We start from the raw sequence: 115343 nt of genomic DNA on the forward strand, positions 1-115343 counted from the left end.
CGATAGAGGGACTTTCATCTGATGAGACCACATTTTAATCAGAGACTGCAAAAAATTTAATTCTTCTTGGTAGCTTAATACATCGTCCCTCGCAGCCTGACTTTGTCTTTCTAAAAGCTGCTGATAGGCTGCTTCCTGAGGCAGATAAGTCTGCGTTAAATCTTCCAAAGTGCTGGCGTCAGCAATTTCCAAAAACTTCTGCCTGAAACGGTAGTAAGCCCAGAGAGAAATCATGAGAAGAAGAACAATATTCATCAAGGTCGCTATAAAAAAACGATCCATAGGCAGGTGATAAAGAAAAAAGACTCCCAGATAAAGCAGGCATAATAGTGCATAGATGATGTACCACATACGATACTGTCTAAAAAAGGCTCTTAACATTTCAGCAAATACCCCACACCTCTTACTGTATGAATATGATTAAATCCCAGCGGCAAAAGCTTCTTACGCAGGCGCGCCATATTGACACTGAGCGTGTTTTGATCAATAAAACTCTCGTCCTCCCAAAGAGCCTCTAAAAGCACCTCTTTACTGACAATTTGATTCTTTTTTTGAAAAAGCCTCCGCAGAATTTTAAATTCAGTCGGTGTCAGATGAATAGAGAGCTGACCATTTGAAAATTCACCATCACTGCTTAAGCGAAATTCTTCTACTTCCCAAATGTCTGATTGCGTAAATGTCTGACTGCGACGCAAAAAAGCGGAAATTTTAGCATCCAGCAGCGTCAACGAAAACGGTTTTGAAATAAAATCATCGCCTCCCATATTTAAAGCCATAATGGCATCCATTTCGTCACTGCTGGACGAGATAAAAATAATAGGTACTGTCGAATCCTTACGAATTTCCGTCGTCCAGTAAAAACCGTTAAAATAGGGCAGGGTGATATCCATTAAAATCAGATCCGGCAAGAATTCATCAACTTCCTGCTTAATAGCTCGAAAATTACCAACCGCTGCAACCAGGTAATCCTCAGACAGATGCTTTGTCAAAAGGGAAACGATTGTGCGATCGTCCTCAACAATATAAATTTTTCCTCTGCTTTTCATAATATCATTCTAACAAAAAAGCGGCGAAAAATCGCCACTTAATCTATCTTTCAATGATTTTGTAATAGGTTCTGCTTGTCAGCTTATAAATGACAAAGTAAACCAGCAAGATGCCCGTTACAGTCAGTGCGCTGACGATATAGAGGAATTGATCCCCCTGAACACCAAAGTTCAAGAGCAGCTTTTTAAGAATCGGCAAAGCAAATACAAAGTGAAGGATAGCTATTGCCAGAGGCATAAAGAATACCAGCAGAATTTGTGAATTGATGGTCTTTTTGACTTGTTCAAGACTCATACCAACTTCCTGCAAAATTTTATAAGAACGCTTGTCTTGTGTACCTTCTGAAAGCTGTTTGTAATAAATGATAAGCGCAGCACCAAGCAGGAAAGCAATTCCTAATAAGAAGCCTGTGAAGAGAAATCCTCCAACTATTTGCAGCGTTTCTGAGCGATAGGCATTTTCAGTAGAATAAATGGCTACTGTTCCAGAATCATCGGCATACAGCACCCCGCCATTAGATTTAGCTAATTTAGCGAGTACTTGACTTTCTTTATTGGTTAAGTTGGCAAAAACTTTATATATCTCTGAGACCTCAGACGTCCCTATATTTTTATTATAGGCTTCTCGCATACTTTCCATTGTCGTGTCATCAGGAACAATCAAAATACCATAGGGAACAGCTGGATTACTGATGACAACATTATTGACGGTGTGAACCGTAGAGACATTTTGATAGGTTTGTCCAAACCATGTCAGTGTTTTAAAAGGTTTGATTTGAAATCCTTGCATATTTTTTGCGGCATCACAAAAGGCTACTTCTCCTGCCGATAAATGAGGTACCTTATTGCCTAAAGCACGGAAGTCATCCTGTGTGATCACTTTTAAAGCGCCAATATTGTTGTTTTGGTAGTTTTTAATACCTGTCGTCTCCTTATTAATACGGAGATTTGCTTCTTGCGTGTAGATCAGAGCAAAATCAGCCTCAAGATAAGAAGAAAACTTCCTTTGGCTATCAAATCCAGCCTTTTGAAGAGGCGTCAAGACATTATCCTGGAGAATTTGCTCAGCTTGCTGGCGATTATTAGTGTACTTTATTTCAATTTGAGAATTTTTAGGATAGGCTGTTTTAACCACATTTTCAGTATTGCCATAGAGGGCAACGGTTGAGAAAATAGTGACAAAAGCCATGATTGCAAGTAGAGTAATGTTGGCCAAACCAACCGCATTTTGTTTCATGCGGAAAATCATCTGAGAGGTTGTGATGAAATGCTCTGGCTTGTAAAAATAGTTTTTATTTTTCCGCCGTCTTTTTAAATACCAAGTAATAAAACTGATATAGAAAAGGTAAGTCCCAGCAATAACCGCTAAAATAGCTTGAAAAAAGTTAATGACCCCATTTAGGGCACTGACAGTGCCAGCCGTCACTGATAGATAGTATCCCAGCCCAATTGCAGCAATCCCAAGGAGTGCAAGAAGAATATTGCCACGCGGTTCACGTTCGCCCTGACTTTGGTTGCTAAAAAGATTGAGGGCAGAAGTTCTTCCAATACGAATGATGTTAACAAACTCAAGCAAGAAGAAAATACCTGCAAAAAGTACAATATTAATAAGAAAAGCTACACCAGTCAGTTTAAAATTCAAATCGTCGTATTGAATCAGATTAACAAAAATCAGGTAGAAGAGGTTGGAAAAAACAGCACTGAGCAATGAACCAATGACAACAGTCGCCAGATAAATTGCCATCAATTCCAACGTTGACACCCAAGTAATGTGCCGCTTATTCATGCCCAAAATGTTGTAAAGACCAAATTCTTGATTGCGCTGCTTGAGCAGAAAGTTGTAACTATAAAGGCAGAGAATAGCTGCCAGAATATCCAGCACGATAGTGGCCAAGCTGAGAGCAAAAGCTCCTGTTCCCATAGACTTTGCCATTGGGCTGGTCATGATGAGCAGCGTAATGGTGCTAAAAACAAAAGTAGTCACGCTGACCAATAAAAAGGGAGCAAATTGCTTGAAAGACTGCCTGATATTATTAAAAGCAAGTTTAAGGTAGAACATCCTACTCACCTCCCAACAAAGCAGTCATTGCAAGGGAAATGTCCTTATTAAATTCCTGATTGGTCTTGTTGCCGCGATAAATCTGGTGGAAAATGCGTCCGTCCTTGATAAAGAGCACGCGCTTGGCATGACTAGCTGCGTTAGCAGAATGGGTCACCATAAGCAGAGTCTGTCCATCCAGATTGATACTTTCAAAAAGGTTTAATAAGTCTTCCGAATTACGGTAATCCAGCGCTGCTGTCGGCTCATCAGCCAAGAGAATCTGAGGATTGGTAATAAGGCTGCGGGCAATGGCAACGCGCTGTTTTTGTCCGCCAGAAAGCTCAAAAGGCCGCTTGTTCAACAAATCTTGTATACGCAGTTTGGGCGCCAACTGAGCCAAACGGTTTTCCATTTCCTTGTAGCTTTTGCGAGCCAATACCAAAGGCAGAAAAATATTGTCCTTGACAGACAGCGTGTCCAGCAGATTGAAATCCTGAAAGACAAAGCCGAGATTTTTGAGACGAAATTCGGCTAATTGGCCCTCTCTGATTTTGGTAATATCTTGGCCATTGAGAATGACAGAGCCATTGGTCGGCTTATCCAGAGTGGCCAAAATGTTAAGTAAGGTTGTTTTACCTGAGCCAGATTCTCCCATGATAGCAATGAATTCTCCCTCATCAGCCTTAAAATCAACGTCCTGCAAGGCTCGCGTCACTTCCTTTGAAAAGCGCGTGCGAAATACTTTTTCTAAATGATTAATTTCTAGTAACATGTCTATCTCCTTATTTCATATTATAACTTATTTGCTGTTGTCTGACTGCTAGGATTTGACTAACAGACACATAGACAGGTGAGTATCTATTTCATTAAAAAATAGCTGAGCTGACTCCATTTGCAATAAATGTTTACGAGTTTGCCGTTTAATCAGTTTAAAAGAGCAACAAACTGACAATATAAAGAGATAAACAGCAAGCCTAAAACAACAGCAACTATTATCCTCAAAAGTCTTCTTAAAATCTGTGTCACCTCTTTTCTCTACACTTACTAGTATAAAATTAAAAAAACTTCATAACCTTACGATTACGAAAGTTTTTCTTACAAAATTGAAAGATTAGCAAGTCCAAGCCTTTTCCCCATCCAGATAAGTTGCCTGTAAATTAAGCTTATCATCTAAAACAATAAAATCAGCTGGCAAGCCCGCTTTAATTTGCCCGCACTTATCTTCCAAACCAACTGATTTAGCTGGAATGTAGCTTGCCATACAAATAGCCTCTTCTACTGCAGCTATTTGCCAAATCACTAGATTCTTAAGACCGTCTTTGAGTTTTAAAACAGAACCAGCTAGATTGCCGCCATCTTTGAGTCTGGCTGTGCCATTTTCAACAACAACAGGATAGTCACCCAACATATAGTGGCCATCAGGCTGACCGCCTGCTGCCATACAATCGGTAATCAAAGCGATCTGCTGGCTGGACTTTTGTTTGAGTAAAATAGCAGCAGCAACTGGCGAGACATGGTGACCATCTGCTATAAGCTCTGCTATAGTATCGCTAATGGCAAAGACCGCACCGACCATCCCAGGTTCACGATGGTTAAATCCCCGCATACCGTTATAGGCGTGAACCCAGACTGAAGCACCCGCTTTTACGGCTGATTTAGCCTCTTCAAAAGTCGCATTGGAATGCCCTAAGGCTACAGTTACACCTTGTGCTGTTAAAGCTGAGACAAAGTCTGCAGCTCCCTTACGCTCAGGAGCAAGCGCAATCTTTTTGATAAGGCCGCCAGAAGCCTCCTGCCACTGATTAAATTCCTCTAGGCTAGGGTCTCTCATGTAAGCAGTATTCTGAGCTCCTTTAAACTTTTCCGTAAAGTAAGGCCCTTCAAAATAAATTCCTTGAATTTTTGCACCCGTCACCTGGTTTTTAGCTCGTTTGAGCATTGCAGAGACTTCTCTCAATTGCTGAAAAGAAGCTGTGAGTGTTGTTGGTAAAAAAGAAGTTACCCCAGCTGACAGCAGAGCCTGGCTCATTGTTTTCATGCCTTCCAGAGAATTATCCATAACATCACAGCCAGCATAGCCATGGATATGAGTGTCTACCAGACCAGGAGCAATCTGATAACCTGTGTAATCCACTACTTTTGCACCCACCGGCAAATCGCTCTGCCATTGTCCAAAAAGACCATCTTCAACAGCCAAATAACCGCCTTTACGGCTTTCATGAGCAAAATAAAATGTATCTGCTTTAATATAGTAAATCATGCTTTTATTATAGCAAAAAACAGCCAAAAAGTTTGTGCCTAGAGGTTTTTTTGCTGCTATTACTTCTGCTAAGCTTATGTTATAATAGTTTGGCTGCTCTTTTAACTCAGCAAATTCATCAATGCCTTAAGAAAGTAAACTATGATTGTTGCGCAATTTTTTTCGGCTTTAGGCGCCCTTTGTCTGGCCTATTCTTCCTTCGCCAAAAACAGAGAAAACATGCTAATCTGGCAAATTATTGATTATCTTCTCACAGCTATCGCCAATATTTTGCTAGGCGGCTATACTGGTGCCATGACCATCATGGTCTCTGTCATCCGAAATACTCTTATCATAAAAAAACAGGACACACCTCTTCGTATCCTTCTACTGGTTCTCATTCAAATTGGTGCAGGTATTTACCTCAATCAACTGGGATGGATTGGTTTTTTACCTATTATTTCCAGCCTTTCTTACACCCTAGCAACCTTTTTGACGGCTAAGGTTGAATGGCTGCGCTGGGTTATCATTGAAAACATGCTGCTCTGGCTGATTTACGATATAACCATCAAAGCTTTTCCAGCTAGCGTGATGGACATATTCATTATTGTAACTACCCTAATTGCTATTAATAAACACCATAAAACAGGCTCATCTCTTTGATGGCCTGTTTCTTTTTATTCATTAAACTTAGCGGTTAGTTAGGACATATTCTTCAATAGCCCTAGCGACGCCCGCTTCGTCATTACTGGCTGTTACATATTTGCAAAGCTGCTTAATGTCATCAGCAGCATTTCCCATAGCAACACTGTGGTCAGCATAAAGCAGCATTTCCAAATCATTGGCTGCGTCTCCCAAAGCCATGATATGGTTGGGCATCAGTTCCAATTGCTTTGCTAATTGTTTGAGAGCGCTAGCCTTGGTTGCCCCTTTGGGCATGGCTTCATAAATGTAAGATTGGCTGCGCACCGTACTAAAATCCTGTGACAAGCTGTCATTAAGAGCCTTTTCAAAACTGTCCAGCTCAGCTTTTCCCGCCATAAACATGGCCTGAAAAATAATCTCCCCTTCTGCTTCAATGGTTTCCAAACTCACCGCACGTGCCTGATCAAAGACTAAGCCAGCATCATAGGCTACTAAATCCGGCACATGCTCACCAACAACATAATAGGAATTTTCACCTGTCAATACCAAATGAACATCAGGATAATCCTGACAGGCTGCAGCTAAATGATTCAATTCCTGTTTAGACAAGGATTCATAATCAAGCAAATCCCAATGCTCAGTAGCATAGGTGGTGCAGCCATTGTTCATGATAATATATTCCTCATCAGTCAATCCCAGCTTTTCAAAATAAGGGATAATACCAGAGCGTGGACGTCCTGTACAGAGAACAACTTTCACTCCCTCTGCAGCAGCTTTTTGAATTGCCAAAATATTTTGCTCGGGAAGTTCTTTTTTCGAATCCAGCAGTGTCCCGTCCATATCAATTGCTATCAATTTTATCATGACTTTCTTCCTTTCAGACTATCTCTAGTTTACCAAAAAAAGAAAAGGCTTGTAAAGTCTCATTTTTACAAAGGTCAAAAGCTTAGAAATTAAAAAACTAGCCCAATTGGACTAGTAAGTATCATAGATAGTCAATTTATAGCGCTCAATAATACTATTGAGCTTACTGCCGTAACTGGTATCCGTTGCATAGACGCCTGTTAAAGCTGCGGTCGCATCTTCATAGGTAGAAGTATTGGATTTGTGGACACCTGAGTAAATAGATTTTTGCAAAAAGACCACATAATCTTCTAAAGAAGCCTGCACAGAACCATAAGAACGAAACTGAGCATCAATGGTGTAAGCATTGCCTTGCCCATCGTCTTCCCAAGTCTTCATCGTTACGCTGTCGCCATTATAATCTCCCTTGATCCCGAAGTAATTATAGGCAGGAGCCTGACTTAGCGTTGACTGACCCGAATCCGATTCCAGAATAGCTTGTGCAATCATCACAGAAGCATAAAGATCATTTTTAGCAGCGAGAGTTCTAGCCGTATCTCCTATTTTTGCAATAAAAGCAACCGTTGTTGGATCGGCAGAGGTCATATTTTTTTCAGCTTCCTGTTTGGGAAGATGAAGATTGGCCAGTAAAATAATAAGAGCCAACAATCCTATACCAATCAAGCTCCACTTCTTTAATTGTTTTTTCTGGGCAGCTTTTAGCCACTTTTTCTTTTTAGAACGAGGCCGTCCTCGTTTTTTTCTTTTTTGCTTTGCCATGTCACTAGTATAACATGCCGGACTTAAAAAATCAGAGATTAAACTGGTCTTCTGATTTTCTTATGATTAAATAGCATCGCCGCCGCGCTCACCTGTCCGGATTCGGATGACATCTTCAATAGGAACAATGAAAATCTTGCCATCTCCCACTTCGCCCGTGCGAACTGTATCTGAAATCAATTCAACCATTTCATCAACCATAGCATCTTTAACAACAATTTCAATCTTAACCTTAGCAAGAAGGGCAGGAATAACACGCTGGCCGCGGACAAATTCAGCAAAACCTCGCTGATTTCCGTAGCCAAGAACCTGACCAACCGTCATTCCCTTAGCCAAGCCTTTTTGCGTCAAAGCATTTTTTAAATCTTCCAATTTATCTGAACGAATAATGGCTTCTATTTTTTTCATGATTATCCTCCATTAAGAATCAAGTCCCATAAAGGTAGGGTAGGCTGTTTCGCTGTGCTCACTATCATCAAGACCAATAGCCTCTTCACGGTCACTGACACGAATAGGCATATAGTGGGCGATAATTTTGATAATAGCAAAGCTGACAAGGGCAGACCAAGCGATAGTCACAATGATAGCAGCAATTGTCACCGATAAGAGATGGGCATTGCCATAAATAAGGCCAATATTATTAGAATCAAGGGCTAATTTTGGACTTGTAAACAGGGCTGTAGCAATACCGCCAAAGATACCGCCTATACCATGACATCCAAAAGCGTCTAAAGCATCATCATAAGCAAATTTAGATTTAAGCACAGAAATAGCCCAATAACATACCGGACTCACTAAGAGACCAATCAAAAGAGAAGCCCAAATAGGAACATAACCTGCTCCTGGCGTAATAGCAACTAGACCAGCAACCAGGCCTGTAGAGCCGCCAACAAGAGATGGCTTGCCTGAAACCTTTTTTTCAATAGCTAACCAAGAGAACATAGCTGCAGCTGCTGATAAATGCGTCGTCATAAAAGCATGAACAGCCAAACCATCTGCCGCAAGAGCCGAACCCGCATTAAAACCAAACCAGCCGAACCATAAAAATCCTGCACCTAAAAGAACAAAAGGAATATTATGAGGGCGGTGCTCTAACCGATTGTAATCACGGCGTTTACCAAGCACCATAGCTAAAACCAGACCTGAAACACCAGAAGTAATGTGAACAACATCTCCACCTGCAAAGTCAATGGTACCCCATTGTGCCAAAAGCCCTTCATCCCAAACCATATGAGCAAAAGGGTAATAAACTAAAAGCAGCCAAAAAACAACAAAGATAAGAAGGGGAGTAAATCGCATCCGACCAGCTACAGCTCCTGTTAAAATCCCCACACAGATAATTGAAAACATCAGCTGAAAGCCCGAAAAAAGCATATCAGGAATGACCAATTCACGTGTACTTGCAGCCTCACTGACTCCATTCAAGAAGATGTGAGAAAAGTTCCCAATAATAGTTCCATTACCTCCAAAAGATAGTGAATAGCCGCAAACCACCCACAATAGGGTAGCAATAGCAACTGGAACAACGCACATCATCATCGTGTTAATGACATTCTTGCGACGACCTAAACCGCCATAGAAAAAGGCTAAGGCCGGTGTCATGATAAAAACCATGGCAGAGCAAATCAAAATAAATGCAATACTTCCTGTATCCATAAGCTCGACTCCTTTGTTTTTATGTTAGATAATATAACACAATAAAAAGATTAGGTCAAGCAAATTTGCTAAATTTTCAAAATTTTCCGTATTTTTTGATTTTTCATGTTACAAAATATAACATAAAACAGGATTAATCAATCTTGTGATAAAGATTGTATAAATCCTGCCTGTTTATTTTATATTCTTTGGCTATTTGTTTAATAGCTTGATTAGGTTTTCTGCCCCTTTCGATTAAGGACTGTACCACCTCAAGCGGCGAGGCATTCTCCCGACTCTCTGAATTGGTCTTAATACTGCCATCATTTCCAGCTACAATCAACAAGCATTCACCCTTTAAAGGATGGTCTGCAATATGGTCTATCAGCTCAGAAATACTACCTCGCTGGTATTCCTCATAAACTTTCGTCAATTCTCTTACAAGGGTGACTTGGCGGTCTCCATAAACTTCTAGCATGTTTATCAAAGTAGAGACCACACGATAAGGAGATTCATAAAAAATTTGTGTCTCTGGATAATCTTTTTTCTTTTGGAAAAAGCTGAGCTGCTGTCCTTGTTTTCTGGGTAAAAAGCCATAGAAAACATGTGGCTGCGGTGCCAAACCCGAAGCAATTAAAGCCGTAATACCAGCTGATGCGCCAGGAAGCGCTACTACAGGAATATTTTTCGCAACAGCAGCCTTGACCAAATCATGCCCAGGATCCGAAATAGAAGGCATCCCCGCATCTGATACCTGCGCCAGCGATTTTCCTGACAAAAGTAAGTCAAGCAAATCGGGAATTTTTTCGTAAGCATTATGTTCATGAAAAGAAATCTGCTTGGTTTTAATGTCAAAATGCTTGAGCAAAAGACCTGTATTACGCGTATCTTCAGCACAGATAAAATCAACAGACTGCAGGATATTCACACTGCGGAAAGTCATATCCTGTAAATTACCAATGGGAGTAGGAACAAGGAACAAGCTTCCGCTGCCGCTTGTTTCTTTAAAACTTTTTTGTATCTGCATGTCTAGTCTCCATAAAGAAGCTCTGAACAAAAAGCACAAGCATCATCATTTTCACGACGCTGACCGTAAAAGAAGGTACAGATATGAAAACCATCATCATAAATAGCTTCCAACGTATCCTTTCCATGATGGGGCTTATTGGAGGGCTCTTGTGCCACCTGACTAAGACGCTCCCTTAATTTATCATTTTCCAACTTAAGAGCAGTGTTCTCATTGATAAGCTCATCAATCTTGCCTTTCATAGCCTCAACTTCTGCCAAAGTCAGCATGAGATTTTGCGAGAAATCATCGAATTTGTCAAATAAATCGCGTTTATCCATTCAGACTTACCTCCTCTATTGCATAGGTCAATAAGCTATGCTCCTCACCTAGCGATACCTTAACTGTTTCAGCAATGACATCAATAGCTGCTACCTGACCTTGACCGTCTTTTGTCCAAACCATCTGTCCTAGATCAGGATAATTTTCTTTTGATCTTTGATAAAAATCATCCTCAAAGCTAAGACAGCACATAAGTCTGCCGCAAACGCCAGAAGTCTTACCCGAATTTAGAGACAAATTCTGTTCTTTAGCCATTTTAATAGAAACTGGCGGAAATTCTCCCAAAAAACTTGAACAGCAAAGAGCCCGTCCGCAAGGCCCCAAACCACCATAAATTTTAGCTTCCTCTCTGGTGGAAATTTGACGCAATTCGATGCGGGTCTTAAAAAGTCCAGCCAAATCTTTTAAAAGCTGTCTGAAATCCACACGTTTTTCAGAAACAAATGTAATCAAGACATAAGATTTTTCAAGCGGAAAGACAATATCTATCAACTTCATTTCCAGTTCATTCTTAAGAATTAATTTTTTGACGTGATCCATTTGTCTCTCAGCTAAGAGCAGGTTAGCATGGTAAGTTTCAAAATCTCTTTGCTCAGCTAAACGCAGGACTTTATTCATATGGCTTGGTAAACTGCTCTGTGCAAGGTCGGTATTGCCCAGTACAACCTCTGCCAAGCGTTTTCCTTTTGCTTCTTTTATCACAACAAAATCACCCGGCTTATGGGCTCCATTAGGGAGCACATAAATCAGACTGCCATTTTCTTCAAATTTTATTCCAATAACTTCACTCATGTTAACACCATATATTCTATCGCATTTTGAAAACTGACATTGGCCTGCCACATTTTTTGCGCTTTATAGACTGCCTGCAGGTAATCTCTTGCAGTCTTTATTTTCACTTCTTTGCCTAACTGATAAGTTAATAAGCTAAAGAAAGCCTCTTGCTCATTCTTTTCAGCAACTGCAAAAGATAAGCGAGCTGCCTCCAAATAAAGACTTTCATCCTTAGCCAGCAGCAATTTGGTAAAGCGCTCTGCCATTTTTACCATATCCAACATTTTAGAATCTCGGGCTATAGCTAAGGCCTGAGCCTCATCCTTAGCTAAATCAGCTACAGCAGCAGCCTGACTGAGCAACAAGCCTTCTCTTTGTAAAAGAGATTCCAGATAGACCTTGTTTTTAGGGAAGTAAAAGAGTTGTGCTCTACTTTTGATGGTCGGAAGAATTTTATTTTCATCCGATGTTAACATAACGATATAAATCTGGCTGTGCGGCTCCTCAATGAACTTAAGTAAGCTATTAGCGGCATTGATATGCATCTTCTCAGCCTCACGAATGATAAAAAACTGGGCTTGCCCTTCAAAACCAGACTGACTAAATTCCTGTGTTAAATGACGAATAGTTTCTGTCTTAATAATTTGTCCTGCAGGCTCTATAATCTTGACATCGGAAAATTCACCCTCAGAGATGAGACAGCAACTCCGGCAAATTCCGCAAGGTAAATTATCTGTCAAATTCTGACAAAAACGACTTTGAGCCAACCAGACAGCCATATCAAAACTTCCAAAATCACCCGAAAAAAGATAAGCGTGACTGAGACGATTATCTTTTAAAATCTGTGAAAATTCAGCAAATAGTTTTGTTTGCGCATCAGCTAGCTTCATAAAAATTCCTTCTTAAAGATAGGCTTTAAGTTCCGTCCAAGCATCCTCTACAACAACTTCCAAAGACTGAGAAGCATCAATCATTCTAATACGTTCAGGATCAGCAGCAGCCAAATCCAAATAGCCCTGCCGAACCCTACGGTGCATATCTAATTTTTCCAGGTCCAAACGATTAATCTCCCGATTAGCGTTTTGCGCAATCCGTGATAGACCAGTCTCAGAATCAACATCAAAATAAAGCGTTACATCAGGCTTATAACCATCAGTCGCGTAGTTATTCAGCCAAGAAATTGCAGAGCTATCCAGCCCGCGGCCAGCACCTTGATAAGCCACGGATGAATCAATGAAACGATCCATAATAACCAAATTTCCTTTTTTCAATTCAGGAATCACTTTTTCAACCAAATGCTGACGGCGGGCTGCTATATAGAGCAAAAGTTCCGTTTTATCGTCCATGGCCGTATTTTTGACATCTAAGATAATATCACGAATTTGTTCTGCAATAACCACACCTCCTGGTTCACGAGTCGTGATAACCCGTCCAGAAAAAGTTTCTTGTAAACGTGGCAGCAATTTTTCCAAAACAGTCGTTTTCCCAGCACCATCTGGTCCTTCAAACGAAATCAATAGTCCTTGAGACATAGCGTTTCCTTTATCTATGATAATAGTTTTATTTTACCAAATTTTGATTCAAATTTGAACCAGTAAGTAGCCAAAGGCTAACGAACGGTTAATGGCCATTGTCCAATCAAAAAGCATAGTTAAAGCTATGCTTCTTAAGGATACAGAGACAAATAACATTAGAAAAAAACGCGTTAACCAACACACTAAGTTCAAACAGCTGCAATATCCTATATCTCCACGATTTTCCAAAAAATAAATAGAGGCTTGGAGCAAGCCGCCCTAGCCTCTACAATATTATTTTGCAAAATCCAAAAGTGCAAGGAAACTTGCTGGTTCAAGTGAAGCACCACCTACAAGAGCACCATCCACATCTGGACATGCCATGTATTCGGCAACATTTTCAGGTTTAACTGAACCACCGTATTGAACACGAACTTTATCAGCCACATCTTGACCAAAATCTTTGGCAACAACATCACGAACAACTTTACACATTTTTTGTGCATCATCTTGGCTAGCTGATTTACCAGTACCAATAGCCCAAATTGGCTCGTAAGCAATCACTGAAACTGCTACTTGTTCTGCAGTTAAGCCAGAAAGCGCTGCTGAGACTTGTGCACCCACAAACTCTGCTGCTTTACCTGCTTCATAAGTTTCAAGCGACTCACCACAGCAAATAATTGGAAGCAGACCATTTGCAAAAATTGCTTTTGCTTTTTTATTGATATCTTCATCAGTTTCATGGAAATAATCACGGCGTTCTGAATGCCCGATAACGACATAATCTGTACCGATTTCTTTCAATACTTGCGGACTGTTTTCACCAGTGAAAGCACCTGCATTTTCAAAATAAGTATTTTGAGCTGCAACCTTAAGATTAGACCCTTTAGCAGCTTCAAGAACAGCCGCCAAATCAAGGGCTGGAGCAGCAATCCCGGCTTCAACAAGATCTGATGATGGCAATTTGTCTGCCACTGCTTCCACAAAGGCTTTAGCTTCTTGTGGGTTTTTGTTCATTTTCCAGTTACCAGCAATAAATGGTGTACGTGACATGTTACATACCTCTTCTATTAATTTATTTACTTGTCTATTTTATCACAATTTCCTTTCTATTACTAGAATTTTAGAAAAAATGACAGAACAGAAAAGATACCTTTGCTATAACTATTAAAACAAAGGCTCTATAATATCTGTAGTGGGTAAATCTCATTCAGATATTATAGGGCTTTTTGAGTGTATACACAAAAAGTCCCATATGACTTATAATGAAAAGCGACAAAACCATCATTAGAAAGATTCCTATGGAACACCTTAAGAATACCACAGATTTAATCGGATTGAAAGACAAAAATATCAAAATCTTGTTTGTTTTACAACACCAAACCCACATCGAAATACGGGCAAAGTTGGATTATCAAGCGCCTGACTGTCCTTATTGTCAGGGAAAAATGATTAAATACGACTTTCAGAAAGCTTCAACTATCCCTCTTCTTGATATCCAAGGGATGCCTACCCTTCTAAAGCTCAAAAAGCGTCGCTTTCAGTGCAAAGCCTGCAAGAAAGTTGTTGTATCTGAGACCGATGTTGTGCAGAAAAACGGACAGATTTCCAAACCTGTCTGGGCTAAAATCACTCAGCTGCACACTGAAAAGCTGACTAACTCCGCTATCGCAAAGAAACTCCATATCTCTGTCTCTGCCGTTCAGAGAAAGTTAGCACAATTCACTTTCAAAGAGGATTTCTCCAAACTTCCTAAGGTCTTGAGTTGGGATGAATTCTCTCGAAATAAGGGTAAACTCGCCTTCATCGCTCAAGACTTTGAAACACGAAAGATTGTCACCATCCTTGAAAACAACAGGCAATCAACCATCAAAAACTACTTCTACAAGTATCCTAGAGAGGTTCGCGAGCAGGTTAAAGTGGTAACGGTGGACATGTCTTGTAGCTACATTCCCATCATTAAGCAATTGTTTCCTTGCGCCAAAATTGTTCTTGATCGCTTTCATATCATCCAGCACTTAAGCCGGGCTATGATGACCACTAGAATTGCTATTATGAAGAGCTTTGATAAGAAGTCTCTGCCCTATCGGGCCATGAAAAATCATTGGCGCATTCTTCATAAGGACAGCCGCAAGCTCTCTGACAAGGCCTTCTATTCACGAACCTTTAGGCAAACTTTAACCCCTCGTGAGATTGTCAATAAAACTTTAGCTTTCTCTGATGAACTTCGCTTTTATTATGAGCTTTATCAACTCTTGCTCTTCCATTTTCAAGAAAAGAGACCAACTGAATTCTTTGGACTCATTGAAGACCATTTAAACCGTATCAATCAGGCATTTTCAACCGTCTTCAAGACCTTTCTCAAATACAAAGATTACATCACAAATGCCCTTGAGCTACCTTATTCTAACGCTAAATTGGAAGCTACCAACAAGCTTATCAAGGACATCAAGCGCCAAGCTTTTGGCTTTCGAAACTTCAAAAACTTTAAAACTAAAATTCTTATCGCTTTGAACATGCAAAGAGAGAGAACCAATCTGATTCTCTCTCGTGCTTAGTTATAAGTCACCCACTACAGTTGACAAAGAGCCAAAAAAAGCCGAGAAAAACTCGGCTTTTTACAATTATTGTCTGACGAATAATTGCTATATCTGGGAACTTAATTTCTTAAGCTTCGATTTCAGATACGATACCTGAACCAACAGTACGTCCACCTTCACGGATAGAGAAAGTAGTACCTTGTTCAACGGCGATTGGGTGGATCAATTCAACGTCAATAGTAACGTTATCACCAGGCATAACCATTTCAGTGCCTGCTGGCAATTCAATTGAACCAGTTACGTCAGTTGTACGGAAGTAGAACTGTGGACGGTAGTTGTTAAAGAATGGAGTATGACGTCCACCTTCTTCTTTAGAAAGGACATAAACTTCACCTTTAAATTTAGTGTGTGGATGAATTGAACCTGGTTTAGCAAGAACTTGACCACGTTCGATTTCATCACGTTGGATACCACGAAGAAGAACACCAACGTTGTCTCCTGCAAGACCTTCGTCAAGCTGTTTACGGAACATTTCAACACCAGTAACAACAGCTTTTTGAATGTCATCACGGATACCAACGATTTCAACTTCATCATTGACCTTAACAGTACCACGGTCAATACGTCCTGAAGCAACAGTACCACGACCAGTGATTGAGAAGACATCTTCGACTGGAAGAAGCAATGGTTTGTCTGTATCACGTTCTGGTTCTGGAATGTATTCGTCAACAGTATCCATCAATTCCATGATGATATCTTCATATTTAGAATCACCTTCAAGCGCTTTAAGAGCTGAACCTTGGATAACAGGAAGATCATCACCTGGGAATTCGTATTCTGTAAGAAGATCACGGATTTCCATTTCAACCAATTCAAGCAACTCTTCATCATCAACCAAGTCAACTTTGTTCATGAACACGATAAGGTGTTGAACACCAACTTGGCGTGAAAGAAGGATGTGTTCGCGAGTTTGCGGCATTGGTCCATCAGTAGAAGCAACTACAAGGATAGCACCATCCATTTGGGCAGCACCTGTGATCATGTTTTTAACATAGTCCGCGTGTCCTGGTGCATCAATGTGAGCATAGTGACGTTTTGCAGTTTCGTACTCAACGTGTGCAGTGTTGATAGTGATACCGCGTTCGCGTTCTTCTGGAGCAGCATCGATAGAAGCGTAGTCTTTTGGTGTATTAACTGCGCTTGGAAGACGACGTGCAAGAACTGTAGTGATTGCAGCTGTCAAAGTAGTTTTACCGTGGTCAACGTGTCCAATTGTACCAATGTTAACGTGTGGTTTACTACGATCGTATTTTTCTTTTGCCATTTTAGGAAAAGCCTCCAATAAAATATATTTTATAGATAGACAGTAGGCAATACGGTCTAACTTTACCTTACTATTCTAACAAATTCTATAGAAAATGCAAGTATTTTACATGTTTCAGTTTTCTTTTTATTTAAAGGGTGAATAGTTTCTTCTGAAAGAAGACTTTCAAATTTTCCAAAAAAAGAAAAGAAGTCTCAAAGACTTCTTTTAAGCTGGACAACATTTGAATTGTCAAATTCACTATCTACTGTTGCATCTGATTTTACTTCTTCTAATTCAGCTTGTGCTTCTTGATAAATGTCTTGACGTTTTTCATTGGCATCAATATTAAGCACAAAACCAATAGCAGCTGAAAGAACTAACAGGGAATTCCCTCCTTGGGATAAGAAGGGAAATGTAACACCGGTAGAAGGTATAAGGCCTGAAATCCCGCCAATATTAACAAAAACCTGCATCAGAATCATACTCCCCACTCCGAGAGCAATCATGGAGTTAAAAGGATCCTTAGCCTTAATTCCTACAATCATGATACGCAGGATTAAGAAAAACAGCAAAGCTAGAATCAAACCAGCCCCTATCAGACCTAATTCTTCAATCACAACAGAAAAAACAAAATCTGTGGTCGCTTCTGGTAAATAGCCTGTTTTCTCAATAGAATTTCCTAAGCCAAGACCAAACCAGCCTCCATTTGACATAGCGTAGTAAGAATGAGCCAATTGCAGTCCCGAATCTGTTAGGTCCTTGAAAGGATTAAAGAAGGCAGCGAAACGTTTAGCAACATATCCAAAGATAGGAACCTTGGACATTGTTTCTACCCCAGCTAGAGCAATAATACCTAAAAAAGTAGCCGATACTGTAAAAATACTGGCAAAAACCGCCGAAAACCAACGATAGCCAATACCTGAAATCAAAAACATAATAATGGCTGTCAATACAATAATAGCAGCATTTCCAAGGTCAGGCTGAACAGCAACTAAACCTATCATAACAAGCGAATAAACTCGCCAATCTTTGAAATCCTGAAAAGAACGCGGCAACCATTTATTTTTAGTTAAAGCTTGATAATCGTATTTTTCAATTTTGGATTGACGCTTAGCAAAAGTAAAAGCCAAAAACCAAATGATTATCAGCTTGAGGTATTCTGCAGGCTGAAAAGACAAAGGACCTAAAACAATCCATCCATTAGCTCCATTAATCTCCTGAGTAAAAAATTTGGCAATAATCAAAAGAATAATTTCTACAAACATGATCATTCCCAAAATTTTAGAGTTCTTGAGGAAGTTCAGCTTGAGACGATAAATAAAATAAATGGTCACTAAGGAAACACCCCAAAAAGCTCCTTGGTTCATAACAGAGCTAAATTGGTTAGCTCCATTTGAAACCAAAGTTGCGCTGGTTGTTGAATAAACCACAATTAATCCAACGACTGATAAAATCATATAGGGAATAAGTATAGAATAATTTAAGAGGTGTTTTTTATCAATTTTCATAAGAAGACATACTTTCTATCAATCAGTCCTGCTAAAATGATACGAGAAGGGGAACAAGACTATAACATTTCTATTATAGCATGATACTAACTTAAAAAAAAGCAAAATCAGATGCCGATTTCTGTCTTCCTTATTGAAATAAAACAAAAAGCCCTGTTTAGGCTTTTGTTTATTTAGTACCAACATTGATACGGTTAAGTGCACGGCGAAGAGCAACTTGTGCTCGCTGCACTTCATCAATACGGTCCTCTTTTGCAGCTTCTTCTAAGTCACGCTCAGCACGTAGTTTAGCACGTTCTGCACGCGAAATATCAATATCTCGTTCACGTTCAGCAGAATCAGCAACAATAGTTACCAGATTGTCTTTGATCTCAATAATGCCTCCATTGATAGCAATCCAATCAACATGGCTGTCATCATCAACACGTCTAACCTTGAGTTCATCCACTTCAAGCGGTGCAATCAAATTGATATGATCTGGTAAAATACCGATTTGTCCGTCTTTGGTCACTGCATGAATAAAATTCGCATGATGATCATACTTAAGACCATCCGGTGTTACCACTTGTACGGTCATCTGAGCCATAATATCACCTCATTTAGTAACTCATTGATTGTGCCTTAGCGACAACGTCGTCAATAGGACCGACATTTCGGAAAGCATCTTCAGGAAGATTATCATGCTTTCCTTCTAAAATTTCTTTGAAACCGCGAACCGTTTCAGCAACTGGGACATAAGAACCTGGCTGTCCTGTAAATTGTTCAGCAACATTGAAATTTTGCGACAAGAAGAACTGGATACGGCGAGCACGATTAACCAAAGTTTTTTCTTCGTCTGATAATTCATCCATACCAAGGATGGCAATAATATCCTGTAATTCACGATAACGCTGAAGAACATGCTGAACCTCTGTTGCCACCTGATAATGTTCTTCTCCCACAATTTCAGGCGAGAGTGCGCGGGAACTCGAAGCTAGAGGGTCAACGGCTGGATAAATCCCCATCTGTGTCAACTTACGTTCCAAGTTGGTTGTTGAATCCAAGTGAGCGAATGCTGTAGCTGGCGCTGGGTCAGTGTAGTCGTCGGCTGGCACATAGATGGCCTGAATAGAGGTAACCGAACCTTTTTTAGTTGACGTAATACGCTCCTGTAATTGCCCCATTTCAGTTGCAAGTGTTGGCTGATAACCAACGGCTGATGGCATCCGCCCCAAAAGAGCAGATACCTCTGAACCAGCCTGCGTGAAACGAAAGATATTATCAATGAAAAGAAGCACGTCTTGTCCTTCCACATCACGGAAGTATTCGGCAATCGTCAGACCAGTCAAGGCAACACGCATCCGTGCTCCGGGCGGTTCATTCATTTGTCCAAAGACCATAGCGGTTTTTTCAATAACGCCAGATTCTTTCATTTCCCAATAAAGGTCATTCCCTTCACGAGTGCGCTCTCCAACACCTGTAAATACTGAAATACCACCGTGTTCTTGCGCAATATTATGAATAAGTTCCTGAATCAAAACGGTTTTCCCAACACCGGCACCACCAAAGAGTCCAACTTTACCTCCCTTAAGGTAGGGAGCAAGCAAGTCAATAACCTTAATACCAGTTTCAAGAATTTCTGTTGACGTAGACAGTTCGTCAAATGTTGGTGCTTTTTTATGAATAGGTTCCCGTGCTGCATCTTCTGCAAACGGTGCTTCCAAGTCAATAGCATCTCCAAGAACATTGAAGACACGCCCCAAAGTTTCCTGTCCAACGGGAACACTGATAGGACGACCGGTGTCCAGTACTTCAAGACCACGAGTCAAACCATCTGTTGACTCCATAGCGATAGTACGAACAACCCCTTCTCCAAGTTCAAGAGCGACTTCAAGCACAATACGTTTAGACTGTTCTCCGCCAGTATAAACGACCAATGCATTGTTAATCTCAGGAAGTTTATCGCCTGCTGCAAATGCAACATCTACAACGGGACCAACAACCTGAGCAATTTTGCCTGAGCTCATTGTTTTCTCCTTATCTTGATAACAGAGGCAATGAATTTCCTGCCTTTGTTTATTTTGTTGAGCATAGCTGAGCTAAACCCATTTTTTCTGCTTAAGTACTAAATCTAATCAAGTGCGCTTGCACCTGCAACAATCTCAGTAATCTCTTGAGTAATAGCTGCTTGGCGCGCACGATTATACTGAATAGTCAAATCATTAATCACATTTTTAGCATTATCAGTAGCTGTCTGCATAGCCGTCATACCTGCTGCATGCTCTGCTGTTTTTGCATCAACAATCGCTCCATAAATCAAGCTTTCAGCATATTGCGGTAAGAGCTGCTCTAAAATCGTATCCCGATCTGGTTCCAATTCAAACTTACTGGAGGCACGCCCTTCAGATTCATTGGGATCCAGATCAGCAATTGGCAGCATCTGTTCAACACGGACTTCACTGGTCAAACTGTTCACATGGTGATTGTAACATACATAAAGCTCATCAAAGAGTTCATTTTGGTACATACCAACAGCTTTTGAAATGATTTGCCCTACTTGTTCAAAGGTCGGATGATCATCCAAACCACGCAATTCGAAGGCAACATTCATCCCACGTGCCTTGAAGAAATCAGAGCCCGTTCCACCGATAGAGATTATTGAATATTCCTCTTCAGAATCATGATCCTGAGTAATCATATCCAAAACAGATTTAAGAATGGTGGAATTATACCCTCCAACCAAACCTTTATCTGAAGTAATAACGATATAACCGGTTTTTTGAACCGGACGCGCTTCCAGCATGGGATTTGAAGCTCCATTGATCAATTCGGAATGCAGAAGATCCGTTGTAATTTGTCTAATTTTTGAGGCATAGATTTGAAAATCCTTGGCTGCTTGTTCTGAACGCGTCAATTTGCTGGCTGATACCATCTGCATAGCCCCTGTAATTTGACTCGTTTTTTTAGTCGAAGCAATTTTGGCCTGAATTTCACTTAGAGAGCCTGCCATACGCTGTCCTCCCTATTTCTATTTGTATTCCGACTGTTCTTTAAAGGCTTGTATAGCTTCATCAAGGACGGACTCTTCCGGAAGGTCTTTTGTCTTACGAATTGTTTCAAAAATCTCTTGATAATGAGAATCAAAATAATCGTAGAGTGCTTCTTCAAATTCCAAAATGTGATCAACAGGCACACTGTCCAAAAAACCGTGGGTCAGAGCATATAAAATCACAACTTGCTTTTCAACCGAAAGCGGCTTATGAAGCGGCTGTTTGAGGACTTCCACTGTGCGGCGGCCACGATTAAGTTTAGCCTGTGTTGCCGCATCCAAATCTGAACCGAATTGTGTGAAAGCCTCCAATTCACGATAAGAAGCCAAATCAAGACGGAGCGTTCCTGCAACTTTCTTCATAGCTTTAATTTGAGCAGAGCCCCCGACACGTGATACCGAAGAACCAGCATCAATAGCCGGACGGATTCCAGAATTGAAGAGATTTTCTTGCAAGAAGATTTGACCATCTGTAATCGAGATGACATTTGTTGCGATATAAGCCGAGATATCTCCAGCCTGCGTTTCGATAAATGGCAGAGCTGTAATTGAGCCGCCGCCCAATTCATCAGAAAGCTTGGCAGAACGTTCTAAAAGACGACTATGGAGATAGAAAACATCACCCGGATAAGCTTCACGTCCTGGCGGACGACGCAAAAGCAGAGAAAGTTCACGATAAGCCACCGCTTGTTTTGATAAATCATCATAAACAATCAAAGCATGCTTACCGTTGTACATAAACTCTTCTGCCATGGCAACACCTGCATAAGGAGCAATGTAAAGTAAAGGTGATGGCTGCGAAGCCGATGCTGTAACGACAATGGTATAATCAAGGGCACCATGCTTGCGCAATGTTTCAACTTGTGTACGAACTGTTGACTCTTTTTGACCAATAGCCACATAGATACAAATCATATCTTGTCCCTTTTGATTCAAGATAGTATCAATGGCGATGGAAGTTTTACCAGTTTGACGGTCACCAATAATCAGCTCACGCTGACCACGTCCGATAGGAACCAAAGCATCAATAGCTTTCAAACCTGTCTGTAAAGGCTCAGAAACGGATTGACGCTGCATAACACCTGGTGCTGGTGTTTCAACCGGACGGCTTGCAGTTGTTTCAATATCTCCCAAACCATCGACAGGCTGCCCAAGCGGGTTAACGACACGGCCAATGAGAGCCTGACCAACCGGTACTTCCATGATTTTACCGGTACGTTTAACGATGTCTCCTTCACGGATATTGTCAAAATCACCTAAAATAATGATACCAACATCATTGGTTTCAAGGTTTTGCGCCATACCATAGGCACCGTTTTCAAATTCAAGCAGTTCACCGCTCATAGCGTTATCAAGGCCACGAGCACGTGCGATACCATCACCGATGTAGGTGACAACTCCAGTTTCTGTGACGTCAAAATTTGGCTGGAAGTTTTCAATTTGCTTTTTAATTAAAGCGCTAATTTCTTGTGCATTAATTGCCAAAAGTCACACCACTTTCTATTTAAGATTCGATTTAAAGGCCTGTAATTGACGACGGATACTTGTGTCAATAACCTTATTTTTAGCTGTAACGACGAAACCTCCGATTAAGTTTTCATCAATTTTTTCCACCAAACGACGCGGTTTAAATTCAAACTTTTGAGCAACGAGCTTCAAAAGCCGTTCTTTTTGACCTTCTGATAGCGCTAAAGAACTTGTAACGACCACATCGTATTCATTGTTTTCTTGACTGAAAAGTTCAAGCGTTTGTTTTAGGATATCATAAAGAAGATCTGTACGCTCATTTAGTAAGATTACCTCAAGAAAATTGTTCATATAAACTGAACAAGACTCTTGAAACAAGCTCACAACTCTTTTTTTATCCTCTGTCAAGACATTTTCTTGCTTCAAAAAAGTATTGAGATTTGTTTCTTCAAAAACTGCCAAGATTTGGCTTGCCTCTTCTTGGATAACAGATGCAGCATCCTGTTCAAAAGACACTTCCACCAAACTTTTGGCATATTGTTTGACAAGGCCTTGTGTTTTTTTATCCATTAGGCATCTCCTAATTGATCAAGATAACTATCAATAAGCTCTGACTGAGCTCTTTGATCAAGGTTTTGCTTCATGACTTTCTCCGCTAAAAGAACAGTCAAATCAGCAACTTCACCTCTAACACTGGTCAGGGCTTCTTCTTTACTCTGAGCAATATCCTGACTTGCTTTGTCTTTTAGACGTTTAGCTTCATCATGTGCTTCTGCTATAATTTTAGATTCTTGATTTTTCCCAGTTTCTTTAGCATCATCAATAATTTTACTAGCTTCGCTGCGGGCACCATCAAGTTCATTTTGACGCTTAACCGCAAGTTCTTCTGCTTCTTGACGAGCCTTTTGAGCCCCATCAATATCGTTAGCAATTTTCTCTTCACGAGCTTTGAAAATTCCTGTGATTTGTTCCCATGCAAAGATCTTGATAAGAACAAATAAAAGGAGAACTGAACCAGTCGTAATGATGATATTACCGATGCTGGTACTATTGATTAGTGTTTCCATGACGGACTCCCTTCTTATTCTTCTTGATCATCAACTGCGATTTTTTCCGCAATGTACTTAGACGACAAAATAGTAAAGACGTAAGCTTGAATACAGCCAATAAAGGCAGAAAAGACAACCCAAGCCATGTTTAAAACAAAAGCCGCTGTTCCAAAAAGCCAATTTGATGTTCCAAAACCAACAATCAGAGACATAACAACTTCACCAGCATAGATATTCCCATAAAGACGAAGAGCTAAGGACAAAAGATTTGTGAATTGCTCAAGAATATTCATAGGAAGCATAACTGGATAAGGAGACAGATATCCTTTTAGATAACCTATCATACCCTTTTTGCGAATTCCTTCAAAGTGGCAGATAATTGCTACTATTAAAGAAAGGGTGAAATCAACCATAAAAGTTGAGGTCGGAGATGTCCAAAAGTTGTATTTTTCTGTTTCCAGCTTGGTTAAAAGTCCTAAGTTGTTGGCTACCAAAATAAAGAAGAAGAAAGTAAACATGAGCAGACTGTAATTTTGTGTATACTTGCCAAAATTCGGCCGAATAGTATTTTGCACAAATTCATAGATATACTCAATAAAAACCTGCTTACCTTTTGGTTTTACAGTCATTTTTCGACTTGCCCAAAAAATGATAATAAAGGCAAGCAATACCGTCAAGAGAGACATGGCCAGCACGGTCAAATCAAAGTCGATTCCAAATAACTGAATCGTTGGATTTTGTGTTGATTCCAACCTTATCCCCCTTTCTGTATACTTCTAACATATCAACTCGCAGCGTTAGCGAGTGGTAACAAAGAAAGTTGATGCCAGAAGAACAAAGAAAGTACCTTCAATAAAGGCAACACCTAAGAACATAACAGTTTGAAGTTTACCATACATTTCTGGCTGACGTGCAACTGATTTTGCGATATTGGCAACGAGGATGCCCTCACCAAGACTGACACCCATACAGGCAATACCAAGTGCAAGAATTGCTAAATTCATAATGAATTCTCCTTAAAAATTTTTTTACTCCGTTATTTTAGTCCTATTTCAATTCAAAGTCAACGAAATGGCGATTTTTTAATGACTTTCAAAAGAGTTTTCTAACCTTTTCTGACCTTTACTGAAAATAATCTTAATCTTTTCAATTAATTATAAACAAAACATAGTTCTCAAAACCGTTGATAGACTTGACAAATGGCAGAAAAAGAGAGTGGGATCAAAATCAGTAATTCAAAGAATTTGATTTCGATTCCACTCCCGCACAATTAGTTAAGATAGCCGCTATCCCGCCAGCAATAGTTTATTGCTCAAACAATTCTCAATTGTTTGAGGTGGGAAATAAGACTTGCAAAGCAAGTATCAAAAAGCACCTAATGAACTGTTCAGAAAAAAACTCTGAGTTGACTAAAGTCAACAGAGTTTCTCTCAACCACTGTATCTTGCAAGTAAAATAACAAAAATATAAGGAATTGGATACTTCTTATACGTAATCTTCACGATTACACTCTTCTGTGGGTGATTGCACAGCAATCATCGTGGTTTGTCCTAGCATCTTTCTAACGCAGAACTTCTCATTTGCAGCTTCTAGTCGTGAATATTTTCAACATCTTCTACTTCTTCCTTGAATTTCTGTGCAATAGCTTCTAAGGCCAATTCTTCCTTATCAGGTAGACTGATTGCATCGTCTGAAATCTCATCAGTATTAGCATAGAATTCAATATGGTTTTTCAAATTTAGTAATTGAATTGGAGCATCACCCCCATATTCACCATCCAAATTAATCATCATCCTATCCTTGCTTAAGGGTTCAATCTTGATTTTGCTGGTTTTAATGTATTCAATATTTTTGTCATTAACATGGCGTCCTCCCATGAGAACCAATCGAATCAAACCCATCAGTTCAAATAGATTAGATGTTTTTACCAAAAGCAAGGTGAATTTCCCATCATCTAGCTTAGCATCTGGAGCAATCGTTTCAAAGCCGCCGACCGAATTTGTCAAGGCGACAAAAATCATAGACAGACTGCCTTCAAAAACACCATTATCATGGGTAATTTTAACGGGAACTTTTTTAACCTGAGGCAGTAGTTCCACTCCCTTGGCTAAATAAGCCAAGTATCCCAGCATCGTCTTTAACTTGCTGGGAACACTGTAGGTAAGCTCTGTGAGTGAACCTGCAGCAGCAATATTGATGAAATACTTATCAGCATAAGCGCGGCCAATATCCATTTGAATTGTTTGATTTTTAGCAATAACCTTGGCCGCCTCAATAGGATTGCCACGAGGAACTTTCAGGGCTCTAGCAAAATCATTGGTTGTTCCGGTTGGAATAATAGCCATTTGAGGACGGTGCTTCAAAGGAGCAATTCCTGAAACAACCTCATTGATCGTTCCATCTCCGCCAGCTGCAATGATGAGATCAAATCCCGCTAAGGCAGCACGCTTTGCTTCGTTTTTGGCAGAATATAAATCTGGTGTGGTTTGAAAAGTTGATGTTTCATAACCCGATTGTTCCAAAATATCAAGAACTTCAGCCACATTTTTTTTCATGATTTCCTGACCCGATGTTGGGTTGTAAATCAAACGTGCACGTTTTCGACTTGCCATAATAGTCTCCTATAAATCCAATAACCAAGCCTCATCTTGGATCTCAACTCCTAAGCTCTGTGCCTTGGCTAATTTACTGCCTGCTTCTTCACCTGCAATGACCAAGTCTGTTTTCTTTGAGACAGAACCTGTAACTTTAGCACCGAGACTTTCCAACTTCGCCTTTGCTTCGCTGCGTTTTAATGTTGACAAAGTTCCCGTCAGAACTGCTGTTTTTCCTGATAAAGGAGCATCTGCTGCCACTCTTTGTCCTAGGTAAGATAAATTGACACCACAGGCTTTTAATTCATCCAGCAGTTTTTGAGCACCTTCCGTTGCAAAATAGCTGCGCAGGCTCTTAGCGATGACACCACCCAGTCCCTCAATGCTGGCAATAGTGGCTTCATCCGAAGTAGCCAGCTCTGCTATCGTTCCAAAGTATTCTAATAATTGACGGCTAACCTTGGCACCAACATGACGAATTCCCAAACCAAACAGAAGTTTCTCTGCTGAATTTGCTTTAGAAGCTTGAATAGCATTATAAAATTTATCAGCAGACTTTTCTTTGACCCCTTCCAGAGTTAAGAAATCCTGACGGCTAAGCCTGTAAATGTCAGCCACGTCTGTTACAAGTCCAGCCTCAAACATTTTTTCTACGAGAGAAGGTCCCAGACCTGTGATATTCATAGCATCTCGTGAAGCAAAATGAATCAGTTTTTCTTTCAACTGAGCTGGACAGGACGGATTAATACAGCGCAGAGCCACTTCATCTTCATAGTGCAAAAGCTCACTGCCGCAAGATGGGCAATGGGTGGGTACTTCCATTGGTTTTTGAGCAATACGCTTCTTTTCGACCACATGCAGCACCGCAGGAATAATATCCCCTGCTTTATAGACAACGACCGTATCACCGATACGGATATCCTTTTCTGCAATATAATCAACATTGTGCAAAGTAGCACGGCTGACCCTAGTTCCGGCTAATTGAACAGGACTAAGGTTAGCAGTTGGTGTGACGACACCTGTTCGTCCAACCTGCCAATCAACTGATAAGAGCTCTGCTTCCTTCTCCTCAGCAGGAAACTTATAAGCGATTGCCCAGCGAGGCGCTTTTACCGTAAAGCCGAGTTCTTCTTGCATAGCAAGACTATTTACCTTGATAACAACACCATCAATATCATAAGCTAAGCTGTCACGTTCTGCAGCAACTTCTTGAATAAACTCCCAAACTGCATCCATGGAAGAAGTTACAATACGGCGCGGATTGACAGAAAATCCAAGTTCAGCAACTTCATTAAGCACATCATTTTGCGTTAAACGGCTGGTAGGACTGGCTTCTTGATAAAGAAATGTTGACAAGCGGCGCTTAGCAACAACTGCTGTATCTAATTGGCGCAGTGTTCCTGCAGCAGCATTTCGCGGGTTAGCAAACTCAGTTTCTCCATTTTCCTGCCGTTCTAAATTAATACGCTCAAACTCTTTGCGTGAAAGATAACATTCTCCTCTCACCGTGATATTCAAAGGTTGCTCTAATGCCAAAGGAACATCCTGAACACGTTTTAAATTTTCCGTGATGTTTTCCCCAACAGTCCCATCACCGCGGGTTGCTCCAGCCTGCAGGCGACCATTCACATAAGTCAGAGATATGGACAGACCATCAATTTTCAGCTCTGCCATGTAACTTGCCTGAGGAAATTCTTCCTTAATTCGTCGGTCAAAAGCCTGCAGTTCTTCCTGCGAAAAGGCATCCTGCAGACTGTAGAGAGGGTATTCATGCTGATACTTTTCAAAACCTTCAAGGACAATATCTCCTACACGATGGGTTGGACTGTTTTCCTGAATTAATTCTGGGTGTGCTGCTTCAAGTTCTACTAGTTCACGGTACAATTTGTCGTACTCAGCATCTGAGACACTGGGATTGTCTTTTGTGTAATATTCCTTAGCATACTGGTTAAGCAGTCTCACCAGTTCTTTCATACGATTTTCCATGACTCTATTTTATCACAAATGCTGCAAAAAACGCCCTATTGGACGTTTATTTTTATAATGTAAAGTCAATTAATCCTGCCAGTCTTTTAATCAGAATGGCCCCTACTAAAAGAGAAGCCAATTCTCCAACAGCTGTTGTAAACCAGGTTAGTAAAAAGGGCGATCCAAAATAAGCCAACTCAGCAGCTACCGTAATCATTGAAGCTGAAAAGAAAAAAGCAAAGTAAAGATGCGACTTGATCATTAGGCCGCCTAAGATTTCCTGATGATTGAATTTATCAAACAGCCATACGCCTAGACTGACAAAAAGCAAAGTTGAACCGCCGCCAACAAGAACATCTATCCAGCCGTAAGCAAAAAAATTAGCAATAACACAACCTAAGGTAACAGCTAAAATGTACTTGCGATTATAGAAAGCTAAAAAGTTCAACATCTCTGAGATACGAAACTGATACGGACCGTAGGAAATAGCATTTAACGGCGGGGTAACCGTTAAAACGACATAAATAGCCGCCACAATAGCAATCTGTGCCAAATCACGTATAGATAATTCTTTCATAATAAAACTCCTCTTTGATAAGTCATCAGCTTAAGCCGCTTAATGATTGGAAAGCCTAAACTGATGATTATCTCTAATATGCTCGGTCAAAGGGGACTAAGTACCGAGAGTTGTGTAAACAACTTGATTAGTCTACCATATTCCAAACAAAAAGGGAAGCCTTTTAGGCTTCCTCATCAGTATTGGTTTTCTGAGAATTTTGTTTTGTATCCTCATTTGAAAATCTTTGAATGATGGTCAGAACATCTCCACGTCTGCTCTGCAATTCTCCCGTGCGCAATTCCTGAAAGGTCGCATTAAAAATAGCCCCCAAAATCAGAATATGCGCTAAAAAGATAAACCAAAGCATAAAAACAAAGATAATGATAGAACCAAAAAGCTTAATATCCACCATATTTGTCACACGCTCTACGACATAATTTCCAAAGAGGCTGGACAAAAAGGTGATGACTAGGGTTGTAAAAACAGTCCCCGGCATAACATAGCGGAATTTGGTGATTTTCACATTTGGCAAAACAAAATAGAGCAGCGCCAAAGCAAGAAAGATAATAACAAAAGTTGCTGGCTGTCCAATATTTAGAATAAAGCTGGACAGGGTCTTACTAATGTCATAATGATGAGATATGATTTTCAATGCCGCTTGTGAAAAGGTCGAAACCAAAAGAGAAAAAGTCAGCAAAAAGAGAATAATGAGTCCCAAAAAGATCCCCACAATATGACTAATAAAAACATCACGGTGTTCTGAGGCACCGTAGGCCTTATTGACTGCTTTTTGAAGCGACGACAGCGATTTTGTCAGGGTCCAAAAAGCTGTTACTGTTGCGACCCCCAGAATTCTCCCCGATGGTTTGGAGAAAATATCTCTGACAATGCCGGCCACAGAACTATAAAATTGCTCTGGAATGTGATCCTTAAGAAAGGCCAGCATATCACCCGTATCAATACTGAGATAGGGAAAAATATTAGCTGCGATAACCACCAGCGGAAAGGCTGTTAAGATCATATAATAGGCTACTGCAATAGCCGACAAGTCCAGCTCAGCACTGCGATAATGTTTGAGATAAACTTGTAAAGGGCGCCACTGCAATTTATCCAGTAAACGCGCTAATAAACCCGGTCGTTTCATATCAGTAAGTTCTTTCTTCTCCTTGGGAAGTTAAGATTTTAGGACCATCTTTTGTGATAACAAACTGATGTTCATATTGACAGGAAAGACCGCCATCTAAAGTTTTATGAGCCCATCCGGTTTTCATATCCGTATCAATTTCCCAAGTGCCTGTATTAATCATCGGCTCAATCGTTAAAACCATTCCTTCCTTGAGACGGAGTCCGCGGCCTGCTGTACCGTAATGGGGCACCATTGGCTCCTCATGCATAGTTGGGCCAACACCGTGGCCGACCAAATCGCGCACGACACCATAGCCAAAACTCTCTGCATAATCTTGAATGGCAGCTCCAATATCACCGATTCGATTGCCAATAACAGCCTTTTCTATCCCAATATAAAGTGCCTCACGGGTAACATCCATGAGCTGTTTAACTTCATCAGACGGTGTCCCAATAGCGTAGGCCCAGCAGGAATCAGCTAGCCCTCCTGTATAGCTTTGCGTTTGTTTTTTCATTTCTGCTACATCGTCAAAATTCAACTTAGATACATCAAGAACAGCTCTATCTAGTGGCTCTGACAAAACCATATCTACCTTGAGTAAATCACCATCTTTCAGGATATAATGACGCGGGAAAGCGTGAGCCACTTCATCATTTAGACCGCAGCAAGTCGCATAAGGATAGTCCATAACACTGCCATCTACACCAATTTGAAGCGGCAGGACATTTTCCTCTTTACAGCGGCGGCGGACATATTCTTCCACTTCCCACATATCTAACCCCGGTTTTAAAAGGTCACGTAAGCCCAGATGAATGCTGGCTAGAAAGTCACCAGCCTTGTCCATAGCTTCAATTTCACGGGCAGATTTAAGTGTAATCATTTTTAATTTTCTCCTTAGGTTAATAGCTGAGCTTCATCAGCCAATTTAAGTTATTTTTGTCACAATTTCAGCCTTACAGACAATTTGATGATCCAGCGCTACTTCCATATCTAAATGAGCACTTCGACGATTCGAGGCTACTATTTTAGGAGAGACGTCCAATTTATCATCAATCTGAACGGCCTGTAAAAAGTATATCATTATTTGCTCAATGATAATATTTCTTTGATCTTTTTGAGCTAAAATCCGATGAGTCACTTCTTTCAATATTTCTGTCAAAACACCATGTGTCAGATTGCCAGAATTATCAATCATAGCAGGTTCCACAACAAAACTGAACTTCTGTTTTTCCTGTTCCAAATTGGCAACCATCTGGTCGCTATAGGTATGAAGATCCCCTCGATTCATTTCCTGAAGATTTTCCATAACCTGCCGGCGTGTTATAACACCAAGCAAACGATGATCTTTGTCTGTAACAGGCAGCATATCAAAATCTTCAAAAATCATTTTCTGAGCTACAGCTGCTAAACTAATTTCTAGCCTTGTAGTTGTCGGATTGGTTGACATGACCTTGGTTAAAGGAATTGTCAGAGACTGATTAGCCACATCACGCATGCTAACCACTCCCACAACCTTATCAGTTTCATCCAAAATAGGGAAACGAACACGGTTAGTGCGCTTTACCATATTTTGATAATCCCGAACTGTCATGTCTGAGCGTAAAAAGCTATGTTCATCACGGGGACTGTAGACTTGCGCCACCGTTTTGATATCAGTCTTGATACGGACATTGGAACGCGCCTGATTGATGATACTGGCTACCGTGAAAGTATCGTAGGCTGTTACCATAACGGGGATGCCCTTTTTACGCGATAGGTTTTGTACATTTTCCGAAACTGAAAAACCACCTGTAACTAAGATTGCATTCTCATTTTCTAGGGCTAAAAGCTGGATATCTTCTCTATCGCCAACAATGAGCAACCCTCCGGTAGTCAAATAGCGAGTGATATGCTGAAGGGTCATTGCACCAATATAAAACTTGCTAAAAGCATGGCTGAGCCCCGCATGGCCTGATACCACTTCAGACTCCGTAATATCAGCAATTTCAGCAAAAGTCAGCTTGTCCAAGCGTACCTGAACTTTCTTTTCAATTCTAACGGTTCCGCTACGTGGCTTAGTCTCCACTAATCCTCTGTTCTCAGCTTCTTTGATTGCACGATAAGCTGTTCCGTCAGACACGCGCAGATGGTTAGAAATGCTGCGCACGCTGACCCTTTTGCCGATGGGCAGTCCTTCTAAATAATCCAAAATTTCCTGATGTTTACTCATAAGCTAACCATCCATTTCATAGCGAACGTAATCACGCATACGGTGTGTGTAGCGGTCAGACCCTTTAAACTGAGATACTAATTGAAAACCGGCTTTTTGAGCTACCTGAATTGAAGCAGCATTTTCCTTGTGGGCAATAATAACTAATTTTTCAAGCCCAAAGGTCTCAAATGCCAGCACAGCCAAATTTTGAACCGCCTCAGTCATCAATCCCTGTCTTCTGCAGTCTTTTCGTAAAAAATAGCCCAGCTCTGCTATCTTGCCAGAATCATCAAACTTCTCAAAGCGAATAGAACCAATTAAAGTCCCTGTCTCCTTAGAGCAAATAGCCCATACCCCTAAAGGCTCTTTCATAAAATAATGAACCAATAAATAATCACTTTCCGTTTTTTCAACTCGGGCAGGAAAGATAAAGTCAAGGTTATCCGGTTGAGAAACAATCTGGTAAAAGTCCGCTGCATCACTGTAAGCAAAAGGTCTAAAATCCAGACGGTTTGACTCAAAAAAAGCAAACTGTCCTAATTTTGTCCAAATATCCATAAAGCTATTATAGCACAGTTCAATTAAACAAAAAAGCTGAGACCTTGTGTCTCAGCCCTCAAACTTAGTCTTCAATCAGCTGAATGTCCGCACCGAGTGCTGTTAATTTTTCAATAATATTTGAATAACCGCGCAGGATAAATTCGATATTCGTAATCTCAGTCCTTCCTTGCGCCATAAGACCGGCAATAACTAATGCGGCACCTGCACGCAAGTCTGTTGCCTTAACTGAGGCACCTAACAGCTGATTTGGGCCTTTATAAACGATTTGACCGCCTAAAGCTTGAATAGATGCTCCCATACGAGCCATCTCCGGAACATGATTGATCCGTTTTTCATAGATAGTATCAATGATCTTACCACGGCCGGACGCCTTCAGCAACAATGGCGTAATAGGCTGCTGCAAGTCTGTCGCAAAACCAGGATAAGGGGCCGTCTTTATATCAACAGCTTTAAGATGATCTTGCCCTTCTACAAACACCGCATCCTCTTCAACCGTCATACGAACACCCATTTCTTCAAGCTTAGCAATAAAGCTTTCTAAGTGTTCATACAAAACATTTGTCACACGAACGCCTTGGCCAATAGCTGCCGCAAGTGCAATGTAAGAACCTGCTTCGATACGGTCTGGAATAACTTGATGCCGTGTTCCGTGGAGCCTCGTCACACCTTCAATAGTGATGACATCTGTACCAGCACCTCGAATATGAGCACCCATATTATTAAGAAGCGTTGCGACATCAATAATCTCAGGCTCACGCGCAGCATTTTCAATGACTGTACGACCATCAGCCTTGGCAGCAGCAAGCATCGTATTAATGGTTGCACCGACACTGACTGTATCCATATAAATGTGAGCACCTTTAATCCTAGAGTTTTTAGTAGCAATCCGCATCGCATCTTTTTCATAAGAGACGCTGGCCCCCATTGCCTCAAAAGCCTTTAGGTGCAAATCAATCGGGCGCGGTCCTAAGTCACAGCCGCCCGGCAGACCGACAGTAGCCTGCCCATAACGCCCAAGCAAACTGCCATAAAAATAGTAGGAAGCACGCAGGCTGTTAATCTTGCCAAAAGGCATGGGCATATCTTTAACCCCGCGCGGATCAATTTCAAGGGTATCACCGTCACGTTTGACACTTCCTCCCATCAATTCAATGATTTCTACCAAGCTATCTACATCGCTGATAGCCGGCACACCATCTAAGGTGACCGCATCATCTGCTAAAATAATGGCTGGAATTAAGGCTACCACAGAGTTTTTGGCTCCTGAAACAGCAACTTCTCCCTTTAAAGTTTTCCCACCATTGATGACAATTTTACGCATACAGTTCAATCTTTCTCAATCTAGAATATCAACCTTATCATTCTATCATAGATTGAAAGTTCTGACAAATCGAACTTACCCGCAGTCTTTAATGAACGGTCTGGACAGACCAGCTGCGGATACCTGAATAACGAATTGCACCCTGTTTATCTGTCCTATAAATAATCAACTGTCTTTTTTCAAAACGCTCCAATGTTTCATCGTTAGGGTGCTTGTAACGGTTATTAATTCCAGCAGAAATTAAAGCTGTACTAGCAGACAGATGGTCTAAAAAGACTTCGCTGGATGAGCCTTTTGAACCGTGATGGCCTGCTTTTAACACATCAGTTCTGAGATTAGGATAGGCTGCTATCAAAGCTTCTTCTCCTTCTGCTTCTAAATCCCCTGTAAAGAGAAAACGCTTGTTTAAAAAATTCCCAAACAGAACAACCGAATCATTATTGCCTCCGTCACCTGCTGTTAAAGGATAAAGCACCTGCAGCCGACTGCCCATAATTTCAATGCTGTCACCCGCTGTCAAAACACGCACGGGAAGCTTTAAAGCTTTCAAACGATTGACAAAATCGCCATTGGTTAATGAGCCTTGGCTAACGCAGATTTCTTTGACAGCGACTGTTTTTGCAACCACCTCCAAATCACCGATATGATCGGTGTCTGTATGGGTTAAAACCAAATGATCAATACTGGAGATACCGCGTGCTTGAAGATAAGGAAGCAATGTATTTTCAGCGTTTGCGGTTTCTGAACCTTTTTGCCACTCGTCTTCCTGAGCAAAACTCACCTTGCCCCCAACATCTATAAGGACAGTCTCTCCTTTCATATCTCTGATAAAAATGCTGTCGCCTTGGCCTACATCAACCATTGTTATTTCATTGACTAAAGGAAATTTAACCCAAAGAAGCAGGACTGCCAGCAACAGGAAAAGACAGTTTCTCAATTTGACTCTTTTCCAAAAATCATACAAGGCAAAAAGCACTAACAGCAAGAAAGCCAACTGCAGATGCGAAGGTTTTCCAAAAACTAAAGGGCCACCTAAAAAACGACTAACAGCGGCTAAAACACTCTCCATATAAATAAAAAATGGATTAATAACATCTATAATGATAAAAAACGATACCAGAAAAAGAAGACTCAGAATTGGCAACAGCAAAACATCAAAAATCACAGAAAAAATTGCAGTTAAGAGTAAACTGACGGGCTGAAAGGTTCCATAGCTGTAAATTAAAATCGGCAAAACACCCAGACTCAAAGCTAGACTAGTAAAAGAAGCCTGCTTAATAGAAGGCAGCTTATCAAAATCTAAAATAGCTAGGATAAATGCATAAGTAAAGCTCAGCACACCGCCTATAGTCAAAAGATAATGAGGCAGAATGAAAAACATAAAAAGTAAGGTTAGGCCTATATTGTCCAATTTTTTAAAGCCTAATTCTGCTAAAACAGCCTGTAAAAGACTACGTAAAACAGAGGCCGTAAACCCTGTTAAAAAAGCATAGCCGATAGAAAAAGGAATCTGTAAGTAAAGCAAATAGTCTAAAGGCAGTCCCAATCGTAAAAAAGTCTTTCTAAAGATTCCCAAAAAGAAGCCTACCTGCATACCAGACAAAGCAAAAAGATGAATGATTCCCAAGCTAGTATAAAGATCACTTATCTGGTCAAATTCTTTATCCAGATAACCAAAAAGCAGACCGGTCATATAGTGCCGCATTGGATTGGGGAAATGTGTCTGAATATGTACTATAGCCTGTCGGCGCAGCTGTCGTAAACCATCAAAAAACGAAAGATTCTTAATGGGACTAAGATTGTTAATGGTCTTTATTTTTCCTATTCGGTAAATGCCCTGTGCTTTCAGGTAACTCTTGTAATTAAATCCTTGGAAATTGCGCTGTTTGGCAGGTTCAGATAAGCTGATTTTTCCCACCAGCAGGCTGTTTCTTGTTAGCCGCTGAAAATAAGATTTTTCCTTTTCCGTTTTTAAAGAATAATAAAGCTGATAAAGACGCCCGCCAGACTTCCCCCTGAAAGATAAGGAGTCTCCGTTAACAGATATGCTGTCTGAAATAACCGTAACCTGATTCAAACTGTCGGGTTCTGATTGGTCTAAATGCCCTGCTCTAAAAGCTAAAAAGAAAAAAGAAGTCAAAAAGAAAAGACAGATAAAGCCTACCTGTCTTAATGCTCTGCCATTTTTCCAAAAAGACCGTAAAAAGCAAAGAAAACAGATAACTGCTAAACTAACCGTAAAAGAAGAAAGGGCAAAGACGAGGCCGTAAAGAGCCATTACCAATAAGGCCAGCTCAATAGGCTTGATAGCCAGCTTATCAATCCACATAGACAGATTCCTTGATCTTTTCAAATGTTTTATCGCCAATTCCAGAGATGTTTTTTAGCTCATCCACACTCTTGAAACCACCATTTTCTTCCCGATAGGCGATAATATCTGCAGCTTTTTTCTCACCAATTCCAGAAACAGTCTGCAATTCTTCAGCTGTTGCTGTATTGAGATTGATTTTATCATCGTTTTGCTCAGATACCGCAGAGCTATCCGTTTCTTGACTGCTGGCAGAAGAGGAGGTGACAACGCTAATATTTTCTCCTTTAGCTGCTACATAAATGACTGCCTCATCTGATAAATTTGCAGCGAGATTAACAGAATTCGCATCAGCCGTTTCTGTTAGTCCGCCGGCAGCTTCTACCGCATCCATTACCCTTGAGTTTGCTTTCAAGGTATAAACACCAGGATTTTTAACAGCACCTTTGACATCTACAGTAACCTTACTGCTGCCTGCTTCATGAGAGACTTGCGACGAGCTTTGGTCGCTGCTCGTCTGACTGGCAGCAGCTGTCAAATCAGCATAAGCATTAGAACTCTCATGAGTTTGATTTCCTGTGCTGTAAGTTATTAGCAGTATAATCAGCAAGACTGCGCTGACCACTGCCAAACTTGCTGTTAATTTATTACTCTTTAGTTTGCCAATAATATTTTCTAACATGTCTTTCCTCCTATGGCTTTGGAATAAGATTTTCGATACGATAGGAAATTCCAAATGCCAGCAATATCACAATAAAAGTCATACTGATCAAAATTCCCAATACCAACGTTGTTTTCGTCATTTTTCCTCCTTACTTTATTATTCGAAAAAGAGCACAAAAAAACGTGCCTAAAAGACACGTTTTGCAAAATTATTTTTTCATTTCCTGATCGCGGTGCTTTTCTGGATTCCATACAAAGCTGGCAATATAACTAAAGAGCAGTGTTAAAAGAACAGCGACAATTGCTACAATACCAAGCGGTATACGATAAATATAAGTTAGAAAATTTGGTTTTTTCCCAGACTGGAAAGCTTCATTTTCAGCATCCAAACGATCAAATTCGGAATGAATACGTTTGGCTACTTCTTCAATTCCTTCATCATTCATACGCTTGACATCCGAGACATCAATGGGATTCCCAAAATTCATGTCAATACGCTGACCTGATAAAAGACCGCTCAATTCGCGAGGCCCTTCATAAACGACCGGCATAATTTTGACTTTAGTCATTTTGGCAATGACAGCCACACCACCTTTGACATCATTGGAATGACGGCTGCCAGAAGGAAACATAATCAAGCTGCGCTGACTTTTTTTCAGCATATTAACTGGGTATTTGATCGCTTCTTGTCCAGGATTATCACGGTCAATAGGAAAAGCACCGCACATCCGAATCCACCAGCCAAAAATACGATTGTTAAACAATTCCTTTTTAGCCATAAAAATAAACTGTTTCGGACGGGCTGCAAAAGCCATGTAAACAGGATCCCACCAAGTTCGATGGGGAGCAACTAAAATGTAATTTTCATTTTTATCAAGCAGTTTGTCACGATGATGGTAATGAGCATTGCCATTAATAATCCATAAGAGAAAGACTACAAGACCTCGTAAATAAGCGTAAAACACGTTTTCTCCTCTGTTTCTAAATTTTTTTCCATTATACTAAAAATTCGTGAATATTTCAGCTTATTTTGCGATATAATAAACTTATGAAAAAGAATATCCTCTTACCCCTTCTTGAGCTGCTAAAAAAGCACCGTCAGCTATTTAATCTGATTTTTATACTAACGGATTTTAGTTTACTGATTGTTTTAGGCTTTTTTATCTGGAACAATGGGCAGAGCAAAAAGCAGGAAAGTCAGCAGACAGCTAGCTCTGCTATTTCCAAAAGCCAGAAGGAGACCAAACAAAGTTCATCTGACTCTCAAGAGACAGTTGACACCAGTCTGCTGCAGTCCGGCAGCAATCATAATATCGCAGCTGATGCTTATGCCCATAATGCAGCAGAAATCAGGAGCTACATTGATGGAAGTACACCTACGAATCAAAAACTTGTCTTTCTGACTTTTGATGACGGCATTGATAGTAATGTTACACCGACTATTCTTGACACGCTCAAAAATTACGGAGTCCCAGCTACCTTTTTTGAGGTCGGCTACACCTTGACTTCCAGCCATCAAGAATTGATTCAGCGGCAAATTGCAGAGGGGCATGCCATCGCTATTCACAGTATGACACATAATTTTAGCCTTCTCTATCCAGGACGCGTTCCAAATACAGCCACTATTATTTCTGAGATTAATCAGACTCAGGCAGCTCTGCAAAATCTGCTAGGGAGTGACTTTCATACCAATGTTGTCCGTTACCCCGGCGGACATATGTCTTGGTCTGGCTTGGAAGAGGCTGACGCCCAGCTAGCTGCTCAAGGCATGCAATGGATTGACTGGAATATGTTAGTCGGTGATGCTGAGCCTGCTGCCGTACGCCCGACAAACTCAGAAACGATGATGACCTACTTGCAAAATTCTATGCGTAAATTTCCTGATAGCCCCGTCAAGGTTGTCCTTATGCATGATATTACAGGCAAAGAATTAACGGCGCAGACCTTGCCGCAGATTATTGAATATTTTCAAAATCAAGGCTATAGCTTTGGCGTCCTTGAATAAACTGTTCCCAAGGGGACAGTTTTTTTATATAATAGAGAACATGACAAAATCCATTTTAAAAGACGGAGAGCGCATAGACCAGCTCTTTTCAACCGATGTGAAAATCATCCAAAACAAGGACGTCTTCAGCTATTCTATTGACAGTGTACTCCTGTCTCGCTTTCCTAAAATACCTGCACGCGGTTTAATTGTAGATCTCTGCTCTGGCAATGGTGCTGTAGGCCTCTTTGCTTCAACAAAAACTAAGGCTAAGATTGTTGAGATTGAAATTCAAGAACGTTTAGCGGATATGGCGGAGCGTTCCATTCAGCTCAATAAACTAGAACATCAGGTTTCTGTAGTTAATGATGACTTAAATAATCTGCTTGATCATGTGCCTCGCTCTCAGGTTGATTTGATACTCTGCAATCCTCCGTATTTCAAGGCAACCGAAACCTCCAAGAAAAATCTGTCTAAGCATTATCTGCTGGCACGTCACGAAATAGCAACCAGCCTTGAAGAAATTTGCCAAGCTGCTAGACACGCTCTTAAATCCAATGGCCGCTTAGCGATGGTACACAGACCAGACCGTTTTTTGGAAATCATTGAGACACTAAAAGCCTATAATCTTGCCCCAAAAAGGATTCAGTTTGTTTATCCTAAACTAAAAAAAGAAGCGAATATGCTCCTGATTGAAGCTATCAAAGACGGTTCAACCGAGGGACTTCATATCTTGCCGCCCTTAGTCGTCCATAAGGAAAGCGGCGATTACACTGACGCTATTTTTGAGATTTATTTTGGAAAAATGGCAGAGCAGACTATGAAAAATAAGCCATCAAGTACCAAAAAAGCCTACATGTACGTTCTTGAGTGCGCTGACGGCAGTCTCTATACCGGATATACGACTGATATTGACAAACGTCTTAAAACACATAATGTCGGAAAAGGCGCTAAATACACCAAAGCTCGCCTCCCTGTCAGACTCATCTATTCAGAAAAATTTGACAGTAAAGAAGCTGCTATGTCAGCAGAAGCCCTATTTAAAAAGAAAACACGACAGCAGAAACTGGAATATATTCAAAGCCATAAAGGCGAATATTCCTCCATTTGCGATGAACAGCCAGGAAATTAAACGCTAATGTTGGAGAAATGCTTTAAAACGATTTGATGACCCAAGTAAAAAACTCTATTTGATAACAATTTAATGACAAAAATCAGTAACACAAAACAAAAACATATCATTTGTGTCAAATTAAAAACAAAAACTCTTAATCAGAAATAAAAACGAAACAAAAAAGTTTTAACATAAAGTTAAGACTTTTTTCATGCTTTTATTTATAAAGGAGGGATCTATGGAAAATACACCCATTATTGAATTTCAGAATATTAGTAAAGTCTATGGTGATAATACCGCTGTTGATAATATTAATCTGCAAATCACATCAGGAGACCTCGTTTGTTTCATCGGAACAAGCGGATCTGGAAAGACAACTCTGATGCGAATGATTAATCGTATGCTAAAACCAAGCAGCGGGAAAATCCTCTTCAAGGGAGAAAATGTTTCTTCATTCAACCCTATCAAATTGCGGCGAAAAATCGGTTATGTTATCCAAAATATCGGTCTTATGCCCCATATGACCATTTACGAAAATATTACACTGGTTCCAAAATTATTAAAATGGTCCGAAAAAGACAAGCTGGCGAAGGCTAAGGAACTCATCAATCTGGTAGAATTACCCGAAGATTACCTAGAACGTTATCCGGCAGAACTTTCTGGAGGACAGCAGCAGCGAATTGGTGTCATCAGAGCTCTTGCAGCAGATCAAGACGTTATTTTAATGGACGAACCATTTGGTGCTTTGGATCCTATTACCCGTGAAGGAATTCAGGATTTGGTCAAGTCCTTACAGGAAAAACTGGGAAAAACCATTATCCTAGTCACTCATGATATGGACGAAGCTTTAAAATTGGCTACTAAAATCGTCGTTATGGATAACGGAAAAATGATTCAGGTTGGGGCTCCGGCTGACTTACTGCACAATCCAGCAACGGATTTTGTTGAAAAAATGATTGGTGAGGAAAGACTGCTCCGTGCACAGGCTGACATCACCCCAGTAAAATCAATTATGCTCAAGAACCCTGTTTCTATTGAACCTGATAAAACTTTGACTGAAGCTATTGCCTTGATGCGGCAAAAACGCGTGGATTCACTTTTGGTAACCGCAAATAAAACCAACGAACTGATTGGATGGATTGATATCGAAATGCTAACCAACCAGTATAAACAAAAACTCCTAGTATCTGATGTAATGACAGACATTAACTTTCGGGTTAAAGAGGAAGAGCTGCTAAGAGATACAGCAGAGAAAATCCTTAAACGCGGTCTTAAATACGCTCCCGTAGTGGATCAAAACAACAGTCTCACAGGTATCATCACACGCTCATCACTGGTGGATATGCTGTATGACATCATTTGGGGGTCTCAAGAAACGGAGGGTGAATAATGAGTGAATTTTTTGCACAATATGGTCATCAATTAATCCTAAAAACTTGGGAACAAATTTATATATCAGCCCTAGCACTTATTTTCGGTATCATTGTCGCTGTACCTCTTGGAACAATCCTAACGCGATTTCCGCGTATCGCTAAACTTGTTATTGGAATTGCCAGTATGCTGCAAACTATTCCGAGTTTGGCTCTTTTAGCCATGATGATTCCTTTATTTGGTGTTGGAAAACTGCCTGCTATTGTAGCTTTATTTATCTATTCTTTGCTTCCTATTTTAAGAAATACTTATGTCGGACTTCAAAATGTCAGCCCTACTCTAAGAGACAGTGCTCAAGGAATGGGAATGAGCCCAATCCAATCTATATTTCAGGTAGAGCTTCCTTTAGCCATGCCTGTTATTATGACGGGAGTTAGGCTATCAGCTATTTATGTTATTGCTTGGGCAACGCTAGCTTCCTATATCGGTGCTGGCGGCTTAGGAGATTTAATTTTTAGCGGTTTAAATTTGTTTGAACCTAAATTAATTATTGGAGGAACAATCCCTATTATTTTACTCTCGCTTATTTCTGATTATTTGCTGGGATTATTAGAGAAGCGCATCGTTCCTAAGCAAAAAAGTGAGGTGTCGTCATGAAAAAAAGAAAAACACAGTTATTAATTCTTGCACTTGTTCTTATAATAACTCTCCCTGCAATCGGCCTGACAGCTTATAAAACTTTGAGCAAAAACAGAACACCCGAAGTACGGATAACCGCCATGACTTCAACAGAATCAACCATCATGGCTAATATGATAGCAGAATTAATTAATCACGAATTAGGCTATAAGACGACACTTATCTCCAATCTAGGCTCTACCAATGTTCAGCATCAGGCTCTGGTGAGAGGCGATGCCGATATTGCTTCTACTCGGTATACAGGAACCGATTTGACAGGAACTTTAGGCTTGCCTGCTGAAAAGGATCCGCAAAAGACATCTCGAATTGTTAAGACAGAATTTAAAAAACGTTTCGATCAGACTTGGTTTCCCACCTACGGATTTTCTGATACCTATGCCTTTATGGTAACGTCCAATTATGCTAAAGAAAACAATCTCAAAACCGTATCAGATCTAGCTAAGATCCAATTAACTGCCAATGTTGGAGTTGACAGCACATGGATGAACCGTGAAGGAGATGGCTATAAAGACTTTGCAAAAGCTTACGGATTTGATTTTAACAGTATCTACCCGATGCAAATTGGTCTGGTTTATGACGCAGTTGAAAGCAATAAAATGCAGGTCGTTCTTGGTTATTCTACAGACGGCCGCATTCCAAGCTATGATTTAACCATTTTAGAAGATGACAAGCGCTTCTTCCCTCCTTATGAAGCTTCCATGGTGGTCAACAATGATCTTTTACGAAAATACCCCGAATTGAAGCCGATTTTACATCGGCTAGACGGCAAGGTCAGTCTGGAAACTATGCAAAAACTCAATTTCCAAGTTGACGATAAATTACTTGAACCGTCAGTAGTTGCCCACAACTTCTTAAAAGAAAATGATTACTTTAGAGAGGAGAAAACAAATGAGTAAAATGAACCTCTGGGAACAATTTTTCTACTATTTGAGCCATAATAGCAACTATATGTTAACCCAGTTTTTAGAACATTTCCTCATCTCAGTTTATGGTGTTCTATTGGCAGCTATTGTTGGTATTCCTCTGGGAATTTTAATTGCCAGAAAGGGAAATCTAAGAGGAGTTGTTATGGGGATCGCTAATGTGCTCCAAACAATACCTTCTTTGGCTATGATTTCAATTCTCATGCTAGGGCTTGGGCTGGGAATGAAAACCGTTGTAGCAACCGTTTTTATCTATTCCCTGCTGCCAATCATTGGTAACACTTACACAGGAATAAAAAGCGTCAGCCTTGACTTAGTTGATGCAGCTAAAGGAATGGGCATGACAAGAAGGCAGCAATTGTTCATGGTAGAACTTCCCTTATCCCTTTCGGTTATTATGGCAGGTATTCGTAATGCCTTAGTTATTGCTGTTGGCATCACAGCCATCGGTGCCTTTGTGGGCGGTGGAGGCTTAGGAGACATTATCATTCGCGGAACCAATGCGACTAATGGCGGGGCTATTATTTTAGCGGGGTCTCTTCCAACTGCATTAATGGCTATTTTCTCAGACCTAGCCTTGGGCTTTATCCAACATTTGCTGGAACCAAAAAGCAGCTCGGCACATTAACTAGAAAAAGTGTTAAACTGTTTTTAGATATTAACTTATTTTGAGTTCTTGACGTAGATAAGAGAGTGGGACAAACCACGATGATTGCTGTGCAATCACCCACAGAAGGGTGAAACCTAGAAGATTACGTATAAAAAATCGGTAAAACAAAAAACCTCAAACAGAAATGAGATTTTAAGCCATTCTATTTTACCAAGACTATCACAACCATGCAAAAAGCAACGGAGATCTTCCGCTGCTTTTTTGATACGCTCAAGGCACTATTGTCCCAGACTCATTTTTTAAATGCACCTGCTTGAACGTAAACTAGGAGTGACAAGAAAATGGCACTGGCTGCAAAAACTGAAATGCCTGAAAATCCTGAGAAAGCTGTAAATAGAATGCCTCCAATAACTCCTGCAATCGTTTCTCCTAAATACATAGCTGCATTTGACAAAGAAGAAATCGTACTGCGGGCATTCCTAACTGTCCCTTGCAAAGTAGTCATAAACAGTGGGAAAATAAAACCGTTATTGACATAAATAATAATCAATAAAATTTCAGCTAACCAAAAATGATGAGCGAAGGGTAAAATTAAATAAAGAAGAATTAGAGTTAGTAATTCTATTTTAAATGCCTTTTGCAAACCCAATCGTTTGACAATTTGGCTGCCAAAAAGTGAACCTAAGAGGTTTCCTGTCCCAATAGCAATAATGGCAGTACTGATATTGGTTAAACTCATCTCAAAACTCTGACTGAACCAAGTCGAAATAAAGGTAATAGCTGTAAAAGAGCCGGTTTGAAAGATGAAATAAGCAAGTAGATAACTAAGCGGTTTTTTGTTTGTCAGTACATTTTTATAGGCTGCAAAAAAGGAGAGCCTATTTCCCTGCTTAACCTCCAATTTAGGCAAGTAAAAATAAATAAGAACTAACAGCACTACGGAAGCTAAAGAAATAGCAAAGAACGGTGCCTGCCATGAAAAGTCGGCCAAATAGCCTCCAATGGGAACGCCCGCCATTTGAGAAACGGAAAGCCCTGCAGTGGCATAACCCATAACCTGAACGATAGACTCCTTATCTACAATCACTGGAATAGAAGCCCAAACCTGCGGTGTTACAAAAGAAGCACTAATTCCTGCTAGCAAACGAAAAAGCAACAGTAAGGTGAAATTATTTGCAAAGCCACAAAGAAGTGTTGAGACAGTAAAAGCAGCTAAACCATATAGCATGACCTTTTTTCGATCACGTCCATCAGAAATTGGTCCTGAAACAAGAGCAAATAAGGCATAGCCAATAGCATAAGCACTGACTGACCATCCTATAATTGACGTATCAACTTGGTATAATTTTGCCAAAGTAGGTAACAAGGGAGAAACTAGAAATGTATCTGTGCCAATGATAAACATGGTCAGAAAAAATAGGAGAGAATACTTTTTCATATAACATCACACTTTCTTTAGTTTAATAGTTGAAAGACTTTTCAACTATTAAATAGTATAGCATTGACGAAATAAAAATTCAATAGTAAAATAACTTTATGACTACTAAACAATTTTCAATCAAAGATGACGAAAGCTGGGTCAAAATTTTTAAAGCTTTAGCAGATCCTGTCAGACTTAAGATTATCCGTATTTTATACCGAAAACAAGGTGAATTAAGCTGCGGAGAGATTGGTCAAGTACTAGATATGAGCAAATCTGCCGTATCCTACCATTTCAAAACTCTGCGCGAAGCAGGATTGACAAGTACAAGAAAAGTAGGCCAAAATAAATTTGTCCAGCTAAACAACGAAACTTTCCATCAATATCTGCCAGGTTTTCTGGATTTAATCAATGACTAGTCCAAAGGGTGTGAATAAAACAGCCTATTTCTCCTTCTCATTGCTCTAATCAATCCTTTTAAGCCGTATCCATAAAAAAACAGGTCGAAAACAAATTATTCGACCTTTTTGTGCCTTTTAACTTTAAATGACATTAAAACAAAAAAACAAGAACCCGACTTTGTCAAGGTTCTTGCTAGGAGATTTATGAAAAGAAGTTATTTAGGATTGTTTACAGTATAGACCGCTTTGCTTAAAATTTACTTATCTGTCTCCCTTATTACGAATAACAAATCCATTTTTCTTTTCGCTTGAGGTGCGGTGCGGTTTTTTATTGTCTTTATGTTCAAAATCTTTACGGTTCTTGTTTGAAACACGTTTGAAATCGCGGCGTCCTTTATTACGATCATCACGTCTGCGATCACCTCGGTAGTTTCCTCGGCGGCTGTTACGGCCTCCCTTGCCTTTACCTCCAAAACCGCGGCCTGATGGTTTAAATGGCAATGGTTTTTCACGCGCTATCTCTACTTGAGGCAAAGTCTCAGGATCTTGAACTGTCAGGGTCAAAATGTAAAGTGCCAACTCTTCTGGTGAAAATTCAGCCGCTAGTTTGACAGCATCTCCCTTGAATTTATCAAAGTTAGCACGAACAGTTTCATCAGCAAAATCACGTTCAATCTTCTTGAGTGCAACTTTCTTTTTAGCCTGAAAGGCTTCTTGAGCTGTTGCAGGTTTGAGACCCTTCATGCGTTTTTTCGTTAAGTTCTCAATGATTGACAAATAACCCATTTCATTTGGTGCAACAAAGGTAATGGATTGTCCGTGTTTTCCAGCACGGCCTGTACGGCCAATGCGGTGCACGTAGCTTTCAGGATCCTGCGGAATATCGTAGTTATAAACATGTGTGACACCCGAAATATCGAGCCCACGCGCTGCTACATCTGTTGCAACAAGAATATCAAGATTATCGTTTTTAAAATCACGCAGGACACGCAAACGCTTGCCTTGGTCAAGATCTCCGTGAATTCCTTCTGCACGGAAGCCACGCAATTTTAACCCACGAGTTAACTCGTCAACACGGCGCTTCGTACGACCAAAAACAATAGAGAGTTCAGGCTGATCGACATCCATAAGACGCGTCATGGTATCAAACTTCTCCTGCTCTTTGACACGAATATAATATTGGTCAACAAGATCAGTCGTTAATTCCTTGGCTGCAATCTTAACATGCTCAGGTTCTTTCATAAAGTTGACACCAATACGCTTGATGGCATCCGGCATGGTTGCTGAAAAAAGCAATGTTTGGCGTTCCTCTGGGACACGGCTGATAATAGCTTCAATATCTTCAAGAAAGCCCATGTTGAGCATTTCGTCGGCTTCATCAAGAATGAGTGTTTCAACCTGTTCAAGTTTAAGCGCTTTGCGTTTAATTAAATCCAGCAAACGCCCCGGTGTTCCGACAACGACATGAGCGCCTGAACGCAGAGCCTTAATTTGTTTTTCAATGCTGGATCCACCATAAACTGAGCGAACTTTAACACCCTTATCACGGCCAAAACGAAAAAGTTCCTCCTGCGACTGCACAGCCAATTCACGCGTTGGAGCAATGGCCAAGGCCTGAACAACATTATTTTTAGTGTTAATTTTATTAAGTGTCGGCAGACCAAAGGCGGCTGTTTTACCAGTCCCTGTCTGTGCCTGACCAATCACATCTTTTCCTTCAAGTGCAAGCGGAATGGTCAGCTCCTGAATAGGAGAGGGAGTTTCAAAGCCAGCCTTGACAACGGCTGACTGAATGTCTTCGGATAGGTTTAAATCTGTAAATTTCAATGTTTCTTCTTTCTAAAAAGACAGTGCGAAGCTGTCTTATCAAGCTTATTTGTCATTTTAACAACTTAATTAGTGTAACACAATCCCACCTAAAAAGATAGAAGAATCCTTAATTTTTTCTATAAAATACTTTGACAAATTCAAGTCGAAGTTAGCCACTTTGTAAAAACTCTCTGGGAGATTTGTAACCAAGTAGTTTCTTAGGATAGTTGTTCATCCAATTTTCAATGAAAGCGACTTGTTTAGGAGTCGTTTTTCTTGTGCCTTTGGGCAACCAACGCCGGATGATTTGATAGCAACTCTTTCTATCGATTAGGGTCAGTAGGCACTCGTTTTTAGCTCGTGTCTAAACAACCGTATCAATCTCAAAATCGCCCACTTTCTCACGTTAATTGATAGTCTTTGGCCGCTCTTCAATAGATTTTCCAGCAGGCTTAAAGTCAAGACTCGCTTGCTTCTTAGCTTTCGCTTTGTGGGGAGTATTTCTGTTTGATATAGTGAACAATCTTTTCTTTCAGCTCCTTGGTCAGGGCGGTCTGCTTAACAGAGTGCTTACGGTTGCTTTCATAGACTTCCTGTGCAAAGTCAGCTGAGTAACTCACTTCGAACTTCCCTTGACGCACTTGTTGTCTGACTTGTCCACGCTTCACCTCGTTATGAATGGTTTGAGGAGCTTTACCTAATCGTCTAGCCACTTCACGATGAGACTGTCCTTCTTGGAGCCAACGTTCGATATTTCGACGGTCAGCTAGTGTTAAATTGTTCCCTTTTGGTCTATAATAATCTTGCATCTCAGAGTCTTTCTAATTGTTGTTGTGGTGATGACAATTATATGGCTCTGAGGTGTTTTTCATACTCTTAAGTGGCTAACTTCATTTTAAAACTTTCTCTTGAAATTTGCCAAACAAAAGGATTCTAATAAAAACTGTTTTCTTGCAAATTCTCTGTGTAAGCGCTATAATGAATATGTCACAAGAGGAGCAATCTGCTGAGATGGGCGCTGCCCGAACTCTTATTACCTGATCAGGTTAGGACCTGCGGAGGAATGTGTCTAACAAAGAGAAACTAAAACCTCGAGCTTTTCTTGTTTTGATTGTGGCAAATCTTATTAGCCAGTCAAGCAAGGCTGGCGTTGGAGGTTTTTTATGTCAAGAACAGATATTCGGCAACTGATTGAGATTGCATTACTTGCAACTGTCGCTTATTTATTGGATGTTTTCACACAGCCCCTATCTTTTGGCTGGATTTCCTATTCTTTTAAGATGGTACCTATTCTTATTCTTTCTTACCGTTGGGGAACAAAGGCTGGACTTTTAGGCGGCTTTATCTGGGGATTGCTTCAGGTTGTAACTGGGCAGGCTTCGGGGGGATGGCTTAACTTCACACAAGGTTTTCTGGAATATTTTGTTGCTTTTACTTTGATTGGGCTGGCAGGGTTGGTAAAACCGCAAGTTGATAAGGCAAGAAAAAATAAATCTACTGTCAAGCTTCTTAGCTTTGCCCTTTTGGGAACTCTGCTTGGAACGACTTCACGCTATATTATTCATTTTATCGCAGGTGTCATCTTTTGGGGAAGCTACGCTCCAGCAGGACAATCGGCTATTTACTACTCCTTTACAGTCAATGGTTTGTCTTGGCTTGGAGAAACAATTGCCTGTGTCCTTGTCATTTGGCTGCTACAGCCTTTTCTGTATAAATTTTTAGAGACAAACTAATTCTTCTAGCAGTCTAAGGCAGGCATCTTAGGCTGCTGTTTTTAATTTATCAGCAAAAATAAAGGCTGCCATTTTTGACAGCTTTTTATTGTTTTTGACGAATTTTATTTGAAAAATGGTTTTTCCTATGATAGGCTTTATAAAAGCAATCCAGAAAAGGAGAATCTTATGGCTAACGGAACGATTATGCAGTATTTCGAGTGGTATTTGCCGGATGACGGCAGGCACTGGCAGCGCTTGGCGGCTGACGCTGCTCATTTGAAAGAGATTGGCATCAGCATGGTCTGGATGCCGCCGGCTTTTAAGGGCACCAGCAAGAGCGATGTCGGCTACGGTGTCTATGACCTCTTCGATCTGGGAGAATTTGACCAAAAGGGCACCATTGCCACCAAATACGGAAAGAAGGCAGACTACCTCAAGGCAATTGAGGCTCTGCATGAAGCGGGTATTCAGGCTGTCGCTGATATCGTTCTCAACCACAAGGCTGGCGGCGATGTGCGGGAGCGTTTTCGGGTGCTTAAGATGAATCCAAGCAACCGGCAGGAGCCTATCTCCGAGCCTTACGAGATTGAAGGCTGGACTGGTTTTGACTTTGCCGGCCGAAACAATACCTACAGCGATTTCAAATGGCACTGGTATCATTTCACGGGTTTGGATTATGATGCCTTGCACAATGAAACCGGGATTTACATGATTCTGGGCGATAACAAAGGCTGGGCAGATCAGGATCAGGTGGACAATGAAAACGGCAATTACGACTACCTCATGTTCAACGACATTGACTTTGAGAATCCAGAAGCGGTCAGCCATCTCAAAGATTGGGTTCAGTGGTTTCTGGAAACAACCAAGGTTGATGGTTTTCGGCTGGATGCGGTCAAGCATATTGGTGAAAGCTTTATGACCGAATTTATCAGCCACATCAGGGAGCATATCAAACCCGACCTCTACGCCTTTGCGGAATACTGGAAAGGAGACAGCCAAGCCACCAGCCACTATATCGCTGATACTGGGCGGGAATTTGACTTGGTGGATGTTGTCCTGCATATGAATCTCTTTGAAGCTGGCAAACGCGGCAAAGACTATGATTTGACTCAGATTTTGACGGGCAGCCTGGTGCAAAATGATGCTCTAGAAGCTGTTACCTTCGTGGATAATCATGATTCCCAGCGCGGCCAGGCTCTGGAATCCTGCATCGAAGAGTGGTTCAAACCAGCAGCTTACAGCCTGATTCTTCTGCGGCAGCAAGGACTGCCCTGTGTCTTTTACGGTGACTACTATGGCATCTCCGGCGACTTTGCTCAGAAAGCCTTCCAAACGGAGATTGATAAAATGCTCTACCTCAGGCAGCATCATGTCTATGGCGAACAGGTTGATTATTTCGACCACTCCAACTGCATCGGCTGGGTTAACTTAGGATCCGATGAACATCCTGAGGGCTCTGCTATTGTCATCAGCAACTCCGACGCTGGCTGGAAACGAATGAACATGGGCAGTCTGAATGCCGGTAAAATTTTTGTGGATTATCTGGGCGGCCATCCCGATCAGGTGCAGATAGAAGCTGACGGCTGGGCCGCTTTCCCTGTTCAGGCAGGGGCAGTCTCAGCTTGGATTAACAAGGAGGCTCTGCCGCATGAAAAATAAACTCTTTCAGCTGGAGCAGGGCTTTCTGAACCCAAGCAGCCAGTCAAATCAAGACTGGCTAAACAGAACAATTCACGATGACTTTATTGAGATAGGTAAATCCGGCAGAATCTACAACAAACAGGAGGTTATTGCCGCTTTGACTGACCGAAAGACCGGGGAAATCGCAGAAATGCTAAAATTTGACTGCCGGCAGATTGACCGGAAGACCTGGCTGGTGCATTACCAGACAAAGCACAGCGCTCTTTCAGCCTATCGGACTTCTATTTGGCTGACTGACGAAGCCGACCCGCAGCTTTATTTTCATCAGGCGACAAAACAAAATCTTGCTAATAAGTAAAAAAAGCCCGTTGGGCTTTTTTTTACATTTTCTCCTCCAACTCAACATCCGGATACTTATCCGCAAACCAGCGCAGAGCAAAGTCATTTTCAAAGAGGAAGACAGGTTTATCAAAGCGGTCACGTGCCAAGATGTTACGGCTTGAGCTCATGCGTTCATCAAGATCTTCTTCCTTAATCCAACGTACGGTCTTCTTGCCCATAGGTGTCATGACGACTTCGGCATTGTATTCATTTTCCATGCGGTGTTTGAAAACTTCAAACTGCAGTTGTCCAACTGCACCTAACATGTACTCACCTGTTTGATAGTTTTTGTAAAGCTGGATAGCTCCTTCTTGTACCAGCTGTTCAATTCCTTTGTGGAAGGACTTCTGTTTCATGACATTTTTAGCAGAAACTTTCATAAAGAGCTCTGGTGTAAAGGTTGGCAGGGGCTCGAATTCAAATTTATTTTTACCAACAGTCAAGCTGTCTCCAACCTGATAAGTTCCTGTGTCATAAACTCCGATAATATCACCAGCAACAGCATTTTCCACATTCTCACGAGATTCAGCCATAAACTGGGTGACATTTGACAGTTTAACGCTCTTGCCAGTGCGAGCAAGATTGACAGACATACCGCGCTCAAATTCACCAGACACAATACGAACAAATGCAATCCGGTCGCGGTGGCGGGGATCCATATTGGCTTGAATTTTGAAAACAAAACCTGAAAAATCTTTATCCAAGGGATCAATGACTTTATCATCAGTCGTCTTGTGGCCGTGGGGCTCAGGGGCAAATTCTAAGAAAGAATCTAGGAAGGTTTGCACACCAAAATTGGTCAAGGCAGAGCCAAAGAAGACAGGCGTCAATTCACCCTTTAAGATAGCTTCTTGAGAGAATTCATTGCCAGCTTCCTGCAGCAATTCAACATCTTCTAAGACCTGTTCATAGAAAGGATTGCTGGCAAAAATCGCAGCTCCTTCGTCAAAAGAAGCAAAGCGATTATCACCCTTGTAGAGTTCAAGACGCTGATTGTATAAGTCGTAGAGACCTTCAAAAGATCTTCCCATACCAATGGGCCAGTTCATAGGATAGCTATCAATCCCCAGCACTTCTTCTAGTTCTTCCAATAAATCCAGCGGCTCGCGCCCATCACGGTCCAATTTGTTAATAAAAGTAAAAACTGGAATGTTACGGTGTTTGACAACCTCGAAAAGTTTCTTGGTCTGTGCTTCGATACCTTTGGCAGAATCAACCACCATGACAGCCGCATCCACTGCCATCAGAGTACGGTAGGTATCTTCCGAGAAATCCTCGTGCCCAGGTGTGTCAAGGATATTAACGCGTTTACCAGCATAGTCAAACTGCATAACAGATGATGTCACCGAAATCCCACGTTGTTTTTCAATATCCATCCAGTCAGACTTGGCAAAAGTCCCAGTTTTTTTCCCCTTAACGGTACCGGCCTCACGGATTTCACCCCCAAAATAAAGCAGTTGCTCCGTAATCGTCGTCTTACCAGCATCTGGGTGACTGATGATGGCAAAAGTCCGGCGTTTTTTAATTTCGTCTTGTAAAGTCATTGTTTTCCTTTTTTGTAAAATAGCAGAGCTAATAAATAGTTGTCTCGGGTACACAAAAAGAGCTGTACCCACAGCCCTTCTATTATAGCGGAAAATTAACGTTCTGACAAACGTCTTTGTACCCTCCTTAGGAAAACCCAATCAATCACTAACAGCATGACTGTTAAGACAAGTGTGACTGCCAAATAACGGAACCACAAAGGAGTTTCTGCAATAAGTGGTGTATGACGCAAAATGCCATAATTACCACCTGTTACAAGATTAACCAAGACCAAGAAGAAATCCAAAACAGCTGTATAAAATGCAATGGCCTTCCAACTGAGAAAATTAGCCTTATAATAGCGCATCAAATAAATGATACTACCAACTAGAAGGGCATAATGCCCTAGTAGAAATGAAATTCCTGTAATATGCGGAAAAGTATAAGGATCAAAAACTGGATAGCCGATGGCAAAAATAGCTCCACTAGCTCCCATCAAAGCGAAATATTGCTTGATCTTACTGCCATTTGGCAAAAGCAGAACCGCAAACATAGCCAACCTGCAATGATAAAAGGGCAGACTGTTAGAAAGCGGAATCTGCTGAACCCCATACCAAATATAAAGAGAAACCAGCTGAAAGCTCTGCAAAAATTGGTAAGTTCGCAAAAGCCATTTCTTTTGATAATAGGTCACAGACAGCCAAATTAAGCCCAGCAAAACAAAAAGCATCAACAAATAAAGCGGAATCGATATAAGGGGCGGATTGGTCTGGTTTGTTGTAAAAAAATCAGTCATCCCAACTTCCTTTCACTTTCATGTTTTACCCTTCTTGCAAGGCCTGAACAACTTCATCAAGCTTCATTGAATGTGACCCTTTTAGAAGAACCTGATCTTTTGGATGAACCACTTCTTTAACTTTGGAAATCAGGTCATCAAACTGATCTTGATCAGCTGTTTTTTTGAAATAATAAACATGCCCTAACGGAAAGATTTGACTGGCCAGCTGCGAAAGAGGCTGAACAGCCTCACCGTAAAAAATCATGGTATCAAGGACATCTGGTAATAGGCTGGTAATCATCTGAGTATGCAACTCCAATGACTGCTCTCCCAACTCCTTCATATCTGCCAGCACCGCAATTTTTTTTCCGCCATCATTGGCAGGAATACTCGAAAAAGTCTCCAAAATAAGCTTCATAGCCGTTGGATTAGCATTATAAACATCAGATAAGATATCAGCGCCATTAGCCGCCTTTTTCCATTCCGTACGATTTTTTGTCAACTGTAAATGGCGGAGCGCATAAAGAATGCTGTCTTCTGACACTCCGATACGTTTGGCTGCATAGGCAGCAACCAAGGCATTTGTCGCATTGTATTTTCCAGGGACAGGCAAATAGACTTCTTGCGACAGAAAATCCGTTTTGAAGGTCAGAGAATCTTTTTGTTCAGATAAATCTGATAAGGACAGCTCTGCATTTTCCCCAAAACGCACCACATCAAGTGTAGGTAAAAGGTAAGGATCAATGATTGGATCATCAGGCACAAGCAGGAGGGAGCCAGCTGGCATACCGTCTGTTATCTGCATCTTCCCTTCGGCAATCTTATCTCTGCTGCCAAAAAATTCTAAATGAGCCTCACCAATCAAGGTCACAATAGCAGTCTTGGGTTTAGCCAGTTCTGACAGTAATTTTATATCCCCAAGATGATCCTGTCCCATCTCAAGCACAATTTTTTCAGTATCATCAGGCATATGTAAAACCGTGTAAGGCAGTCCTATTTCATTATTATAGTTGCCCTGGGTTTTATAGGTTTTATAGGTTGTTGCCAGAATATCATGGAGCATGTCTTTAGTGGTTGTTTTCCCATTTGAACCTGTCACAGCAATGACATCTACACCAGTTTTTTCCAGATAATAAGCAGCCAACTTTTGAAAGGCCGACAAAGTATCATCAACCAAAAGATATGGTCTGTCTTCAGCCAATTCTTTTTCTGAAAAAGCTGCGGCAGCCCCATTTTTAAAAGCCAGATCAATAAAATCATGACCGTCACGCGCCCCTTTGAGCGGTAAAAAAAGATCTCCCGGCTTAATCTTACGAGAATCAAATTCGATCTGATTAAAAGTCATCTCATCAAAACGGTTTATATTATTTTTAGCAGCAACTGCCTGTGCGATTTCGCGGAGTGTTAACTTCATGTTTAAACTTCTTTCCATTAATTGGACTCAACAATAAAAATAGAAGAGCCGTGACCCTTCTATTATAGCATAATTGGATAAAGCTTCTACTGTGCAAGATACATAGTATTGACCAATGTTCTACCGTAGACAATGGCTCCCTGATCATTTGGATGCACCCGATCCTCAGTCAGTAGGCTTGTTTCTTGATTAATGCTGGCGCTGTACCAATCAACAATATGAAGATTAGGATAAGCTGCTGCTGCTTGAGACAGTACCTGATTGACCTGATCTGTCCAATAATATTGAGATTGTGTCAGATTAACATTGACCCAGTAGACCTGACGGTCGCCCAGTTCATTCATCATTGTTGAGACGGTTTCAGAAGTCAATATCTGACTGCCATCCGTGTTGATTCCCAAAGAAATGACAACCTTTTGAGCCTCCGGATAATTGGTTAAGGTTTCAGCGATAAAATCAGGACCATGTTCTCCTGAACGGCCAATAACACCATCAATATAGGCATTTGGAAACAGCTCACGCAGATTATTATAAGTCATAGAAATGATTGAATCCCCAACAATAGCAACCTTGTCATTCTGAGCAGCTTCTACCTGATTAGCCGCAAGACCATATTTGTCAACAATGGTTTGAACTTCAGGCGATACTGGAGCAGACGGCAATGTCTCCATCTTTTGCTCATTCATTTCAATTTGTTTTTTTATAGTATTTTGTGCCTCTGTCTTATCTGGTGCTGTTATAATCACAAACAAACCGATAAGCACGATAAGTATCAGAGTATAACTGCTCAAAATCTTGCCGGCATTTTTAAAACTAGCTGGACTTTTCAAGAAACACTTGAGACGGTTTCTTAGCTCTGTCCATTTTAAACGCCTGAATGGTGTTTCAATCAAACGGTAGCTAAGCTCTGAAATAATCAGCAAAATAGCCAATTGGCAAAGAATACTCCAAACACTGCTAAGATGGGAGGCTTTCAAAGGAAAGAGAGAAAAAACGGGCAGCTGCCACAGATAAAGAGCGTAAGAACGCTGACCAAGATAAGACAGCAAAGGATTAGACAAAAATCGCTCTATCCCCAAATTAGGAATAGCAGCCCAGACAATTCCAAGGGCAGATATCAGACTAAAGAAAAACATACCGCCTTTATAGGTTAGCCAATTTTGGTCTGGTAAAAAGAACAGAAGCTCAACAATTATGAGCAACAGCATAACCCCCTGCAGGTTCAAAAGCCGCTTTTGCTTTTTAGTTAAAACCAATGTTCTCAGCCGCTGGCTGGGAAAGAGCACCGCTGTCATTGCTCCCAAAAGAAGACTGAAAACCCTTGTATCTGTCCCATAGTAAACACGAGTTGGATCCTGACCGCTTTGGTACAGCAAAGCCATTAACAAAGCGGATAAAATCGCTCCTATCCCCATCAGAAAAGCAGGTTCTCTTTTATGACGGGTCAATCTCAAAACCATTGCCATAACCCAAGGCCAAATTAAGTAAAACTGCGCCTCAATAGCTAAACTGTAAAGATGTTTAAAAGGAGCTTCCGCAACCATTTGTGCAAAATAAGAACCGCCCTTGACAATCTGCCACCAATTATAAAAGGATAAGCAGGCTGCGATAAAGGTCATCCTCATTTGGTTGAGCATATTAGGCTGAAAGAAATAAAGGTAAAGAGCTGTCAGCACCAATACTGCAAACATGAGAGGAAAGAGCCGCTTTATTCGGCGAACATAAAAAGCTTTAATATCTATTCTTCTGTTTTTGTCGAACTCTTGTGCCAAAAGATCTGTAATCAAATAGCCCGACAGTACAAAGAAAAGCGTTACTCCTAAATAGCCACCCTTAAGCTCTTGAGGAAAAAGGTGATAGAGCAAAACTGCTAAAAGGCCGATAGCTCTTAATCCATCTAACCCTGTGATATAGTCTTTTTTGCGAGATGCCGTTCCTAAAAATTGGGTGTTTTTGCTTACTCGTTTTTTCATGATGATCAATTTCTTTTATTATCTTATTGACTAAGGGGAAGAATGAATCTACTGCTGTCCCTAAAACCTTGTTACAATAGCATCTAATTGCGATACTTTCATCTAAAACAATAGCAAAAAAACCAGTCTAAATCAAGTCACTTCTAATCTATTTTTATATTTCAGAAACAAAAAAGAACAGCCGGAGGGAGCCAGCTGTTCGGAGTTAGGAGATTTCATCTTCTAAAGGAGGTTTAGAAAGATGGCAGAAAGGTGGATGAGACCTTTCTGTGAAAAAAGAAAAGTTTAGGATGGTTTAAGTATATACTAACTAGTGGCTTCTGTCAATACTTTTTATTTATTTTTTTGAAATAACTAGATTAAATGGCTCTCACGCTTAGTGAACATCTCTTGTGCCAATTCAACCAGCTCTTCAATCAAATCAGGATAAGCTAAGCCCATATTTTCCCAAAGAAGCGGGTACATGGACCACTGGGTGAAGCCTGGCATGGTATTGAGCTCGTTAAGATAGATATCACCTGTCTCAGTCAGGAAAAAATCACAGCGCGATAATCCGCAGCCGCCAATCGCTTGAAAAGCTTTAGCCGCGTATTTTCGCATCTTGTCCATGGCTTGATCTGGAATATGGGCTGGAATAGCCATTGTAATCTGATTATCAATATATTTAGCTTCATAATCATAGAAAGCCACTTCTTTAACAACCTCTCCTGCCTCTGTTGTCTTGACGGTACTGTTGCCAAGAATGCCAATTTCAATTTCACGCGCAACTACACCTTGCTCAATGAGAATACGGCTGTCATACTTTAGAGCTAAATCAATCGCTGAGCGGAGCTCATTTTCATCTGAAACACGGGAAATACCGACAGACGACCCCATATTAGCTGGTTTAACAAAAACAGGAAAACTTAACTTGCGCAGAGTCTCTGCAATTGCTGCTTCAAGATCGCTGCCTTCAATATAAACAGTGTAAGCGACCTGAGGCACTCCAACCGTCTCCAAAACCTGTTTGGTTGCAATCTTGTCCATAGCAATGCTGGATGACATGATATTCGTCCCGACATAAGGCATCTTGAGAATTTCAAGAAACCCTTGAATAGAGCCGTCTTCCCCCATAGGACCATGAAGAACAGGGAAAACAACAGCTCCCTTCTCATAAATATCACTGGGTTTGACTTGCTGGCTGATAATGACAGTGTCATTGGTCATGAGCTTGTCAGTCTCATCTGGTGGACTTACGAACTCCTGTGTCTTGATGAAATCACCAGCTTGTGTGATGAAATAAGTTTTTACAGAAAATTTGTCGTAGTTAACAGCACGCATCACGCTTTCAGCCGAAAGAACCGATACATCGCGTTCTGCAGAGCGGCCGCCGTACAATAGGATTAAGGTTTGTTTAGCCATGAAAGTTCCTTTTCTATTCTGAGATGTCATTAGCTTTTATTATACCGTATTTGGGGATGATTATCAAAAGCTAGTTAAGAAAAATTTACTGCGAACACCAGTTCTCTTGCTGTCTCTTTTTGTTAGAAATAATTCACTTTTTCTATTGACAAGAAATTCTATAAGTGATATATTTATAACAGAAAAAAGTTATAAATAATTCACATATATGTCAATGAGAAAGAAGGTCTGACTCATGAAAAACCATGTTTACAAACGGATTGCATTCGCTATTGTGCTTCCTCAACTATTTGTCATCTGGCTGATCTCAACTGACTCTCATCCTGTCTGGATCAAACATGTCACCTTTGGCATTACAATGGCTTTGATTTTCATTATCTTTACCATTGTCAATACCGTCACATTTCCTGATAAAGCTGCCAAGTCTGATCTTAAAAAAGCTCCTCAGCAAAAACAAAAATTCCGTTGGAGCTACTTGATACCAAGCTTATCTGTTATCCCAATTATGATTGTCAATGCCGCAGCTAGTTCAAATCCTGTTAGCTTCAAGCTTTCTGTTATAGGCATAACATTGGGTTTGATAGCCATCATTTTCGCTGCCACTGCTTGGCTGGTGAATCGTCACTAAGAAAGTTAGAAAGGTTACTGGCTCATGAAAAATAAAAAATGGCTCTACATTTCCTGGCTTCCCCTGATGTTACTCTTGTGGTTTCTCACTCCGCAGAGTCATCCTGCTTGGATAAAACCTACTGTTTTCATTAGTGTTCTACTGGTTCAAGCTATCATTCTGTTGGTTCAAGCTATCATTCTGTGGTTCTTTCGCAAGGAAGCCTTCCAAGATCCAGAAAATCGTTATTTTGGACTGACTGAAAAATTGTACAGCCTAACACTTCTTGCCGCAATGGGGATTTATATCAAAGGTATTTGGGCTTTTACTCCAAATACCAATCCTATCTGGTTAAAACCTGTCTTTTTGGGATTGGTGCTCTTGATTTTAGTTGCTTTCTTCCTCTACTTCGCTTTTAAAAAAGTAGACGAAAAACCTGATGAACGTTTTTATGCTGACTTGGCTAAGGCCGCTTGCCTGACCTTGACCTTAATGTTAGCCAGCTTGATAATTTTGAGTGTCATCACCTTCTTTTTACCATTTACTCTGACAGCTGGGATGGTTTTGATTTTCGGCGCAGTGATGATTTTAACCTTTGATATTGCTTTCTTCCTCTTTGAGAAAAGAGGTGCTTAATATGGCTAATATTGTCACTAATCTCAAAGAACTGCGGAAAACTAAAAAAATGAGCCAACAGGAACTGGCGCAATTAGTCGGTGTTCGCAGAGAAACCATTGTCCACCTAGAAAACAACCGTTACAACCCGTCACTTGAAATGGCACTAAAAATCGCAGAGATTTTCCAGCTGCCTGTGGAAGATATTTTTCAACTGAATAAGGAGGAAGGCTCATGAAAACACATACTTGCCCTTACTGCGGGGAAACGCAATTTGTGACAGCTAAGCAAAATAAAGGCTATGCTGGTATCTCACGTTCAGGCAGTGCTACTAGCATAGGCCAATCGATCTGCCTAGAAATCTGCAAAAACTGTGGAACAGTTGTTCGATTTTTTGTCGAACATCCTGAAAAATTAAGTTAAAAGAGATTGGGACAAAAGTTCCTAGGATTATTATATAAATAGTCGTAACAGTTTGACGCAGTGGTTGGGAGAAAGACTTGTTGGCTACGCCAACTTAGTCTTACCCCTACACAGTTCATTAGGTGCTTTTTGACACTTGCTTCGCAAGTCCTATTTCCCACCTCAAACAATTCTCAATTGTTTGAGCAATAAACTCTGCTGGTTGGATATCCTTATCCCTTGCTAGACAAGATACCAAGAGCGTTCGCGGATAAAGTCAAAATAGGGATTTCAACAAGGAGTCGTTAAGCGACTCTAGGCGAAATCATCTTTTTGACACAATCCGCAGCTCGTGTTCAATTGACAAGATACAAAGAGCGTTTACGAGCAAAGGCAAAATAGGAGTTTTGACGAAGAGTCACAAGACAAACTATCTTTTTGACCCAGCTCGCAGCTCGTGTTCAATTACGCAAGTGATAGCTCCAACAGTTTGGGGAACTGTTGGAGGTTATCTAATCCTATGAACGTTAGTTCATGTCAATCCCTAATAAACTGTGTGGGGGGATTACAAAATCAATTTCTACAAAATCCCAATTCGCTTTTTTGTTTTTAAGCTCATGAAGAAAACATCCACTGGATATTTTCTTTGTCCCACTCCCCTTTTTGATAGGATAAGCAAGCAACAGCTTAATAAGAAAGTCAAGGCTGTCAAACTGTCTGTTCCGTACTTTTCAAGCGGACTATTGATTTGTCTGGATATTTGTAAACAATGCAGTATGGTTATCAAGCTTTTATGTGAAAAAACACGAAAAGTTGTTCTAATTAAAAATAGAGCCTAAATGGCTCTATTTGTTTGTATGGCTGTTAACACCAATCCCTAACAGCAGTTTGTCCTGCGATTCGGCCAAAGGTGAAAATATCCGTTAGGGAGTTCCCGCCAAGACGATTGCCCGCATGAAGGCCGCCGGCTACTTCACCTGCTGCATAAAGTCCTGAGATAACTTGACCAGCTTCATTGATGACATGAGTCCTTGTATCAATCTTTAAGCCTCCCATAGTATGATGAATCGCTGGCTTACGCGGTGTTGCATAAAATGGTGCCACCTGACATTTAAGATCAAAACCGCCCTTGTCAAACTCTGGATCATAGCCTGCATCCACATAAGCATTGTAATTTTTAATCGTTGTTGCAAATACTTCTGGATCCACTCCAATTTGCACAGCCAATTCTTCCAAAGTATCCGCACGAAAGAGGGTACCAGCTGCTACTTGGGCATCAATTTTTTCCTGACTGGTATTATAAGCTGTTTCTTTAATCTTATCATCGGCAATCAAATAAAAGAGTCCACCGTTATCAATAGCTGCCTGTGAGAGTTTATCGCGGCTGCCGTATTCATCAACGAAACGTTTGCCTTCTTGATTAACCATAATAAAATTCGCTGGCGGAACCTGCAAGCCTGAAAAGAGGGCTCCGGTTACAGGGTCAGATACAGGCATCATTTGACTAAAGCCCATACCGACAAGTTCCGCACCAATACTTTGACCAAGAACAATACCATCACCTGTCACCGCTGGGGTATTTGAGGTAGCAATATCATCGTCAATTTTAGTCCAATAGGTATTGTATTTTTGAAGCATCTTGGTGTTAGCACCAAAACCGCCCGAAGCCAGAATAACTGACTTAGCACGAACTATGATTTTTTGACCATTGCGCCCTGTTGCTAAAACACCACGAACAATACCATCTTCAATGAGCAGCTCCTTGACCGGAGAATCTGTTAAAATGGTAGCCCCCTTAGCACGAACATAGTTATCAAGAACTGAAATAAAGGCATACCCCATTGGCACTTTTGGTTTATGACCGCGTCTCCAGAGGGCACCAACTGGCATAGTGACTTCGCTGCGGTCAAATTCCACCCCGATGTCTTCCAGCCATTTGACAGACTCAAGTGCATGCTCCGTCAAAATTTTGACCAAGTCATAATCGCCATGAATTTCATTGCCTTTAAGGTCAGTACGCTTTCCTCCAATATAGGTTTGAATGCGATAGAGCAGCTTAGAATCAAAGAGATAAGTTGGATCTTTGAGATAATTTTCCAGCTCAGCCTTTAACAGACGAAAATCTTCCAGATATTCAGGGTCAATTTCAGCTTCATCTGTCCTAATCAGCTCTTGCAAATTATGAGCCTCGCCGGGATTAGCCGCAAAGGTATTTTGCCATTCTGGCCAAGGCGCATTCATTGGGCCGCCAGCACGGACAGTATTTCCGCCAAGAGCTGGGAATTTCTCAACCACCATGACTTTCTTCCCTTTTTGGAGAATAGCTGCCGCTGCTGCCAAACCAGCTCCACCGCCGCCAACAACAACAATATCGGTCTCGTACTCTTTATCTTCCTTATCCAGAGCCGAAGGTGCCTTAGGACGGCTGCGAAGGACATCAGGATTAGCACCAGCCAATTTGATTGCTCGGGCAACACCATCCAAAACGCCATTTGACGTAACAGAAGCACCAGACACAGCGTCAACATTAAGCGTTTGACCTTCTAAAATTTCAGCAGGAATACGGGTGAAAACAATATCTGAAATCCCAGAGGTTTCACCAGATGAATCAATCTCAATTTTTTCAATACGCTCCTCAGAAAGAGTGACCTCCATTGGAAGTTTACCATTATGTCCTTCTGTTGTTACCTGATAAGTCCCCGGTTCAAAAGAAACTTCTTCAGGTAAATTGAGCTGATTGGCCACTTTAACAAAACGCAGGAAGCGTAAGAAGCAGCTATCAAGGAAGTCAACTGTCCCTTCTGATTTCAGATTTCCATTATCATCAAATGCCTGATGAGCACAGCCCAAAAGGAACTCGCTTCCTGGCATGACACTGGCATTTAAACCTGGGGCATCAAGAATCTGGCGCAAGTGAAGCTGGGCACGTGAAGAGCCTTGAATATCGTAAGAAGCTCCAACAATCATAGTCGGTTTGCCAGTCAAAGGGTGAATGGTAAAGGAAAGCCATTCCAACAAACTGTTTAAACTCGAAGGAATTGAATGATTGTGTTCAGCCGTCGCAATAATCACCCCATCGGATTCGGTAATTTTTTTATTAAAAGTCTGAATAATCTCTGAATCCGTCTGATCATCTGTTTCATTGAACATAGGGACATCAGCAATTTCCAAAATTTCAATGTCCGCTTTCTTAGCAAAATGCCTTTGCATGAATTGCAATAACAGACGGTTGTAAGATTTTTTGGCATTTGTACCAACAATAGCAACTAATTTCATACTTGCTCCTTTCTATTTGGCATCCCAAACAAATGCTTTTTTACGCTTCGTATCCTCTGGCTTAACCACTTGATTGGTAATCTTGACAAATTCTGTAAATGCCTCAAATTGTTCCTCCAGCTCTGCTACTTTTTCAGGATTATTAAGATTGCAATGGTCATCCAAAACCTGAGCAGAATGCCCAAGGAAGAATTCTGTCCCTGGCATGACACGAGCCTTTAGTTCAGGTGAATCTAAAATCTGACGTAAATGTGCCTGAGCACGAGATGTTCCTAGAGCTCCCAGTGAGCAGCCAACAATCATAGTCGGTTTATTGGTGAGAGCACGGCTGGTGTAAGCAATCCATTCTAAAGCGCTGGATAGAGGTGCTGGAATCGTATGATCATACTCAGGAGTTGAGATAATAACAGCATCCGCTGCTAAAATTTTTTCCGAAAATTCTGAGACAGCTGCTGGAGCTATTCGATCTTCTGGCTGATTAAAAGCAGGTAAATCCTTGATTTCAAGCACATCAATATCTGCCTGATCCGCAAAATGTTTTTGGATAAATTTTACCAGTTTTCGATTGGTTGAACGTTCTGAATTTGTCCCAACAATGGCTACAAACTTCATAATACCACCTCTTTCATCTTTTTTAATCTATGTTTATCTTACTACTATTATTCTTGTTTTTCAAAACCAAATAATACCAAATATGTTTAAATTAAAAAGACTGGGACAAACCGCGATGATTGTTGCGCAATCATCGCGGTTTGTCCCAGTCTATCGAAATTAAAGATGAAGCACACCGAAAATCCAAGCTGTGATAATAACAACTAGATTTGTCACAAACATAATTGGCGCCGCATGCTTGGTAAATGGCTCTGCTTCAATTTCACAAAGGGTCGCTCCAACATAAGTTGAGCTGTTCATTGGTGTTACACTGGTGGCAAGAGCCAAATTGCAGACGAAAGGTGCAATAATATAAATCGGTGACAGGCCAAAGGTAGCTCCAATTGAAATGAAGAGAGGATACAGGGCATTATAAAGCTGATAAGGAACAAAATAAATAATTGGTACACAAAGAATTAGAAAAATAATATGAATATAATTCATTAAAAAGCCAGGGAAAGTTTTCTCCAAAAGTTCAGCCAAAGAAGCAATCATAGACATTTGACTGCCATCTGCTGGTTCAGCATTAAAAACAGCTAAATAAAAGCAAATCGCTAAAAGCATAATCAATACATTAAAGAAGGTTCCAGCTGATTTATTCCAAATTTCATTGAAATTTTTAGGATAATTGATCGTAGCTGTCAATACACAGGCCATAATAAAGACAAGATAAGACGGCCATTTAAAGTAGGACAAAGCCACAATAACGACGATAAAAATGAAAAGATTAATCCAAAAAAGTTTTGGACGTGCATTAGGTTTGTCAACCGTTTCTTCTGCATCTTCATGAACAGATGCTTCTCCTTCTGGCAATCCTAAAGTACCATATGCCTTTCTATGCTTGTAGGCAAAATAAATCCACTGCAGGATTATGGCAGGGATAAAACATAGACCCCAAGGGATAGAAGCTACCGCTAATTGTTCAGCATTGGTTCCTGCCATAGTTGCAGACATAATAAGACCGATTCCCCAAGGCAACCAGCACATGGCAGCAATTGCAGTCTGACAAAGAATGAATGCCACTTCCCGATTGAGTTTAAATTTATTGTAAAGCGGAATCATAAGCGGAAAGCAAATGAGATAGGTTGTTGACATATTAGCAGTCAAATAGGCTACCGCTCCAATAAGGGTGGTTAAAATCATAATGCCGACAACATTGAGACGTTTCCCGATTTTCTTGATAATGGCATTGATAATTTGATCGAACATCCCTGTTTCGGTCAGCATGGTAAAATAAATAAGGCCAAAAAGCAGCATATAGCCGACCGATTCCATTACCGATGAAATTTGTTTCAAGATAAAACCGCTGGTTTCTGTGAGAGTATATCCCATCAGCAAGCTAAATACCACTGGAATAACAAAAAGAATAAAATTCATAGGGATTTTATTCCAAATGACTAAAGCAACAATAATAGCCAACATGATAAGAGCGAAGATGGCTGGACTCATAACGTTCTCCTTTTTTCTACAAGATCTTGTTACCGTTTTCACATAGACCTATTTATTGTATCATAAATTAGCTAAAAAGTGGTTGATGACCCTGAAGTGCCTAATGAACTGTGCAGAGGAAACTCTAGGTTAGCTAAAGCCACTTGGCTACCTCAAAACGTCCAGTAGATGTTTTGAGTCCCAACCACTGCTTTATGATGTTAAAACAAACTCTAATTGAAGAGGTTGGACTTTTGCCCAACCTCCATTTTTTGCTTAAGACAATTTTAAAGTTTCAAGGGTATCGCGCAAACGTCCAACTGGTACTTGGCCTGGCGCTGAAGCTTGTTTAGCTGCACCAAAGGTAGCAGCTGATCCAAAGACTTCGCCAGAGACACGGCTGACCATGCCTAAAGCACCCATTGACATAGTAATAAGTGGTTTTTTGACTGTTTTTTTAGTTTCAACAGTTGCAGACAAAAGGGTCAAAACATCTTCATTTGACTGCGGCATCACAGCAATTTTACAAATGTCAGCTCCCTTAGCATTCATCGCCGTTAAACGTTTGACGATTTCCTCTTTGGCTGGAGTGGCAAAGAAATCGTGATTGCACATGACAATTTTAACGCCTTTCTTGTGTGCCAAATCAACGGTTACAGCCACTTCTGCTTCATCCATAAAGAGCTCTACATCCAGCAAATCAGCTGCGCCATTTTCAAGAATATCTCGATAAATAGCAAAATAAAGTTCATCAGACAGCTCCATTTCGCCGCCTTCTTTTTTCGTACGAAACGTTACTAAAAGAGGTTTCTGGATAGCCTTTTTAACCTTGTGCGACAGAGCAGCAGCTGCACCTTCTGCAGCAACATCCTGATACCAATCAATCCGCCACTCAATAAGATCGCAGTCCAAATCATGCGCCTCAGCAGCAGCCTTTAAGATAGCTTCCTCTGTAGTGCCGACAATCGGTACGATGATCTTAGGACGTCCTTGGCCAAGAACAACATTTTCAACAGTTACAGTAGACATAATTTTTCCTTTCTTTTTAAAAAAGGACGGGACAAGTCCCATCCCATATCATTTTATTTGCTTGCTTTTGTGTCAATCACTTGGTAGTAACGAATAAAGACAATCACAGCAATCACAAAGCCAATGATGGCAAAAATTGTATCCATCCACATAACACCTTGCGTTGACATGCGTCCGCCAAAGAATGGAATAGCAAATGATGCGATAGAACCAAATGTATAGAAAATAGAGGTAATGGTACCTTTACCAGTTGGGAAGAATTCTCCCATAACGGTCAAACCAAGCTGCATCACACCACCTGCTGCGAAGAAACCAACCAGAGCCGCACCTATGGTCAAGACCGTAGGACTTGGGAAAAGTGTCATCGCACCAATAGCTAGCATAGACATGAAAGTATAAGGCAAAACGAGATTAACGGGACGAATTTTCAGACCAACGAGAGCTGTGAAAGCTACACAGATAAGCGTCCCTGTTGAATAATAAGTAATCAAAAGCGATGCCGCTTTCTCTCCCATGCCAGCAAAATCTTGGGCATAAGCTGAGATAAATTGTGAAATCGTGTAAAAAGTCGCTTGTGAAATAAAGCCGTAAACAACAAAGGCAGCACCTTCAATAAACATATTTGGTTTTGATTTAAATACTGTTGTTGCTTCTTCTTCAACAGATTCGCCAGACTCTGCAGCAGCCTTAGCATCCTCATCTGGGAATGGTACAGCCCAGATAAAGATGGCGTTAAGAGCAAGGACAATAGCTGCAAGCCAGAAAGTCAATTGGTAATGTCCCATGCTTGAAGCAAGGATAAGAATAAATGGCAAAATCCATTGTCCAATTTGAACAGCTGCTTTGATAAGAACCGTTGCTGTACCAGCTGCTTTAGGGAATGATTCCATAAGTGCTGGATAAGTTCCAGAGTCAAGGAAGGAATTAGCAATACCAGCGATGATCGTCAAAATCATAGCAACAGTGATATTAGGCGCATAAATCAGTCCCACAAAATAAAGAATATAGGACGCCATTCCTAGGTAGACAAAGGGCTTACGACCAAATTTGTCTGAGAGGTAGCCAGAGAAAATGATGGCAATCAAACGACCAATCCCAAGCATGGAAACAACGGTCATAACGCCCGCAGCATTTGTTCCCCATTGGAGACCAAGAGAGTCTTTATTCTGAGAAATGATAATAACCCCGATACCATGAATAATATAGTTGATATAGAGGCTAAGCCCTGTTAAATAATAGTTATGTTTTTTCATAATAAACTTTCTTTTTAATTTCCTTATTGTGATTAGTCAAGACCAAGTGCTTGTTTAACATGGTCAATTGGCATTTCTTCGCCGGTGATAAGATTAAAGGCTTCTGCACCTTGATAAAGCATCATACCAAGGCCATTATAAGCTTTAGTCACACCATTCTCACGAACAAATTTAAGCAATTTTGTTTCAGCTGGAGCATAGACAACATCAAAGACAACGAGATCTGGACGCAGTACTGATGGATCATCTAAAAGGCTGACATCTTCTTGCGGATGCATACCAGCACTTGTCGCATCAATGTAAATATCACTTTCTGTGATTGATTTTTTAAAGGCTTCCTGATCTTCAAGCGGAGTGACTGTTGCTGCTGTATCTGTATTTTCATTGACCTTGCGTGCATTTTCAACAGCTGTAGCGTAATGTTCGTCGTCACGGTTAAAGATACGGATTTCTTTGGCACCATCAAGTGATGCTTGAATGGCAATAGCTGTGCCCGCACCGCCAGCACCTGTTAAAGTAACCACTTTACCTTTAATATCAAAGCCTTCCTCACGCAGCGCACGCATACAGCCAGTACCGTCTGTGACATGACCAACCAAATGACCGTCTTGATTGACAACGGTATTAACAGCGCCAGCTAATTTTGCAGCAGGAGAAATTTCATCCAAAAGTGGGATGATTTTTTGTTTGTTAGGCATGGAGACATTGGAACCTTTGATGTCCAAAGCGCGAATGCCTTTAACCGCATCTTCTAACTGGTCATTGCCAACTTCAAAAGCCAAGTAAGCATAGTCCATACCATTTTTGGCAAAGGATTCATTCCACATCGTCGGACTCATTGAGTGACGAATCGGAGTTGCAATAAGGGAAACAAGGAGTGTGTGTCCTGTAATACGTTCTGCCATAGAAATACCTCTTTTCTGAATAAAAAATATAATAATCAAAACCAATGTTAACGAATGATAAAATCCTAGTTAACAATAACTTTACGATAACGCTGTCTGACAATAGCTAGCGCAATAAAGCCAATGATTGCCAAGATAACATTATAGATAAATACAATATAAATATCAGCCTCTGCCATTAACCCTGTAAAATAAGGAGTTGTAGAAAGAGAAACAGCTGTCGCTAAAGAATAATAACTGGTTACAACACCTTTGCGCTGCGGGAAAAATTCCAAAAGAAGGGCTAAACCCAGCTGCCAAATGCCCCCAGCTGAGAAAAAACCAACCACCGCACTGGCCACCCACAAACTAACAATTGAAGGGAACAAAAGCATATAAAGCAAGCCCAAACCGGTCAAAGCTACACAGAGCATCATCAGGTTGGGAATGTTGACCTTTTTCATTGTGATGTAAGAAGTTGCAAAAACCGAAAGGAAGGAAAAAAGACTGTAATAGCTAACAAATAACATGCTGTCAGCCGAAGAGAGGCCTACTGTCTTTTCTGCAAAACTGGCTATCCACCAAACAAAGATATTGAAAAGGGACACCGACACGAAGGAAAAAACTAACAAGGCTAAGCCTTCAATATGAAATTTTGAAGCTACTTCTTTAGCCGTTTTATTTCTTGCCTCTGCAGAAGCAGGCTTTGTTTTAGCCAATCGGCTGGTTTTCTGAGGAAAAGTCATACGCCACAGAAAAAAGCCATTAATAAACAAACCAGCAGCACAAACAAATAAGGTCACCGAAAAAGACCAATTCTGCTGAATAGTCCAGCGGGTGGCAATGGGAAAGATGAACTGTCCAATAGAGATGAAGGCCTTGTTGAGAACAGACAAAGCTCCGCTGTCTTTTTCAGAAGGAAAAGCCTCAACTAGACTCGGGTAAGTTCCGGTATCTAAAAAAGCATTTCCACCGCCTGCCAGCAAGGCTGCAATAATAGCCTGCCAATAATTAGCTGAAAATATCAATCCTAAGTAAAAGGCTGAATAGGCTGTTACTCCAATGATAACTATCGGCTTACGTCCCATATAATCGCTCAGCCATCCGGCAAAGTTGAGAAAAAGGATCCGTCCAATCCCTATAGCTGATACAACCAAAGTCACCTGACTCAGACTAACTCCCCAGTTTTCTTGGAAAACCGTTTTGTTTTGAGTAATGACAATAGCTGCTATCCCTTGAAAAATATAGTTGATATATAAACTAGTAACCAAGGGAAGATAATGTGTATTTTTAACTGAAACCACCCCTTTATCACGTTTTATTCGTGATGATTTTCACTAATTATTATAGCAAAAAATCGCTTTCAAAACTACTGGGAATTTCTTTATGAATATGATAAAATCAATTTATCAAAATATGGCAAATCTATTTTAGTTTTTAATAAATAAGGAGCTCTGTTATGAATCTGCAGCAACTTGAATATTTTGTCAGCCTAGCTCAGACCGAACATATGACCCAATCGGCTAAATTGCTTAACACTTCTCAGCCTAACCTTAGTTACACCATTCATGAGCTGGAAAAAGAATTGGGAATCCCTCTCTTTGAAAAGCGGGGGCGCAATATCCAGCTGACCAAACACGGCAAGCTTTACTACAAATATGTCCGAGCTGCTCTTGATCAGCTAAACCAAGGCTACACCCTGTTAAAAGACTCTGTTGACCTATTTAATGGTGAAATTAATTTTGGCTTTATCTACACGATGGGGTCAGAAATGGTTCCTCATCTGACTAAAGATTTTGTGAAGGAAAATCCCAATGTTACCTTTCACTTCAAACAAAACAATACCAAGCAGCTGCTGAACCAGCTATTGGACGGCAGTCTTGACATGGCTATGGTCTCCTCATTTCAGGGCTATGACAGTCTGTCATTTACTCCTTTTACTTTTGAAGAATTGGTTGTTGTGGTTCCTGAAAATGACCAATTAACTAAACACAAAGAAATCTCGCTAGAAGAGATCAGTCAGCATGAATTGGTCTATTTCAATCAAGAATCTGGACTGCGTCAGTATCTGGATCGGCTTTTTCAAGAGCGCAATTTAAAGATCAACCCTGTCGTTGAAGTTGAAGAGGATCATACGATATTAGGTTTTGTCGGGCAGGGTTACGGCATTGCTATTTTGCCAAATATTCCGTCTATTTCCTCCTATCCTGTCAAAAAACTAGTTATCTCTGATAAATTTGATCAGCGTAATATCTATTTAGCGACGCGAAAAAATGCCTACATTCCGCCTATTGTAGAGAAATTCAAAGAATTTTGCCTATCCTATCATCAAAAATGAGCCCTGTTAAGAGCTCATTTTTTTGACAAGAACAGGATAGGAAGAGCTCAGGCTGAATCTGCTCTCTTAACTCAGACACTTCTACTGTTTCAAACAGATATTACTGCCGTTTAATATCACGGACGACAGCCTCGGCTGCTAATTTTCCTGAAGTTAGAGCCCAAGCATTGTTAGCACCTGATGGCGAATCTGTCCCCATGACACCGCCGACAACTTCACCGGCTGCATAGAGCCCCTCAATCAAAGCACCTCTGGTATTGACCACTTCAAGATTGGTATTAACCACAAGACCACCCATAGTAGTAGCAAAACGCGGTTTTTGTTCAACCAAATAATAAGGCCCCTGTCCAATTGGTTTTTGTAAAAACTGTAATTGACGGTTAAAGTCTTGATCACGTCCATCAGCAACAAATTGATTGTAACGTTTGACCGTGCTAGCAAGAGCATTAATATCCATACCGGCTAATTTGGCCAGTTCTTCAAGTGTATCCGCATGGAAGAAATATGGCGTTTGACTGCCATTATTTTCCAGCCAAGCAGCAATGTCTTGTTTAGAAATGCCGCCTTCTGCTACTTCTTCTTTGAAAATATCAAAGTGTTCCTGATCCATAAGAATATAGAGCATCTTAGGATCTTGCTGCATCAGAACATTTAAAATATCATGATTAGAAGCACGTTCATTAACCACACGCTGACCATTTGTATTGACTAAAAGAGCATTCTCACGAAGCACAGCGATATTCCCGCCAATAGTTGATTTAGCCTGACCAGGTGATACTTCAATGCCATTTGGATAGATCTTACCGTAATTCATCATACGAGTGGCAGCATCAATACCATGCGCTTGTGCCATCTGCAAGCCTTCTCCCATAGATGACTTGGTTCCATAGAAAAGTACATCACGCAGATCATCAGGCAGCAGATTTTTGTTATTACCGTAGCCGCCTGTCGTTAAGATAACAGCTTTAGCCGAAATGCGGTGCGTCTTTCCGTTTTCTTCCACAGCAATCAAGCCTGTAATGTCACCCTTATCATTGGTCATCAGTTTGGTAGCACGTGTTTTCAAAAGCAGATTAACACTTGATTCTGCCATTTTCTTGCGAACAGCAGCTGCAAAGCCATGACCTCCGTCTTTATAGGCTAACTCACGATTTTTGCTGTATTCTGCTAAAATATGAAGGCCTTCATCTGTATCGTACTGAACACCCATATACTCATTAACCCAATCAGTCGTCTGACCAACATTATCGGCGAGCAAGGCCAACAGTTCAACAACATTTTCTCCATTACCATTTTTAAGGAAGTCAGCTACCATAAAGAGTGCAGAATCATCCGAAACACCTGCAGCTTTTTGCAGTTTAGATCCCATGACTACTTGATTACCGCCAGAGACAGAAATAGCTCCGCCGATGAAACTCAGTTTTTCAATCAAGCTGACACGTAATCCTTCCTGTTCAGCTCTAAGAGCAGCTGAAATTCCTGCAGCTCCTCCGCCCACAACAATCAAATCAGTCTCTTCCTGAACCACTTCAGTAGAATATTCGGTTACTGGTTTTGGACGAGCTCTGAGAACTTCAACAGTCTCAGTATCTGCGGCTTTTTCTACGGCGTCAGCCACGCCGTCAATAACACCCTTTGAGGTAGCTGATGCTCCTGAAACAGCATCAACATTCAGTGTTTGAGCTGAGATAATCTGATCTGGTAAGGTTTCAATAACGGTGTCTGACAGCCCTTCCGACTCTTCTGAATTATCAATGGAAATCTTAGTGATAGCGTCTTTTGAAAATTCCACAACCATCGGCAGATCATTATTGTGACCATGCGCAATAACATTATAGGCTCCTGGTTTGAAGGAAAGTTTTCGGCTCAGCAATTCCTTAAGACGTGCAGCTTTTTCTTTTTCTTCTGCTGCATCTTTGACTAAAGAGAAGGTCGAATCCATAAATGTCCAAAGCGGACGGGGAATAACCAATTCACGACGCTGAGAAACGTCAGCAAAAGTCGGCACTTCCTCTTGCCGTTTGACTTTTTCTGGCCAATCAGGCTCAATCAGAAAAGCTTTCCCGACAGCAACCATATCATAACCCAACTCTAAAGCTTCATCAGCATCAGCCCTTTGAACAATGGCACCGACCCCAATGACAGGAATTTGAGCTAATTCTTCTGAACGCTGGCTGACGTATTTGGCAACCAGCATTTCATGGTCGGTTGTATCAACAATTGAACTGCGAGTATAGATACCCATTGAAAAATGGACATAGTCTAAACCATAGCTGGCAATAGTATTCAGGAAATACATGGTATCGTCAAAACGAATCCCCGGTTCTTCCAGTTCTTCTGGCGAAAAACGATAGCCCAAGATGAAGTCATCTGCCTTTTCTTCTGCAATAACGGCCTTGACCGCCTTGATAACCTCAATAGCAAAATGGGCACGCTTATCACGTGAGCCTCCCCAAGCATCGCTACGACGGTTGGAATGAGGTGAGAAGAATTGCTGCAAGAGATAAGTATTAGCCCCATGAAGTTCAATACCATCAAACCCTGCCTTGATAGCACGACGGGCAGCATCAGCATAAGCTTGAATCGCATCCAAAACCTGCTGATGGGTCATTTCTGTCGGTACAGGTGCATTGGGACGAAGGGCGGCAACGGGACTGGCCGAAACAGGATTGCTTCCGCCATTCATTTCAGGAAAGGCCATCCGACCTGCATGGTAAATCTGAACAACAGCCTTTGAACCTTTGTCCTTGATAGCACTGGCTAATTCTGCCAAACCTTCTATTTTATCATCACTGTTAATCCCAAGAGCACCATTAAAGCCACGGCCTTTGTCATCAATAAAACAGGACTCAACAATAATCATGGCTGCCTGACCCGATCGGCGAGCATAATAGTCTATCAGCTCCCGCGGTACACCGCCGTCATAGTAAGCGGATTCCGTTGTCATAGGAGACATGGCAATACGATTTTTCAGAGTGACCTGCGAATTCGGTAAGGTCAACTCAGTAAATAATTTTGACATAAAGATACCCCCTTATTTATTAAATCTATAAAAATTATTTATTAATTATTAACTTCTTTATTGAATCATTATATAGTTTTTTGAACCTTTTGAAAAGTCAAAATCCGATGTTTTGTGAATTTTTTTACAAAAAAATGAAACCGATTACTTATCTGTTATAGCAATCATTTTTAAAAATTCGTTTTTCTGAAAATCCGATGTTTTTTCTCATGAAACAAGTAAAAAAGCCAAGATATTTTCAACAAAAATAACTTGGCTTTTCATTCTAAATGATTTTCTAAAAAGAGCGTTAAACCTCTGCTCCTAATTCATAGTTCGTGCCTTTAAGAGCCCGCTTGAGACTAAGCTTAAAAGGCTTTCCTTCAATAGTTGCCTGCTTTTTTTCTAGATCAACAGACACAGATTCTACACCGCGCACAGCAGAAAGCCGTTCAGTGACATTCTTAGCGCAGCCTTCGCATTTCATTCCTGCAATTTTATAAGTTTTTGACATAAGATTCTCCTTTTTATTATTGATGGGAAAGGCTAAGCCTTTGGACAATGGTGGTTATGTTCCAACAGTGAACTGTCGCATTCAACCGCTGACTCAATGATATTATGGTCTATCAAAAGATGATGTACAGCATCACGTACAGCCAACTCGTTAGTTCCCTTAGCACATTGAATATGAAGCATGGCAATGTGATGTCGGCCATCAATAGACCAAACATTGAACTGATTGATGGTCTCTAAACCATCTAAGGATAATAGCTGAGCTTCTAATTCCGTTAAGTTCAGACTGGCTGGACGTTTTTCCAAAAAGACGGTAAGGTTTCTGATAAACTTGGGAAGTGCCTTTGATAAGATAAAGATAGCAATTCCTACTGACAAAAGGGGATCCAAAAAATACCAATTTGTAAACTGCAAAATGACAGAGACTAGTAAAACTGCTAACCAACCCAAAATATCTTCGAGAAAATGCAGGCTCAGCACTGATTCCTGCTCAGAATGATCACTATCCAGCACTCGGCTGGCCAGAAGATTTACCATAATAGCAATAATCGCCAACCAAAACATTCCTCGACTGTTAACAGTTTCTGGATGGAAAACCTTGGGTACATTTTCCCAAAGCACCAAACTTGATCCAACAATCAGGATAGTTGATGTCAGCATGGCCCCTAAAAGGGAGAAGCGCAGGTAGCCCAAAGTATAATCACCGTCACTGTCCCGTCCAGAAACTTTTTCAAAGTAATAGGATAGACCAATAGCAAGGGCATCTCCAAAATCGTGGATACTATCAGCCAAGATAGCCGCTGAATTAAAGAGCAGACCAAAAATGAATTCTAAAATGGAAAAGCCCAAATTAGCCACAAAAGCGATAAAAATTGGCTTATCCGAACGAGATGAGTGGGAAAGAGACTTCTGCCCCATAATATTTAAACCTTTCTGGTTTTGAGACGCAGGCTGTTTAATACGACCGATACCGATGAGAAGCTCATAGCTAGGCCAGCAATCATTGGATTTAAAAGAGGACCGCCAAAGAGGTAGAGGACACCCATAGCAACCGGAATAGCGATAACATTATAGATAAAGGCCCAAAAAAGATTTTCTTTAATCGTTGAAATCGTTGCTCGGCTAATCGTCAAGGCCTTATCAACATCTGTCAAATCAGGTTTCATCAAAATAACATCTGCCGATTCAATGGCAATATCTGTTCCAGAACCCATAGCAATACCAACATCTGCAGTTGCAAGAGCCGGGGCATCATTGATGCCATCACCAACCATCGCAACTTTATGCCCTTTTGCTTTTAGATCAGAAACAACCTGAGCTTTCTGATCTGGCAGAACCTGACTGATAACCTGATCAAGACCCGCTTCCCGAGCAATGGCCTGAGCCGTCTGCTCATTGTCCCCTGTCAGCATGATTAGTTTCAAGCCTTTTTTCTTAAGTTTGCTGATAGCCTCTTGGCTGTCGGGTTTGAGCTGATCTGCGACTCCCAGAAGACCCAAGAGCCGGCCTTGACTGGCCACGTAGATTGGCGTTTGTCCCTTAAGAGTTAATTGGGCAAAATCATCTTGCGCTTGCGTCAGCGAAATGCCTTTTTCTTCCATGAGCGATTGATTTCCCACAAAAATCTCCAAATTAGCAATCGTTCCTTTAAGTCCAAAACCTGTTAAAGACTCAAAGTCTGAGACTTCCAGCAGAGCCAGACCTGTCTCCTTAGCTTTTTGGACAATGGCAGAGCTAATAGGATGCTGTGATAAGGCTTCTAAAGAAGCGGTCAGCTGCAAGACAGCTCTGCTATGTTCAGCTTTTAAAGAGTCATTTTCTTCATTTGCTAGATTAGCTGTCTGTCCAGCCGCTGTGATCAAGCCTTCAGAAAGTAAATCAGACACAGCATCGTAAGCTGCTAAAGAGACCAGTTCGGGTTTTCCTTGTGTAATCGTTCCTGTCTTGTCAAAGACGATGGTATCTACCTGATGGGTAAGTTCCAAGCTGTCACCGGTTTTATAAAGAATACCGTGTTCTGCACCTAATCCCGTACCGACCATAATGGCAGTCGGGGTTGCTAAACCAAGCGCACACGGACAAGCTATCACTAAAACCGCGACAGCAACTGTCAGAGCAAAAGTAAAGGATTCACCGCCAAGTAAAAACCATGCCAAACCGGTTACCAGAGCAATTGCCATAACGACTGGCACAAAAACTCCTGATACTTGGTCTGCAATTTTAGCAATCGGTGCCTTCGTCGCCTGTGCTTCTTCTACCAGTTTAATAATTTGAGATAAAAGGGTCTCATCTCCTAATTTTTCCGCTTCAATGGTTAAAGCGCCCTGCAAATTGATAGAACCGCCAAAAACTTGACTGTCATCGGCTTTTTCAACAGGAATAGATTCTCCCGTCAGCATGGATTCGTCAACCGACGAATGGCCTGAAAGGACACGCCCATCTACAGGAATTTTTTCACCTGGGTGAACCAAAACCTGATCGCCTAAAATAACCTGATCAATAGGCAAAGTCACTTCAGCCCCATCACGTATGACATGGGCTTCCTTGGCTGACAAATGCATCAATTTCTTAATAGCATCTGAAGTTCTTCCTTTGGAGAGGGTTTCAAAAAATTTCCCCAGTGTAATCAAGGTCAAAATAACAGCAACAGATTCAAAATAGAGCTGATGAATATGGTGATGATGCCCCAGATAAACATGGTAGGCACTATAGAGACTATAGAAAAAGGCTGCGCTGGTTGCCACTGCTACCAAGGAATCCATATTAGGATGTCCCCTAAACAAAGTTTTAAAGCCATTAGTATAGAAGTGCCAGCCTATTGCCATGACAGGCAGAGTCAAAAAGAGCTGGGTTAACACAAAAATCATAGGATGAGCTTCATGGTGTAAAATTACCGGCAAAGGCAGACCAATCATTGAACCCATCGAAATATAAAGCAAGGGAATGGTAAAAACTGAAGACCAAATCAGACGGCTCTTCATCCCTGTCAAGCGCTTCAGTTCACGCTCTTCTTGAGAATCTTCTCGATCTTTCTGATAGACATGAGCCCCATAGCCAGCAGCAGCAACCGCCTGTTCAATGGATTCCTCAGACAGCTTCGCATCGTCATAGGATACTGACATCTTCTCTGTGGTCAGATTAACGGTAGCAGATTCAATCCCATCTAATTTTTTAACAGCATTTTCAACATTGATAACACAAGACGCACAGGTCATACCATCAACAACAAAGGTTTCTTGACGCATCTTACACCTCCAAATAGCTGTGACAGTTGCATTGTCCAGGCACACAGTGGCAAACGACCTCTTCAACAGCTTCGTCTTTTTTGGCCAATAGCAGCGCTTCTAAAGTTTGAATATCAGCTGCAGTCATCGGTGTTTTTTCAATCAACTGATAAATGAGAGCGCTGTGCTTGGTCACGCAAATCCTTCCAAAAACATCATCTAAGGCCAAATTATTGGCCTCTTCTTCAGACAAAGTGGCGTGATAAATAAATGAACGCCCTCGACGATGGCTGTGGATATAGCCTTTATCAGCTAAACGTCCGATTAATGTCTTAATGGTTGAGGCTGACCAGCCCTGTTTAGCTGACAAAATAGCAATAACTTCTGAGCTGGTAGTTTCTCGCTTGGCCCACAGCACTCGCATAACTTCCCACTCAGATGACGAAATAGTTTTCATAACAAGTCATCTCCAAAATATTTACATTTGTAAACTAATTATACTTCCAGCCAAAGAAAAAGTCAAGAAAAATATTTACATTTGTAAATTAATTTGCCGCAGCTACTAAAAAATCCGATATTAAAATAATACCGGACTTATAAAAAGAGGTTAAAGCTCAGCAAGTTTAGCGCCATTTGAAGCAATAATTTCTTTCATCCAATGATAAGATTTTTTAGGCGTTCGTTTTAAACTGCCATTTCCTTTGTCATCCATATCAACATAGACAAAACCATAGCGCTTTTTCATCTCGCCCGTTGACAGCGATACCAAATCAATCGGAGCCCACATCGTATAACCGAGACACTCAACACCATCAATCGTTATCGCATCAGCCATATTCCGCAAATGGTCACGAAGATAGGCAATTCGGTAATCATCTTCTACATAATCATTGTCATCTGCCTGATCAAGGGCTCCCAAACCATTTTCAACGATAAAAATCGGCTTTTGAATGCGGTCATAGATTTCATTCATAACATGGCGGAGCCCAAGCGGATCAACTCCCCAACCCCAAGACGTTTCTTTTAAATAAGGGTTAGCAGAACCACCCACATTGAACCAATCGTCACCTGCTTTAGTCGTATTGGAACGATAGTAACTAAAAGCAATAAAATCTAGCTGTCCTTCTTGTAAAATCGTTGTGTCAGTACTTTCAAATTGGAGTTTATCAATACCATGATGTTCCCAAATACCACGGGCATACCGTGGATAATAACCGCGTCCCATGACATCAATAAAATACCAATTTTCACGGCGTTGCTGCAGGCGATGGAAAACATCTTCTGGCTTGCAGGTAGCTGGATAAAGTTCACTCATAGCGTACATAGCCCCGAACTGGCTGTCTGGCATCAGTTCATGCCCCAGTTTCACTGCACGTGCACTTGCAACAAACATGTGATGGACGGCTTGATAGCGATCCTGACCAGTTGATTGACGTGTCCCGCAGGAACCAAAACCGCGTACTGCATTAATTTCATTAAAAGTCAGCCAATAACGGCAGCGATCGCCATAGCGTTTAAAAAGCGCTTCGCAATACTTAACATAGCAGTCAATGACATGGCGCGAAGACCAGCCATCGTATTTAAGGGCAAGATTGATAGGCATTTCATCATGGCAAATAGTAATAAGCGGCTCCATTTTATACTTGGCCATTTCATTGATAACATCATCATAGAACTGAAGACCTTCTTCGTTAGGCACATCCTCTTCTCCTGTAGGAAAAATACGTGACCAGCAGACTGAGAAGCGAAAGACATTAAACCCCATTTTCGCCATCAAAGCAATATCTTCCTTGTAATGATGATAAAAATCAACCGCCTTATGACTTGGATAATAGTCTTTCTCAAGAAAAACAGGCAGAGCTTCTTTTGGAATCGGATCGGCATAGAAAAAAGAACTGCGCGGATTGATAATAGAACCGTCTGGCATTTTCATGGTATGATGGCGCGGATTTTCAGGAGAACCGTTTGTCTCATAGTCATGAGAAAGCAAGCCTCGTCCACCCTCACCAAAGCCGCCTTCGTATTGAAAATCTGCGGTTGCACCGCCCCAAAGAAATCCGTCTGGTAATTGATAAGTCATTTTGTCATCTCCTTTACAAAATTGTTCCTGACCTTACCTCACCTGACGTTTTCAGGTGAATGTCTTTACCTTTAGTATCCGTAATAATGGTCATCGTCGTAATGTCATAACCTTTTTCTTCAATAGCTGTGCGATCAATCTTTACAATTGGCTGACCTGCTCGTACAGTATCACCTTGCTTTGCCAAAACATCGAATCCCTGACCTTTAAGCTCAACCGTATTGATACCAATATGCACCAGGATTTCAACACCATCAGGCCTAGTTAAGCCAAAAGCATGACCTGTTGGAAAAAGGCTGGTCAGTGTACCATTTGCTGGCGCTGAAATAAAGTCACTGCTTGGTTTAATAGCAACGCCATCACCCATTAATTTAGCAGAGAAAACATCATCTGAAACTTCTTCAAGTGGTATTAATTGACCTTCTGTAACAGCTACAAGAGCAGTATCTGGAACCTCAGCTCTTACAGGTTCAGTCACGTTTTCAGCTGAACTTTTTTCATCATCAATCCCTAAGATAAAAGATGCAATAGCAGCTACAACAATGGTAACAATAATGCCCACAACTGCTGCCATAACTGTTTTTCCAAAAATCGGAAGAGCCAGAACATTTGAATATCCCATTTCATAAGCTCTAGCTCCCATAAGGCTGGCAGCAACACCGCCTGCAAAGCCGCCTATCATAACCGCATACATTGGCTTACGGTATTTCAAGTTGACTCCATAAATAGCTGGTTCAGTAACACCAGCTATTATACAGCCAATAGCAATGGAAATATACTCACTGCGTTTAAGTCTATCTTTGGTGCGTGCAATTACACCAATAACCGCTCCGCCTTCAGCCATATTATGCATTAGGAAAGCTGGACGAAGCATGGCATCATAACCAGGATTGGCAAGCAATTGAGGCATAAACGGCGTGATAGCTGTATGCATTCCTGCCATTACCATCCATGGAAGGGCTGCAGCAAGCAGTCCAACAGCAAGTGGACCAACAGTGCTGTCCAAAAACATAAAGATGGCTGCGATACCTTGACCAACAATATTTCCGATAGGTCCTAAAATAAGATAACCTAAACTGCCGGCAATGAAGATTGTCCCCATACCGACAAAAATAGCCTTAAAAATATTTGGAATGATTTTATTGAGGTATTTTTCAGCATAATAAGCCACGATAGCAATCAGTAAAGCTGGAAGCATTGAAGTTCCGTAGGAGAGTAAGCGCACATTCAGTCCAAGCAAACTAATAGGTTCCCCTGCCGTTACTAAGGTTGTAAAGTTACCATGAAGAAGAGCAGCAGCCGAAGCCATAGCGTAAATAGGAGTTCCTCCTAGTTTTACGGCTGCACCATAAGCTACAAAGATCGGCATAAAATAAAAGGGTGCATCTGCAATGGCTGACAGCAATAAGTAACTAGAAGAGGTCTCAAAGTCTTTACTAATAAAAGTTGTTATTAAAATCAAAGCAACTTTGAGCATGCCGCCTGCAATCAGCCCTGGAATCATTGGCGTTACAGAACTTGATACAAAGCCAATAATCTTGCCGGGAGCGGATTTAAGAGTCCAAGGCTCCTTAGTAACAAGATCACCATCAAGATTTTCATCAATAACATGGCCAGCTTCAATATCATAAGTTGCCATAATGACATCATAGGTTTGTACCAGATGCTGACCTAAAATAACCATATACTGGCCGCCTGCATAGACAACGCCTATAACACCGTCCAGCGCCTCTAACTTTGCCTTATTGGCTTTAGAAACATCTCTAAGATTAAAGCGAAGCCTTGTCATACAGTGAGAAAGCACCTTGATATTATCAACACCCCCAACATTGTCAATAATATCTTTTGCTAATTTTTGATAATCCATAAATAACTCCTTCCTATTTTGGAATTTTTACCAAAAATAATTGTAAATTTTATCAAAATTATTATACTACTTATGTCAACCTTGTCAATATCTTTTGACATTTTTATCAAAAGTAAATACAATGCTTATGAAGGGAGTTTGTATGGATATACTGCAAAAAATGAAACGTCAAGAGGAGAATTTTTCAAAAACCGAAAAAAAAGTCTACCTCTTTATCAAGAATAACTTAGAAAGAATTGAGACCATTACAATTTCAAAACTAGCAGCTGAATGTAAAACCTCTACTTCTGCTGTTCTAAGATTCTGCCAGATTCTCGGATACAAGGGCTATAAAGACTTCCGTTATGATGTTATTGATTATCTTCACAAGTCTTATCAGAAGCCTTCAGAGGATATTTGGGATCATATGGTTGATGAATATACTGTTATTATGAATCAGCTAAAATCCATTAATCGGACAAGCATTGAACAATTAATCCAAGATATTAGGCTGAGTTCTCATCTGCATATTTTTGGTATTCACCTCTCATCTTTACCGGCTCGTCAGCTCCATTATGGGCTGCAGGATTTGGAAATCATCAGCAATATCGCGACCGACTTAAACAGTGGGGCTCACCTAACCAATATTATTGCTGAAGAAGATACTTTTATCATGTTTTCCTTGTCTGGTTCCCTGTCTAATTTTAATAGCTCTCTTAGTGCTATTTCAAAAAACATGCCTGAAAAATCTTACCTTGTGACGCTTAACAGTCATGCTCAATCTAAAAAATATTTTAAACAGGTCATTACCCTGCCTGGAAATTCTTTTTCAAAGGAGTCAATTATTGATTTACAGTCTATTCCAACCTTATTCGTTGAGTTGTTGCTCAATTTGCTGCATTCTGAACTTTGAAAAAATCTGGAATCTAATGATTCCAGATTTTTTATTTCTCATAACTGCTTCCATATGTAATAAAGTCTGCTATTTCCGCCTCCTTGCCTTCGTGCAGGTATTTTACAATTTTAGAGCCAACGATCACGCCGTCTGAGACCTTGTTAAAACGGGCAATGTCGTCTTTGGTCGAAACCCCAAAACCCGTTAGAACAGGAACTTTAGCAACCTCTCGCAGATGTGCCAAGTGCTGATCAAGGTCGTCACGATAACTGCCTGCCTTACCAGTAACACCATTGATAGCAACCGCATAAATAAAACCTTCAGCACCAGCAATCAAGAGCTCTTGGCGGTCACGTCCTGTCGTCAAACTCACCAAGGGAACCAGCGCAATATCTGATTCATCAAGGTAAGGCTTAATCATGTTTTCATGCTCATGCGGCAAGTCTGGGATAATCAACCCTTTGACAGAAGTCTCAGCTAAATCTTTGATGAACGGTTCAATTCCGTATTGGTACACAGGATTGATGTAGGTCATGATGACCAGAGGCACATCGGTCTTTTGCTCCTGCAATTTTTTGATGATAGTAGTCAGAGTAACTCCCTTAGCTAAACTGCGCTGCCCTGCCAACTCAATGACAGGGCCATCAGCCACTGGGTCTGACCAAGGAATACCGACTTCAATGGCAGAAGCACCGCTGTTTTCCAAAAAAGCAATGGTATCAAAGAGGCCATCTAGTCCCTTTTCATGATCGCCAGCCATAATGTAAGGCACAAAAATCCCCTTGCGGCTGGCTTTAATCGTCTCTAAATATTTCGTCAATGTCTTGGTCATAACTTACTTCCCTTCTGCTTCAAAACGCTCTTTTACTTGCATAACATCCTTATCACCGCGTCCTGACAGACAGATAATCAGGGACTGGTCTGGACGCATATTCTTAGCAACCTTTTGGGCGAGAGCAATGGCATGGCTGGACTCGAGCGCTGGAATAATCCCTTCAAGTCGAGACAGCAGTTTGAAGCCTTCAAGAGCTTCTTCATCTGTGATAGAGTCGTAAGTGGCACGGCCGATTTCATTGAAATAGCAATGCTCCGGCCCAACGCCCGGATAATCAAGACCAGCTGAAATTGAGAAGGCCTCCATAATCTGACCATGTTCGTCCTGCAAGACATCCATAAGCGCACCGTGCAAAATACCTGGACGGCCTTTGGCAAAGGTCGCTGCATGCTTGTCCGTATCGAGTCCAAGGCCAGAGGCTTCTGCACCGTACATGGCAACTGATTTGTCATTAACAAATGGGTAGAACATCCCAATAGCATTTGAGCCGCCGCCAATACAAGCCATAACCGCATCTGGCAAATCTTTCCCTGTCATCTCAGTAAACTGGCGCTTAGCTTCCTGACCAATGACCGACTGAAAATCACGGACAATCTCTGGAAACGGTGCTGGGCCAAGAGCAGAGCCCATGATATAGTGGGTATCCTCAATGCCTGCCACCCAAGCACGCAGAGCCGCATTGACCGCATCTTTTAACACGCGCGAGCCATCCGTCACTGAAAAGACCTTAGCTCCCAAGAGTTCCATACGGAAAACATTAAGGGCTTGACGTTTGACATCTTCTTCACCCATGTAGATAGTACAGTCCATGTCAAAGAGCGCTGCTGCGGTTGCCGTTGCGACGCCGTGCTGACCAGCTCCTGTTTCAGCAATAATCTTCTTTTTGCCCATGCGTTTAGCAAGGAGGACTTGCCCCAGAGCGTTATTGATTTTATGAGCACCTGTGTGATTGAGGTCCTCACGTTTGAGGTAAATTTGCGCACCGCCAATATGCTGACTTAAGCGCTTAGCATGATAAAGCGGCGTTTCGCGGCCGACATAGTTTTTTAGTAATTCATCCAGTTCTGCTTGAAAACTCGGGTCTGCCTTAGCTTCACGGTAGGCTTCATCAAGCTCAATAACCGCTGTCATCAGCGTTTCTGGAATAAACTGTCCGCCAAATTTTCCATAAAATCCTTTTTTATCTGGTTGATGATATGTCATGCTTTCACTCTTTCTATAAATAATCTAATCTTGTCTAAGTCCTTGCTGCCAGCCGTTTCCACGCCAGACGATACATCCACTGCGTAGGGTTGGAAAAGACTCAGCGCTTCTTTCACATTATCTGCTGTCAAACCGCCCGCGATAAAGAAAGGTTTTCTAATTTCTTTCTCCGCCAATAAGTGCCAGTCAAAGGTTTGGCCTGAACCTGCCACAGGAGCGTCAAAAAGCAGATAATCAGCTGCGCTGTCAAGCTGTGTTTGATCGTCTTTGATTTGAATGGCACGAATCACAGGCACCGAAATCTCCGCTATCAGCGCTTCAGCAAAGTCTCCGTGAATCTGCACCAGATCAAGCGGCACCGCGGCGATGGCTGCTTCCAATTCCTGCAAGGTCGGACTGACAAAAACACCGACTTTTTGGGTGCTTGCCGGAATAGCCCTTGCCAGTTCGCTTGCCTGCTCTAAGGTCACCTGGCGCTTGCTCGGCGCAAAGACAAAACCGATATAGTCGGCACCGCTTTTAACTGCCGTCTCAACTGCCTCAGGCGTGGATAGCCCGCAAATCTTAACCTTTGTCAATGGCGAGCTCCTTTATCTTATCAGATACATTATCAGCCTTCATAAGAGCCGTACCGACCAGAATGCCGTTGAAATAGGGCGCAATCAGCGCTGCATCCTGACCTGTAAAAATGGCAGATTCAGAAATGTAAACGGGCCTGTCTTTGAAATGGACGGACAGTTCCAGACTGGTATTGATATCTGTTTCAAAAGTCACCAGATTGCGGTTGTTAACCCCAATAATCTCGGCACCAATGCGGTGGGCAACTTCTAGCTCTGGCAGATTGTGGGTTTCCACCAAGACTTCCAAACCCAAACCTGTCGCAAAGTCATAGAGCTCTTTAAGGCGCTCTTCTGGCAGGGCAGCTACAATCAGCAAAATCACCGTTGCCCCAGCATTTCGGCTGCGGACAATCTGCTTCTCATCAATGATGAAATCCTTAGCCAAGGTAGGAATGGCAACTGTACTTGAAATCTGACGCAGATAATCAATGTCACCCTTGAAGAACACTTGGTCTGTCAAGACCGAAATCATGGCTGCACCGGCATTTTCATAGGCCTTGGCCTGTGCCACAATGTCTACATCAAGGTTAATATCACCCAGACTGGGACTGGCTTTTTTAACCTCAGCGACAATCTGGAGTTTGTCTTGATTAGATTTGAGAAAATCATAAAGACGGTAGGTTTGCCGAAGAGGCTGCAAATCTTCCATGTCAAGAGCTGCCACTTCTCTTTCCTTCTGCTCTAAAATCGTTGGTAAGAATTCTTTACTCATACTTGTACCTCTTGAAGCTGTCTGAGTTTGGCAAGGGCTGAACCGTCTGCAAGCAGCTTGCGAGCTAAGTCCACACCATCCTTTATGCTGTCAGCTTTGCTATTAGCATAAAACCCAAGACCCGCATTGAGAACAGTTGTTTCAAGGTAAGGACTAGCTTCATTTTGGAGAACGCTGAGCAAGATCTTGGCATTTTCCTTGGCATCACCGCCGACAATGTCTGTTAGTTCAACCTTTGGCATGCCCAAGTCTTCGTAGGTAAAGCTGTGCTGGCTAATCTTGCCATCTTCCAAGAGCGTATAGGTGTTGGTGCCATAGAGTGCAGCCTCGTCCATATTATCAGGCCCTGTGATGACAAGAGCACGTTTGCGGCCAAGTTTCTGCATGGCCTGAGCAGCGATTTCCTGCAATTCCACACGGTAAAGGCCCATGAGCTGGGTGTCCAAATCAATGGGATTAGCCAAAGGTCCTACTAAATTCATAATGGTTGGAATCCCCAAGGCCTGACGTGCTGGGCCAATGAAGCGCATGGCTGGGTGCATGGTTTGAGCAAAGATAAAGGCTAAACCAACCTCCTTCAAGGCTTTTGATAGGGTCTCAGGAGTCGCTGCAATATTGATTCCCAAGGCTTCTAAAACATCAGCAGACCCTGATTTTGAAGATACCGAACGGTTGCCAGCCTTGGCCATTCGTACGCCACCAGCGGCTAGAACAAAGCAGGCTGTCGTGGAAATGTTAAAACTATAAGACTGGTCACCGCCTGTACCACAGTTACACATGGCATCATCAAAGGACTGAGGCAACTTTGTTGCGTGCTTTTTAAGGGCACGAACAATCCCTGTAATTTCAGCAGCTGTCTCTCCCTTGGTTTTCAATCCCATGAGAAAGGCAGCAATCTGACTTTCTGAGACTTCGTTTTGCAAAATCTTGTCAAAGAGGGCTTCAACCTGCTCTTCAGACAAATCCTTGCGGTTGGCAATTTGTGTCAAAATTTCTTTCATCATTTTCCTTCTTTCGTGATTCTTTGCAGCCTAGCAGTAAGATAATTCCCTCAGGGGCTGACCTCCTGCAAACTTGCGGCAAGATAATTCCCAATCTTTTTAGGCTTGCTCTTGCAGGACTAGGCTATTGAGTGACTAGCCCCACAAAATTTTCAATCATCTTCATCCCGTCAGGCGTTCCGATACTTTCAGGATGGTACTGCAGGCCGTAAATGCCCAGCTCTGCATTTTGAATAGCCATAATCTCCTGATCATCCGTCGTACGGGCCGTGACTTCAAACCCTTGAGGCAGGTCTTCTACGATAATGGAATGATAGCGCATAATGGCAATCTGATCCGAAATCCCATCAAAAATAAGCGACGGCCTATCCAGCTGAATCAGACTTTGCTTGCCGTGCATGACCTGGTTCGCCAGCTCCAGTCGGCCGCCAAAAGCTTCAGCAATAGCCTGATGCCCCAGACAAATTCCCAGAATCGGCTTCTTTCCGGCAAAGTCCTTTATCATAGCTTCCATTTGCCCCGCATCGGCCGGCCAGCCGGGACCCGGTGAGAAAACGAGACCATCTGCCTCCTCAGCCGCCAAATACAGTCCCTCATCATCATTGCGCAGCACCTTAACCTCGGTAAAAGTCCCTATATACTGGGCTAAATTGTAGGTGAAAGAATCGTAATTATCAATCAACAGAATCATCGCTGTCTCCTATTCTAGTCATGGCCTTGGCCTTGTTGAGCGTCTCATAATATTCATTTTCAGGGACGCTGTCATAGACAATTCCCGCTCCTGCCTGGACATAAGCCTTTTGGTTCTTTAAAACCATGGTCCGAATGGCAATGGCAAAGTCCATATCTCCTGTTACAGACAGATAGCCGATAGCTCCCGCATAGACGCCTCTCTTTTCCTTTTCAAGTTCATAGATACGCTTCATGGCGCGAATCTTAGGAGCCCCGGAAACGGTTCCGGCCGGAAGGGTTGACTTGAGTGCATCCATAGCCGTCAAAGCAGGCAAGAGCTTACCTTTAACCACACTGGTCAGATGCATGACATAGCGGAAATACTCCACTTCCATATACTTTGTGACCTGAACCGAGCCAATCTCTGCAATCTTGCCAATATCGTTGCGGCCCAAATCGACTAACATGCGGTGCTCAGCAGTTTCCTTAATATCGTTTGACAGCTCTTGAGCCAGCTCGTGGTCTTCTTCGTCGCTTTTACCTCTGGGCCGTGTCCCCGCTATAGGGTTGGTTGTTACAAGCCCGTCCTTGACCGATACCAAGCTCTCCGGCGAGGCTCCGATAATCTGATAATCGCCAAAATCATAGAAATAAAGGTAATTGGAAGGATTGGTCACGCGCAGATTCCGGTAATAGTCCAGAGGACGGCCGGTAAAATCCGATGAAAAGCGCTGACTGAGCACACACTGAAACATATCTCCCTGCCGAATCAAGTCCTTAGCTCGGGCAACCATTTCTTCAAAAACTTCTTTTTCAAGATGATTTTCAAAAGAAAGCGAGCTCAGCTCCTGAGGCGTGAATTCATCAAGAATCGGACGCTGCAGATTATCTACCACCTGGTTTAAGGCTAGGCTCATAGCCTCCTGGCTGCGTCCGGTATAAACATTGTCCTCTACGACAAAGACCTTCTCTTTCTTATGGTCGAAAATCAGGTAGGATTCGTAGACAAAAAAGTGCATATCCGGCGTACCAATCGTATCCTTTGGAATTTGCCCGATATTTTCATAAAGACCGATCATATCGTAGCCGACAAAACCAATAGCGCCGCCGTTAAAGGGCAAATCTTCTGAATGGCTTTTTTTGACGGTCAGCTGGCTGATAAAGTCCAGAGGATCGGCATCAACAGGCTGGCCGTTTTGCGTCAGAATCCCCTTTTCAAATTTGACTTCATAAACAGGATTGTATGCCACGATAGAAAAACGGGCATTTTCTTTTTCACGGGGGATAGATTCCAAAATCATCTTGTGCTGACCCTGCACACGCATATAAGCCAAAATCGGTGTTAAAATATCAGCTGGTAAAACCTTTTTCATCTATTTTTTCCTTTCTCTAATGAGGTATCCTTATTTAGTAAGAGTATTTTGCGGCAGTCAGCTTTGTGCGCATCAAACATTGATAAGATTCTATAGCAGTAAACTCAGCCTCATAGGATTCTCTTAAGGCGGTATTGCGACATTACGCTTGAACCGTTGACAATACTGCAAAGATAAGTGGTTAGGCAAATCACCCCGTGACTGCCATTAAATGAGGCACTTGATAACCATTAACCTTACCGCATTGGCCTAATCTAATTTTGATTTCTATAGAAATATTATGTAGTTTGGTATGCTAGCTCTTATTGATTTCAGTCTCCAGATGAATGAAAGCTTCAATCATAGCCTTCCACACAGCCTCAGCTACATCAGGCGAAAGACCAGTTTTGCTGGCTTGACGCCGTCGCTCTGCCAAAATAGCAGCTACACGTTCAGGTGCTGCCACGGCTTTGGCATCATTAGAAGGCTTTAGTCTTCCTGCTTTTTCCACCAGTTTTTGACGTTTCGTCAATAAATCAATCAGCTGACCATCTAGCTCATCAATTTCCTGACGAACTTTTGTTAAAGAATCCATGCCGTCTCCTTTTTCTACAAAAAAACCTCACACAGAAAATCTGTGTGAGGGCGTTAAGTACAAAATGATAACGCGGTACCACCTCAATTGATAGGATAAGACAAAACACTGCTCCCATCATCTCAATCTTGTCTAACAACAAGTTGCACGGTAAGGGGTGCCGGCCGAAAGGATATTGTTTACCTTTCAATATATGAAATCAGCCCATTTCCTAAAAAAGCAGCTACTGTCTCGCAGCAAACGACAGCTTTCTGAAAACTTCTTTTAAAGTACTTCTTCTGATTGGTTAATATTATAAAACACTTTCTGTAAAATAGCAAGCAACTGTTAAAATTTTTACTCTGCTAAAAACTCCTTCGTCGCTTGACGAATATCTTTTGCTCCAGCAATAGCTGAAATAACAGCCACCCCATCTGCACCAGTCTGTCTGATTTCCTTGACATGACAGGCAGCAATTCCTCCAATGGCAACAAAAGGAATAGTGGGATAGGATTGGCGCACAGCCTTTAAAAAGGAATAGCCCACTGCAGGACTGGCATCAGCCTTTGACATCGTTGGAAAAACAGGTCCGACTCCCAGATAATCAACCAAATCAAGATCAGATTTTTGCAGTTCGGCCAGATTGGAAACAGACAAGCCGATAATTTTATCTGGAAAAAGCTGTCTAGCCTGCTTGACAGGTCTATCAGATTGGCCAATATGAACACCATCAGCATCAATCTCTAAAGCCAAATCCAAATCGTCATTGACAATAAAAGGCACGCCATAAAAATGACAAAGTGCCTGCAAGTCTTTTGCCAGATTCTTTTTAGCTTCCCCAGTCAAAGCCTGCGAACCTTTTTCGCGAAACTGATAACAAGAAATCCCAGCCTCAAGCGCTTCTCGGACAAGTTTTCTAATATCATGATAACGACAATCTGAGCTGCCGCAGATAAAGTAAAGCTTCAGTATATTTCTATCCATAATCCGCAACCTCCTGATAAGCAGAGACTTGAGACAGCTGAATCGTGTGCAAAGCATTTAAAAATTCTACTTGAAAACTGCCTGGTAAAGCTCCTGCTTTGTCTTCTGCCAATTGCCCTGCAATAGCGTAAACCAACAGCGCCTCTGTTAGACTATCCAGCCAATCTTCTTCCTTAGCTATGGCAAGAAAAGCAGCTAGGACAGCTCCGAGCAGACAGCCTGTCCCTGTCACCAGAGGCATCAGACTTGAACCATTGCTTAAAACCCGTGCCTTACCATTTAAGGCAACTGCATCCTGAACTCCGGTGACTACGATTGGAAGCCCCAAACGCCTATTAGCCTCTATGGCTAGTTTCCCGACATCTGCTACAAAACCCGAATCAACTCCCTTGGACTCAACCTTTTTGCCAATTAAGGCAGAAATTTCACTAGCATTTCCCCTGATTAGAGACAGCTTATGATGATCCAGTAAATCTTTAACTACCTTTTTCCGATAGGCTCCTGCACTGACAGCAACGGGATCCAAAACGGCTGGAACCTTGTATCTTTCTGCAATATCCAAGGCATCTTTATAAAGCTGCCAATTATCATTGGTCAAAGTTCCGATATTGATAAGCAGACCGCCTGCAAAAGGAAGAAAATCTTCCAAATCTTCTTTGTATTCACTCATTGCCGGAGAAGCGCCCAGAGCCAGTAAGCCATTTGCCGTGAAATTCTTGACAACATCATTGGTAATACAAATTGTGAGAGGTTGTTGCTCTCTTACTCTTTCTAAATAAGTCATCCTAATCTCCTTTATAACTGATGTGATTAACTGGGCCATTTCCATGCCCCAAATGCGGAGCTGTTTCAATAGCTGTCTGAATAAAACGCTTGGCTGTAGCAACTGCCTCAATCAGGGACTTTCCCTTAGCTGTCTCAGCTGCGATAACAGCTGAATAGGTACAACCCGTTCCATGCGTCTGTTTAGTCGCAATTCGCTGACCTGTAAATTCACGAACATCCCCATTTTTCAAAAAAAGATAATCTTTAGCCTGTCCTGCCAAATGCCCGCCTTTGATGACAACATTTGAAACACCGTATTCTTTTTGAATCTTGGGACCTGCTTTTAACAAATCCGTTTCAGATACAATCTTTTCTCCCAATAAGACCTCTGCTTCAGGAAGGTTTGGGGTAATCAGCAAAGCCAAGGGCAGCAAAGTGTGGGATAAACTGCCGATTGCTTTTTCATCTATCAGAGAATCTCCGCTAGTGGCCACCATAACCGGATCCAAAATATAAGGCTTATTCTCTCTTTTCAAATGCTTAGCAACAAGAGCAATCATGTCTGATTGAGCCAGCATGCCTGTCTTAATGACCTGAGGAGAGATATCTGTGAAAACACTGCTTAGCTGAGCTTCTAAAATATCCAAACTTAAATGTTCAACCGCTTGAACGCCGCATGTATTTTGAGCAACGACACTGGTTATCACAGCCATACCGTAAACCCCGCGGGCCTGAAAGGACTTTAAATCAGCCATTATCCCTGCTCCGCCTGTCGGGTCTGTCCCTGCTATTGTTAATGCTGTTACTGTTGGCATATACTGTTCCTCCTTATTTAAAATTTCTTTTGATCAATAGCTAGCTTGTCTTTTAGTTCATGCAAGCTGCCAATAATGGTATCAGTTCCTCCTTTCTCATTTGGATACATTTTATTTTTCATTAGTATCCCAGAAATTCCCAGCTGAGCCGCAATTGCCAAATTTCGCCCATCATCTTCCACCATGACAATCTCTTGCGGAAGCAAATTTTCTTGTTGACAGATATTTTGTAAAAAAGCTGTGTTTTTTTCAGTATAACCTTGATCTAAACTGCTGTAGATTTTCACAAAATAACGATTCACATCAGCAGACCTCAGACCAAGATCAGCTAAGCGACCGTAATTGCTGGTTACTGCATAGGCTGCCACACCCTGCCGCTTTAGAAATAAAAGAATATCTCGCGCACCATCTATCAAAGTAACACAGCTGTAGAGTTCCTTAGCTATTGCCATTTTTCTTTCTTCCAGCTCTTTTTCAGTAACTTTCTGATTAATCAGTTCCAGCAAATAGGCATTAATCTGCGTCATAGACAGCTGCCACAATCTTTGCCTCATAAAATCGTGATAATGAATCCCATAATTTTTTAATAGTTTCTCCACGACCCTATCCCACAGATCATAAGAATCAAAAATCACACCATCCAAATCAAAAAATACAGCGCTAACAGTCATAGGCCTTATCTCCTTACAAAAATAAAACCCCATTTGAACCTGTCAAATGGAGTCAAAAGGACGAGGCAGAAACAGCCTTTAAGCTAGTACCTCACCCTATCATTTATCTAATCTCTTACACATTTTCCTTCGATAGTACTAACTATATCAGGTTCAATGGGTATAATCTCAGCATCATGCACCCCAAATGTTTATGCGCTTACATTATAGGGCATTTTCTGTCATAATTCAAGCAGAAACCGTTACTTCATTTCTGCTGAAGACTACAAATCTTTTTGAATCTGCCAAGCAAAGAGACTAGCCTGTCTTTTACTTGTCTTAACTTTTTGATTTGTCTTAGTGAAAAACTGCTTATGTTTTCGCAAAAAATCTGTTGAATTCATGGTTAGAAATTTAGGATCAAATTGGCCATAGAGCTGGCGATAAGCAGTCATTGTATTCAAAGCCGGCAAAATCTGCAAAATAGACGGCAGATACGACAGACGATTTCTAATTCGTTTCATCGCAGCACGTAAAATATCATAATGGTCAAAAGCAAAATCTGATTGACTAATTTGCTGATCGTCCATTACCAGCTGCAAGTCCCCTGACGCATCTACAGAAAGATTTGCCCAATACATTTCATCTGTCGTATTGACCCGTTTTTTTACTTTCATATCAGGGGAAAGATAAACGAGATAAGCAACAGAAACAACCCACAAACGGCTGTCCCGCTCAGGCTCAGAGAATGTTGCCAGCTGTTCCGTCTGATATGGTTGGACAGCAAAGCCTGTTTTTTCCTCAATTTTTTGCAGCAGATTATCTTCCAGCGTCATACCATTAGGCTGAAAACCGCCAACCAAAGCATAGCGGCCAGCATTAGCATCATCTGCATAGCGGGCACTGCGTTTCAACAATAAAACTTGCAGTTTTGTCCCATGATAACGAAGAAGAACACCATCAATGGCCAAACTGGGACGATTGTACAGCCACTGCTTTTTCTCTTGGTAGTCTTTTAGACTTAACATTAGACCTCCGTTTTTTTGGCAGCCTTGGACCACTGGTACCAACCGACCAAGCTGTTAATTAGGTAAATAAAGTATTTTCCTTGAATTTGCAGGCTTTCTCCCCACCAGAGATAGATGGAAAAGATGTTTGTTGCCGCCCAGAAAATCCATTGCTCACGATAAACAGCTGTCATCAGCAGCTGACCGACACCATTGGTCGCATCTGTCACTGAATCCCGGAAAGGACGATTGGCACCGATTGATTTATAAATAAAACCAAAAGTCAGCCACCAAAGAATCGTAATGAACAAATATTTAATCCAATTTCTAATATCAAGTTTACGAGCGACAAAAGATTGTTCCTCTTTTTTGAATTGGGCTTGATAAATCCAAACAAGAAGACCAATTGGCTGCATGGCAGTGAAATAAAGAGTGGTCAGCACCTCACCATAAAATCCCTTTTGCAGCGCCAATATCAAATAAATAACAGAATTAATCAGACCAAAGAAATAATTACTGGCGCGACCTTCTGAAACGAAAATAACACAGATAATTCCTGTCAGACTGCAAATCATACCAATCCAATCTTTGATTTCATGCTCATAAATGAGTTCCAGCCAAACAGGAAAAGAACCTAGAACAAGCAGATAAAGCCAAGCTGGTAAACTTCGGTTGGCAAAAAGGTCATCCCAGATTATTTTCAAGGTTCCTAAAAAACCAGCTCGCTTCATACCCGCCGCCATACGGCTAAAGCCCTTTGTCATTTCCTCAATAGTTTGTTTTGCGCCTTCGATTCTTTTGTTAAGATAATTCATTTGTTTCTCCTTTTGTTTTTAGAGAGCCGTGTCTGCTGACTTGCGGATGCAACGCTCTATGTTTTTATTTAAATTACAAATTTCCTTTGGCAAATAGCAGTAAAGCCAATTGGGTACGGGCTGTTAGGTTTTGACAGTTCAGCACATAATCCAAAGCCTCTTCTTGATTTACCCAGAAATAATCAATAACCTCTCCTTGACCTAGATCCTGACGAGTATTGATACTGTCATCTATTTCAACGATAACCGGTGCCACCCGTTCATTGGTCATTCCTACTGTCGAATAGGTAGCTGGCAAAACTCTGATAACTTTAGCACTGCTGTAACCAGTTTCCTCTGCCAATTCACGCAGAGCCGCTGCTGCCTCATCTTCTCCCGGATCAATCAAACCGCTGGGAACTGAGTAAGCATAGCCATTAATCGGATAACGGAATTCTCTGACCATTAAAAATTTGTCATGAGACTGGTTGACCGCAAAAACAGTTACCGCATCAATAAGCTTATCTTGAAAGTTTTCAAGAGACAGTTCACGGCGAGAAGCCACATAATAAGCCAACTGTTCTTGATTATCAAGCTCAAAATCAGCCTGATAAAGACTCAAAAACTTGTTTTTTGACAGCGCTTCTAGACTCTTTAGTTTTACTTTTGTCATAGGTCACCTTCTTTCAATAATAGTAAATTTACTATTTATGTTTATATTATACCTTTCAAAACGCAGTTGTCAATAATGAAATGAAGAAAATTCAGCTAAATACCTTCTTAATAGGAGAGAGACTGCTTAAAAAGTCACTCTTGACCAAACCCTAGCTAATGTAACAGACAATATTAAAACAGAGTTTGGAGCAAAAGTAGTTCCAAACTCTGTTTTAGTAACCTCAAAATTGTGAAGCGCAATGGTTGGGATTCAAAACGTCCAGTGGATGATTTGAGGTGACCAAGCAACTGTCCTCAACTTAAAATTTCCCCTGAACACTTCATTAGATGTTTTCTAAGACTTGCTAAGAAATCAAAGACTAGGTCTTAACGATTTTTATACGTAATCTTCACGATTACACTCTTCTGTGGGTGTTTGCATAGCAATCATCGTGGTTTGTCCCACTCGCATTATTTGTCAGTTTTTTGCTATAGCCAGCCCTTTTCACGCGCAATCCGCACCGCATCAGTACGGTTGCTGGCAGACAGCTTGGTAAAGATAGCTGTCATATAGTTGCGGACGGTGCCGTGTGACAGGAAAAGCTGCTCTGCGATTTCCCGATTAGAAGATCCTTTGGCTGCAAAGCTCAGCACTTCTTGCTCTCTCTCGCTCAAAGGATTGCTGGCAAAGGTCGCTTCTTCAATCAGTTCAGGAGAATATTCCCGCTGACCTAATAGAACTGTATGAATGGTTTTCATCAACTCACTAGCAGAACGATCCTTAAGCACATAGGCATCTACATGACTAGCAAGAGCACGTTTGAAATAGCCAGCTCGTTTAAAAGTAGTCACGATGATGACTTTCGTGTCCTTGTTTGCGCGAATCCATTCTAGCACATCAAGTCCCGTTTTAATCGGCATTTCGATATCAAGAATCGCTACATCAACAGCCTGATCTTGAAGCAAATCAATGGCTTCCTGACCGTTGCTCGCCTGATAAATCTCCTCAACATCATCTTCCATGAGCAGAAGCTGACAGAGGGCATCCCGCAACATGGACTGGTCTTCAGCAACTAGTAATTTCATTGTCGGCCTCCTTCTTCTAAAGTCACACGAATAAGGGTTGGATCTTGATTGGATAAAATCATAACATCACCCATGACCAGTTGCAGCCGCTCCTTGATCGAATGCAGCTCCTCACCAGTCAACTGGCGAAAACCACAGCCATCATCGCTGACATCAATGATTAACTTGTCTTCCCTATAGAGTTTGATATGGCACTGACTGGCTCTGGCATGCTTGATGATATTAGTGGTTAATTCGCGTAAAATCATGGTCATGCTAGACTGAATCACTGGCGATAGCGCGGCTAAGTTCAACTGATTATCTATCGTTAGGTCAATCTCCGACATGGCAAACATCTCTGTGATATTGTCCAACTCTTCAGCCACCGTGCGGTATTTGAGATTGTTAACCAGCTCACGGACATTTTTCATGGACTCTTTACTGATTTGATTGAGATCTAGCAACTCCTTACGAACGGCAGCCAGATTCTCCTTGTCCAACTGCCGCAGCGCCAGCTCCGTCTTCAAAGTCATCATAGCAAAGGTATGTCCCAAGGTGTCGTGCAAATCACGCCCAATCCGATTGCGCTCAGTTTCCGCGGCTAGTAGGTTAATGGTCTCATTTTTCTTATACAGTTCATCCTGCATCTCACTTTCTATCCGAATCCTGTACTGAGAATAAGTCATAAAGAGAATGAAGATGGGAATAATGGTCACCATAAGGCGTTCAAAAAAACTAGCAGATTGTATTTCCCCACCGATAACAGTTACCAATAGAGCTAGAAAATAGCTGAAGGCACGATAGGATTTGACCCTATCTCGAAAACGCCAAACCAAAAGATTGCTGTGAAAAAAGAAGAACCAGGCAAATCCACCATTATAAACACAAGACATGTAAACTGTATAAGCTAGAGAATAAAGCCAAAGAACCGCAATCATCTTGCGGTAAGTCTTTGGAATTCTCACGAGGACAATGTAGGAAATTGCAAATAATATTGTTGGTACTAAAGTCCATAGAGGATAACTCAGAAAAAGAGCTCCAGCAATGGGATAGGCCATAAAAACCAAAGCCAAGTAATAAAGCAAGTTATAATTCTTAAAAGGGCGAAACATTATTTTACCTCAAGTTTTTTTCCGACTGCCAAGGCAATCACTAAAACTATGATAGCATATCCTGCGAGAATTAACAGGGAGCGGACGGAGAAATCATCCTTGAAGTAAGATAGTAGGAGATTATTGAGGTGATAAGTCGGAGTATATTTTGCCAGTTTTTGCATAAAGTCTGGGAAGGTTGAGATTGGCATCCAAAGGCCACCCAAGACTGCCAAGCCCATGTAGAAAACATTAGCAACCAGTGACAAGGTTTGGGACGATTTGATATGAGCAAAGAGAGCCCCAAAAGGCATGAAGCAAATCCCTCCAACAAATAAGATACCAGCACTGGTCAACCAGTGTTGAGCCGACATATTAACACCTTTACCAAAATGCCCTACCGCAAAAACGGCTATGATAGCAAGGACAAAGTAGACTAAAACCCCAATAATTTTACTAGCATAATATTGCCACAAGGGAATAGGGCTATGCTGAATGCTTTTGAAACGGTTACCATTTCGATCTTCTTGAAAAGCATAAGGCAGGGTAAAGAAAGCAAAACTGAGACTGGAAAAGGCTGTCATTTGCAGCATATAGCGACGCACCCAGTAAGTTACTTGTGCCTTAGTCATGCCATCACCACTTGCCCAAATGGTGGTGAAAAGTAAGAAGAAAGCAAGCGGCATTCCAATGGCCATGACAAGGTTGGATAAAGAGCGCTTATTGATGAGGAATTCCTGATGAAGGATTGCTTTAAATGTTTTCATGATCTTTCTCCTTTGCCATATCAAAAATCGTGTTTAAGAGGGTGCGGTTGGTCATTTCGATATCCTCAATCGGACACTTGGCTTCTACCAGCAAGTCCCAGATGAGCTGCGGGTGCTTGGTGGTAAAGGAAAGTGTGTCTGTCTTAACAACTAGGTCACTAATAGCCTGTTCCTTAATAACTGATAGATAGTCAACAGGCAAAGTAAAGACCTTTTCCTTCTCTTCGGCACGCATGAGATAAGGCGTTGTATCGCGCAGCAATTTTCCCTGATGCAAGACCAAAATCCTGTCTGCCGTATGTTCCACTTCCTCGATATAATGACTAGAATAAATGATGGTTTTGCCAGCTTTCTTCAAATCAGTGACAATCTCCCAGAAACGCTTGCGGGTGCTCGTGTCCATGCCAGCTGTCGGTTCATCTAAGATGAGAATGTCAGGTTGACCCACCAGTACTTGGATAAAGGCCAAGAGCCGCCTTTGGCCACCAGAGAGCTTTTCAGCGAATTGTTCTTTTTGCTGGTTAGAGAAATTAAGCAGGGCATTGATTTTCTCGTCAGAAAGTGGCTTAGAGTATATAGCCTTTTGAAAATCCAACAACTCCGAAACTTTGAGCTTCTGCTCAGTCTGATTCTCTTGAAAAAGAATACCAACTCTTGCTTTCAGGCTCGGATGCTTGGCATCCTTACCGAGCACCTCTACAGTTCCTGATGTTGGGACGTAATCCCCTAACAAGCAGTTCATTAAGGTTGTTTTACCAGCACCATTGGGACCAATGAGTGCTAAACAATCACCTTCCTTAACCTCAAAAGAAATACTCTGCAAAACTTTTTTCGTTTTAAACTGCTTAGATAAGTTTGAAACGCTTATAACAGTGTTCGTCATATTATGCTCCTCCATATGATATTTCTAATTTAATCTCAAATATCCAAAAATTCAATGATTTCGCCATCTCGAACTTTTATAGCTAATTTTTTAATAATATCCTTGCTCAAGTATTTTTCAAAGGATTTCAAGTCATCCGCAATTTCAAAAATATTATTTTCCTCAACCTGATTGGAATCAAAGCTTAAGTTTTCTTTACCTTTATCCCAGTAGTTCCAATTAACATCTGTCCGCTCATAATAGACATAATGCTTCTTTTTGGTTAGGTAAATCCTTCGCGAAATCAGCTTCTGATTGTCCTCAGATGTGACCGTATGAGAGTAGAGTTTATGCCCTTGAAAGACTTTGTAAGAGCGAATGCCATCTTCCAAAAAGCTGAGTTTGATTTCTTGATAAGTCATTTATTTCCTTTCCCCTTTCACTATTTTTTAAGATAAGGAAAAATGCCATAAAAGATTGTCATGCAAATCCCCATAAGCGTATAAACATACCAGAGCGATATGCCTGCAAAATAATTAGTAGTCAAAGCTAGAACACCAATAAATACTGCAATCACGATAAAAATGAGCAGTAATTTCAATGATTTCATCCTGTCCTCCTAATCCAGTAACTCTTTGAGGAGAGATTTCGCCATTCCAATTAAAACAGAAACTGAAATCAACAAACCAATCAGATACCCTATATGTGAAAAGATAACTTCCAAATTTAATTTCTCAAAAATACCTGTAAAGACGCTCAAACTTGCAAAAACAATGGCAATAATGCCATAAATGATGACAGCGATTCTATTTTTCATGAGATATAACTCCTTTTCTTTATGACTTTATTCTATTAGAAAATAGCTGCGCTTTTTAGCCCATAATGTCATGTCATGACATGACTTTTGTCATGTTACAAAGAAAGAGAGAAATAATAAAGAAAAATTCAAGCTTAAAAAAGATTAATCGTTCTTTCTTATCGGCTCTTTTTGTCCTTATCCCTATTGCTAATATAACGAAAGACACAAATCAATTAAGTGCAGACAATAAAAAGGTATTGCCGTCACCAGTCATAAATCACAGACAATACAAAAGGCTGCAAGGTTAGAAAGACTCTTAACCCCAAAAACAGACACTGAGGTTTTTCAAAAAATACAACTATTGCCCTAACTGAGGAGGTTTTGTCTTTTTTGTAAAATTTTTGCTATCTCCTATCTATTCATTTTCCGTCAACTTCATGCTATAATAAAGTATTAAAAATTTCTAGAAGGAATATAAAAATCATGATGAATATGAATAATATGATGAAACAGGCTCAAAAGCTGCAAAAGCAAATGGAGGCCAAGCAAGCTGAACTGGCTGCTGCAACCTTTACTGGAAAATCTGCTCAAAATTTGGTAGTCGCTGAGTTTACCGGTGACAAAAAATTAGTGGCTATCAATTTTGAGCAAGCCGTTGTTGATCCTGAGGATTTAGAAACCTTACAGGATATGACAGCACAAGCTGTTAATGATGCTCTCAGTCAAATTGATACAGCTACTCAAAAGACAATGGGTGCCTTTGCTGGAAAGCTCCCCTTCTAACTGCTAAGAAAAGCGAATCTGATTTTGTCCCTTGGATTCGTTTTTTTTGCCTAGCTATTGTCAGATAAATTAAATAAGATGAATAACAGAAAACAAAATGATTACAGAGTTTTTACTTTTTAATCACTTTCTTAATTTCTTGCCATATAACCTTTGAAAACCTTACATATTAAGATATAATTATGAAAGAAGGGGGAAATATTATGAGCAATAACTCATTTTCAAAAAAATATATTCTTTCACTATCATGTGCAACTGCTCTTTCTGTATTTGCACTTGCAACTGCGACAACTGTTTCAGGGGATGAGGTTGCTGCTGCAGAGACAACAAATACAGAGACCTATACTGCTACTAGCACTTATGATGCTAAATCAGCAACGGTTCCCGCCAGCAGCGAAGGTACTAATTCACAAACAGCCAGCAGTCAAACGGTGACAAGCGATTATTCAGCAAGCACTGCAAGCTCAGAAGTTCCTAATCAAGCGATTAGCCAATCTGAAGTCACAGCTAGTGAAACGGTTAACAGCTCTGCTATTGCTAGCAGCGAAGCACCGACTAGTGGAACTGTAGGCAGCAAAACCGCTAACAGCGAAACAGTATCTAGTGAAACAACTGACAGTCAAGCCACTAGCAGCGAAACATCAAGTTCTGAAAAAGCAACTAGTGAATCGGCTACAAGTGAAGACAGCAGCAATTCTGATAAAAAATCAGGATTCTACAGCGACTCTAATGGAAACTGGTACTACGCTGACGAAACAGGGAAAGCCGTCACTGGCCTTAAAACAATTGATGGTATCACTTACTACTTTGCTGACAATGGCATCCAAGCTAAAGGAAATGAAGTTAACCTTGATGGTAAAACATATTATTTTGACCCAGATTCTGGGGAAATTTGGACGAATCGCTTCCGTTACGTGTCAAGAACAACCTATATTAATGGTACCTATGATGACAACTGGGTTTACTATGGACAAGACGGCGCGCGTGTAACAGGAGCTCAAACCATTGATGGTGTGGAATACTATTTTGATGAAAATAGTGGTTACCAATACAAGTATAAAACCCTAACGAATAGTGACGGTACTATCAGCTATTACAATCGTGATACTGGAGCTAAAGTTTATAATAGCTGGGAAGGCGTACGACTCATGTACATTCGCGGTTATAATTTCTACTATTCTATCTATGTTGATGCTGATGGCCATCTTGCAACAGGTCTCAAAGATATTGATGGTCAGACCTACTATTTTAATCAGTATGGTTACTTGCAGCGCAATCAGCAAATCACCGTAGATGGCGTTAATTACTATGCAAGTTCTAATGGTTCTCTTGCCAAAAATCAAGCACTTGTTATAAATAAAGTGATTTATTATGCTGATAAGAATGGGGCTTTAACAGCTAATAGTCTTAAGAATCAATATTTTGAATTTAATGGCAACTGGTATTATGCAGACGCACAAGGAAATCTCACAACTGGCGTTCAGACTATCAATGGACAAGAGGTTTATTTTGATAACTACGGCCGCCAAGCCAAAGGAAAAATGGTACAGGTGGATACTTTGACCTATCGCTATTATGACGAAGATACGGGAGAAAAATGGACAAACCGCTATGTTCAGCTTGATGGTTCTTGGTATTATCTTGATGAGAAAGGCCAATCAGTAGCTGGTTCACAAGTCATCAATGGGGACAGTGTGTATTTCCACAGTAATGGTAAGCAAGCTAAGGGTGAGCTCGTTACAGTAAATGGAAAAATTCATTATTATGATGCTGATAGCGGAGCTCTGCTGCGTAATGCTATCCTAACCGTTGATAATGTTATCTATCATTTTGATGAAAATGGGGACGGAACTGCTGTAAAATAACAAGATTGATCTAACAAAAAACATTTGCCTTCGAACTTTGATGTTTAGAAAGTAAATGTTTTTTTATTGAGTTATTTCATAATCACTTTTCATTTGAATAGCGCAGTTTCATATTCATGATACCTAAGAGACTCAAGGCAAGTACAACGACCGAAATTAAAAACACCGTTTTAGGAATATCGCTATTATCAAAAATAGCTGACGCAGAAAGTAAAGCAGTTGGAGACCAATCATCAAAACTTGTTCCAGCAAATAACCCTGACAAGACAATAACCACTTCTAACAGCAAAGCTGATGCGAAGCTTGAACGAAAAAGAAGAGCCATAAAAACACCAAGGAAGATAAAAACGCTCATTCCCAGAAATTGGCAGATAAAGGCCATAAAAATATCCGACAAAGGCAGCCGATCAAAGAAAGTCCAAGTAACATAAAGACTGCTTAATTGGCCGCATAAAGCAGAAATGAGACCTAGCAAAAGTCCTATGCCTAATTTAGGGAGAAAAATTTGACTGGCTGATTGCCCTCTCGTTCGATAAAATAAGCGTAACGATTGGTTCTTGCCTAGCTGACACATATCCGCAATAAGATAAATTGCGACAAAGAGTGCTATTTGACTGGCATTTTTAAAGTAAGAAACCATCAACTGCTGCCATGTTGGATCTGGTAATGTTAATGCCTGTGTTGAAGCGTCTCCCATAGAGGCAATAATATCGTTAGCATAGTAAGTAAACAAGGGCGAACTGACTCCCGAAAAAATAAAAAGCAGGCAAAGAAGCATTAATTTACGGCTGCGCCACCATCTTATCCACTCTAATCGTAATAAAGTCGTCATCTTGCTCCTCCTTTTTCAGCCTTAGCCACACAATCTTTAAAAGCCTGTGTTAGATCATAAGGATTTTCTCTAAAGGAGACAATCTTGTCAGCTATACCGTCTAAATGCAATAGGCAAGCCGTAGATTGTTCTTGCGGGAAAATCACTGTTCTTGGTTTCTCTTCCAAAATTTCAGCTGAAATTCCATTTTGCAAAAGAAATTGATAAACTGCAGCTGTATCTTCTTTTTTACGAACCTCTACTTCTGCATATTGATAGCTCTGCTGTAAAAATGGGGTTAAATCTCCCTGATACAGCAGACGTCCTTTATCAAGCACAATCAAGGAATCAGCAATAGTTTGAATATCTTTTAAGAGATGGCTCGATACAACAACTGTACAGTTTTTTGAAATTTCTTCAATCAGAGAAAGCATGTCTTCTCTGCCAAAGGGATCCAAAGCACTGGTCGGCTCATCCAAAAAAACAATTTGCGGTTCTAAAATCAGAACCGAAGCAATTCCTAAACGCTGCTTCATTCCACGAGAGAAATCACCAACATAGCTGCTCATATGAGCTTGATTTAGTCCAACAAAATTCAGCAGCTCGGCTATTTTTCCAGTATCAATCTTTTTGCCGTAAAGTGCCAAAGACTGTTCTAAAACCTCATCAGGTTTCAAACAGCCCTCAAAGCTAGGTGTATCAGGACAATAAGCGATGTCTTTACTGGGCAGACAAATCTTTCCTTTCGCCTTCTTCAACTGGCCAAAAATGGTATGAATAAGAGTTGTTTTGCCAGCACCATTAGGACCTATCAGACCGATAACCCCTGCTTTTTCCGAAATAGACAGATTGATTTGCTTCAATGCTTTGAACTGACCAAAGGATACTGTCAAATCCCGAACTTCAATCATAGTCGTCCTCCTTGCCTAAGCGTCCCAAAATGAAATACATAACACCGCCTAAGGGCATTGAAAGCAAACAGAGCAAGGCCCAAATTCCCTTAGAAAGATAGCGTGTGCCTCTGCTGGTAAAAATATCGTACCAGCAAAAACCAACATAAAACAGGACAAGTAACATTAAAGGAATGAGTAGTTTAAGAGACATGTCTTTTCTCCTTTTCATCTAAAATTTCAATGCAGTGACTTTTGATATGACAAGCCGGACAAGTCAGCCTGCGCGTTCTCAGAGTATGACTGGCAAAAAGAAATTCTTTAAAATTCGCCTTAAAAACAGTATCACACTCTGGACAAATGTAAGAAACCTGCTGATAAAATGATTTGACTAAAATAAAGGTGTATAGACAAGCGAGGCCAAAACCAATTACAAAGGGATACAGCGTTTGCCACTGAAATGACAGCCATAAGCCCAGCCAAATCACAATATTGCCAAAAAAGCCCAAAATAATCATGTGACGGTAGAATTGATGGTATTTTTTACGTTCTTCCATAAAATTTGTCAATGTTGTCATCGTTTCTGGTGACATTTTTGACCACAAGGTTAGATCTTTAGAAAGCTTGACAGCTCTGTCAAGTTTATTTTGCTTATCAGAAATTTCTGTCTGAAGACTTTGGATATGTTCTTTCAAAAGTAAAGCCAAAACTTCTTTGGCATTTCTTTCTGCTAAGATAGTTTTAATATGTTCAATAGAAAAATCCAGCTCTCGTAAAAAGCAAATCATGTGCAGACGCTTTAGATCCTCTTCACTGTAAAGACGTCTTCCACCCTCACTTATTGAAGAGGGAATTAAAATACCGCGCTTATCATAATATTGAACTGTCCGAACAGAAACTTGACAAGCCTTAGCCAATTCACCAGTTGTATAAAATGACATATTTTCTCCTTTCATGTCTTCATCTTACTACATGACCTAAGGTCATATGCAAGACTTTTGATAGAAAAAACACAATTTTTTTAATAACAAACTGCTAAGCACAAAAAAAGCCCTCGCAAATGCGGAGCTATTTTCAGCGACGGCCAAACATGCGGCCGAAGAAGCCTTTTTTCTTAGCTTCTCTTTCTTGTTTGGTTTGAATCTCTTCAACTTCTGCCTTGGCTTCATCCAATTCAAGCTGCAGTTGCTTGCTGTCTTCCATGGCTGCTAAGGTTAGACGCTGCTGCTGATCCAACTGCTTATCTTTCTCTGAGATTTGAACATCCTTGGTACGAAGCTGAGCATCCATATTGGACAGCTGTTCGTCTTTTGCTTTTAATTGCTCATAAAGCCGAGAAATTTCAGTATTTTTTTCATCAACTAAAATCTCCAAGAGTTCACGCTGCTTCGTTTCCTCATCAATAGGCTCATCATCAAAAATCGTTTTCTTATAAATTTCCTCTAACTTAATAAGACCGCTGCGATTAACAACTGTAACACCTTTTTCATTTTTATCTAAATCTTCTTCTGGTAGAGTCTTGATGCGATTATTGACTGCTTGGCGGCTGACGCCAAGAATTTCAGCAAGTTCGCTGACCGTTTTTTCAATAGCCATAATATCCTCTTTTTTCGTGGTAGTAGTATTAAAATAGTAACATATCCCCTATTTTCTGTCAATTTTGTTAATAGCAGAGCTATTGCCAGAAAACTCAAAATATGCCATAATAAGACAAATACCGTTTTGAAAGGATAACTCATGGCAACTTTTCGTGATGATATCAAGATTAATGATGGTGTACTGCCCTTTACCAAAGAAATCGCTGATAAAATGCAAACTGTCTTTGACCCAGAAATTGAGCTTGATATTTATAATTTAGGCTTGATTTATGAAATTAATATCGATGAAACTGGCCACTGCGATTTCCTTATGACCTTCACAGATACTAATTGTGGCTGTGAAGACACGCTTCCTATTGAGGTAGCTGACAAGCTCAAGTCTATTGACGGTATTAATTCTGTTAAGGTGGAAACGACCTACAATCCAGTATGGAAAATGACTCGTATCAGTCGTTACGGCCGTATCGCATTGGGCATCGCGCCGCGCAGGTAAGTTTATTTTATTACTATTAAAAAGAGTCTGGAAACCAAACTTCCAAACTCTTTTATTATATCTTCTATTTTCCTGATCTTTCTGTATTCCAGAAATCTGTCACAGCACCTTTGGCAGCTGAAGATACGGTGTGAGCGTATTTACCAAGGACGCCACGTGAGTAAAGCGGCGGAAGAACTGTCTCAGCCTTACGGCGTTCAAGTTCTTCGTCTGAAACATGCATAGTGATTTCTTTGGTGTCTTGATCAACCGTAACCAAATCGCCTGTATGAAGATAGGCAATTGGACCGCCGTCTTGAGCTTCAGGAGCAATATGTCCGACAACCAGACCGTAAGTTCCGCCTGAGAAGCGACCGTCAGTCAGAAGTGCAACCTTGTCTCCTTGTCCCTTACCGACAATCATGGATGAGAGAGAAAGCATTTCCGGCATACCAGGACCGCCTTTAGGACCAACAAAACGGACAACAACAACATCGCCATCAACGATATCATCTGAAAGAACCGCTTCAATAGCTTCTTCTTCTGAATCAAAGACCTTAGCAGGGCCGGTATGATTACGAACTTTAACCCCTGAAACCTTGGCAACAGCACCATCTGGTGCCAAATTACCTTTAAGGATAATAAGCGGACCATCTGCACGTTTAGGATGCTCAAGTGGCATGATAACCTTTTGACCTGGTGTCAAATCTGGGAAATCAGCCAAGTTTTCAGCAACGGTTTTGCCAGTACAAGTGATGCGATCGCCATGAAGGAAACCATTAGCCAAAAGGTATTTCATCACAGCTGGCACACCGCCAACCTCATAGAGATCTTGGAAGACATATTGACCGGATGGCTTCAAATCAGCCAAGTGAGGAACTCTTTCTTGGAAATCATTGAAATCTTCAAGAGTCAGATCCACATTGGCTGCGTGAGCAATGGCCAGCAAATGCAGAGTAGCATTGGTTGAGCCGCCAAGTGCCATGGTTACAGTAATAGCATCTTCAAAAGCTTCACGAGTCAGAATATCAGATGGTTTTATGCCTAATTCAAGCATTTTGACAACCGCACGACCAGCTTCTTCAATATCAGCTTTTTTCTCTGGAGATTCAGCTGGGTGAGAAGAAGAGCCTGGAAGACTAAGTCCCAGAACTTCAATATTGGTAGCCATCGTATTGGCCGTATACATACCGCCACAGCCGCCAGGACCCGGGCAGGCATTACACTCAATTGCACGTACTTCTTCGGCTGTTATATCGCCATGGTTCCATTTTCCGATACCTTCAAAAACCGAAACCAAATCAATATCTTTACCATCAAGATTTCCCGGTGCAATCGTTCCCCCGTAAGCAAAGATAGCCGGAATATCCATATTGGCCATAGCGATGACAGAGCCGGGCATGTTCTTATCGCAGCCGCCAATAGCAACAAAAGCATCTACATTATGGCCGCCCATGGCCGCTTCGATGGAATCTGCAATGATGTCCCGCGAAGTCAGAGAGAAACGCATTCCCTGCGTTCCCATAGCAATCCCATCTGCAACCGTAATGGTTCCATACTGGACAGGCCAAGCACCTGCATCTTTTACGCCTTCTTTAACAATCTTACCAAAATCATGAAGATGAATATTACATGGCGTATTTTCAGCCCAAGTTGAGATGACACCGACAATCGGCTGTTCAAAATGTTCGTCTTTCATCCCTGTTGCCCGCAGCATGGCACGGTTAGGTGACTTAACCATGCTGTCATAAACTGACGAGCGATGACGTAAATCTTTTAAATTTTTCTCAGTCATAACAGACCTCTTTTCTGTTTACTTTAACATTACTATTTTAGCACAAAATCAGCTGAGTAACACGATAAAATCACTATTTCCCAAAAAGTCTGATAATTACTCTGCTGCTTCAATAAATGGTAACTTAGTAATCAGATCGTCTCCAAAGTTTATGGTAGAATAGAATCATGACACATTTTGAAACAATTATTATCGGAGGCGGGCCTGCTGGTATGATGGCAGCAATAGCAGCCAGCTGGCACGGAAAAAAGACGCTGCTTCTGGAAAAAAATAAACGTCTGGGCAAAAAGCTGGCTGGAACTGGCGGCGGACGATGCAACGTTACTAATAACGGAACACTTGATGATCTTATGGATGGGATTCCTGGAAACGGACGCTTTCTCTACAGTGTTTTCTCTCAATTTGACAACCACGATATTATCCATTTTTTTGAAGATAATGGCGTTTCTTTAAAAGTCGAAGATCACGGACGGGTTTTCCCAGTTACAGATAAATCTCAGACTATCATTCAGGCTTTAGAGAAGAAGATTCTTGCCCTAGGCGCTCAGATTTGGACCCAGTTTGAAGTCGTTTCAGTTAAGAAAAGAGAGCATCTCTTTCATATCAAATCGGCTGACCAAGAACTAACCTGTAAGCAATTGATTGTAACAACTGGCGGTAAATCTTATCCTTCAACAGGATCAACTGGTTTTGGCTATGATATTGCTCGCCACTTTAATCTTGAGCTTACACCGCTTGAAGCCGCCGAAAGTCCTCTTCTGACCAATTTCCCGCATAAGGTATTGCAGGGAATCTCATTAAGTGATATAACCCTTAGCTACGGCAAACATGTCATCACCCATGACCTACTCTTTACTCACTTTGGACTTTCAGGTCCAGCTGCCTTGCGACTATCCAGTTTCATCAAGGGCGGCGAAACCATTTACTTAGATTTTTTACCTCAAATGACAGCTGATTATCTGCTCCAGCATTTAACCCAAAACCGAGAAAAAACGGTAAAAAATGCCCTAAAAATCCTAGTCCCTGAACGAATAGCTGAGTTTCTGAGCGACAGCAAAGCAAATCAGAAAATTAAACAGCTTGGAAAGGCTGATACTGAAGTACTGATAACCAGACTTAAAGCTCTGCCGATTCCTGTTACAGGTAAAATGACATTAGCCAAATCCTTTGTCACTAAGGGTGGAATTAAGCTTAAGGAAATCAATCCCAAAACTCTAGAAAGCAAAAAAGTAACGGGCCTCCATTTTGCCGGTGAAGTGTTGGATATTAATGCCCACACTGGCGGTTTTAATATCACTGCTGCTCTATGTACTGGCTGGGTTGCAGGAAGCTCACCTGATTAAAAATGAAAACTCAGACTGAAGAGGTGTCTGAGTTTTTTAATTTGAAAAAAGTAAGGAGAGGAGGGGATTCGAACCCCCGAGCCCCGTTAAGGACTACACGCTTTCCAAGCGTGCGCACTCGGCCACTATGCGACCTCTCCATGATAAGAGCCAAAGGCTCAAAAATTTTAAATAAATGATTAAAACTGTGCTTCCATACGATAGATTGCCTGACCTTTACTGGAGAATTTTTGTTCATACTCCGTCATAACATTGCCTTCATAGTCACTGGCATGCAGATCAAGCCAAACTTGTTTCAGAATCATGCCATATTGTGAGACGCTGGCCAAACTATATTCAAACAAGCCTTGGTTATCCGTTTTGAAATGAATTTCACCGCCTTCAGGCAAGATCTGCTTGTAAGTATCCAAGAAAGTTTTATAGGTCAGCCGCCGCTTTTCATGTTTTTTCTTAGGCCAAGGATCTGAGAAATTAAGATAGATAAGATCAATTTCACCATCAGCGAAATAATTGGTCAAAGCAGAACCATCTACACGAAGCAATTTGACGTTTTTCACGGCTGAGTCAAGAACTTTATCTAAAGCATAACTAAGCACAGATAACTGAATATCAATTCCAATATAATTAATATCAGGATTTTTGACAGCCATACCAGTGATAAAAGCTCCCTTGCCAGAACCGACTTCTATATGGATGGGATTGTCATTGTCAAATATCTCATGCCATCTTCCTTTAGCTGTTTCTGGATTAAGAATGACATATTGAGGATGGTTAGCTAGGTGTTCCTCAGCACCTTTACGTTTTCTAACTCGCATGCTTACTTTCTATGTCGTTTGAAATCATCTCGAAATTTGCGAAGCGCATAGATTTCTTGATTAACATGTTCAATATCACGATTATCAAAGAACTTTGAAATCTGTGACAAATACGAAAACTGACCATACCAGAAAATCTTATCTAAAACCAAGTCATTATTTTTATAGCCATAATAAGACAGCCATTCAGGCCAATGAGCCTCTGGAATATAATGACTCAAAAGATGAGCAACATCATACATCCGATCTGTCAGCCGAACAGAATCCCAATCCACCAAATAAATCAAACCTGATGTCGTGATGACAAAATTGCTGTGGCGAACATCTCCATGTACAATCGTTGCAATCTCAGAACGAAACTCTGGCAAGTGACGTTTCAAATAGTCAATTACTTCTTGTAAGAAAGTATTATCCTGAAGCTGAAGCGAAGCATTTTCCTGCCAATCGCGCAAAAGATCAAAAGGATTCTCAATATGATAGCCCAGCTGCAACAGCTGATTGACCAGCTGCTTGGATTTGTGAAGATTGCCTAAAATCTGAATAATCTGTTTGCTGTTCATATCTTGACGGGTCAAAATACGACCATCCAGCCACTCCTGAGCACTCATCATATCGCCATTAACCAAACGCTTAGCCCATAGAAGCTGGGGAGCAATTTGTTCCTTGGCAAGAGCTGCCAAGATTGGCGTTGTATTCATCTTGACGAAGACCCGATCCCCGTTAGGGTAGGTCCCCATGTAGGCCTTACCGCTCTTACCTTTGAGAGGGACTAAGGTCAAATCTTTATCTGTAGACGTCACCTGGCATCTCCTTTTCAAGATAGTAAGGTCGAAACAGTCTAACCTTCCAACCTCATTCATTGATTTAGTCGTTTCTTTATATTTTACCTATTTTATGCAGCTTAGTCAATCATCTTCTTTAGTTTATAAGGAATATAAAGAACAAAAAGCGCACTCATAGCCAAAATAAGGCTGCCGCTAATTTGCCATTGGAAAAACAGCAGAGCTTCTATAACCGTTAAAATCAACATAAGCACTGTTAAAAACTGCCTGAAATTCGTCACTTTCTGCACTTGAGACGGCGGTAAAAACTGACTCATTCTATGATAATCAAAATGATTAAAGAGAGCAAGCAACTGAAAAAGCAAGAGATAATTGAAAACTAAAACCAAGGCAAAAGCTAACCAGCCCTCATCAATTAATAGAATTGATAAAACTGCCAAAATAAATAAACGCAGAGTCAAGGCAAAATAGTCACCTGAACGTAAGAAGGCTCTCACATAAAGATTAAGCCATGCTTTATCTTGCCTTTTAGCTGCCAGAAAAAGTAAACCATCCAAATACTTGCGGCGTTTAACACTGCTTGAAATCCCTTTAACGGTAGTAAAAAGAGAGAAAAATTTGAGAATAGCCTGCTGGCGCTTTTGCTCTGCCGTAATAACTGTCTCCCAGTTCAGGTGAGAATTGTTAAAGAAGGGCTGTACTCTAGCTTGAAAAATAATATATTTTGCCACAGCCAAAAAGAGCAAAATCAGAACAAAGCCCCATAATGGCAGGCTTAAGGCCAAGAAAAGCGGAGCCACTAAAACAAGCAATAGACTTTGAACAGCTGTCCAAAAAAGATAGGCCCTACGCACAGCTGATTTGATATGTGCTGTTACTTCTGTTTCTCTAACCAGAAGGTAGTATTTATCCGCTGCATCCACATAAGTGGCAACATTTCCCCAAAAAGGCAGAACAAGGCACAGCAGAAACAAAGCTAAAGCAATAGGCCAAGGCTGCTTAGGAAAATGCCGTAACAACTGGCTGTACTGCACCAGAAGAAAGCCCAAAAGAAACATGAGAACAAGAACAAAATGGTCATTAAAAACATAGCGGCTGTACTTAAGACAACGATTACGAAAGGTGCTTCGGCGTGTTTTAAAAAGCTCTGCAATCATAGACTACCCTCTTTGGTTAAGGCCATATAGATGTCGTTGAGATTGGCTTTAGAATCACCAAACTGCTTTCGTAAATCATCTAAAGTCCCCACAGCTAAGACTTCACCTTGATGAAGAATGACAAAACGATCACACATTTTTTCAGCTGAGTCCAAAACATGTGTAGACATGAGAATAGCTTTGCCAGCCTCTTTTTCCTTGGCTAAAAGGTTGGTCAAATCCGAAATAGCCAGCGGATCCAACCCTAAAAATGGCTCATCAATAATAAAAAGACTGGGATTGACTATGAAAGCACAGATAATCATAACCTTTTGTTTCATCCCCTTTGAAAATTGAGTTGGAAACCATTCTAGCTTATCCTCCAGACGAAACAATTTCAAGTATTGATTCGCACGCTCAAGACCTTCTTTCACATCAAAGCCGTAGGCCATGAGTACTGTCTCCAAATGCTCACGCAGAGTCAATTCTTCATAAAGACTGGGCGTTTCTGGAATATAGCCAATCTTTTGGCGATAGGCAAAATTATCATCCGCCAAACTTAACCCATCAATACTGATTTCTCCTTGATAAGGTGTCAAAAGGCCTATAATTTCATTGATAGTGGTGGACTTCCCAGCGCCATTTAAACCAATGAGACCAACCAACTCGCCATCACCCACTTCAAAAGAAATTTGCTTGAGAACAGGAATGTTAGCATAACCTCCCGTTAATTGATTAATTTTTAACATAAACTTACTCACAATTTTTTGATATAATCATTATAACAAAATCAATAGAATTCAGGTGATTCAAATGACAGATTGTCTATTTTGCAAGATTATTGCTGGGGAAATTCCCTCTTCTAAAGTCTACGAAGATGAACAGGTGTTAGCTTTCTTGGATATCTCTCAGGCTACCAAAGGCCATACTTTGATCATTCCTAAAGAGCATGTCCGTAATGTATTAGACATGTCAACTCAGACTGCTGAGCTGCTGTTTAGCCGTGTGCCCAAAATTGCTCGTGCAGTTCAAAAAGCAACTCAGGCAGTTGGTATGAATATTCTTAACAATAACGAAGAAATCGCTGGACAAACTGTCTTTCATGCCCACGTTCATCTCATTCCGCGCTACGGAAAAAGTGATGGTATCACTCTTGGTTTTGAAGAACACGAACCAGACTTTGACCGACTAGCTCAGCTAGCTCAGACAATTGCTAACGAGGTATCTGTATGAAAATTGGACGTTATCTATTCTTAGGCGCAGCTGGTTTTGCTGCCTATCAAGCCTACAAACACCGCGAGGAAATTAAAGCAGGTTTTTACGATATCAAAGAAAGCAGCTCTGCTATTAACCAAGATATTGATAAAATCAAAGATAGCCTAGCAACTATAACGGAGCAAAGAGCTGTGCTGGCTAAAATCAGTCAGGAGCTAACTTACAAAATACGTGTTTTCCAAAATGAAACACAAGCTCGCCTAGACGAAATTCAGAAACGATTGAAGAAGTATCAAACAGAAGAAGAGTAATAAAAGCCTTGATTCATATACGAATCAAGGCTTTTATTACTTATTTTTTAAAGAATTTATGATTGACCTAGTTACACTCTTACTCAATCCTTGATTTTTAGGATGAGTTCGTAAATAGGAATGAACTTGTGTTCCAGTGTCTGAACGAATATAACCGTTTGTATTAATAATTTTGTCAGATAGAATTTTACCTAATAATCTCATATATTACCTCCTAGACAAACTATGTTAACCCAATAAGCGTTAGACCATATATCTACTGTACTCACTTCTGAGACTCTTTCCATTTCAAAAATTCTTGATATTCTTGATTATCCAAATCGCTAGAAACATCATTAAGTGTTGGAGAAATAAACTCTACTGCACTATCAATATATTTATTCTTTGTTTTTCTATTTGTTTTATTCCACCTTCTGCCCTGCCTTGTAGCCGCAGTTGCATTGATTTTATTATTGATAACGTTTCCTGCAATAGCTCCCAAACCAAGCCACTTAGCAATATTTGCTAAATCACCAATAATACTTACTGCCGCAAGAGTTCCTATCATCATTATAAAGAAAATAAATAATACAATAAATTCCCAACTCATACTATATTCCTCCTAAATTATTAAATATTTTATCAACAGTTTGATGTAAAGTATCACGATAAGCTATAAGATAATCAGCAAACTTTTTATTAATATCATCTGACAATGGAATATCTGTCATACCACCATATTCTCTTTCAGCAAGTTCAAATTCATAATCAATTGAAGACTTTGAATTTTCAAACTCTTCTTTCGTTTCATTATCAATGACCCCATACTCTGATAACTTATCTTCATAGTAATTTTGATAATCTTCCATGATATATTGATACATTTTTATATAATCACCATAAGTCTTAATAGAACGAATCGTTTCATCTGATGTATCTGTTTGTTTAAATTCAGTTTTATTACCTGTAGTCTTGTTAATTATTGTTGAAATTATAGTAGGTGTACTGTATCCCATATCAGACGCTAAACCGTACGCAAAAAATATTACTGCACCAATACCTATTATAAATATTGCAATAAACACTCCTAGACAACCTAAACAACCTTTTCCTATTTTTCCCATAATGTTTTTATTCCTTTACTAAAGACACCATCAATAGTATCCCAAAAACAATGTTTTTTCTTGACAAAATTAACTAGGGAATTTTTTAAGACTGGCTAAATACAAGGAACCTCCAGTGATTCCTATAATTCCTCCAACCCATCCTAAAAACGGAATAAGTGAAACAGCTCCTCCAACAATAAGTAGGACACTAGGAGCTGTCCCAACTGGACTATCCCCTCTATAATAAACAGCACCAACTATTCCCAGAACTAATAAAGCAATTTTCACAACATAAACAAATATAGTTATCAATCTTGTCGCATTCTCCGATCCTGTGGATGCTGCTCCTAGGATAAACCATATTGCAAACAGAAGAAAGATTCCTCCTGTGAGACCTACAATTCCATTTGTAATAGCTAAAGATTTAGTTTTCATATTTTCTCCTTTTTTCTTATAAATTAATTACTGAATAGATGATGCAATATTATCGGTTACTTCTTTCAAGCTATCGCGATAATTTTTTAAATACTGAACTAAACTGTCTTTCCCGACAATCTTACTATCACCCATAGCATCGTATTCCTTACGCTGCTCTTCTAAAGAATTTTTACTTTCTTGCTTTAGATTTTCAATGGTAGTTCCTCCATCATCAAGAACAGTGCCTGCAATAGCATTTTGATAGTTGGTTAAATATTCATCAATAATCTTAGAATACATTACTAAATAATCATTATAAGTTACGATTTCTTCAATGGTTTCATCTGAAGTATCTTGAGGAGCAAATGTACTAGAACTAGATGTTTCTGATGCCGAAGCATTAGATGTACTGTCTGTAATACTAGTAGCAGTATCTACTATGTTTTTTGTAATTGAGCATCCTGATAAGACAAGTACTGAAAATAATAATATTGAAACTATATGAGCATTTCTTTTCATATTTTCTCCTTTAATCAAATTAAGTTTTCT

At 40.9% G+C, this 115343-nt stretch carries 117 protein-coding genes, 1 tRNA gene, 1 pseudogene and 3 riboswitches (1 of these 122 cut by a window edge); of the genes and pseudogenes, 24 read left to right on the top strand and 95 right to left on the bottom strand.

Annotation, left to right across the window (positions count from 1 at the left end; translation table 11 throughout):
* The 5 genes from ACVRZ8_RS02000 to nagA form a co-directional block, all read right to left on the bottom strand.
* On the bottom strand, positions 1 to 282 hold the 5' end (the start) of the coding sequence (locus tag ACVRZ8_RS02000; protein WP_447447656.1) for a sensor histidine kinase. It extends 576 nt beyond the left edge of the window; only the first 282 of its 858 coding nucleotides appear in the window; the start codon lies at positions 280 to 282; its stop codon lies beyond the left edge, outside the window.
* Positions 283 to 374: 92 nt separating this feature from the next.
* Positions 375 to 1046: a response regulator transcription factor gene (locus tag ACVRZ8_RS02005; RefSeq protein WP_447447657.1), complete on the bottom strand. Its 672-nt coding sequence runs from the start codon at positions 1044 to 1046 to the stop codon at positions 375 to 377.
* A gap of 43 nt (positions 1047 to 1089) precedes the next feature.
* Entirely contained in the window at positions 1090 to 3105 is a 2016-nt protein-coding gene (locus ACVRZ8_RS02010; protein ID WP_447447658.1) for an ABC transporter permease, read from the bottom strand.
* Between the two features lies 1 nt (position 3106).
* Entirely contained in the window at positions 3107 to 3859 is a 753-nt protein-coding gene (locus ACVRZ8_RS02015; RefSeq protein ID WP_447447659.1) for an ABC transporter ATP-binding protein, read from the bottom strand.
* A gap of 339 nt (positions 3860 to 4198) precedes the next feature.
* Positions 4199 to 5347 carry an N-acetylglucosamine-6-phosphate deacetylase gene (nagA, locus tag ACVRZ8_RS02020; RefSeq protein ID WP_447447660.1) on the bottom strand — a complete coding sequence of 383 codons (1149 nt, stop codon included), beginning with the start codon at positions 5345 to 5347 and terminating at the stop codon, positions 4199 to 4201.
* 141 nt (positions 5348 to 5488) lie between these two features.
* Here nagA and ACVRZ8_RS02025 point away from each other — a divergent pair, with 141 nt between their 5' ends.
* Complete coding sequence (locus ACVRZ8_RS02025) at positions 5489 to 5989, top strand: YgjV family protein (RefSeq protein WP_447447661.1); 501 nt, start codon at positions 5489 to 5491, stop codon at positions 5987 to 5989.
* Positions 5990 to 6016: 27 nt separating this feature from the next.
* On the opposite strand, the gene ACVRZ8_RS02030 is transcribed toward ACVRZ8_RS02025, so the two are convergent.
* The 10 genes from ACVRZ8_RS02030 to tpiA form a co-directional block, all read right to left on the bottom strand.
* Positions 6017 to 6835: a Cof-type HAD-IIB family hydrolase gene (locus ACVRZ8_RS02030; protein WP_447447662.1), complete on the bottom strand. Its 819-nt coding sequence runs from the start codon at positions 6833 to 6835 to the stop codon at positions 6017 to 6019.
* A 111-nt stretch (positions 6836 to 6946) separates the two neighbouring features.
* The gene (locus ACVRZ8_RS02035; protein WP_447447663.1) at positions 6947 to 7594 is read right to left on the bottom strand and encodes a glucosaminidase domain-containing protein; all 648 of its coding nucleotides are present in this window, start codon (positions 7592 to 7594) and stop codon (positions 6947 to 6949) included.
* 66 nt (positions 7595 to 7660) lie between these two features.
* A complete protein-coding gene (locus ACVRZ8_RS02040; RefSeq protein ID WP_447447664.1) occupies positions 7661 to 8002 on the bottom strand; it encodes a P-II family nitrogen regulator in 342 nt (113 codons plus the stop codon).
* 12 nt (positions 8003 to 8014) lie between these two features.
* Positions 8015 to 9250: an ammonium transporter gene (locus tag ACVRZ8_RS02045; protein ID WP_447447665.1), complete on the bottom strand. Its 1236-nt coding sequence runs from the start codon at positions 9248 to 9250 to the stop codon at positions 8015 to 8017.
* Positions 9251 to 9383: 133 nt separating this feature from the next.
* On the bottom strand, positions 9384 to 10256 hold the full coding sequence (rsmI, locus tag ACVRZ8_RS02050; protein WP_447447666.1) for a 16S rRNA (cytidine(1402)-2'-O)-methyltransferase: 873 nt from the start codon (positions 10254 to 10256) through the stop codon (positions 9384 to 9386).
* 2 nt (positions 10257 to 10258) lie between these two features.
* Positions 10259 to 10576, bottom strand: a complete 318-nt coding sequence (yabA, locus tag ACVRZ8_RS02055; RefSeq protein ID WP_447447667.1) for a DNA replication initiation control protein YabA — start codon at positions 10574 to 10576, stop codon at positions 10259 to 10261.
* Complete coding sequence (locus ACVRZ8_RS02060; RefSeq protein WP_447447668.1) at positions 10569 to 11369, bottom strand: PSP1 domain-containing protein; 801 nt, start codon at positions 11367 to 11369, stop codon at positions 10569 to 10571. Before ACVRZ8_RS02060 ends, yabA begins: the two co-directional genes overlap by 8 nt.
* Complete coding sequence (locus tag ACVRZ8_RS02065; protein ID WP_447447669.1) at positions 11366 to 12241, bottom strand: DNA polymerase III subunit delta'; 876 nt, start codon at positions 12239 to 12241, stop codon at positions 11366 to 11368. Before ACVRZ8_RS02065 ends, ACVRZ8_RS02060 begins: the two co-directional genes overlap by 4 nt.
* A 12-nt stretch (positions 12242 to 12253) precedes the next feature.
* A complete protein-coding gene (gene tmk / locus ACVRZ8_RS02070; RefSeq protein ID WP_447447670.1) occupies positions 12254 to 12883 on the bottom strand; it encodes a dTMP kinase in 630 nt (209 codons plus the stop codon).
* Positions 12884 to 13159: 276 nt separating this feature from the next.
* Positions 13160 to 13918 carry a triose-phosphate isomerase gene (gene tpiA, locus ACVRZ8_RS02075; protein WP_447447671.1) on the bottom strand — a complete coding sequence of 253 codons (759 nt, stop codon included), beginning with the start codon at positions 13916 to 13918 and terminating at the stop codon, positions 13160 to 13162.
* Positions 13919 to 14166: 248 nt separating this feature from the next.
* Between tpiA and ACVRZ8_RS02080 the strand changes: the two genes are divergently transcribed.
* A complete protein-coding gene (locus ACVRZ8_RS02080) occupies positions 14167 to 15423 on the top strand; it encodes an ISL3 family transposase (RefSeq protein WP_447447804.1) in 1257 nt (418 codons plus the stop codon).
* Between the two features lie 109 nt (positions 15424 to 15532).
* Here ACVRZ8_RS02080 and tuf read toward each other — a convergent pair whose 3' ends face one another.
* The 21 genes from tuf to ACVRZ8_RS02185 form a co-directional block, all read right to left on the bottom strand.
* On the bottom strand, positions 15533 to 16729 hold the full coding sequence (gene tuf / locus ACVRZ8_RS02085) for an elongation factor Tu (RefSeq protein ID WP_447447672.1): 1197 nt from the start codon (positions 16727 to 16729) through the stop codon (positions 15533 to 15535).
* A 194-nt stretch (positions 16730 to 16923) separates the two neighbouring features.
* Positions 16924 to 18219 (bottom strand): cell division peptidoglycan polymerase FtsW, encoded by a 1296-nt coding sequence (gene ftsW, locus ACVRZ8_RS02090; protein ID WP_447447673.1) that lies wholly within the window; start codon positions 18217 to 18219, stop codon positions 16924 to 16926.
* Positions 18220 to 18388: 169 nt separating this feature from the next.
* Positions 18389 to 18805 carry a F0F1 ATP synthase subunit epsilon gene (locus ACVRZ8_RS02095; RefSeq protein WP_447447674.1) on the bottom strand — a complete coding sequence of 139 codons (417 nt, stop codon included), beginning with the start codon at positions 18803 to 18805 and terminating at the stop codon, positions 18389 to 18391.
* Between the two features lie 13 nt (positions 18806 to 18818).
* Positions 18819 to 20225 carry a F0F1 ATP synthase subunit beta gene (atpD, locus tag ACVRZ8_RS02100; protein ID WP_447447675.1) on the bottom strand — a complete coding sequence of 469 codons (1407 nt, stop codon included), beginning with the start codon at positions 20223 to 20225 and terminating at the stop codon, positions 18819 to 18821.
* Positions 20226 to 20329: 104 nt separating this feature from the next.
* Complete coding sequence (locus ACVRZ8_RS02105; RefSeq protein WP_447447676.1) at positions 20330 to 21208, bottom strand: F0F1 ATP synthase subunit gamma; 879 nt, start codon at positions 21206 to 21208, stop codon at positions 20330 to 20332.
* An 18-nt stretch (positions 21209 to 21226) separates the two neighbouring features.
* Positions 21227 to 22732, bottom strand: coding sequence for a F0F1 ATP synthase subunit alpha (atpA, locus tag ACVRZ8_RS02110; RefSeq protein ID WP_447447677.1), 1506 nt, complete (start codon positions 22730 to 22732; stop codon positions 21227 to 21229).
* 15 nt (positions 22733 to 22747) lie between these two features.
* Complete coding sequence (locus ACVRZ8_RS02115) at positions 22748 to 23284, bottom strand: F0F1 ATP synthase subunit delta (RefSeq protein ID WP_447447678.1); 537 nt, start codon at positions 23282 to 23284, stop codon at positions 22748 to 22750.
* Positions 23284 to 23781: a F0F1 ATP synthase subunit B gene (gene atpF / locus ACVRZ8_RS02120; protein WP_447447679.1), complete on the bottom strand. Its 498-nt coding sequence runs from the start codon at positions 23779 to 23781 to the stop codon at positions 23284 to 23286. Before atpF ends, ACVRZ8_RS02115 begins: the two co-directional genes overlap by 1 nt.
* A gap of 14 nt (positions 23782 to 23795) precedes the next feature.
* The gene (gene atpB, locus ACVRZ8_RS02125) at positions 23796 to 24515 is read right to left on the bottom strand and encodes a F0F1 ATP synthase subunit A (protein ID WP_447447680.1); all 720 of its coding nucleotides are present in this window, start codon (positions 24513 to 24515) and stop codon (positions 23796 to 23798) included.
* A 45-nt stretch (positions 24516 to 24560) separates the two neighbouring features.
* Positions 24561 to 24770, bottom strand: coding sequence for a F0F1 ATP synthase subunit C (locus ACVRZ8_RS02130; protein ID WP_447447805.1), 210 nt, complete (start codon positions 24768 to 24770; stop codon positions 24561 to 24563).
* Positions 24771 to 25352: 582 nt separating this feature from the next.
* Positions 25353 to 26375 carry a diacylglycerol kinase gene (locus ACVRZ8_RS02135; RefSeq protein ID WP_447447681.1) on the bottom strand — a complete coding sequence of 341 codons (1023 nt, stop codon included), beginning with the start codon at positions 26373 to 26375 and terminating at the stop codon, positions 25353 to 25355.
* A 9-nt stretch (positions 26376 to 26384) separates the two neighbouring features.
* Positions 26385 to 28343: an NAD-dependent DNA ligase LigA gene (gene ligA / locus ACVRZ8_RS02140; protein WP_447447682.1), complete on the bottom strand. Its 1959-nt coding sequence runs from the start codon at positions 28341 to 28343 to the stop codon at positions 26385 to 26387.
* A gap of 52 nt (positions 28344 to 28395) precedes the next feature.
* On the bottom strand, positions 28396 to 28902 hold the full coding sequence (locus tag ACVRZ8_RS02145) for a QueT transporter family protein (protein WP_447447683.1): 507 nt from the start codon (positions 28900 to 28902) through the stop codon (positions 28396 to 28398).
* Positions 28903 to 29042: riboswitch (PreQ1 riboswitch) on the bottom strand.
* 23 nt (positions 29043 to 29065) lie between these two features.
* A complete protein-coding gene (locus ACVRZ8_RS02150) occupies positions 29066 to 30028 on the bottom strand; it encodes a YihY/virulence factor BrkB family protein (RefSeq protein WP_447447684.1) in 963 nt (320 codons plus the stop codon).
* A 1-nt stretch (position 30029) separates the two neighbouring features.
* Entirely contained in the window at positions 30030 to 30890 is an 861-nt protein-coding gene (locus ACVRZ8_RS02155) for a methionyl aminopeptidase (RefSeq protein ID WP_447447685.1), read from the bottom strand.
* A 45-nt stretch (positions 30891 to 30935) separates the two neighbouring features.
* Positions 30936 to 32219 (bottom strand): CBS-HotDog domain-containing transcription factor SpxR, encoded by a 1284-nt coding sequence (gene spxR, locus ACVRZ8_RS02160; protein WP_447447686.1) that lies wholly within the window; start codon positions 32217 to 32219, stop codon positions 30936 to 30938.
* A 3-nt stretch (positions 32220 to 32222) separates the two neighbouring features.
* Positions 32223 to 32759: a GNAT family N-acetyltransferase gene (locus ACVRZ8_RS02165; RefSeq protein WP_447447687.1), complete on the bottom strand. Its 537-nt coding sequence runs from the start codon at positions 32757 to 32759 to the stop codon at positions 32223 to 32225.
* A 64-nt stretch (positions 32760 to 32823) separates the two neighbouring features.
* Positions 32824 to 34083: a UDP-N-acetylglucosamine 1-carboxyvinyltransferase gene (gene murA / locus ACVRZ8_RS02170; RefSeq protein ID WP_447447688.1), complete on the bottom strand. Its 1260-nt coding sequence runs from the start codon at positions 34081 to 34083 to the stop codon at positions 32824 to 32826.
* Positions 34084 to 34171: 88 nt separating this feature from the next.
* Positions 34172 to 36412, bottom strand: a complete 2241-nt coding sequence (locus ACVRZ8_RS02175) for a DNA internalization-related competence protein ComEC/Rec2 (protein WP_447447689.1) — start codon at positions 36410 to 36412, stop codon at positions 34172 to 34174.
* Complete coding sequence (locus ACVRZ8_RS02180) at positions 36402 to 37073, bottom strand: helix-hairpin-helix domain-containing protein (RefSeq protein WP_447447690.1); 672 nt, start codon at positions 37071 to 37073, stop codon at positions 36402 to 36404. Before ACVRZ8_RS02180 ends, ACVRZ8_RS02175 begins: the two co-directional genes overlap by 11 nt.
* A gap of 190 nt (positions 37074 to 37263) precedes the next feature.
* Positions 37264 to 38019 carry a lysophospholipid acyltransferase family protein gene (locus tag ACVRZ8_RS02185; protein WP_447447691.1) on the bottom strand — a complete coding sequence of 252 codons (756 nt, stop codon included), beginning with the start codon at positions 38017 to 38019 and terminating at the stop codon, positions 37264 to 37266.
* An 83-nt stretch (positions 38020 to 38102) separates the two neighbouring features.
* Between ACVRZ8_RS02185 and ACVRZ8_RS02190 the strand changes: the two genes are divergently transcribed.
* The 6 genes from ACVRZ8_RS02190 to ACVRZ8_RS02215 all read left to right on the top strand — a co-directional run bounded on the left by ACVRZ8_RS02190 (position 38103) and on the right by ACVRZ8_RS02215 (position 43773).
* On the top strand, positions 38103 to 39059 hold the full coding sequence (locus ACVRZ8_RS02190) for a polysaccharide deacetylase family protein (RefSeq protein ID WP_447447692.1): 957 nt from the start codon (positions 38103 to 38105) through the stop codon (positions 39057 to 39059).
* 40 nt (positions 39060 to 39099) lie between these two features.
* Positions 39100 to 40170, top strand: coding sequence for a GIY-YIG nuclease family protein (locus tag ACVRZ8_RS02195; protein WP_447447693.1), 1071 nt, complete (start codon positions 39100 to 39102; stop codon positions 40168 to 40170).
* Positions 40171 to 40390: 220 nt separating this feature from the next.
* Entirely contained in the window at positions 40391 to 41542 is a 1152-nt protein-coding gene (locus ACVRZ8_RS02200; RefSeq protein WP_447447694.1) for a betaine/proline/choline family ABC transporter ATP-binding protein, read from the top strand.
* On the top strand, positions 41542 to 42180 hold the full coding sequence (locus ACVRZ8_RS02205; RefSeq protein ID WP_447447695.1) for an ABC transporter permease: 639 nt from the start codon (positions 41542 to 41544) through the stop codon (positions 42178 to 42180). Before ACVRZ8_RS02200 ends, ACVRZ8_RS02205 begins: the two co-directional genes overlap by 1 nt.
* Positions 42177 to 43118 (top strand): osmoprotectant ABC transporter substrate-binding protein, encoded by a 942-nt coding sequence (locus tag ACVRZ8_RS02210; RefSeq protein ID WP_447447696.1) that lies wholly within the window; start codon positions 42177 to 42179, stop codon positions 43116 to 43118. The genes ACVRZ8_RS02205 and ACVRZ8_RS02210 overlap by 4 nt, the downstream gene beginning before the upstream one ends.
* Positions 43111 to 43773, top strand: a complete 663-nt coding sequence (locus ACVRZ8_RS02215; RefSeq protein WP_447447697.1) for an ABC transporter permease — start codon at positions 43111 to 43113, stop codon at positions 43771 to 43773. Before ACVRZ8_RS02210 ends, ACVRZ8_RS02215 begins: the two co-directional genes overlap by 8 nt.
* A 274-nt stretch (positions 43774 to 44047) precedes the next feature.
* Here the strand turns inward: ACVRZ8_RS02215 and ACVRZ8_RS02220 are convergent, their stop codons facing one another.
* On the bottom strand, positions 44048 to 45193 hold the full coding sequence (locus ACVRZ8_RS02220; RefSeq protein ID WP_447447698.1) for an MFS transporter: 1146 nt from the start codon (positions 45191 to 45193) through the stop codon (positions 44048 to 44050).
* Positions 45194 to 45291: 98 nt separating this feature from the next.
* Between ACVRZ8_RS02220 and ACVRZ8_RS02225 the strand changes: the two genes are divergently transcribed.
* Positions 45292 to 45594, top strand: coding sequence for an ArsR/SmtB family transcription factor (locus ACVRZ8_RS02225; protein WP_447447699.1), 303 nt, complete (start codon positions 45292 to 45294; stop codon positions 45592 to 45594).
* 243 nt (positions 45595 to 45837) lie between these two features.
* Here ACVRZ8_RS02225 and cshA read toward each other — a convergent pair whose 3' ends face one another.
* Both cshA and ACVRZ8_RS02235 read right to left on the bottom strand, forming a co-directional pair.
* Positions 45838 to 47403: a degradosome RNA helicase CshA gene (gene cshA, locus ACVRZ8_RS02230; RefSeq protein ID WP_447447700.1), complete on the bottom strand. Its 1566-nt coding sequence runs from the start codon at positions 47401 to 47403 to the stop codon at positions 45838 to 45840.
* Positions 47404 to 47554: 151 nt separating this feature from the next.
* Positions 47555 to 48194 (bottom strand): annotated as a pseudogene (locus ACVRZ8_RS02235) (transposase).
* Between the two features lie 173 nt (positions 48195 to 48367).
* A riboswitch (TPP riboswitch) is annotated at positions 48368 to 48466 on the top strand.
* An 82-nt stretch (positions 48467 to 48548) separates the two neighbouring features.
* On the opposite strand from ACVRZ8_RS02235, the gene thiT reads away from it, so the two are divergent.
* The 3 genes from thiT to ACVRZ8_RS02250 all read left to right on the top strand — a co-directional run bounded on the left by thiT (position 48549) and on the right by ACVRZ8_RS02250 (position 51099).
* Complete coding sequence (gene thiT, locus ACVRZ8_RS02240; protein ID WP_447447701.1) at positions 48549 to 49118, top strand: energy-coupled thiamine transporter ThiT; 570 nt, start codon at positions 48549 to 48551, stop codon at positions 49116 to 49118.
* A 168-nt stretch (positions 49119 to 49286) separates the two neighbouring features.
* Positions 49287 to 50759, top strand: a complete 1473-nt coding sequence (locus ACVRZ8_RS02245) for an alpha-amylase (protein WP_447447702.1) — start codon at positions 49287 to 49289, stop codon at positions 50757 to 50759.
* Complete coding sequence (locus ACVRZ8_RS02250) at positions 50749 to 51099, top strand: nuclear transport factor 2 family protein (RefSeq protein WP_447447703.1); 351 nt, start codon at positions 50749 to 50751, stop codon at positions 51097 to 51099. Before ACVRZ8_RS02245 ends, ACVRZ8_RS02250 begins: the two co-directional genes overlap by 11 nt.
* 22 nt (positions 51100 to 51121) lie before the next feature.
* Here ACVRZ8_RS02250 and ACVRZ8_RS02255 read toward each other — a convergent pair whose 3' ends face one another.
* The 5 genes from ACVRZ8_RS02255 to ACVRZ8_RS02275 form a co-directional block, all read right to left on the bottom strand.
* Positions 51122 to 52666 (bottom strand): peptide chain release factor 3, encoded by a 1545-nt coding sequence (locus ACVRZ8_RS02255; protein ID WP_447447704.1) that lies wholly within the window; start codon positions 52664 to 52666, stop codon positions 51122 to 51124.
* A gap of 95 nt (positions 52667 to 52761) precedes the next feature.
* Positions 52762 to 53442, bottom strand: coding sequence for a YwaF family protein (locus ACVRZ8_RS02260; protein ID WP_447447705.1), 681 nt, complete (start codon positions 53440 to 53442; stop codon positions 52762 to 52764).
* Between the two features lie 25 nt (positions 53443 to 53467).
* The gene (locus tag ACVRZ8_RS02265; RefSeq protein WP_447447706.1) at positions 53468 to 54838 is read right to left on the bottom strand and encodes a UDP-N-acetylmuramoyl-tripeptide--D-alanyl-D-alanine ligase; all 1371 of its coding nucleotides are present in this window, start codon (positions 54836 to 54838) and stop codon (positions 53468 to 53470) included.
* A gap of 86 nt (positions 54839 to 54924) precedes the next feature.
* Positions 54925 to 56811, bottom strand: a complete 1887-nt coding sequence (locus ACVRZ8_RS02270) for an acyltransferase family protein (protein WP_447447707.1) — start codon at positions 56809 to 56811, stop codon at positions 54925 to 54927.
* 354 nt (positions 56812 to 57165) lie between these two features.
* Positions 57166 to 58212 carry a D-alanine--D-alanine ligase gene (locus ACVRZ8_RS02275; RefSeq protein ID WP_447447708.1) on the bottom strand — a complete coding sequence of 349 codons (1047 nt, stop codon included), beginning with the start codon at positions 58210 to 58212 and terminating at the stop codon, positions 57166 to 57168.
* A 235-nt stretch (positions 58213 to 58447) separates the two neighbouring features.
* On the opposite strand from ACVRZ8_RS02275, the gene ACVRZ8_RS02280 reads away from it, so the two are divergent.
* Genes ACVRZ8_RS02280 through ACVRZ8_RS02295 form a run of 4 tightly spaced genes read left to right on the top strand, consistent with a single transcriptional unit; the run spans position 58448 to position 59857 of the window.
* Positions 58448 to 58840, top strand: coding sequence for a hypothetical protein (locus ACVRZ8_RS02280; protein WP_447447709.1), 393 nt, complete (start codon positions 58448 to 58450; stop codon positions 58838 to 58840).
* A 24-nt stretch (positions 58841 to 58864) separates the two neighbouring features.
* On the top strand, positions 58865 to 59455 hold the full coding sequence (locus ACVRZ8_RS02285; RefSeq protein ID WP_447447710.1) for a DUF3796 domain-containing protein: 591 nt from the start codon (positions 58865 to 58867) through the stop codon (positions 59453 to 59455).
* A gap of 1 nt (position 59456) precedes the next feature.
* Positions 59457 to 59672, top strand: a complete 216-nt coding sequence (locus ACVRZ8_RS02290) for a helix-turn-helix transcriptional regulator (RefSeq protein WP_447447711.1) — start codon at positions 59457 to 59459, stop codon at positions 59670 to 59672.
* On the top strand, positions 59669 to 59857 hold the full coding sequence (locus tag ACVRZ8_RS02295) for a hypothetical protein (RefSeq protein ID WP_447447712.1): 189 nt from the start codon (positions 59669 to 59671) through the stop codon (positions 59855 to 59857). Before ACVRZ8_RS02290 ends, ACVRZ8_RS02295 begins: the two co-directional genes overlap by 4 nt.
* Before the next feature lie 843 nt (positions 59858 to 60700).
* Here ACVRZ8_RS02295 and ACVRZ8_RS02300 read toward each other — a convergent pair.
* The 7 genes from ACVRZ8_RS02300 to ACVRZ8_RS02330 all read right to left on the bottom strand — a co-directional run bounded on the left by ACVRZ8_RS02300 (position 60701) and on the right by ACVRZ8_RS02330 (position 69661).
* A complete protein-coding gene (locus ACVRZ8_RS02300) occupies positions 60701 to 63112 on the bottom strand; it encodes a flavocytochrome c (RefSeq protein ID WP_447447713.1) in 2412 nt (803 codons plus the stop codon).
* Positions 63113 to 63124: 12 nt separating this feature from the next.
* The gene (locus ACVRZ8_RS02305; RefSeq protein WP_447447714.1) at positions 63125 to 63724 is read right to left on the bottom strand and encodes an NADPH-dependent FMN reductase; all 600 of its coding nucleotides are present in this window, start codon (positions 63722 to 63724) and stop codon (positions 63125 to 63127) included.
* Between the two features lie 159 nt (positions 63725 to 63883).
* A complete protein-coding gene (locus ACVRZ8_RS02310) occupies positions 63884 to 65212 on the bottom strand; it encodes an SLC13 family permease (protein ID WP_447447715.1) in 1329 nt (442 codons plus the stop codon).
* Between the two features lie 255 nt (positions 65213 to 65467).
* Positions 65468 to 66220: a type I 3-dehydroquinate dehydratase gene (gene aroD, locus ACVRZ8_RS02315; protein WP_447447716.1), complete on the bottom strand. Its 753-nt coding sequence runs from the start codon at positions 66218 to 66220 to the stop codon at positions 65468 to 65470.
* 53 nt (positions 66221 to 66273) lie between these two features.
* The gene (locus ACVRZ8_RS02320; RefSeq protein WP_447447717.1) at positions 66274 to 67473 is read right to left on the bottom strand and encodes an MFS transporter; all 1200 of its coding nucleotides are present in this window, start codon (positions 67471 to 67473) and stop codon (positions 66274 to 66276) included.
* 32 nt (positions 67474 to 67505) lie between these two features.
* The gene (locus tag ACVRZ8_RS02325; RefSeq protein ID WP_447447718.1) at positions 67506 to 68378 is read right to left on the bottom strand and encodes a shikimate dehydrogenase; all 873 of its coding nucleotides are present in this window, start codon (positions 68376 to 68378) and stop codon (positions 67506 to 67508) included.
* A 65-nt stretch (positions 68379 to 68443) separates the two neighbouring features.
* Positions 68444 to 69661 (bottom strand): MFS transporter, encoded by a 1218-nt coding sequence (locus ACVRZ8_RS02330; protein ID WP_447447719.1) that lies wholly within the window; start codon positions 69659 to 69661, stop codon positions 68444 to 68446.
* Positions 69662 to 69816: 155 nt separating this feature from the next.
* Between ACVRZ8_RS02330 and ACVRZ8_RS02335 the strand changes: the two genes are divergently transcribed.
* Complete coding sequence (locus ACVRZ8_RS02335) at positions 69817 to 70695, top strand: LysR family transcriptional regulator (protein WP_447447720.1); 879 nt, start codon at positions 69817 to 69819, stop codon at positions 70693 to 70695.
* Positions 70696 to 70795: 100 nt separating this feature from the next.
* On the opposite strand, the gene ACVRZ8_RS02340 is transcribed toward ACVRZ8_RS02335, so the two are convergent.
* The 7 genes from ACVRZ8_RS02340 to ACVRZ8_RS02370 form a co-directional block, all read right to left on the bottom strand.
* Entirely contained in the window at positions 70796 to 73717 is a 2922-nt protein-coding gene (locus ACVRZ8_RS02340) for an FAD-dependent oxidoreductase (RefSeq protein ID WP_447447721.1), read from the bottom strand.
* Positions 73718 to 74006: 289 nt separating this feature from the next.
* Positions 74007 to 74210: a copper chaperone CopZ gene (copZ, locus tag ACVRZ8_RS02345; protein WP_447447722.1), complete on the bottom strand. Its 204-nt coding sequence runs from the start codon at positions 74208 to 74210 to the stop codon at positions 74007 to 74009.
* A 32-nt stretch (positions 74211 to 74242) separates the two neighbouring features.
* Positions 74243 to 75127, bottom strand: a complete 885-nt coding sequence (locus ACVRZ8_RS02350; protein ID WP_447447723.1) for a cation diffusion facilitator family transporter — start codon at positions 75125 to 75127, stop codon at positions 74243 to 74245.
* Between the two features lie 5 nt (positions 75128 to 75132).
* A complete protein-coding gene (locus tag ACVRZ8_RS02355) occupies positions 75133 to 77454 on the bottom strand; it encodes a heavy metal translocating P-type ATPase (RefSeq protein ID WP_447447724.1) in 2322 nt (773 codons plus the stop codon).
* Position 77455: 1 nt separating this feature from the next.
* Positions 77456 to 77890, bottom strand: a complete 435-nt coding sequence (locus tag ACVRZ8_RS02360) for a CopY/TcrY family copper transport repressor (protein WP_447447725.1) — start codon at positions 77888 to 77890, stop codon at positions 77456 to 77458.
* A 150-nt stretch (positions 77891 to 78040) separates the two neighbouring features.
* Positions 78041 to 79513: a glycoside hydrolase family 1 protein gene (locus tag ACVRZ8_RS02365; protein ID WP_447447726.1), complete on the bottom strand. Its 1473-nt coding sequence runs from the start codon at positions 79511 to 79513 to the stop codon at positions 78041 to 78043.
* Positions 79514 to 79526: 13 nt separating this feature from the next.
* Positions 79527 to 81380, bottom strand: coding sequence for a glucose PTS transporter subunit IIA (locus ACVRZ8_RS02370; RefSeq protein ID WP_447447727.1), 1854 nt, complete (start codon positions 81378 to 81380; stop codon positions 79527 to 79529).
* Between the two features lie 142 nt (positions 81381 to 81522).
* Here ACVRZ8_RS02370 and ACVRZ8_RS02375 point away from each other — a divergent pair, with 142 nt between their 5' ends.
* The gene (locus tag ACVRZ8_RS02375; protein WP_447447728.1) at positions 81523 to 82272 is read left to right on the top strand and encodes a MurR/RpiR family transcriptional regulator; all 750 of its coding nucleotides are present in this window, start codon (positions 81523 to 81525) and stop codon (positions 82270 to 82272) included.
* Positions 82273 to 82303: 31 nt separating this feature from the next.
* Here the strand turns inward: ACVRZ8_RS02375 and trpA are convergent, their stop codons facing one another.
* The 22 genes from trpA to ACVRZ8_RS02485 form a co-directional block, all read right to left on the bottom strand.
* Positions 82304 to 83086, bottom strand: coding sequence for a tryptophan synthase subunit alpha (gene trpA, locus ACVRZ8_RS02380; protein WP_447447729.1), 783 nt, complete (start codon positions 83084 to 83086; stop codon positions 82304 to 82306).
* A gap of 3 nt (positions 83087 to 83089) precedes the next feature.
* Positions 83090 to 84292: a tryptophan synthase subunit beta gene (gene trpB / locus ACVRZ8_RS02385; protein ID WP_447447730.1), complete on the bottom strand. Its 1203-nt coding sequence runs from the start codon at positions 84290 to 84292 to the stop codon at positions 83090 to 83092.
* Complete coding sequence (locus ACVRZ8_RS02390) at positions 84289 to 84870, bottom strand: phosphoribosylanthranilate isomerase (RefSeq protein WP_447447731.1); 582 nt, start codon at positions 84868 to 84870, stop codon at positions 84289 to 84291. The genes trpB and ACVRZ8_RS02390 overlap by 4 nt, the downstream gene beginning before the upstream one ends.
* On the bottom strand, positions 84857 to 85624 hold the full coding sequence (trpC, locus tag ACVRZ8_RS02395) for an indole-3-glycerol phosphate synthase TrpC (RefSeq protein WP_447447732.1): 768 nt from the start codon (positions 85622 to 85624) through the stop codon (positions 84857 to 84859). Before trpC ends, ACVRZ8_RS02390 begins: the two co-directional genes overlap by 14 nt.
* Positions 85621 to 86625, bottom strand: a complete 1005-nt coding sequence (gene trpD / locus ACVRZ8_RS02400; RefSeq protein ID WP_447447806.1) for an anthranilate phosphoribosyltransferase — start codon at positions 86623 to 86625, stop codon at positions 85621 to 85623. The genes trpC and trpD overlap by 4 nt, the downstream gene beginning before the upstream one ends.
* A 124-nt stretch (positions 86626 to 86749) precedes the next feature.
* Positions 86750 to 87316 carry an aminodeoxychorismate/anthranilate synthase component II gene (locus tag ACVRZ8_RS02405; RefSeq protein ID WP_447447733.1) on the bottom strand — a complete coding sequence of 189 codons (567 nt, stop codon included), beginning with the start codon at positions 87314 to 87316 and terminating at the stop codon, positions 86750 to 86752.
* Positions 87300 to 88670, bottom strand: a complete 1371-nt coding sequence (gene trpE, locus ACVRZ8_RS02410) for an anthranilate synthase component I (RefSeq protein ID WP_447447734.1) — start codon at positions 88668 to 88670, stop codon at positions 87300 to 87302. Before trpE ends, ACVRZ8_RS02405 begins: the two co-directional genes overlap by 17 nt.
* 295 nt (positions 88671 to 88965) lie before the next feature.
* Positions 88966 to 89244: a chorismate mutase gene (locus ACVRZ8_RS02415; RefSeq protein ID WP_447447735.1), complete on the bottom strand. Its 279-nt coding sequence runs from the start codon at positions 89242 to 89244 to the stop codon at positions 88966 to 88968.
* 336 nt (positions 89245 to 89580) lie between these two features.
* The gene (gene thiE, locus ACVRZ8_RS02420) at positions 89581 to 90207 is read right to left on the bottom strand and encodes a thiamine phosphate synthase (RefSeq protein WP_447447736.1); all 627 of its coding nucleotides are present in this window, start codon (positions 90205 to 90207) and stop codon (positions 89581 to 89583) included.
* On the bottom strand, positions 90200 to 90991 hold the full coding sequence (gene thiM / locus ACVRZ8_RS02425; RefSeq protein WP_447447737.1) for a hydroxyethylthiazole kinase: 792 nt from the start codon (positions 90989 to 90991) through the stop codon (positions 90200 to 90202). The genes thiE and thiM overlap by 8 nt, the downstream gene beginning before the upstream one ends.
* Before the next feature lies 1 nt (position 90992).
* Positions 90993 to 91787, bottom strand: a complete 795-nt coding sequence (gene thiD, locus ACVRZ8_RS02430; protein ID WP_447447739.1) for a bifunctional hydroxymethylpyrimidine kinase/phosphomethylpyrimidine kinase — start codon at positions 91785 to 91787, stop codon at positions 90993 to 90995.
* Positions 91788 to 91804: 17 nt separating this feature from the next.
* A complete protein-coding gene (locus tag ACVRZ8_RS02435; protein ID WP_447447740.1) occupies positions 91805 to 92458 on the bottom strand; it encodes an HAD family hydrolase in 654 nt (217 codons plus the stop codon).
* Between the two features lie 107 nt (positions 92459 to 92565).
* Positions 92566 to 92654, bottom strand: a riboswitch (TPP riboswitch).
* A 67-nt stretch (positions 92655 to 92721) separates the two neighbouring features.
* Positions 92722 to 93465: an NUDIX hydrolase gene (locus ACVRZ8_RS02440; RefSeq protein ID WP_447447741.1), complete on the bottom strand. Its 744-nt coding sequence runs from the start codon at positions 93463 to 93465 to the stop codon at positions 92722 to 92724.
* Positions 93465 to 94259 carry a nicotinamide riboside transporter PnuC gene (pnuC, locus tag ACVRZ8_RS02445; RefSeq protein WP_447447742.1) on the bottom strand — a complete coding sequence of 265 codons (795 nt, stop codon included), beginning with the start codon at positions 94257 to 94259 and terminating at the stop codon, positions 93465 to 93467. Before pnuC ends, ACVRZ8_RS02440 begins: the two co-directional genes overlap by 1 nt.
* A gap of 73 nt (positions 94260 to 94332) precedes the next feature.
* Positions 94333 to 94911 carry an NUDIX domain-containing protein gene (locus ACVRZ8_RS02450; protein WP_447447743.1) on the bottom strand — a complete coding sequence of 193 codons (579 nt, stop codon included), beginning with the start codon at positions 94909 to 94911 and terminating at the stop codon, positions 94333 to 94335.
* Between the two features lie 470 nt (positions 94912 to 95381).
* Positions 95382 to 95978 carry a response regulator transcription factor gene (locus ACVRZ8_RS02455; RefSeq protein WP_447447744.1) on the bottom strand — a complete coding sequence of 199 codons (597 nt, stop codon included), beginning with the start codon at positions 95976 to 95978 and terminating at the stop codon, positions 95382 to 95384.
* Entirely contained in the window at positions 95975 to 97069 is a 1095-nt protein-coding gene (locus ACVRZ8_RS02460) for a sensor histidine kinase (protein ID WP_447447745.1), read from the bottom strand. The genes ACVRZ8_RS02455 and ACVRZ8_RS02460 overlap by 4 nt, the downstream gene beginning before the upstream one ends.
* The gene (locus ACVRZ8_RS02465) at positions 97069 to 97815 is read right to left on the bottom strand and encodes an ABC transporter permease (protein ID WP_447447746.1); all 747 of its coding nucleotides are present in this window, start codon (positions 97813 to 97815) and stop codon (positions 97069 to 97071) included. The genes ACVRZ8_RS02460 and ACVRZ8_RS02465 overlap by 1 nt, the downstream gene beginning before the upstream one ends.
* Positions 97802 to 98698: an ABC transporter ATP-binding protein gene (locus tag ACVRZ8_RS02470; protein ID WP_447447747.1), complete on the bottom strand. Its 897-nt coding sequence runs from the start codon at positions 98696 to 98698 to the stop codon at positions 97802 to 97804. Before ACVRZ8_RS02470 ends, ACVRZ8_RS02465 begins: the two co-directional genes overlap by 14 nt.
* Before the next feature lie 35 nt (positions 98699 to 98733).
* A complete protein-coding gene (locus ACVRZ8_RS02475; RefSeq protein WP_447447748.1) occupies positions 98734 to 99099 on the bottom strand; it encodes an EXLDI protein in 366 nt (121 codons plus the stop codon).
* Between the two features lie 20 nt (positions 99100 to 99119).
* On the bottom strand, positions 99120 to 99287 hold the full coding sequence (locus tag ACVRZ8_RS02480; protein WP_447447749.1) for a hypothetical protein: 168 nt from the start codon (positions 99285 to 99287) through the stop codon (positions 99120 to 99122).
* Positions 99288 to 99296: 9 nt separating this feature from the next.
* A complete protein-coding gene (locus ACVRZ8_RS02485) occupies positions 99297 to 99494 on the bottom strand; it encodes a hypothetical protein (protein WP_447447750.1) in 198 nt (65 codons plus the stop codon).
* Between the two features lie 465 nt (positions 99495 to 99959).
* On the opposite strand from ACVRZ8_RS02485, the gene ACVRZ8_RS02490 reads away from it, so the two are divergent.
* Positions 99960 to 100259 (top strand): YbaB/EbfC family nucleoid-associated protein, encoded by a 300-nt coding sequence (locus ACVRZ8_RS02490; RefSeq protein WP_447447751.1) that lies wholly within the window; start codon positions 99960 to 99962, stop codon positions 100257 to 100259.
* Positions 100260 to 100462: 203 nt separating this feature from the next.
* Positions 100463 to 102124, top strand: a complete 1662-nt coding sequence (locus ACVRZ8_RS02495) for an N-acetylmuramoyl-L-alanine amidase family protein (RefSeq protein ID WP_447447752.1) — start codon at positions 100463 to 100465, stop codon at positions 102122 to 102124.
* Between the two features lie 82 nt (positions 102125 to 102206).
* Here ACVRZ8_RS02495 and ACVRZ8_RS02500 read toward each other — a convergent pair whose 3' ends face one another.
* The 5 genes from ACVRZ8_RS02500 to ACVRZ8_RS02520 form a co-directional block, all read right to left on the bottom strand.
* The gene (locus ACVRZ8_RS02500; RefSeq protein WP_447447753.1) at positions 102207 to 102956 is read right to left on the bottom strand and encodes a hypothetical protein; all 750 of its coding nucleotides are present in this window, start codon (positions 102954 to 102956) and stop codon (positions 102207 to 102209) included.
* Positions 102953 to 103846, bottom strand: coding sequence for an ABC transporter ATP-binding protein (locus ACVRZ8_RS02505; RefSeq protein ID WP_447447754.1), 894 nt, complete (start codon positions 103844 to 103846; stop codon positions 102953 to 102955). Before ACVRZ8_RS02505 ends, ACVRZ8_RS02500 begins: the two co-directional genes overlap by 4 nt.
* Positions 103839 to 104039, bottom strand: coding sequence for a PLDc N-terminal domain-containing protein (locus ACVRZ8_RS02510; RefSeq protein WP_447447755.1), 201 nt, complete (start codon positions 104037 to 104039; stop codon positions 103839 to 103841). The genes ACVRZ8_RS02505 and ACVRZ8_RS02510 overlap by 8 nt, the downstream gene beginning before the upstream one ends.
* Positions 104029 to 104766, bottom strand: a complete 738-nt coding sequence (locus ACVRZ8_RS02515; protein ID WP_447447756.1) for a MerR family transcriptional regulator — start codon at positions 104764 to 104766, stop codon at positions 104029 to 104031. The genes ACVRZ8_RS02510 and ACVRZ8_RS02515 overlap by 11 nt, the downstream gene beginning before the upstream one ends.
* A gap of 133 nt (positions 104767 to 104899) precedes the next feature.
* Complete coding sequence (locus tag ACVRZ8_RS02520; RefSeq protein WP_447447757.1) at positions 104900 to 105421, bottom strand: DUF536 domain-containing protein; 522 nt, start codon at positions 105419 to 105421, stop codon at positions 104900 to 104902.
* Positions 105422 to 105562: 141 nt separating this feature from the next.
* Here ACVRZ8_RS02520 and ACVRZ8_RS02525 point away from each other — a divergent pair, with 141 nt between their 5' ends.
* On the top strand, positions 105563 to 105916 hold the full coding sequence (locus ACVRZ8_RS02525) for a metal-sulfur cluster assembly factor (protein ID WP_447447758.1): 354 nt from the start codon (positions 105563 to 105565) through the stop codon (positions 105914 to 105916).
* A 64-nt stretch (positions 105917 to 105980) separates the two neighbouring features.
* Here the strand turns inward: ACVRZ8_RS02525 and ilvD are convergent, their stop codons facing one another.
* Positions 105981 to 107690 (bottom strand): dihydroxy-acid dehydratase, encoded by a 1710-nt coding sequence (gene ilvD, locus ACVRZ8_RS02530; RefSeq protein WP_447447759.1) that lies wholly within the window; start codon positions 107688 to 107690, stop codon positions 105981 to 105983.
* A 167-nt stretch (positions 107691 to 107857) separates the two neighbouring features.
* On the opposite strand from ilvD, the gene aao reads away from it, so the two are divergent.
* Complete coding sequence (aao, locus tag ACVRZ8_RS02535; RefSeq protein WP_447447760.1) at positions 107858 to 109033, top strand: aminoacetone oxidase; 1176 nt, start codon at positions 107858 to 107860, stop codon at positions 109031 to 109033.
* Between the two features lie 53 nt (positions 109034 to 109086).
* Here aao and ACVRZ8_RS02540 read toward each other — a convergent pair.
* The 5 genes from ACVRZ8_RS02540 to ACVRZ8_RS02560 form a co-directional block, all read right to left on the bottom strand.
* Positions 109087 to 109173 (bottom strand) — tRNA-Ser (locus ACVRZ8_RS02540).
* Between the two features lie 39 nt (positions 109174 to 109212).
* Entirely contained in the window at positions 109213 to 109848 is a 636-nt protein-coding gene (trmB, locus tag ACVRZ8_RS02545) for a tRNA (guanosine(46)-N7)-methyltransferase TrmB (RefSeq protein WP_447447761.1), read from the bottom strand.
* Between the two features lie 2 nt (positions 109849 to 109850).
* A complete protein-coding gene (gene ccrZ / locus ACVRZ8_RS02550; protein WP_447447762.1) occupies positions 109851 to 110648 on the bottom strand; it encodes a cell cycle regulator CcrZ in 798 nt (265 codons plus the stop codon).
* A gap of 101 nt (positions 110649 to 110749) precedes the next feature.
* Positions 110750 to 111784 (bottom strand): ABC transporter permease, encoded by a 1035-nt coding sequence (locus ACVRZ8_RS02555; protein WP_447447807.1) that lies wholly within the window; start codon positions 111782 to 111784, stop codon positions 110750 to 110752.
* The gene (locus ACVRZ8_RS02560; RefSeq protein WP_447447763.1) at positions 111784 to 112515 is read right to left on the bottom strand and encodes an ABC transporter ATP-binding protein; all 732 of its coding nucleotides are present in this window, start codon (positions 112513 to 112515) and stop codon (positions 111784 to 111786) included. Before ACVRZ8_RS02560 ends, ACVRZ8_RS02555 begins: the two co-directional genes overlap by 1 nt.
* Positions 112516 to 112579: 64 nt before the next feature.
* On the opposite strand from ACVRZ8_RS02560, the gene ACVRZ8_RS02565 reads away from it, so the two are divergent.
* Complete coding sequence (locus ACVRZ8_RS02565; RefSeq protein ID WP_447447764.1) at positions 112580 to 112999, top strand: HIT family protein; 420 nt, start codon at positions 112580 to 112582, stop codon at positions 112997 to 112999.
* Positions 112996 to 113292 (top strand): hypothetical protein, encoded by a 297-nt coding sequence (locus ACVRZ8_RS02570; protein WP_447447765.1) that lies wholly within the window; start codon positions 112996 to 112998, stop codon positions 113290 to 113292. Before ACVRZ8_RS02565 ends, ACVRZ8_RS02570 begins: the two co-directional genes overlap by 4 nt.
* A gap of 265 nt (positions 113293 to 113557) precedes the next feature.
* Here ACVRZ8_RS02570 and ACVRZ8_RS02575 read toward each other — a convergent pair whose 3' ends face one another.
* The 4 genes from ACVRZ8_RS02575 to ACVRZ8_RS02590 form a co-directional block, all read right to left on the bottom strand.
* Complete coding sequence (locus ACVRZ8_RS02575; RefSeq protein ID WP_447447766.1) at positions 113558 to 113881, bottom strand: ribonuclease; 324 nt, start codon at positions 113879 to 113881, stop codon at positions 113558 to 113560.
* A gap of 1 nt (position 113882) precedes the next feature.
* Positions 113883 to 114395 carry a hypothetical protein gene (locus tag ACVRZ8_RS02580; protein WP_447447767.1) on the bottom strand — a complete coding sequence of 171 codons (513 nt, stop codon included), beginning with the start codon at positions 114393 to 114395 and terminating at the stop codon, positions 113883 to 113885.
* Between the two features lie 69 nt (positions 114396 to 114464).
* A complete protein-coding gene (locus ACVRZ8_RS02585) occupies positions 114465 to 114812 on the bottom strand; it encodes a hypothetical protein (protein ID WP_447447768.1) in 348 nt (115 codons plus the stop codon).
* Positions 114813 to 114839: 27 nt separating this feature from the next.
* Entirely contained in the window at positions 114840 to 115313 is a 474-nt protein-coding gene (locus ACVRZ8_RS02590; RefSeq protein WP_447447769.1) for a hypothetical protein, read from the bottom strand.
* Positions 115314 to 115343 lie beyond the last annotated feature (30 nt).

It is taken from the genome of Streptococcus dentiloxodontae (genome assembly GCF_053206925.1).

Coding starts and splice junctions, on each gene's coding strand:
- ACVRZ8_RS02005 (WP_447447657.1), bottom strand. CDS start 1,046: ATGAAAAGCAGAGGAAAAATTTATATTGTTGAGGACGATCGCACAATC.
- ACVRZ8_RS02010 (WP_447447658.1), bottom strand. CDS start 3,105: ATGTTCTACCTTAAACTTGCTTTTAATAATATCAGGCAGTCTTTCAAG.
- ACVRZ8_RS02015 (WP_447447659.1), bottom strand. CDS start 3,859: ATGTTACTAGAAATTAATCATTTAGAAAAAGTATTTCGCACGCGCTTT.
- nagA (WP_447447660.1), bottom strand. CDS start 5,347: ATGATTTACTATATTAAAGCAGATACATTTTATTTTGCTCATGAAAGC.
- ACVRZ8_RS02025 (WP_447447661.1), top strand. CDS start 5,489: ATGATTGTTGCGCAATTTTTTTCGGCTTTAGGCGCCCTTTGTCTGGCC.
- ACVRZ8_RS02030 (WP_447447662.1), bottom strand. CDS start 6,835: ATGATAAAATTGATAGCAATTGATATGGACGGGACACTGCTGGATTCG.
- ACVRZ8_RS02035 (WP_447447663.1), bottom strand. CDS start 7,594: ATGGCAAAGCAAAAAAGAAAAAAACGAGGACGGCCTCGTTCTAAAAAG.
- ACVRZ8_RS02040 (WP_447447664.1), bottom strand. CDS start 8,002: ATGAAAAAAATAGAAGCCATTATTCGTTCAGATAAATTGGAAGATTTA.
- ACVRZ8_RS02045 (WP_447447665.1), bottom strand. CDS start 9,250: ATGGATACAGGAAGTATTGCATTTATTTTGATTTGCTCTGCCATGGTT.
- rsmI (WP_447447666.1), bottom strand. CDS start 10,256: ATGCAGATACAAAAAAGTTTTAAAGAAACAAGCGGCAGCGGAAGCTTG.
- yabA (WP_447447667.1), bottom strand. CDS start 10,576: ATGGATAAACGCGATTTATTTGACAAATTCGATGATTTCTCGCAAAAT.
- ACVRZ8_RS02060 (WP_447447668.1), bottom strand. CDS start 11,369: ATGAGTGAAGTTATTGGAATAAAATTTGAAGAAAATGGCAGTCTGATT.
- ACVRZ8_RS02065 (WP_447447669.1), bottom strand. CDS start 12,241: ATGAAGCTAGCTGATGCGCAAACAAAACTATTTGCTGAATTTTCACAG.
- tmk (WP_447447670.1), bottom strand. CDS start 12,883: ATGTCTCAAGGACTATTGATTTCGTTTGAAGGACCAGATGGTGCTGGG.
- tpiA (WP_447447671.1), bottom strand. CDS start 13,918: ATGTCACGTACACCATTTATTGCTGGTAACTGGAAAATGAACAAAAAC.
- ACVRZ8_RS02080 (WP_447447804.1), top strand. CDS start 14,167: ATGGAACACCTTAAGAATACCACAGATTTAATCGGATTGAAAGACAAA.
- tuf (WP_447447672.1), bottom strand. CDS start 16,729: ATGGCAAAAGAAAAATACGATCGTAGTAAACCACACGTTAACATTGGT.
- ftsW (WP_447447673.1), bottom strand. CDS start 18,219: ATGAAAATTGATAAAAAACACCTCTTAAATTATTCTATACTTATTCCC.
- ACVRZ8_RS02095 (WP_447447674.1), bottom strand. CDS start 18,805: ATGGCTCAGATGACCGTACAAGTGGTAACACCGGATGGTCTTAAGTAT.
- atpD (WP_447447675.1), bottom strand. CDS start 20,225: ATGAGCTCAGGCAAAATTGCTCAGGTTGTTGGTCCCGTTGTAGATGTT.
- ACVRZ8_RS02105 (WP_447447676.1), bottom strand. CDS start 21,208: ATGGCAGGCTCTCTAAGTGAAATTCAGGCCAAAATTGCTTCGACTAAA.
- ACVRZ8_RS02115 (WP_447447678.1), bottom strand. CDS start 23,284: ATGGATAAAAAAACACAAGGCCTTGTCAAACAATATGCCAAAAGTTTG.
- atpF (WP_447447679.1), bottom strand. CDS start 23,781: ATGGAAACACTAATCAATAGTACCAGCATCGGTAATATCATCATTACG.
- ACVRZ8_RS02135 (WP_447447681.1), bottom strand. CDS start 26,375: ATGGCAAGTCGAAAACGTGCACGTTTGATTTACAACCCAACATCGGGT.
- ligA (WP_447447682.1), bottom strand. CDS start 28,343: ATGGAAAATCGTATGAAAGAACTGGTGAGACTGCTTAACCAGTATGCT.
- ACVRZ8_RS02145 (WP_447447683.1), bottom strand. CDS start 28,902: ATGAAAGAATTATCTATACGTGATTTGGCACAGATTGCTATTGTGGCG.
- ACVRZ8_RS02150 (WP_447447684.1), bottom strand. CDS start 30,028: ATGAAACGACCGGGTTTATTAGCGCGTTTACTGGATAAATTGCAGTGG.
- ACVRZ8_RS02155 (WP_447447685.1), bottom strand. CDS start 30,890: ATGATTACACTTAAATCTGCCCGTGAAATTGAAGCTATGGACAAGGCT.
- spxR (WP_447447686.1), bottom strand. CDS start 32,219: ATGAGTAAACATCAGGAAATTTTGGATTATTTAGAAGGACTGCCCATC.
- ACVRZ8_RS02165 (WP_447447687.1), bottom strand. CDS start 32,759: ATGGATATTTGGACAAAATTAGGACAGTTTGCTTTTTTTGAGTCAAAC.
- murA (WP_447447688.1), bottom strand. CDS start 34,083: ATGCGTAAAATTGTCATCAATGGTGGGAAAACTTTAAAGGGAGAAGTT.
- ACVRZ8_RS02175 (WP_447447689.1), bottom strand. CDS start 36,412: ATGTGGATTGATAAGCTGGCTATCAAGCCTATTGAGCTGGCCTTATTG.
- ACVRZ8_RS02180 (WP_447447690.1), bottom strand. CDS start 37,073: ATGTTAGAAAATATTATTGGCAAACTAAAGAGTAATAAATTAACAGCA.
- ACVRZ8_RS02190 (WP_447447692.1), top strand. CDS start 38,103: ATGAAAAAGAATATCCTCTTACCCCTTCTTGAGCTGCTAAAAAAGCAC.
- ACVRZ8_RS02195 (WP_447447693.1), top strand. CDS start 39,100: ATGACAAAATCCATTTTAAAAGACGGAGAGCGCATAGACCAGCTCTTT.
- ACVRZ8_RS02200 (WP_447447694.1), top strand. CDS start 40,391: ATGGAAAATACACCCATTATTGAATTTCAGAATATTAGTAAAGTCTAT.
- ACVRZ8_RS02205 (WP_447447695.1), top strand. CDS start 41,542: ATGAGTGAATTTTTTGCACAATATGGTCATCAATTAATCCTAAAAACT.
- ACVRZ8_RS02210 (WP_447447696.1), top strand. CDS start 42,177: ATGAAAAAAAGAAAAACACAGTTATTAATTCTTGCACTTGTTCTTATA.
- ACVRZ8_RS02215 (WP_447447697.1), top strand. CDS start 43,111: ATGAGTAAAATGAACCTCTGGGAACAATTTTTCTACTATTTGAGCCAT.
- ACVRZ8_RS02220 (WP_447447698.1), bottom strand. CDS start 45,193: ATGAAAAAGTATTCTCTCCTATTTTTTCTGACCATGTTTATCATTGGC.
- ACVRZ8_RS02225 (WP_447447699.1), top strand. CDS start 45,292: ATGACTACTAAACAATTTTCAATCAAAGATGACGAAAGCTGGGTCAAA.
- thiT (WP_447447701.1), top strand. CDS start 48,549: ATGTCAAGAACAGATATTCGGCAACTGATTGAGATTGCATTACTTGCA.
- ACVRZ8_RS02245 (WP_447447702.1), top strand. CDS start 49,287: ATGGCTAACGGAACGATTATGCAGTATTTCGAGTGGTATTTGCCGGAT.
- ACVRZ8_RS02250 (WP_447447703.1), top strand. CDS start 50,749: ATGAAAAATAAACTCTTTCAGCTGGAGCAGGGCTTTCTGAACCCAAGC.
- ACVRZ8_RS02255 (WP_447447704.1), bottom strand. CDS start 52,666: ATGACTTTACAAGACGAAATTAAAAAACGCCGGACTTTTGCCATCATC.
- ACVRZ8_RS02260 (WP_447447705.1), bottom strand. CDS start 53,442: ATGACTGATTTTTTTACAACAAACCAGACCAATCCGCCCCTTATATCG.
- ACVRZ8_RS02265 (WP_447447706.1), bottom strand. CDS start 54,838: ATGAAGTTAACACTCCGCGAAATCGCACAGGCAGTTGCTGCTAAAAAT.
- ACVRZ8_RS02270 (WP_447447707.1), bottom strand. CDS start 56,811: ATGAAAAAACGAGTAAGCAAAAACACCCAATTTTTAGGAACGGCATCT.
- ACVRZ8_RS02275 (WP_447447708.1), bottom strand. CDS start 58,212: ATGGCTAAACAAACCTTAATCCTATTGTACGGCGGCCGCTCTGCAGAA.
- ACVRZ8_RS02280 (WP_447447709.1), top strand. CDS start 58,448: ATGAAAAACCATGTTTACAAACGGATTGCATTCGCTATTGTGCTTCCT.
- ACVRZ8_RS02285 (WP_447447710.1), top strand. CDS start 58,865: ATGAAAAATAAAAAATGGCTCTACATTTCCTGGCTTCCCCTGATGTTA.
- ACVRZ8_RS02290 (WP_447447711.1), top strand. CDS start 59,457: ATGGCTAATATTGTCACTAATCTCAAAGAACTGCGGAAAACTAAAAAA.
- ACVRZ8_RS02295 (WP_447447712.1), top strand. CDS start 59,669: ATGAAAACACATACTTGCCCTTACTGCGGGGAAACGCAATTTGTGACA.
- ACVRZ8_RS02300 (WP_447447713.1), bottom strand. CDS start 63,112: ATGAAATTAGTTGCTATTGTTGGTACAAATGCCAAAAAATCTTACAAC.
- ACVRZ8_RS02305 (WP_447447714.1), bottom strand. CDS start 63,724: ATGAAGTTTGTAGCCATTGTTGGGACAAATTCAGAACGTTCAACCAAT.
- ACVRZ8_RS02310 (WP_447447715.1), bottom strand. CDS start 65,212: ATGAGTCCAGCCATCTTCGCTCTTATCATGTTGGCTATTATTGTTGCT.
- aroD (WP_447447716.1), bottom strand. CDS start 66,220: ATGTCTACTGTAACTGTTGAAAATGTTGTTCTTGGCCAAGGACGTCCT.
- ACVRZ8_RS02320 (WP_447447717.1), bottom strand. CDS start 67,473: ATGAAAAAACATAACTATTATTTAACAGGGCTTAGCCTCTATATCAAC.
- ACVRZ8_RS02325 (WP_447447718.1), bottom strand. CDS start 68,378: ATGGCAGAACGTATTACAGGACACACACTCCTTGTTTCCCTTATTGCA.
- ACVRZ8_RS02335 (WP_447447720.1), top strand. CDS start 69,817: ATGAATCTGCAGCAACTTGAATATTTTGTCAGCCTAGCTCAGACCGAA.
- ACVRZ8_RS02340 (WP_447447721.1), bottom strand. CDS start 73,717: ATGTCAAAATTATTTACTGAGTTGACCTTACCGAATTCGCAGGTCACT.
- copZ (WP_447447722.1), bottom strand. CDS start 74,210: ATGTCAAAAACTTATAAAATTGCAGGAATGAAATGCGAAGGCTGCGCT.
- ACVRZ8_RS02350 (WP_447447723.1), bottom strand. CDS start 75,127: ATGGGGCAGAAGTCTCTTTCCCACTCATCTCGTTCGGATAAGCCAATT.
- ACVRZ8_RS02355 (WP_447447724.1), bottom strand. CDS start 77,454: ATGCGTCAAGAAACCTTTGTTGTTGATGGTATGACCTGTGCGTCTTGT.
- ACVRZ8_RS02360 (WP_447447725.1), bottom strand. CDS start 77,890: ATGAAAACTATTTCGTCATCTGAGTGGGAAGTTATGCGAGTGCTGTGG.
- ACVRZ8_RS02365 (WP_447447726.1), bottom strand. CDS start 79,513: ATGACTTATCAATTACCAGACGGATTTCTTTGGGGCGGTGCAACCGCA.
- ACVRZ8_RS02370 (WP_447447727.1), bottom strand. CDS start 81,380: ATGGATTATCAAAAATTAGCAAAAGATATTATTGACAATGTTGGGGGT.
- ACVRZ8_RS02375 (WP_447447728.1), top strand. CDS start 81,523: ATGGATATACTGCAAAAAATGAAACGTCAAGAGGAGAATTTTTCAAAA.
- trpA (WP_447447729.1), bottom strand. CDS start 83,086: ATGACCAAGACATTGACGAAATATTTAGAGACGATTAAAGCCAGCCGC.
- trpB (WP_447447730.1), bottom strand. CDS start 84,292: ATGACATATCATCAACCAGATAAAAAAGGATTTTATGGAAAATTTGGC.
- trpC (WP_447447732.1), bottom strand. CDS start 85,624: ATGAGTAAAGAATTCTTACCAACGATTTTAGAGCAGAAGGAAAGAGAA.
- trpD (WP_447447806.1), bottom strand. CDS start 86,625: ATGAAAGAAATTTTGACACAAATTGCCAACCGCAAGGATTTGTCTGAA.
- ACVRZ8_RS02405 (WP_447447733.1), bottom strand. CDS start 87,316: ATGATTCTGTTGATTGATAATTACGATTCTTTCACCTACAATTTAGCC.
- trpE (WP_447447734.1), bottom strand. CDS start 88,670: ATGAAAAAGGTTTTACCAGCTGATATTTTAACACCGATTTTGGCTTAT.
- ACVRZ8_RS02415 (WP_447447735.1), bottom strand. CDS start 89,244: ATGGATTCTTTAACAAAAGTTCGTCAGGAAATTGATGAGCTAGATGGT.
- thiE (WP_447447736.1), bottom strand. CDS start 90,207: ATGGATAGAAATATACTGAAGCTTTACTTTATCTGCGGCAGCTCAGAT.
- thiM (WP_447447737.1), bottom strand. CDS start 90,991: ATGACTTATTTAGAAAGAGTAAGAGAGCAACAACCTCTCACAATTTGT.
- thiD (WP_447447739.1), bottom strand. CDS start 91,787: ATGCCAACAGTAACAGCATTAACAATAGCAGGGACAGACCCGACAGGC.
- ACVRZ8_RS02435 (WP_447447740.1), bottom strand. CDS start 92,458: ATGACTGTTAGCGCTGTATTTTTTGATTTGGATGGTGTGATTTTTGAT.
- ACVRZ8_RS02440 (WP_447447741.1), bottom strand. CDS start 93,465: ATGTTAAGTCTAAAAGACTACCAAGAGAAAAAGCAGTGGCTGTACAAT.
- pnuC (WP_447447742.1), bottom strand. CDS start 94,259: ATGAATTATCTTAACAAAAGAATCGAAGGCGCAAAACAAACTATTGAG.
- ACVRZ8_RS02450 (WP_447447743.1), bottom strand. CDS start 94,911: ATGACAAAAGTAAAACTAAAGAGTCTAGAAGCGCTGTCAAAAAACAAG.
- ACVRZ8_RS02455 (WP_447447744.1), bottom strand. CDS start 95,978: ATGAAATTACTAGTTGCTGAAGACCAGTCCATGTTGCGGGATGCCCTC.
- ACVRZ8_RS02460 (WP_447447745.1), bottom strand. CDS start 97,069: ATGTTTCGCCCTTTTAAGAATTATAACTTGCTTTATTACTTGGCTTTG.
- ACVRZ8_RS02465 (WP_447447746.1), bottom strand. CDS start 97,815: ATGAAAACATTTAAAGCAATCCTTCATCAGGAATTCCTCATCAATAAG.
- ACVRZ8_RS02470 (WP_447447747.1), bottom strand. CDS start 98,698: ATGACGAACACTGTTATAAGCGTTTCAAACTTATCTAAGCAGTTTAAA.
- ACVRZ8_RS02475 (WP_447447748.1), bottom strand. CDS start 99,099: ATGACTTATCAAGAAATCAAACTCAGCTTTTTGGAAGATGGCATTCGC.
- ACVRZ8_RS02480 (WP_447447749.1), bottom strand. CDS start 99,287: ATGAAATCATTGAAATTACTGCTCATTTTTATCGTGATTGCAGTATTT.
- ACVRZ8_RS02485 (WP_447447750.1), bottom strand. CDS start 99,494: ATGAAAAATAGAATCGCTGTCATCATTTATGGCATTATTGCCATTGTT.
- ACVRZ8_RS02490 (WP_447447751.1), top strand. CDS start 99,960: ATGATGAATATGAATAATATGATGAAACAGGCTCAAAAGCTGCAAAAG.
- ACVRZ8_RS02495 (WP_447447752.1), top strand. CDS start 100,463: ATGAGCAATAACTCATTTTCAAAAAAATATATTCTTTCACTATCATGT.
- ACVRZ8_RS02500 (WP_447447753.1), bottom strand. CDS start 102,956: ATGACGACTTTATTACGATTAGAGTGGATAAGATGGTGGCGCAGCCGT.
- ACVRZ8_RS02505 (WP_447447754.1), bottom strand. CDS start 103,846: ATGATTGAAGTTCGGGATTTGACAGTATCCTTTGGTCAGTTCAAAGCA.
- ACVRZ8_RS02510 (WP_447447755.1), bottom strand. CDS start 104,039: ATGTCTCTTAAACTACTCATTCCTTTAATGTTACTTGTCCTGTTTTAT.
- ACVRZ8_RS02515 (WP_447447756.1), bottom strand. CDS start 104,766: ATGTCATTTTATACAACTGGTGAATTGGCTAAGGCTTGTCAAGTTTCT.
- ACVRZ8_RS02520 (WP_447447757.1), bottom strand. CDS start 105,421: ATGGCTATTGAAAAAACGGTCAGCGAACTTGCTGAAATTCTTGGCGTC.
- ACVRZ8_RS02525 (WP_447447758.1), top strand. CDS start 105,563: ATGGCAACTTTTCGTGATGATATCAAGATTAATGATGGTGTACTGCCC.
- ilvD (WP_447447759.1), bottom strand. CDS start 107,690: ATGACTGAGAAAAATTTAAAAGATTTACGTCATCGCTCGTCAGTTTAT.
- aao (WP_447447760.1), top strand. CDS start 107,858: ATGACACATTTTGAAACAATTATTATCGGAGGCGGGCCTGCTGGTATG.
- trmB (WP_447447761.1), bottom strand. CDS start 109,848: ATGCGAGTTAGAAAACGTAAAGGTGCTGAGGAACACCTAGCTAACCAT.
- ACVRZ8_RS02560 (WP_447447763.1), bottom strand. CDS start 112,515: ATGTTAAAAATTAATCAATTAACGGGAGGTTATGCTAACATTCCTGTT.
- ACVRZ8_RS02565 (WP_447447764.1), top strand. CDS start 112,580: ATGACAGATTGTCTATTTTGCAAGATTATTGCTGGGGAAATTCCCTCT.
- ACVRZ8_RS02570 (WP_447447765.1), top strand. CDS start 112,996: ATGAAAATTGGACGTTATCTATTCTTAGGCGCAGCTGGTTTTGCTGCC.
- ACVRZ8_RS02575 (WP_447447766.1), bottom strand. CDS start 113,881: ATGAGTTGGGAATTTATTGTATTATTTATTTTCTTTATAATGATGATA.
- ACVRZ8_RS02580 (WP_447447767.1), bottom strand. CDS start 114,395: ATGGGAAAAATAGGAAAAGGTTGTTTAGGTTGTCTAGGAGTGTTTATT.
- ACVRZ8_RS02585 (WP_447447768.1), bottom strand. CDS start 114,812: ATGAAAACTAAATCTTTAGCTATTACAAATGGAATTGTAGGTCTCACA.
- ACVRZ8_RS02590 (WP_447447769.1), bottom strand. CDS start 115,313: ATGAAAAGAAATGCTCATATAGTTTCAATATTATTATTTTCAGTACTT.